106 protein-coding genes and 1 riboswitch (1 of these 107 running past the window's edge) are annotated in these 111,102 nt (G+C 72.0%); of the genes, 46 read left to right on the top strand and 60 right to left on the bottom strand.

Translation table 11 applies throughout. The annotated features are described in order from the left end of the window. The 3 genes from ACFWWU_RS09255 to ACFWWU_RS09245 form a co-directional block, all read right to left on the bottom strand. Positions 1-267 carry the 5' end (the start) of an aminoglycoside phosphotransferase family protein gene (locus tag ACFWWU_RS09255; protein ID WP_384141286.1) on the bottom strand. The gene continues 639 nt to the left of window position 1, outside the view, so only the first 267 of its 906 coding nucleotides appear in the window; it begins with the start codon at positions 265-267; the stop codon falls past the left edge of the window. A gap of 172 nt (positions 268-439) precedes the next feature. Next, positions 440-1,138: a copper homeostasis protein CutC gene (locus ACFWWU_RS09250; RefSeq protein WP_384141283.1), complete on the bottom strand. Its 699-nt coding sequence runs from the start codon at positions 1,136-1,138 to the stop codon at positions 440-442. A gap of 51 nt (positions 1,139-1,189) precedes the next feature. After that, on the bottom strand, positions 1,190-2,188 hold the full coding sequence (locus tag ACFWWU_RS09245) for a hypothetical protein (RefSeq protein ID WP_384141280.1): 999 nt from the start codon (positions 2,186-2,188) through the stop codon (positions 1,190-1,192). Positions 2,189-2,418: 230 nt separating this feature from the next. Here ACFWWU_RS09245 and ACFWWU_RS09240 point away from each other — a divergent pair, with 230 nt between their 5' ends. The 10 genes from ACFWWU_RS09240 to ACFWWU_RS09195 all read left to right on the top strand — a co-directional run bounded on the left by ACFWWU_RS09240 (position 2,419) and on the right by ACFWWU_RS09195 (position 11,907). Further along, a complete protein-coding gene (locus ACFWWU_RS09240) occupies positions 2,419-2,706 on the top strand; it encodes a heavy-metal-associated domain-containing protein (RefSeq protein WP_384141277.1) in 288 nt (95 codons plus the stop codon). A 125-nt stretch (positions 2,707-2,831) separates the two neighbouring features. Further along, entirely contained in the window at positions 2,832-5,099 is a 2,268-nt protein-coding gene (locus ACFWWU_RS09235) for a heavy metal translocating P-type ATPase (RefSeq protein WP_384141274.1), read from the top strand. A gap of 41 nt (positions 5,100-5,140) precedes the next feature. After that, positions 5,141-5,422 (top strand): metal-sensitive transcriptional regulator, encoded by a 282-nt coding sequence (locus ACFWWU_RS09230; RefSeq protein WP_250766246.1) that lies wholly within the window; start codon positions 5,141-5,143, stop codon positions 5,420-5,422. A gap of 313 nt (positions 5,423-5,735) precedes the next feature. Beyond that, on the top strand, positions 5,736-6,137 hold the full coding sequence (locus ACFWWU_RS09225; RefSeq protein ID WP_384141271.1) for a BlaI/MecI/CopY family transcriptional regulator: 402 nt from the start codon (positions 5,736-5,738) through the stop codon (positions 6,135-6,137). Then, positions 6,134-7,045 carry a M56 family metallopeptidase gene (locus ACFWWU_RS09220; RefSeq protein ID WP_384141268.1) on the top strand — a complete coding sequence of 304 codons (912 nt, stop codon included), beginning with the start codon at positions 6,134-6,136 and terminating at the stop codon, positions 7,043-7,045. Before ACFWWU_RS09225 ends, ACFWWU_RS09220 begins: the two co-directional genes overlap by 4 nt. 145 nt (positions 7,046-7,190) lie before the next feature. After that, complete coding sequence (locus ACFWWU_RS09215; protein ID WP_384141265.1) at positions 7,191-7,670, top strand: GNAT family N-acetyltransferase; 480 nt, start codon at positions 7,191-7,193, stop codon at positions 7,668-7,670. 228 nt (positions 7,671-7,898) lie between these two features. Beyond that, the gene (locus ACFWWU_RS09210) at positions 7,899-8,792 is read left to right on the top strand and encodes an SAM-dependent methyltransferase (RefSeq protein WP_384141262.1); all 894 of its coding nucleotides are present in this window, start codon (positions 7,899-7,901) and stop codon (positions 8,790-8,792) included. A 124-nt stretch (positions 8,793-8,916) separates the two neighbouring features. Continuing rightward, the gene (locus tag ACFWWU_RS09205) at positions 8,917-9,354 is read left to right on the top strand and encodes a Fur family transcriptional regulator (protein ID WP_384141259.1); all 438 of its coding nucleotides are present in this window, start codon (positions 8,917-8,919) and stop codon (positions 9,352-9,354) included. A gap of 237 nt (positions 9,355-9,591) precedes the next feature. Next, entirely contained in the window at positions 9,592-10,611 is a 1,020-nt protein-coding gene (locus tag ACFWWU_RS09200; RefSeq protein ID WP_384141257.1) for a LuxR C-terminal-related transcriptional regulator, read from the top strand. Positions 10,612-10,755: 144 nt separating this feature from the next. Continuing rightward, positions 10,756-11,907: a LuxR C-terminal-related transcriptional regulator gene (locus ACFWWU_RS09195; RefSeq protein WP_384141252.1), complete on the top strand. Its 1,152-nt coding sequence runs from the start codon at positions 10,756-10,758 to the stop codon at positions 11,905-11,907. A 170-nt stretch (positions 11,908-12,077) separates the two neighbouring features. Here ACFWWU_RS09195 and ACFWWU_RS09190 read toward each other — a convergent pair whose 3' ends face one another. The 6 genes from ACFWWU_RS09190 to asnB form a co-directional block, all read right to left on the bottom strand. Beyond that, positions 12,078-12,329 (bottom strand): hypothetical protein, encoded by a 252-nt coding sequence (locus tag ACFWWU_RS09190; protein WP_384141249.1) that lies wholly within the window; start codon positions 12,327-12,329, stop codon positions 12,078-12,080. A 217-nt stretch (positions 12,330-12,546) separates the two neighbouring features. After that, complete coding sequence (gene mshA, locus ACFWWU_RS09185; protein ID WP_384141246.1) at positions 12,547-13,887, bottom strand: D-inositol-3-phosphate glycosyltransferase; 1,341 nt, start codon at positions 13,885-13,887, stop codon at positions 12,547-12,549. 136 nt (positions 13,888-14,023) lie between these two features. Then, on the bottom strand, positions 14,024-15,589 hold the full coding sequence (locus ACFWWU_RS09180; RefSeq protein WP_384141243.1) for a class I tRNA ligase family protein: 1,566 nt from the start codon (positions 15,587-15,589) through the stop codon (positions 14,024-14,026). Between the two features lie 44 nt (positions 15,590-15,633). Beyond that, positions 15,634-16,380 (bottom strand): SDR family oxidoreductase, encoded by a 747-nt coding sequence (locus ACFWWU_RS09175; RefSeq protein WP_384141240.1) that lies wholly within the window; start codon positions 16,378-16,380, stop codon positions 15,634-15,636. Between the two features lie 91 nt (positions 16,381-16,471). After that, positions 16,472-17,485: a hypothetical protein gene (locus tag ACFWWU_RS09170; protein ID WP_384141237.1), complete on the bottom strand. Its 1,014-nt coding sequence runs from the start codon at positions 17,483-17,485 to the stop codon at positions 16,472-16,474. Positions 17,486-17,951: 466 nt separating this feature from the next. Continuing rightward, complete coding sequence (gene asnB / locus ACFWWU_RS09165) at positions 17,952-19,757, bottom strand: asparagine synthase (glutamine-hydrolyzing) (protein ID WP_384141234.1); 1,806 nt, start codon at positions 19,755-19,757, stop codon at positions 17,952-17,954. Positions 19,758-19,952: 195 nt separating this feature from the next. On the opposite strand from asnB, the gene ACFWWU_RS09160 reads away from it, so the two are divergent. The 5 genes from ACFWWU_RS09160 (at position 19,953) to ACFWWU_RS09140 (ending at position 23,520) form a co-directional block, all read left to right on the top strand. Further along, positions 19,953-20,684, top strand: a complete 732-nt coding sequence (locus ACFWWU_RS09160; protein WP_384141231.1) for a PIG-L deacetylase family protein — start codon at positions 19,953-19,955, stop codon at positions 20,682-20,684. Between the two features lie 110 nt (positions 20,685-20,794). Next, positions 20,795-21,757, top strand: coding sequence for a hypothetical protein (locus ACFWWU_RS09155; protein WP_384141228.1), 963 nt, complete (start codon positions 20,795-20,797; stop codon positions 21,755-21,757). A 361-nt stretch (positions 21,758-22,118) separates the two neighbouring features. After that, positions 22,119-22,730 (top strand): hypothetical protein, encoded by a 612-nt coding sequence (locus ACFWWU_RS09150; protein ID WP_384141225.1) that lies wholly within the window; start codon positions 22,119-22,121, stop codon positions 22,728-22,730. Between the two features lie 71 nt (positions 22,731-22,801). Further along, the gene (locus ACFWWU_RS09145; RefSeq protein WP_384141222.1) at positions 22,802-23,308 is read left to right on the top strand and encodes a DinB family protein; all 507 of its coding nucleotides are present in this window, start codon (positions 22,802-22,804) and stop codon (positions 23,306-23,308) included. Between the two features lie 38 nt (positions 23,309-23,346). Continuing rightward, positions 23,347-23,520, top strand: coding sequence for a hypothetical protein (locus tag ACFWWU_RS09140; protein ID WP_384141219.1), 174 nt, complete (start codon positions 23,347-23,349; stop codon positions 23,518-23,520). A gap of 22 nt (positions 23,521-23,542) precedes the next feature. On the opposite strand, the gene ACFWWU_RS09135 is transcribed toward ACFWWU_RS09140, so the two are convergent. Together ACFWWU_RS09135 and ACFWWU_RS09130 are read right to left on the bottom strand one after the other, a co-directional pair. Further along, a complete protein-coding gene (locus tag ACFWWU_RS09135) occupies positions 23,543-24,451 on the bottom strand; it encodes a GlxA family transcriptional regulator (RefSeq protein ID WP_384141216.1) in 909 nt (302 codons plus the stop codon). Positions 24,452-24,458: 7 nt separating this feature from the next. Then, the gene (locus tag ACFWWU_RS09130; RefSeq protein WP_384141213.1) at positions 24,459-25,061 is read right to left on the bottom strand and encodes an isochorismatase family protein; all 603 of its coding nucleotides are present in this window, start codon (positions 25,059-25,061) and stop codon (positions 24,459-24,461) included. Between the two features lie 173 nt (positions 25,062-25,234). On the opposite strand from ACFWWU_RS09130, the gene ACFWWU_RS09125 reads away from it, so the two are divergent. Then, positions 25,235-25,777 (top strand): GNAT family N-acetyltransferase, encoded by a 543-nt coding sequence (locus tag ACFWWU_RS09125; protein WP_384141210.1) that lies wholly within the window; start codon positions 25,235-25,237, stop codon positions 25,775-25,777. Positions 25,778-25,822: 45 nt separating this feature from the next. Here the strand turns inward: ACFWWU_RS09125 and ACFWWU_RS09120 are convergent, their stop codons facing one another. Beyond that, positions 25,823-26,395 (bottom strand): dihydrofolate reductase family protein, encoded by a 573-nt coding sequence (locus tag ACFWWU_RS09120; protein ID WP_384141207.1) that lies wholly within the window; start codon positions 26,393-26,395, stop codon positions 25,823-25,825. Positions 26,396-26,521: 126 nt separating this feature from the next. Between ACFWWU_RS09120 and ACFWWU_RS09115 the strand changes: the two genes are divergently transcribed. Then, positions 26,522-26,755, top strand: coding sequence for a hypothetical protein (locus tag ACFWWU_RS09115; RefSeq protein WP_384141204.1), 234 nt, complete (start codon positions 26,522-26,524; stop codon positions 26,753-26,755). 6 nt (positions 26,756-26,761) lie between these two features. Here the strand turns inward: ACFWWU_RS09115 and ACFWWU_RS09110 are convergent, their stop codons facing one another. Further along, positions 26,762-27,346 (bottom strand): NADPH-dependent FMN reductase, encoded by a 585-nt coding sequence (locus ACFWWU_RS09110; protein WP_384141201.1) that lies wholly within the window; start codon positions 27,344-27,346, stop codon positions 26,762-26,764. 127 nt (positions 27,347-27,473) lie between these two features. Between ACFWWU_RS09110 and ACFWWU_RS09105 the strand changes: the two genes are divergently transcribed. The 3 genes from ACFWWU_RS09105 (at position 27,474) to ACFWWU_RS09095 (ending at position 30,033) form a co-directional block, all read left to right on the top strand. Further along, complete coding sequence (locus ACFWWU_RS09105) at positions 27,474-28,613, top strand: MFS transporter (protein ID WP_384141198.1); 1,140 nt, start codon at positions 27,474-27,476, stop codon at positions 28,611-28,613. Positions 28,614-28,753: 140 nt separating this feature from the next. Continuing rightward, the gene (locus ACFWWU_RS09100) at positions 28,754-29,257 is read left to right on the top strand and encodes a cupin domain-containing protein (RefSeq protein WP_384141195.1); all 504 of its coding nucleotides are present in this window, start codon (positions 28,754-28,756) and stop codon (positions 29,255-29,257) included. A gap of 110 nt (positions 29,258-29,367) precedes the next feature. Continuing rightward, entirely contained in the window at positions 29,368-30,033 is a 666-nt protein-coding gene (locus tag ACFWWU_RS09095; RefSeq protein WP_384141192.1) for a TetR/AcrR family transcriptional regulator, read from the top strand. On the opposite strand, the gene ACFWWU_RS09090 is transcribed toward ACFWWU_RS09095, so the two are convergent. The 7 genes from ACFWWU_RS09090 to ACFWWU_RS09060 all read right to left on the bottom strand — a co-directional run bounded on the left by ACFWWU_RS09090 (position 29,987) and on the right by ACFWWU_RS09060 (position 34,636). After that, the gene (locus tag ACFWWU_RS09090; RefSeq protein ID WP_384141876.1) at positions 29,987-31,270 is read right to left on the bottom strand and encodes an amino acid permease; all 1,284 of its coding nucleotides are present in this window, start codon (positions 31,268-31,270) and stop codon (positions 29,987-29,989) included. The genes ACFWWU_RS09095 and ACFWWU_RS09090 overlap by 47 nt on opposite strands. 213 nt (positions 31,271-31,483) lie before the next feature. Further along, positions 31,484-32,095 (bottom strand): LysE family transporter, encoded by a 612-nt coding sequence (locus tag ACFWWU_RS09085; protein ID WP_384141189.1) that lies wholly within the window; start codon positions 32,093-32,095, stop codon positions 31,484-31,486. Then, positions 32,092-32,400, bottom strand: a complete 309-nt coding sequence (locus ACFWWU_RS09080) for a DUF2087 domain-containing protein (protein ID WP_384141186.1) — start codon at positions 32,398-32,400, stop codon at positions 32,092-32,094. The genes ACFWWU_RS09085 and ACFWWU_RS09080 overlap by 4 nt, the downstream gene beginning before the upstream one ends. 64 nt (positions 32,401-32,464) lie before the next feature. Further along, a complete protein-coding gene (locus ACFWWU_RS09075; RefSeq protein ID WP_384141183.1) occupies positions 32,465-32,743 on the bottom strand; it encodes a hypothetical protein in 279 nt (92 codons plus the stop codon). A 99-nt stretch (positions 32,744-32,842) separates the two neighbouring features. Further along, positions 32,843-33,502, bottom strand: coding sequence for a hypothetical protein (locus tag ACFWWU_RS09070; protein WP_384141180.1), 660 nt, complete (start codon positions 33,500-33,502; stop codon positions 32,843-32,845). A gap of 104 nt (positions 33,503-33,606) precedes the next feature. Beyond that, positions 33,607-34,038 (bottom strand): protein-tyrosine phosphatase family protein, encoded by a 432-nt coding sequence (locus tag ACFWWU_RS09065; protein WP_384141177.1) that lies wholly within the window; start codon positions 34,036-34,038, stop codon positions 33,607-33,609. 34 nt (positions 34,039-34,072) lie between these two features. After that, the gene (locus tag ACFWWU_RS09060) at positions 34,073-34,636 is read right to left on the bottom strand and encodes a dihydrofolate reductase family protein (protein ID WP_384141174.1); all 564 of its coding nucleotides are present in this window, start codon (positions 34,634-34,636) and stop codon (positions 34,073-34,075) included. 93 nt (positions 34,637-34,729) lie between these two features. Here ACFWWU_RS09060 and ACFWWU_RS09055 point away from each other — a divergent pair, with 93 nt between their 5' ends. Beyond that, the gene (locus ACFWWU_RS09055; RefSeq protein WP_384141171.1) at positions 34,730-35,221 is read left to right on the top strand and encodes a hypothetical protein; all 492 of its coding nucleotides are present in this window, start codon (positions 34,730-34,732) and stop codon (positions 35,219-35,221) included. 38 nt (positions 35,222-35,259) lie between these two features. Here ACFWWU_RS09055 and ACFWWU_RS09050 read toward each other — a convergent pair whose 3' ends face one another. From ACFWWU_RS09050 to ACFWWU_RS09040, 3 genes are all read right to left on the bottom strand, one after another. Further along, positions 35,260-35,424, bottom strand: a complete 165-nt coding sequence (locus tag ACFWWU_RS09050; RefSeq protein ID WP_384141873.1) for a DUF397 domain-containing protein — start codon at positions 35,422-35,424, stop codon at positions 35,260-35,262. Between the two features lie 38 nt (positions 35,425-35,462). After that, positions 35,463-36,338, bottom strand: coding sequence for an FG-GAP repeat domain-containing protein (locus ACFWWU_RS09045; RefSeq protein ID WP_384141169.1), 876 nt, complete (start codon positions 36,336-36,338; stop codon positions 35,463-35,465). A gap of 327 nt (positions 36,339-36,665) precedes the next feature. After that, positions 36,666-37,094, bottom strand: a complete 429-nt coding sequence (locus ACFWWU_RS09040; RefSeq protein ID WP_384141167.1) for a hypothetical protein — start codon at positions 37,092-37,094, stop codon at positions 36,666-36,668. Positions 37,095-37,386: 292 nt separating this feature from the next. On the opposite strand from ACFWWU_RS09040, the gene ACFWWU_RS09035 reads away from it, so the two are divergent. Next, positions 37,387-38,430, top strand: coding sequence for a hypothetical protein (locus ACFWWU_RS09035; RefSeq protein ID WP_384141164.1), 1,044 nt, complete (start codon positions 37,387-37,389; stop codon positions 38,428-38,430). A gap of 69 nt (positions 38,431-38,499) precedes the next feature. Here ACFWWU_RS09035 and ACFWWU_RS09030 read toward each other — a convergent pair whose 3' ends face one another. The 15 genes from ACFWWU_RS09030 to ACFWWU_RS08960 form a co-directional block, all read right to left on the bottom strand. Beyond that, a complete protein-coding gene (locus ACFWWU_RS09030) occupies positions 38,500-39,171 on the bottom strand; it encodes a maleylpyruvate isomerase family mycothiol-dependent enzyme (protein WP_384141161.1) in 672 nt (223 codons plus the stop codon). Continuing rightward, positions 39,171-40,610, bottom strand: coding sequence for an adenosylhomocysteinase (gene ahcY, locus ACFWWU_RS09025; RefSeq protein ID WP_384141158.1), 1,440 nt, complete (start codon positions 40,608-40,610; stop codon positions 39,171-39,173). Before ahcY ends, ACFWWU_RS09030 begins: the two co-directional genes overlap by 1 nt. Continuing rightward, a complete protein-coding gene (gene metF, locus ACFWWU_RS09020; RefSeq protein WP_384141155.1) occupies positions 40,603-41,535 on the bottom strand; it encodes a methylenetetrahydrofolate reductase [NAD(P)H] in 933 nt (310 codons plus the stop codon). Before metF ends, ahcY begins: the two co-directional genes overlap by 8 nt. Continuing rightward, positions 41,532-45,014 carry a methionine synthase gene (gene metH, locus ACFWWU_RS09015; RefSeq protein WP_384141152.1) on the bottom strand — a complete coding sequence of 1,161 codons (3,483 nt, stop codon included), beginning with the start codon at positions 45,012-45,014 and terminating at the stop codon, positions 41,532-41,534. The genes metF and metH overlap by 4 nt, the downstream gene beginning before the upstream one ends. Then, positions 45,011-45,994, bottom strand: coding sequence for a carbohydrate kinase family protein (locus ACFWWU_RS09010; RefSeq protein WP_384141149.1), 984 nt, complete (start codon positions 45,992-45,994; stop codon positions 45,011-45,013). Before ACFWWU_RS09010 ends, metH begins: the two co-directional genes overlap by 4 nt. 3 nt (positions 45,995-45,997) lie before the next feature. Continuing rightward, on the bottom strand, positions 45,998-47,206 hold the full coding sequence (gene metK / locus ACFWWU_RS09005) for a methionine adenosyltransferase (protein WP_384141146.1): 1,209 nt from the start codon (positions 47,204-47,206) through the stop codon (positions 45,998-46,000). Further along, positions 47,203-47,466, bottom strand: a complete 264-nt coding sequence (locus ACFWWU_RS09000; RefSeq protein ID WP_317597878.1) for an acyl carrier protein — start codon at positions 47,464-47,466, stop codon at positions 47,203-47,205. Before ACFWWU_RS09000 ends, metK begins: the two co-directional genes overlap by 4 nt. A gap of 12 nt (positions 47,467-47,478) precedes the next feature. Then, positions 47,479-47,985 carry a holo-ACP synthase gene (gene acpS, locus ACFWWU_RS08995; RefSeq protein ID WP_384141142.1) on the bottom strand — a complete coding sequence of 169 codons (507 nt, stop codon included), beginning with the start codon at positions 47,983-47,985 and terminating at the stop codon, positions 47,479-47,481. A 1-nt stretch (position 47,986) separates the two neighbouring features. Further along, positions 47,987-48,928 carry a hypothetical protein gene (locus ACFWWU_RS08990; protein WP_384141139.1) on the bottom strand — a complete coding sequence of 314 codons (942 nt, stop codon included), beginning with the start codon at positions 48,926-48,928 and terminating at the stop codon, positions 47,987-47,989. Between the two features lie 49 nt (positions 48,929-48,977). Continuing rightward, the gene (locus ACFWWU_RS08985; RefSeq protein WP_384141136.1) at positions 48,978-49,871 is read right to left on the bottom strand and encodes a diiron oxygenase; all 894 of its coding nucleotides are present in this window, start codon (positions 49,869-49,871) and stop codon (positions 48,978-48,980) included. Positions 49,872-49,902: 31 nt separating this feature from the next. Beyond that, positions 49,903-50,946 (bottom strand): class I SAM-dependent methyltransferase, encoded by a 1,044-nt coding sequence (locus ACFWWU_RS08980; protein WP_384141133.1) that lies wholly within the window; start codon positions 50,944-50,946, stop codon positions 49,903-49,905. Further along, entirely contained in the window at positions 50,943-51,809 is an 867-nt protein-coding gene (locus ACFWWU_RS08975; protein WP_384141130.1) for a class I SAM-dependent methyltransferase, read from the bottom strand. Before ACFWWU_RS08975 ends, ACFWWU_RS08980 begins: the two co-directional genes overlap by 4 nt. 104 nt (positions 51,810-51,913) lie before the next feature. Beyond that, a complete protein-coding gene (locus ACFWWU_RS08970) occupies positions 51,914-52,456 on the bottom strand; it encodes a MaoC family dehydratase (protein ID WP_317597872.1) in 543 nt (180 codons plus the stop codon). A gap of 99 nt (positions 52,457-52,555) precedes the next feature. Next, on the bottom strand, positions 52,556-53,725 hold the full coding sequence (locus ACFWWU_RS08965) for a trans-sulfuration enzyme family protein (protein WP_384141127.1): 1,170 nt from the start codon (positions 53,723-53,725) through the stop codon (positions 52,556-52,558). A gap of 97 nt (positions 53,726-53,822) precedes the next feature. Beyond that, positions 53,823-55,259, bottom strand: a complete 1,437-nt coding sequence (locus ACFWWU_RS08960) for an MFS transporter (protein ID WP_384141124.1) — start codon at positions 55,257-55,259, stop codon at positions 53,823-53,825. Positions 55,260-55,404: 145 nt separating this feature from the next. On the opposite strand from ACFWWU_RS08960, the gene ACFWWU_RS08955 reads away from it, so the two are divergent. Together ACFWWU_RS08955 and ACFWWU_RS08950 are read left to right on the top strand one after the other, a co-directional pair. Then, entirely contained in the window at positions 55,405-56,079 is a 675-nt protein-coding gene (locus ACFWWU_RS08955) for a hypothetical protein (RefSeq protein ID WP_384141121.1), read from the top strand. A 155-nt stretch (positions 56,080-56,234) separates the two neighbouring features. Further along, positions 56,235-56,927, top strand: a complete 693-nt coding sequence (locus ACFWWU_RS08950) for a hypothetical protein (RefSeq protein WP_384141119.1) — start codon at positions 56,235-56,237, stop codon at positions 56,925-56,927. A gap of 69 nt (positions 56,928-56,996) precedes the next feature. On the opposite strand, the gene ACFWWU_RS08945 is transcribed toward ACFWWU_RS08950, so the two are convergent. Together ACFWWU_RS08945 and ACFWWU_RS08940 are read right to left on the bottom strand one after the other, a co-directional pair. Then, positions 56,997-57,287: a hypothetical protein gene (locus ACFWWU_RS08945; protein WP_384141116.1), complete on the bottom strand. Its 291-nt coding sequence runs from the start codon at positions 57,285-57,287 to the stop codon at positions 56,997-56,999. A gap of 26 nt (positions 57,288-57,313) precedes the next feature. Further along, positions 57,314-64,498, bottom strand: a complete 7,185-nt coding sequence (locus ACFWWU_RS08940) for a hypothetical protein (RefSeq protein WP_384141113.1) — start codon at positions 64,496-64,498, stop codon at positions 57,314-57,316. 511 nt (positions 64,499-65,009) lie between these two features. On the opposite strand from ACFWWU_RS08940, the gene ACFWWU_RS08935 reads away from it, so the two are divergent. Continuing rightward, positions 65,010-66,236, top strand: coding sequence for a Cmx/CmrA family chloramphenicol efflux MFS transporter (locus tag ACFWWU_RS08935; RefSeq protein ID WP_384141870.1), 1,227 nt, complete (start codon positions 65,010-65,012; stop codon positions 66,234-66,236). 238 nt (positions 66,237-66,474) lie between these two features. On the opposite strand, the gene ACFWWU_RS08930 is transcribed toward ACFWWU_RS08935, so the two are convergent. The 3 genes from ACFWWU_RS08930 to ACFWWU_RS08920 form a co-directional block, all read right to left on the bottom strand. Then, positions 66,475-66,798, bottom strand: a complete 324-nt coding sequence (locus ACFWWU_RS08930) for a BTAD domain-containing putative transcriptional regulator (RefSeq protein ID WP_384141868.1) — start codon at positions 66,796-66,798, stop codon at positions 66,475-66,477. 161 nt (positions 66,799-66,959) lie between these two features. Continuing rightward, positions 66,960-67,229, bottom strand: coding sequence for a DUF4031 domain-containing protein (locus ACFWWU_RS08925; RefSeq protein ID WP_384141111.1), 270 nt, complete (start codon positions 67,227-67,229; stop codon positions 66,960-66,962). Then, the gene (locus tag ACFWWU_RS08920) at positions 67,226-67,582 is read right to left on the bottom strand and encodes a hypothetical protein (RefSeq protein WP_384141108.1); all 357 of its coding nucleotides are present in this window, start codon (positions 67,580-67,582) and stop codon (positions 67,226-67,228) included. Before ACFWWU_RS08920 ends, ACFWWU_RS08925 begins: the two co-directional genes overlap by 4 nt. A gap of 146 nt (positions 67,583-67,728) precedes the next feature. On the opposite strand from ACFWWU_RS08920, the gene ACFWWU_RS08915 reads away from it, so the two are divergent. Continuing rightward, positions 67,729-68,664, top strand: coding sequence for a MurR/RpiR family transcriptional regulator (locus ACFWWU_RS08915; protein ID WP_384141105.1), 936 nt, complete (start codon positions 67,729-67,731; stop codon positions 68,662-68,664). Between the two features lie 86 nt (positions 68,665-68,750). Then, positions 68,751-69,722 (top strand): N-acetylmuramic acid 6-phosphate etherase, encoded by a 972-nt coding sequence (gene murQ / locus ACFWWU_RS08910; protein WP_384141102.1) that lies wholly within the window; start codon positions 68,751-68,753, stop codon positions 69,720-69,722. A gap of 129 nt (positions 69,723-69,851) precedes the next feature. Here the strand turns inward: murQ and ACFWWU_RS08905 are convergent, their stop codons facing one another. Continuing rightward, positions 69,852-71,396 carry an alpha/beta hydrolase gene (locus ACFWWU_RS08905; RefSeq protein WP_384141099.1) on the bottom strand — a complete coding sequence of 515 codons (1,545 nt, stop codon included), beginning with the start codon at positions 71,394-71,396 and terminating at the stop codon, positions 69,852-69,854. A gap of 1,058 nt (positions 71,397-72,454) precedes the next feature. Here ACFWWU_RS08905 and ACFWWU_RS08900 point away from each other — a divergent pair. Next, positions 72,455-73,186 carry a transporter substrate-binding domain-containing protein gene (locus ACFWWU_RS08900; RefSeq protein WP_384141096.1) on the top strand — a complete coding sequence of 244 codons (732 nt, stop codon included), beginning with the start codon at positions 72,455-72,457 and terminating at the stop codon, positions 73,184-73,186. 64 nt (positions 73,187-73,250) lie between these two features. On the opposite strand, the gene ACFWWU_RS08895 is transcribed toward ACFWWU_RS08900, so the two are convergent. Beyond that, positions 73,251-76,364 carry an FG-GAP repeat domain-containing protein gene (locus ACFWWU_RS08895; RefSeq protein ID WP_384141093.1) on the bottom strand — a complete coding sequence of 1,038 codons (3,114 nt, stop codon included), beginning with the start codon at positions 76,362-76,364 and terminating at the stop codon, positions 73,251-73,253. A 373-nt stretch (positions 76,365-76,737) separates the two neighbouring features. Between ACFWWU_RS08895 and ACFWWU_RS08890 the strand changes: the two genes are divergently transcribed. Next, entirely contained in the window at positions 76,738-77,484 is a 747-nt protein-coding gene (locus ACFWWU_RS08890) for a class I SAM-dependent methyltransferase (protein ID WP_384141091.1), read from the top strand. Positions 77,485-77,564: 80 nt separating this feature from the next. After that, positions 77,565-77,882 carry a deoxyxylulose-5-phosphate synthase gene (locus ACFWWU_RS08885; RefSeq protein WP_384141088.1) on the top strand — a complete coding sequence of 106 codons (318 nt, stop codon included), beginning with the start codon at positions 77,565-77,567 and terminating at the stop codon, positions 77,880-77,882. Between the two features lie 22 nt (positions 77,883-77,904). Here the strand turns inward: ACFWWU_RS08885 and ACFWWU_RS08880 are convergent, their stop codons facing one another. Beyond that, a complete protein-coding gene (locus tag ACFWWU_RS08880; RefSeq protein WP_384141085.1) occupies positions 77,905-78,363 on the bottom strand; it encodes an SRPBCC domain-containing protein in 459 nt (152 codons plus the stop codon). Positions 78,364-78,630: 267 nt separating this feature from the next. On the opposite strand from ACFWWU_RS08880, the gene ACFWWU_RS08875 reads away from it, so the two are divergent. Beyond that, on the top strand, positions 78,631-80,205 hold the full coding sequence (locus ACFWWU_RS08875; protein ID WP_384141082.1) for a hypothetical protein: 1,575 nt from the start codon (positions 78,631-78,633) through the stop codon (positions 80,203-80,205). Then, positions 80,195-81,895, top strand: a complete 1,701-nt coding sequence (locus ACFWWU_RS08870) for a hypothetical protein (protein WP_384141079.1) — start codon at positions 80,195-80,197, stop codon at positions 81,893-81,895. Before ACFWWU_RS08875 ends, ACFWWU_RS08870 begins: the two co-directional genes overlap by 11 nt. Before the next feature lie 128 nt (positions 81,896-82,023). Here the strand turns inward: ACFWWU_RS08870 and groL are convergent, their stop codons facing one another. From groL to thrC, 4 genes are all read right to left on the bottom strand, one after another. After that, positions 82,024-83,652, bottom strand: a complete 1,629-nt coding sequence (gene groL / locus ACFWWU_RS08865) for a chaperonin GroEL (RefSeq protein WP_384141076.1) — start codon at positions 83,650-83,652, stop codon at positions 82,024-82,026. 376 nt (positions 83,653-84,028) lie between these two features. Then, entirely contained in the window at positions 84,029-84,232 is a 204-nt protein-coding gene (locus ACFWWU_RS08860) for a cold-shock protein (RefSeq protein ID WP_015035246.1), read from the bottom strand. A gap of 428 nt (positions 84,233-84,660) precedes the next feature. Then, positions 84,661-84,936 (bottom strand): MoaD/ThiS family protein, encoded by a 276-nt coding sequence (locus tag ACFWWU_RS08855; protein WP_141297765.1) that lies wholly within the window; start codon positions 84,934-84,936, stop codon positions 84,661-84,663. A gap of 13 nt (positions 84,937-84,949) precedes the next feature. After that, a complete protein-coding gene (thrC, locus tag ACFWWU_RS08850) occupies positions 84,950-86,236 on the bottom strand; it encodes a threonine synthase (RefSeq protein WP_384141072.1) in 1,287 nt (428 codons plus the stop codon). A 17-nt stretch (positions 86,237-86,253) separates the two neighbouring features. Then, positions 86,254-86,400: riboswitch (SAM riboswitch) on the bottom strand. A 159-nt stretch (positions 86,401-86,559) separates the two neighbouring features. Here thrC and ACFWWU_RS08845 point away from each other — a divergent pair. The 3 genes from ACFWWU_RS08845 to ACFWWU_RS08835 all read left to right on the top strand — a co-directional run bounded on the left by ACFWWU_RS08845 (position 86,560) and on the right by ACFWWU_RS08835 (position 90,967). After that, positions 86,560-87,507 carry a glucosyl-3-phosphoglycerate synthase gene (locus ACFWWU_RS08845; protein WP_384141069.1) on the top strand — a complete coding sequence of 316 codons (948 nt, stop codon included), beginning with the start codon at positions 86,560-86,562 and terminating at the stop codon, positions 87,505-87,507. Positions 87,508-87,545: 38 nt separating this feature from the next. Then, the gene (locus ACFWWU_RS08840; protein ID WP_384141066.1) at positions 87,546-89,408 is read left to right on the top strand and encodes a hypothetical protein; all 1,863 of its coding nucleotides are present in this window, start codon (positions 87,546-87,548) and stop codon (positions 89,406-89,408) included. Positions 89,409-89,530: 122 nt separating this feature from the next. Next, positions 89,531-90,967 carry a trehalose-6-phosphate synthase gene (locus tag ACFWWU_RS08835; RefSeq protein WP_384141063.1) on the top strand — a complete coding sequence of 479 codons (1,437 nt, stop codon included), beginning with the start codon at positions 89,531-89,533 and terminating at the stop codon, positions 90,965-90,967. On the opposite strand, the gene ACFWWU_RS08830 is transcribed toward ACFWWU_RS08835, so the two are convergent. After that, a complete protein-coding gene (locus ACFWWU_RS08830) occupies positions 90,964-91,317 on the bottom strand; it encodes a winged helix-turn-helix transcriptional regulator (protein ID WP_384141060.1) in 354 nt (117 codons plus the stop codon). The two genes, ACFWWU_RS08835 and ACFWWU_RS08830, sit on opposite strands and share 4 nt — an antisense overlap. A gap of 97 nt (positions 91,318-91,414) precedes the next feature. Between ACFWWU_RS08830 and ACFWWU_RS08825 the strand changes: the two genes are divergently transcribed. Then, positions 91,415-92,317 (top strand): NAD(P)-dependent oxidoreductase, encoded by a 903-nt coding sequence (locus tag ACFWWU_RS08825; RefSeq protein WP_384141057.1) that lies wholly within the window; start codon positions 91,415-91,417, stop codon positions 92,315-92,317. A gap of 10 nt (positions 92,318-92,327) precedes the next feature. Here ACFWWU_RS08825 and otsB read toward each other — a convergent pair whose 3' ends face one another. From otsB to ACFWWU_RS08810, 3 genes are all read right to left on the bottom strand, one after another. After that, on the bottom strand, positions 92,328-93,170 hold the full coding sequence (gene otsB / locus ACFWWU_RS08820; RefSeq protein ID WP_384141054.1) for a trehalose-phosphatase: 843 nt from the start codon (positions 93,168-93,170) through the stop codon (positions 92,328-92,330). A 62-nt stretch (positions 93,171-93,232) separates the two neighbouring features. Further along, the gene (locus tag ACFWWU_RS08815) at positions 93,233-93,496 is read right to left on the bottom strand and encodes a DUF3263 domain-containing protein (protein WP_384141051.1); all 264 of its coding nucleotides are present in this window, start codon (positions 93,494-93,496) and stop codon (positions 93,233-93,235) included. A 12-nt stretch (positions 93,497-93,508) separates the two neighbouring features. Continuing rightward, on the bottom strand, positions 93,509-94,792 hold the full coding sequence (locus ACFWWU_RS08810) for an extracellular solute-binding protein (protein ID WP_384141048.1): 1,284 nt from the start codon (positions 94,790-94,792) through the stop codon (positions 93,509-93,511). 265 nt (positions 94,793-95,057) lie between these two features. Between ACFWWU_RS08810 and ACFWWU_RS08805 the strand changes: the two genes are divergently transcribed. From ACFWWU_RS08805 to ACFWWU_RS08795, 3 genes are all read left to right on the top strand, one after another. Next, a complete protein-coding gene (locus ACFWWU_RS08805) occupies positions 95,058-96,017 on the top strand; it encodes an ROK family protein (RefSeq protein WP_384141045.1) in 960 nt (319 codons plus the stop codon). Beyond that, positions 96,017-97,162 carry an N-acetylglucosamine-6-phosphate deacetylase gene (gene nagA / locus ACFWWU_RS08800; protein ID WP_384141042.1) on the top strand — a complete coding sequence of 382 codons (1,146 nt, stop codon included), beginning with the start codon at positions 96,017-96,019 and terminating at the stop codon, positions 97,160-97,162. The genes ACFWWU_RS08805 and nagA overlap by 1 nt, the downstream gene beginning before the upstream one ends. 152 nt (positions 97,163-97,314) lie before the next feature. After that, entirely contained in the window at positions 97,315-98,235 is a 921-nt protein-coding gene (locus tag ACFWWU_RS08795) for a 1-phosphofructokinase family hexose kinase (protein ID WP_384141039.1), read from the top strand. A gap of 43 nt (positions 98,236-98,278) precedes the next feature. Here ACFWWU_RS08795 and ACFWWU_RS08790 read toward each other — a convergent pair whose 3' ends face one another. From ACFWWU_RS08790 to ACFWWU_RS08780, 3 genes are all read right to left on the bottom strand, one after another. Further along, the gene (locus tag ACFWWU_RS08790) at positions 98,279-99,241 is read right to left on the bottom strand and encodes a CBM35 domain-containing protein (protein ID WP_384141036.1); all 963 of its coding nucleotides are present in this window, start codon (positions 99,239-99,241) and stop codon (positions 98,279-98,281) included. Between the two features lie 108 nt (positions 99,242-99,349). Beyond that, on the bottom strand, positions 99,350-101,116 hold the full coding sequence (gene cdgB, locus ACFWWU_RS08785; protein ID WP_384141033.1) for a diguanylate cyclase CdgB: 1,767 nt from the start codon (positions 101,114-101,116) through the stop codon (positions 99,350-99,352). Positions 101,117-101,368: 252 nt separating this feature from the next. Next, positions 101,369-102,301, bottom strand: coding sequence for a DMT family transporter (locus ACFWWU_RS08780; protein WP_384141030.1), 933 nt, complete (start codon positions 102,299-102,301; stop codon positions 101,369-101,371). Positions 102,302-102,420: 119 nt separating this feature from the next. On the opposite strand from ACFWWU_RS08780, the gene ACFWWU_RS08775 reads away from it, so the two are divergent. Together ACFWWU_RS08775 and ACFWWU_RS08770 are read left to right on the top strand one after the other, a co-directional pair. Then, complete coding sequence (locus ACFWWU_RS08775) at positions 102,421-102,873, top strand: Lrp/AsnC family transcriptional regulator (protein WP_384141027.1); 453 nt, start codon at positions 102,421-102,423, stop codon at positions 102,871-102,873. Between the two features lie 99 nt (positions 102,874-102,972). Beyond that, on the top strand, positions 102,973-103,539 hold the full coding sequence (locus ACFWWU_RS08770; protein WP_384141024.1) for a flavin reductase family protein: 567 nt from the start codon (positions 102,973-102,975) through the stop codon (positions 103,537-103,539). A 24-nt stretch (positions 103,540-103,563) separates the two neighbouring features. Here ACFWWU_RS08770 and arfB read toward each other — a convergent pair whose 3' ends face one another. After that, the gene (arfB, locus tag ACFWWU_RS08765; protein ID WP_384141021.1) at positions 103,564-104,004 is read right to left on the bottom strand and encodes an alternative ribosome rescue aminoacyl-tRNA hydrolase ArfB; all 441 of its coding nucleotides are present in this window, start codon (positions 104,002-104,004) and stop codon (positions 103,564-103,566) included. Between the two features lie 115 nt (positions 104,005-104,119). On the opposite strand from arfB, the gene ACFWWU_RS08760 reads away from it, so the two are divergent. Next, the gene (locus tag ACFWWU_RS08760; RefSeq protein WP_384141018.1) at positions 104,120-104,695 is read left to right on the top strand and encodes a TerD family protein; all 576 of its coding nucleotides are present in this window, start codon (positions 104,120-104,122) and stop codon (positions 104,693-104,695) included. Positions 104,696-104,809: 114 nt separating this feature from the next. Continuing rightward, positions 104,810-105,337 (top strand): GNAT family N-acetyltransferase, encoded by a 528-nt coding sequence (locus ACFWWU_RS08755; protein WP_384141015.1) that lies wholly within the window; start codon positions 104,810-104,812, stop codon positions 105,335-105,337. Positions 105,338-105,341: 4 nt separating this feature from the next. Here ACFWWU_RS08755 and ACFWWU_RS08750 read toward each other — a convergent pair whose 3' ends face one another. Next, positions 105,342-106,025 (bottom strand): response regulator, encoded by a 684-nt coding sequence (locus ACFWWU_RS08750; protein WP_384141012.1) that lies wholly within the window; start codon positions 106,023-106,025, stop codon positions 105,342-105,344. A 108-nt stretch (positions 106,026-106,133) separates the two neighbouring features. On the opposite strand from ACFWWU_RS08750, the gene ACFWWU_RS08745 reads away from it, so the two are divergent. Genes ACFWWU_RS08745 through ACFWWU_RS08735 form a run of 3 tightly spaced genes read left to right on the top strand, consistent with a single transcriptional unit; the run spans position 106,134 to position 109,453 of the window. Then, the gene (locus tag ACFWWU_RS08745) at positions 106,134-107,090 is read left to right on the top strand and encodes an ABC transporter ATP-binding protein (RefSeq protein ID WP_384141009.1); all 957 of its coding nucleotides are present in this window, start codon (positions 106,134-106,136) and stop codon (positions 107,088-107,090) included. Continuing rightward, positions 107,068-107,874: an ABC transporter permease gene (locus ACFWWU_RS08740; RefSeq protein ID WP_384141006.1), complete on the top strand. Its 807-nt coding sequence runs from the start codon at positions 107,068-107,070 to the stop codon at positions 107,872-107,874. The genes ACFWWU_RS08745 and ACFWWU_RS08740 overlap by 23 nt, the downstream gene beginning before the upstream one ends. A 10-nt stretch (positions 107,875-107,884) precedes the next feature. Beyond that, positions 107,885-109,453 carry a sensor histidine kinase gene (locus ACFWWU_RS08735; RefSeq protein WP_384141003.1) on the top strand — a complete coding sequence of 523 codons (1,569 nt, stop codon included), beginning with the start codon at positions 107,885-107,887 and terminating at the stop codon, positions 109,451-109,453. Positions 109,454-109,485: 32 nt separating this feature from the next. Here the strand turns inward: ACFWWU_RS08735 and ACFWWU_RS08730 are convergent, their stop codons facing one another. After that, on the bottom strand, positions 109,486-110,931 hold the full coding sequence (locus tag ACFWWU_RS08730) for a M1 family metallopeptidase (protein WP_384141000.1): 1,446 nt from the start codon (positions 110,929-110,931) through the stop codon (positions 109,486-109,488). Between the last annotated feature and the right edge of the window lie 171 nt (positions 110,932-111,102).

Here is a 111,102-nt window from a genome sequence, read left to right as displayed (position 1 = left end):
CGGGAAGGGGACGTCCAGCGGCAGGTGCGGGGCGAGGAGCGGCAGCCAGCGCTGCTCCTTCTCGACGTGGCGGGCCGCGTACGGGACGCGGGGCAGCCTGACGACGAGGTCGTCGCCGAGCCGGAACATCGCGTTGTCCGTCCCGGCCGAGTCCACCGCCCGCACCGGCAGTCCGGCCCATGCGGGGAACCGGCCGGCGACGAGTCGCTCGACGAGTTCGGTGTCGATGTCGAGCTCGTCCGCGTGCATCTTGGTGGTGGCTGCCATGGCGGGGAGACTACCGAGCCCACCTCGCCCCTGACCACGCGATTTCCGTGCGGGGCGGGGGCGTTGCCGGGGCGGGCGGGGCTGAGCGGGCGCTGCCGGGGCGGGCGCGGGCCGGGGGGCGCGGCCCAGCGGGCGCGGGCCGGGGGGTGGACCCGGCCCCGCGCACGCCTCGTTACGCGTCGACGGCCTCGCGCCAGGCACGTACCGCGTCCGCCGAGACGGGGGCGGCCCAGCCCTGGGGGCGGGCGGCGCCGCCGATGTGGAAGGCGTCGAGGCCGGCCGCGCGCAGCTCGGGGAGGTGGTCGAGGCGCAGGCCGCCGCCGACGAGGATCCGGGCCTCGTAGCCCGGTTCGCCCGAGCGGGCGGCCTCGGCCTTGAGGGTGGCGAGGCCGTCGTCGACGCCGGTGGCGGAGCCCGCCGTGAGGTAGGTGTCGAGGCCCGGCAGGTCGGCGAGCCGCTTGCGCAGCCCGTCGCGGTCGGCCGCGCGGTCGATGGCCCGGTGGAAGGTCCAGCGGGCGCCGTCGAGGACGGCGATGAGCCGTTCGACGGCGACGAGGTCCGGTTCGCCGTCGGAGGTGAGGAAGCCGAGGACGAACTCGTCGGCGCCGGCCTCGCGGAGCTCGGTGGCGCGGGCCACGAGGGCGTCGATGCCCTGGGGGCCGCCGGCCGAGAATCCGTCGGTGAGCCGGAGCATCACGCGCAGCGGGATGTCGACGGCGGCGCGGATGGCGGCGAAGCCGGCCCGGGACGGGGTGAGCCCGTCCGCCGCCATGTCGGTGACGAGTTCGAGCCGGTCGGCACCACCGGTCTGGGCAGCGACCGCGTCTTCCTCGTCGAGGGCGATCACCTCAAGGACAGCACGGTTGCTCATCGAGCCCATTCCTCCATGAATGACGGCTACAGGTCTAGTCCAATGACCAGACTAGCCGTGCGCGTGCCCTCCCGCATCGTGCGTGGCCTCACTGGCGGTCGTGGGAGCGGTCGCCTTCCCCGTCCCCGTCCCCGTCCCCGCCGTGACGGTGAAGGCCGCCGTCCGGACCTTGCCCTCGTGCTGGAAGTCGAGGAACAGACGGTACGTCCCCGCGCTGGGCGCCGTCGCGGTGAAGGAGACGTCCGGGCCGGGACCCCCCTCGTTCGGGTGCACGTGGAGGTAGGCGAGGTCGCCGTCGCGCAGGGCGACGAGGTGTCCGTACGCGCCGAGGTAGGGCTCCAGGTCGGTGACGGGCTTGCCGGCCTTGGTGACGGTGAGCTTGAGCTCGCCGGCCTTGCCGGGGTCGAGGGTGCCGCCGAGGCGGACCTGGTAGCCGTCGACGGTCGCGGTCGGGGCGACGGCCGGCATCGGCTTCGGGGCGTACGCGCCCGGTACGGAGAGGTCGGCGCCGAGCGTGATGCCCCGGGCGTCGGGGGCGGCGGGCTTGAAGTCGGCGAAGGCCTTGTAGCCGCCGGCGGCGGGCAGGTCGACGGGGGTCGTCCAGGTGCCGTCCGCGGCCTTCACCGGGTGCAGGTGGCGGAAGGTGCCGAGGTCGCGCGAGGCGACGATGAAGTGCAGTTCCTTGCCGTGCTCGGTGGCGAAGGCGGTGACCTTCTTCCCGGCCGCGTCCTTGATCGAGAACTTCAGGACGCTCTTGCCGGTGGCGGGGGTCGGCGTCTCCAGGGCGAGGGTGTAGCCGCCGTCGGAGACCTGGAGCCCGCCGGGGAGGTTCGCGGCGGCGGGCGTGCCCGTGCTCGCGCCTTCCTCGTGGCCGGCGTGACCGTCACCCGCGGCCGCGCTCCTGGCCGGAGTCGGGGCGGCGGCGTGGTCGCCGTGCTCGGCCTTCTTCGGCTCCTCGACGGGGCCGACACCCTTGCCGACCCCGTACGCGGCCCCGAAGGTCGCGGCGAGCGCGGCGGCATAGGCAGTGATCTTCACACCGGTGTTCATGGCTGCTCTCCCGATACGTGAGGCGATACGTGGGGCTATACGGGGCTGGTGGGGTGGATGCGCGGGGTGGCGCGGTACCCGTTCGATGCACTTCACCATACCCCCAGGGGGTATCAAAGTCACGCCGGGGATCCGCTTGCGTCGGATACGGGTGGGGGGTATACATGGACTCACAACCGAATACCCCCCGAGGGTATCTCGGTCCCGGAGGAACCGACCGAGGAGAAGCCATGGGCTCCTGCTGCACCCCTGACAACAGCTGCTCGACCAGCACCACCGACACGGCCGCCGTCGCGGTCGCGGAGAGCACCGTGACCGTCTACGCCGTCTCCGGCATGACGTGCGGCCACTGCCGGACCGCGATCACCAAGTCCGTCAGCGCGCTGGACGGCGTCATCACCGTCGACGTCGACGTCAACGGCGGCCTGGTGACCGTCACCACCGGCGGCGAGCCGGACGACACCGCGATCGCCGCCGCCGTCGACGACGCGGGCTACGAGCTGACCGGCCGCGCCTAGAGCCTGTCCGGCGGATCCGACCCGGTCCCGCCGGTCAGGCCTCGCGCCGCACCACCCCGGCCGCCGGGACCCGCCCACCACGCCCGGGTCCCGGCCCCCGCCCTTACTCACGAGGAGCAGACCTCATGACCACGACCACACCGGGCACCGCCCAGGTCGAGCTCGCCATCGGCGGCATGACCTGCGCCTCGTGCGCGGCCCGTATCGAGAAGAAGCTCAACCGCATGGACGGGGTCGAGGCCACCGTCAACTACGCCACCGAGAAGGCCAAGGTCACCTTCGACGCCGACATCGACGTCGCCGCCCTGATCGCGACCGTCGAGGCCACCGGCTACACCGCAGCCGAGCCCGCGCCGCCGAGGAGCGAGACGCCCGGCGCCCCCGAAGGGCCCTCCGACGAGGAGAAGGCCGACGAGGAGCTGCGGCCCCTCAAGCAGCGGCTGATCACCGCCGTCGCGCTCGCCGTGCCCGTCATCGCGATGGCGATGATCCCGGCGCTCCAGATCGAGTACTGGCAGTGGCTGAGCCTCACGCTCGCCGCGCCGGTCGTCGTCTACGCCGCCTGGCCCTTCCACCGGGCCGCCTGGACCAACGCCCGGCACGGCGCGGCCACCATGGACACCCTGATCTCGGTCGGCACGATCGCCGCGTTCCTCTGGTCGCTGTGGGCGCTGTTCTTCGGGACCGCCGGTACGCCGGGGATGACGCACCCCTTCGAGTTCACGATCGCCCGTACCGACGGCGCCGGGAACATCTACCTGGAGGCCGCCGCCGGCGTCACCGCCTTCATCCTGGCCGGCCGGTACTTCGAGGCCCGGTCGAAGCGCAAGGCGGGCGCCGCGCTCAAGGCGCTGATGCAGCTGGGCGCCAAGGAGGTCACCGTCCTGCGGGGCGGCCGGGAGGTCACCGTACCGACGGCCGAACTCCAGGTCGGGGACCGTTTCCTGGTCCGCCCGGGCGAGAAGATCGCCACCGACGGCACCGTCGTCGAGGGTTCGTCCGCCGTGGACGCCTCCATGCTCACCGGCGAGTCCGTCCCGGTCGAGGTCTCCGTCGGCGACTCCGTCACCGGCGCCACCCTGAACGCCGGCGGCCGGCTCGTCGTCGAGGCCACCCGCGTCGGCTCCGACACCCAGCTCGCCCGCATGGCCAAGCTCGTCGAGGACGCGCAGAACGGCAAGGCCGCCGCCCAGCGCCTCGCCGACCGGATCTCCGCCGTCTTCGTCCCGATCGTCATCGCGCTCGCGCTCGGCACCCTCGGCTTCTGGCTGGGTACGGGGCAGGGCCTGACCGCCGCGTTCACCGCCGCCGTCGCCGTCCTGATCATCGCCTGCCCCTGCGCCCTCGGCCTGGCCACCCCGACCGCCCTCATGGTCGGCACCGGCCGCGGCGCCCAGCTCGGCATCCTGATCAAGGGCCCCGAGGTCCTGGAGACCACCCGCAAGGTCGACACGATCGTCCTCGACAAGACCGGCACCGTCACCACCGGCCGCATGACCCTCATCAAGGTCCACACCGCCGAGGGCGTCGACGACGAGGACGTCCTGCGGCTCGCGGGCGCCCTGGAGCACTCCTCCGAGCACCCCATCGCCCAGGCCGTCGCCACCGGCGCCGCCGCCCGGGTCGGGACCCTGCCCACCCCCGAGGACTTCGCCAACATCCCCGGTCTCGGCGTCCAGGGCGTCGTCGACGGCCACGCCGTCCTCGTCGGCCGCGAGAAGCTCCTCGAAGAGTGGGCCATGGCCCTCCCGGCGGAGCTCAAGGCCGCCAAGGACACCGCCGAGAAGGCCGGCAAGACCGCGATCGCCGTGGCCTGGGACGGCGAGGCCCGCGCGGTCCTGGAGGTCGCCGACGCCGTCAAGGAGACCAGCCCCGAGGCCATCCGGCGGCTGCGCGCCCTCGGCCTCACCCCGATCCTGCTCACCGGCGACAACAAGGCGGTGGCCGAGGCCGTCGCCGCCGAGGTCGGCATCGACGAGGTCATCGCGGAGGTCATGCCGCAGGACAAGGTCGACGTCGTCAAGAAGCTCCAGGCGGAGGGCCGTTCGGTGGCCATGGTCGGCGACGGCGTGAACGACGCCGCCGCGCTCGCCCAGGCCGACCTGGGCCTGGCGATGGGCACCGGCACGGACGCCGCCATCGAGGCCGCCGACCTGACCCTCGTCCGGGGCGACCTGCGGGCCGCGGCCGACGCGATCCGGCTCTCCCGCAAGACGCTCGGCACGATCCGCTCGAACCTCTTCTGGGCCTTCGCCTACAACGTGGCCGCCCTGCCGCTCGCCGCCGCCGGACTGCTCAATCCGATGATCGCGGGGGCCGCGATGGCCTTCTCCTCGGTCTTCGTCGTCGGCAACAGCCTGCGCCTGCGCGGCTTCCAGGCCGCCGACAAGTGACCTGATCACCAAGAAGCGAGCGATGTGACGGGGAGAGCGCCGTGGCCGGTTACGGACAGCACAAGGAAGACATCATCAGACGCCTGCGGCGCATCGAGGGCCAGGTGAGGGGAGTGCAGCGGATGGTCGACGAGGACGTGTACTGCATCGACGTCCTCACCCAGGTCTCCGCCATCAACGCGGCCCTCCAGTCCTGCGCGGTGGCCCTCCTGGACGAGCACCTCAGCTGCTGCGTCACGGAGGCCATCGCCCAGGGCGGGGACCAGGCGAAGGTCAAAGTGAGCGAGGCGTCGAAGGCCATCGCCCGGCTCATCCGGACCTGACGAAGCAGAGCGGACGGCGCTCGGAATACCGAAGCGGCATCAACCGCCCTTGTGTGAAGGGCACTCAGCGGAAAGCCTGATGCTCAGGCGAAGACAGAGCCCGAGCACCTGCCGGAGGAGCACCAGCTCCGCCGAACCGGGAAGACCGGGGCCGCAGAGCGTCACGCAGGGGCGGTTCCTCATGAGGGTGCTCAGATGGCCGCCCGGAGGGCTGCTCAGAGGGGTCGACATCCCGCCATCGTACCCCCAGGGGGTATACCTGAGCGAGGGAGGCGGCCCGTACGATGAGCCGCCCAGGGGGAAGGGGATCCACGTGCGCCGGCTGGGAGAGCTGGAGGCCGAGATCATGGACCGGTTGTGGGCCTGGCAGCGGCCCGCCACGGTCCGCGAGATCGTCGACGACATCAATCGGGGACGCCGGGTCGCCTACACGACCGTCATGACGGTGGCGGACATCCTGCACCGCAAGGGCTGGCTCCGCCGCGAGAAGGCGGGCCGGGCCTGGCTGTACGAGCCCGTCCGCAGCCGCGAGGAGTACACCGCGGGCCTGATGCGGGACGCCCTCGGCGACAGCCAGGACCGGCCGGCCGCCCTCCTGCGGTTCGTCGAGGTCATCTCGGACGAGGACATGGCCGCCCTGGACGCGGCACTCCGCGCGGCCAGGGGCGGCCCGCCGGGGAACGCCGCCGGCACCTCCGCGGGCGGTGGCGCGTGAACCACCACGCCCTGGTCCCGCTCGGGCTCGTCCTGCTCACCGGCTTCCTCGTGCCCTGGCTCGTCGTCCGGGCCCGCTGGGCCCAGCAGGTGCCCCGCCTCGCGCTCGCCGTGTGGGCCGCGTGCGGCGCGGTCTTCACCACGGCGGGCGCCCTGCTGCCCGCCCAGATGGTCCTGTCCGGCGAGAGCAGCCATCGCCTCACCGACATGCTGCTCACGCTCCGACTCCCCACCCCCACCCAGCTGTTCGCCCTCGACGGCCGCGAGCAGCTCGCCCTCGCGATCGCCCTCGGCGTCCTCTCGCTCCCCGGCACCACCTTCCTCCGGAGACTGGCGCACGCCCGCCGGGTGCGGGTGCGGCACGCGGGGGTGCTGCGGCTCGTCGGGCGGTACGACCCCGAGCTGCGGGCCACCGTCCTCGACGACGACCGGCCCGCCGTCTACTGCCTGCCGGGCCGCTCGCGCCGCGTCGTCGTCTCCTCCGGAGCGGTGCACACACTGACGTCCGCGCAGCTCGCGGCGGCCCTCGCGCACGAGCGGGCGCACATCGCGGGACGGCACCACCTCCTCGTCGCGGCGACGGAGGCCTTCGCGGCCGTCTTCCCCCGCCTCCCGCTCGCGCGGCACGGCGGGACGTCCGTACCCCTGCTGCTCGAAATGGCCGCGGACGACCGGGCGTTGCGACGCTGTACGCGCGACGCGCTCGCGACGGCGCTGTACGCGCTGGCCTCGGGGCGGGCGCCGCAGTCCGCGTTCGCGGCGGGCGGCCCCTCGGCGGCGCTGCGGATGCGGCGCATCCTCACCCCGTACAGCGCGGGCCACCCCGTCCTGCGCGGGCTGTTCACGATCACGTCGGCGGCGCTCGCGATGGCCCCGTTGATCGTCGCCTGCTGTTCCTTCCCCGGCTAATTTACTCGCTTCACCGTCCGACCCCTCGAACGCCGCTATTTACTAAGCGAATTCGTAGATTTCGCATCGGTCACGGCCAACTTAATTCACCGCTATTGTGGGTATGTTGGGGCTCTGGCTCGGCACGTCGAAGGGTACGAAACCTATGCAGCTGGCTGGCGTTCGCACGGCCGCGGCCGGAGATGCGACGACGATATCCAGGCTGCTCGCGGACGTCATTCGGAGCAGCTACGCCGGAATACTGGCCGAAATCCCGATGCGGCGGCTGATCTCGGAGCAATGCGCACTCCCCCGCATCCGCGCGGAAATTGAAATTCCGGGAGGCGCGCCCGGCTGGCTCGGCTGGCTGGTCGCGACCGACCCCGAGGGCGCGGTCGTCGGCGTCGCCGCGGGCGGGGTCCCGGTGCCGGGCGAGGGCGAGGTGTACGCACTGGCCGTCGCGGACGGCTCCCGTCGCCGAGGAGTCGGTACGGCCCTGCTGACCGCGGCCACGGACCGGATGCGGAGCTACGGCGCCCACGACCAGCGGGTCGAACTCCCGGCGGAGACGGACCCGGCGCTCCCCTTCTACACGCAGATGGGATTCGGCTCCCTCAGCCCCACCCGCTGGAGCCGCGCTCTTTAGAGGCCCGGTTCACCTCCGGGGCGCTCCAGCCGGTGCATCGCCCTCGACGCAGGCCCGTGCGACCGTCGAACCGGCGGTCGTGGCAGATCCACGCCATCGCGTGTTCACGCAGCCCGATCCGGTGGATCGGCGCTCCCCCGCCAGGTCAGGATGGGTCCAGCGGCGCGGTCCCGGCGGCACGGGTACCTCGTCCGGACGGCATGGACCGAGCGAGCCCCTGGAGGAGCGATGCACACACCGAGCGGCATTTCCCTGCCCGTCGTGCCCGCAGCGCTCGCGCCGGTCCTGCCGTCCCGATACGACCGGGAGCGGGAGCCCGACCCTGGGGCCGGCATCCGGATCACATCCGACACCCTGCCCGGACTCGAGTCGGTCTCCCCCGCCGACGCCGGCTCGGTCTGGCTGCACGACGCCCTGCTCGGCCCGCACAGCGCGGACATCGTCCGGTACCTCAGCCTCGCCCGCTCCACCGGCGGACCCGTTCTGGACCTCGGCTCCGGCGCCGGGCGGCTCGCCGTCCCGTTCGCCCGACACGGCTTCGCCGTGGAAGCCGTGGACCGGGACGCCTCGGCCTTGGAACGCCTCGAAGGCTGGGCCCGCCGGATCGGCCCGCAGGTCGCCGAGCTCGTCGTCACCCACCGGGCCGACCTCACCGGGCTGCGGCTCGAAGGGAGTTACCGGCTGGCGATCCTCGCGGGCGCGATGGTCACGGCCGTCCCGCCCGCACACCGGCCGGAACTGCTGCGCGAGGTCGCCTCTCACCTGGAGACGGGCGGGGCGCTCGCCCTCGACTACACCGCGCACCAGCTGCCCGGCCTCATCGCGGAACCGCACAGGACCTGGGCGTTCCAGGTGCCGCGCTTCGACGGGATCGACGAGTGGGTGGTGGCGCGGCAGGTCTTCGACCTGCCGTCGATGAGCGAGCGGATCACGTACTACACGGCCCGCACCGGCAAGACCTCCACCGAGCGGGTCGTGCTGACCACGGACAAGTGGATCGTGGATCCCGAGCGGCTGGCGGCCGAACTGCACTCGGCCGGCCTGCACATCGAGGGCCGGCGGCGCCACCGGATCGACGACCGGACCGAGAGCGTCCTGCTGGTGTGCAGGACGGACGACTGAGACGGCCGACCGAGGCGGACGACCGAGGCGGCCGAGGCGACCGAGGCGGACGCCTGACGAGGTTGACGAGCAAGAGGTACGATGCCCACAAACGTTTGAGCCGACCAGGTGGCGGGCGGAGAAGATGGCAGTCGTGGAAGAGCTGACGGGCCGCGAGGCGGTGATCCAGCGCCTGCGCGACGTCGGGCTGCGGGTCACGGGCCCGCGCCTTGAGGTGCTCACGGTGCTCGCCGCCGGCGGCCATCTCGACGTCGAGGCGATCACCACGACCGCGCGCGAGCGGCTCGGCACGCTGACCAGCCAGGCCGTGTACGAGATGCTGCGGCACTTCCAGGAGACCGGCCTGGTCAGCAAGTTCGACCGCCCCGGCCTGCCCGCAGTGTTCGAGATCTCCGGCCCGGCGCACCAGCACGCGCTGTGCGTCGTCTGCGGCCGGGTGGAGAACGTCGACACGGCCGCGCCGAAGCCGCCCCGGGGCGCGCTGCCGGAGTGGCGGGTGGAGGACGCCGAGATCGTGTTCAAGGGCCTGTGCCCCGACTGCCGGGCGAACGCCCCCGCCTGAGCGGTCCCGAGCCGGGCCCGCACCCGCCCCCGCCGCTTGAGCGATCCCGAGCCCGCCCCCGCCGGCTGAGCGATCCCGAGCCAGCCCCCGCCGCCTGAGCGGCCCGCGCCCCCGCCGAGCCGCCGCGAACCGTCCTGAGCTGCGGTGAACTCCGTGCGCGGCGTTCGAATGTGTGGCAGGGTCTGGCGGGGCGATTCATCAGGGGTCCACGGGGATCCGAGGGGAGTCTGCTGCGCCGTGTCCAGAAACGCCGCCGTGGCCCGTACGGGCAGCGAACAGGCTCTCGCCGTCTACCAGGAACTCCGTGCCCGTCCAGGCAGGGCCTTCGACGAGGTCGCGGACCGGCTGGAGCTCTCCGCCGAGGAGCGGGAGCGATGTCGTGACGAACTCGTCTCCTTAGGACTGACCGCCCCCTCGCCCGACACGAACACCGTCGTCGACCCCGACGTCGCCCTGCTGCGGCTGCTGCGCCGGGAGCGCGACCGGCTCCAGGAGCGCCTCGCCGCCACCAGCCGCGCGCACACCGCCCTCGAAGCCCTCGCCGGGCCGTTCCTGCGGGCCGGGGCCACGCCGCGCGGGGAGATAGAGGTCGAGATCGTCGACGATCCCCACCGCGTACGGCGGAGCCTCGCGGACCTGACGGACTCCGTACGGACGGCCGCGCACTTCATGCACACCGGCTCCGTCCGCCGCGAGGAGCTGCCGGGCGAGCTGGCCCAGGACCGTCTGTGGGCGGAACGCGGGGTCCGGATCCGGGCCATGTACAGCCGGCGGGCCGCCTCGGTGCCGGAGATGGCGCAGCACCTGGAAGAGCGGGCCGCGCTGGGCGTGGAGGTCCGGTTCGCCTCCGTCGTCCCGATGAACATGGTCCTCGCCGACGAGAACTTCGCGCTCCTGCCGACCGATCCGCACGACCCGTCCTCCGCCGTGATCCTCGCGCGCGGCCCCGGCCTCGTCCGCTCCTACCTCGCCCTGTACGAGTACTGCTGGACGGCCGCCGCCCCGTACGGCGAGGAGGAGGCCGCGGAGAAGGGCGGCGACGGGCTGTCCGAGCAGCAGCGGGCGGCGCTGCTCATGCTCGCCTCCGGCATCAAGGACGAGCAGATCGCCAAGAATCTGGGGGTCTCGCTGCGGACGGTCAGCCGGCTCCTCTCCGAGGTGATGCAGGAGCTGGGCGCGGCAAGCCGTTTCGAGGCGGGCGTGAAGGCGTCCCGGCTCGGGCTGCTCGACGGCGAGGGCGCCGAGCGCGGGGCGTAAGGGCGGGATATCACCGGGGAGTTCGGATGACGCACGATGGATGCCTGATCGGTCGGACCGGTCGGATCGGCATGACGGACGGCCGCCCAGCCGTGTGACAGGGTGACGGCGGCGCGACTCGAGGGAACAGGGGGTCACTTCGCCTTGATCACCACCGGCGGCGGCACGGGCAACGGAACCGAGCGCTCGGAAGGCTCACCCGATGCCGTGGTGACCCTCTACCAGGAGCTGCGCAGGCGCGGGGTGTCCAGCCTCGGCGAAGTCGGGGCCCAACTCCGCCTGTCGCCCGAGGAGTACGAGCGATGTCGGCGCGAACTGACGGACCTCGGGCTCATCGTGCCCACCAACCCCGCCCAGCACGGCGACCGCGCCGAACTCCGGGCCGGGCTCAGGGCGGGCGAGGGCGGTCATCAGCAGGAAGGCGACGGGAAGGCGGACGGGGGCGGCGACGGCGACGGCGACGGCGACGGCGACGGCGACGGCGACACGGTCGCGGTGATCGACCCGGAGATAGCGCTGCTTCGGCTCCTGCACCGGGAGCGCGAGCAGCTGCGCGAGCACCTCGACGAGGCGGACCGCGCGTACGGCACGCTGGAGACCTTGGCGGGGGCGTTCCTGCGGGCCGGTTCCCTCACGCGTTCGGACGCCGACGTGGAGCTGCTCAGCGACTACCGCCGGATCCAGCAGGTCCTTGAGGACATCACGGACGTCATCCAGCACAGCCTGGCGTCGATGCACCCGACGTCGCTCGTGCGGGAGGTGGCGGAGCGCGTACTGAGCAGGGACCGGCGGCAGATCGAGAACGGGGTGCGGGTCCGCGCCATGTACAGCGAGCGGGTCGTCTCCGCGCCGGAGGTCGCGGAGCTGCTGCGGCGCCGGGTCGAGGCGGGTGTGGAGGTGCGGATCACCCCCGCCGTCCCGATGACGATGATCATCGCCGACGCGCAGTTCGCGATGGTCCCGGTGGATCCGGCGGAGCCGATGGCGGGCGCGGTACTGGCCCGGGGGCCGGCCCTGGTCCGCTCGTACATCGCGCTGTACGAGCACTGCTGGCACACGGCGTCGCCGTACGGGGACGGCACGACGCCGGAGCAGGGCGGCGACGGGCTCTCGGAGCAGCAGCGGGCGGCGCTGACGATGCTCGCCTCGGGAATGAAGGACGAGAAGATCGCGCGGGGGCTCGGGGTGTCACTGCGGACGGTGAGCCGCATGCTGTCCGAGCTGATGCAGGAAATGGGTGCGACGAGCCGGTTCGAGGCCGGGGTGCGGGCCCATCGGCTCGGCTGGGTCGACTGAGACCGGGCCGGCTGAGACCGGGTCGCCTGAGACCGGGCCGGCTGAGACCGGGTCGCCTGAGACCGGGTCGGCTGAGACCGGGTTCCCCGGGAATCTCCGGGGAATGCGAAACGGCTCCGCGGCCGCCCTGGAATGGGCGAGCGCGGAGCCTTTTCGTATTCCCCGGACGCTCAATTGGCAGGTATCGGCGCCGGGGAGACCTTGTTCCACTCGTTTCCGTTGGACGGAGACGGCGTGGGGGTGGGCGTCGGGGTGGCGGTGGCCGCTCCTGCCGCCCCTTCGGCCATCACGTGCTGGGGGGCCGAGACCTCGCTCGGGGCCGTCGCCAGGGCCGCGCCGCCGGCGACGGCGAGACACGCTGCCGTGGCGAGGGCGAACTGACGGACGGTCTTGCGCATCCCCGTGGCGTGCTCAGCAGACATGATTCCTCCAGGAGTTGGAATGTGAATTCCGCCTTCCGGGGGCCCGTGCCGCCGGGCGTTCCCTGAAGACATCTCCATTCTGTCCCCGCCCCGGAATCCGATCCAGGGATTCTCCGTGCGTGGACCCGCCATGGCGTGGATGCGTCAATACGCCTGCCAGGCAACGGAATTGAAGGATCCGGAGCCTTCCATATCTTTGGTCGAACCAAAAGAGGTGCTAGACTTGGGCTACGGCTTTCTCGTCCCTCCAGGAGAGAGAGGCCGCCGGGGCAGGGGCGTGCCGCCGCCCCTGCCCCAACCCCTGTCCCCACCCCTCCGCCAGCGCCCCCCGGTACACCTCGACGGTCCGGGTGGCGGACGCGCGCCAGCTCATCCCGCGCGCATGGCGGACCGCCGCCTTCCCCATCGTCTCCACCGCCTCCGGGTGCGCCGCCAGCCACCGCAGCCGCCGCGCGTACTCCACCGGGTCGTGACCGTGCACGAGGAGCCCCGTCACCCCGTCCCACACCGCCGTCGGCAGTCCGCCGACCGCCGCCGCGAGCACCGGAGTCCCGCAGGCCTGCGCCTCCAGGGCCACAAGACCGAAGGACTCGCTCCGCGAGGGCACCACCAGCACGTCCGCCGCCCGGTACCAGTCCGCGAGGCGTGACTGCGGTACGGGAGGGAAGGCCCGCAGCACGTCGGTGACGCCCAGCTCCCCCGCCAGCTTCCAGACCGTCCCCTCGCGGGTCGCGCCCGAGTGCCCGCCCACCACGGGCACCAGGAGCCGCCGGCGCAGCCCGGGCTCCTGGCGCAGCAGCTCGGCGACGGCCCGTACGAGGACGTCCGGGCCCTTCAGGGGCTGTATGCGGCCGGCGTAGAGCGGGACGAACGCGTCGGCGGGGAGCCCGAGCCGGGCCCGGGCCGCCGCCTTGCCACCCCCGGACCCTTCGGCCGGGGAGGCACCTCCGGCGGGGCGGAAGGTCCGCAGGTCGACCCCGGGCCGTACGACCTCGGTCCGCTCCCCCGCGGCCCCGTAGAGCGCGCGCAGTGCCTCCGCCTCGTCGGGGGTGTTGGCGATCAACCGGTCTGCGGAGCCGACGACTTGGAGTTCTCCGCGGACGCGGAGCTCGGGTTCGGGGGTGTCGCCGTCGGCGAGCGAGGCGTTCTTCACCCGGGCCAGGGTGTGGGCGGTGTGCACGAGCGGGATGCGCCAGCCGACCGAGGCGATCCGGCCCGCCTGGCCGGAGAGCCAGTAGTGCGAGTGGACCAGGTCGTAGCGCCGGTCCTCCTTGAGCAGGGCCAGCGAGAAGGGCACGACGAGGTCCGGCATGGCCTCCTTGGGCAGCGGGCCGCGCGGCCCGGCATGCAGATGGCGGACCCGGACGCCCGGGGCGAGCTCGACGAGCGGGGGCAGGTCCTCGCCCCGGCAGCGGGTGAACAGGTCGACCTCCACGCCCTGTTCGGCGAGGGCGCGGGAGAGTTCGACCATGTAGACGTTCATTCCGCCGGCGTCCCCCGTCCCGGGCTGGTGGAGCGGGGAGGTGTGGACGCTGAGCATGGCGACGCGCAGGGACACGTGGGGCTCCTGTGGAGTGGGGGCCACGTGTCCCTGCGCGGAGCTCGCGCGCACGGTCACGCGGCAGGGGACTGAGGAACTGAGAGAGCGAGAAACTCACGTACTGAGATACTTAGTTGCTTAGTAGTCGAAGAGTTCAGAACCCGAAGACCGGACCCGAGGGCGGTGCGAGCCGGGTCCCCGGGAGGGGGCCCATGAGGGCGTGCCAGTCGACGGGCCGCCCCGGCTCCACCTGGAGCGCCGCCGCGAGCCGCGCCGCACCCTCCGGCATCACCGGTCGCGCCCACGCGGAGAGTGCCGACGCCACCGCCAACTGTGCGGCGAGTGCCGGAAGATGACGGCACGAGGTGCTGGGCCGGCACCGCTCGTGGGCGTTGACGTGGCCGAAGTCGGCCACGGAGCGGACCATCTCGTCGAGGACGGCGACCGCCCGGCGCGGGTCGAAGGCGTCGGGGCCGTACGCCTCGCGCAGATCGTCCACGCCCCGGTGGAGGCGCCGTTCCAGGATCTCCCAGCCGGTGCCGCCGGGCAGCGCCTGCGGGGCGAGTCCGCCGCACTCCTCCCGTACGGAGGAGAAGAGCCGCGCGAGCCAGCTGTTCCAGCTCTCGTCGAGCTCCCGGCGGGCGGCCGCGAGCCGCTCCCGCTGGAAGACGGTGCGGCGGCCGAGCGGGCGGGCCTGGAGGACGTGCCGGCGCAGGGTGTCGGAGCCGTACTCGGTGAGGAGGTCGAGCGCCCAGACGTTGCCCTCCTGGACTCCTTCCTCGATGACGTACGACTCGTTGACGTTGAAGTCCTGCGGCAGCTTGATGTCCTGCGCGAGGAGCAGCACCGGCAGGAGCACCGCGTGGCAGAAGGAGTGGCCGAAGCCGCAGAAGTGGATGGCGCGGCGGGGCAGCGGGCCCTTGGTGTCGTAGCCGAAGAGGTGCATCGCGGCCGCCTCGAAGCAGCCGTCGATCCGGTGGTCGGGGAAGCCGTCGACCGGGACCGGGAGGCCCCACTCGGCGGGGTGGCCGACGGCGATGTCCGGCAGCCCGTCCTCGACGAGCGACTCGCAGAGGGCGGCGAGCCGGGGCGGGAGCCCGGCCGTCGCCCAGTACTCGGCGAGCGTCTCCCGGAACGGCTCCAGGGGCACGTACAGCCGGCGGCAGCGGCGGGCCACCGCCGGGGTGTCGCAGACCGCGCAGCGCGCCGAGACGAGGTCGCCGCCGTCGTTGGGGCGGGCGCACTCGTGGCACATGCCGCCGTCGCTGTCCGCGCCGCAGTGCGGGCAGCTGCCGGTGGCGTGCGCCCCGTACAGCCAGCGGTCGCACGGCTCGCAGTAGGGCAGGAGGCGGGTGCGCGGGGCGATGACCCCTTGCGCGAACAGTCTGCTGAAGAGGTCCTGCACCCAGCGTCCGTACCCCTTGTCGCGCCGTGGGCGCACGATGTGGTCGAACTCGACGCCCGAGCGCAGCCAGTCGGCGGTGATCGCGGCGCGGTAGCCCTCCGCGACCTCCTCGGGCTTGCGGTTGTGGCGCAGCGCGCGGACCTCGACGGAGCTGGCGTGGTCGGCGGTGCCGGTGGTGAACCGGACCGCCTCCCCCTCGGCCCGCAGAAAGCGGGTGAGGACGTCGGCGGCGACGTACGGCCCGGCGAGGTGGCCGATGTGGAGTTCGCCGTGGGTGGCGGGAGGGGTCGCGGTGATCCAGACGGGGGTGCTCATGGGACTGGGACCTCCTTGACGCTGTGGTGCGAGGCTTCAGCGGGTCAGCGGGGCTCGAAGTGGAAGGAACGGATGAAACAGTCGCGCGGCTGCTCGACGGCGTAGACGATGCATTCGAAAAGGGCCTGGGTGGTCAGCTTCTCGTCGGGTGCTATTCCGTCCGGATTCGATCCGTCCCATTCCGCGAATCGCGGATCGGAGGTCGAGAAGTCGGGCGGGAAGAGGGAGAAGACCCGGACCCCGGAGGGCCGCAGCCGGCGGGACAGGATGTCGGCGAATCCGGCCTGCGCGCTCTTCGCCGCCCAGAAGGCCTCGTGGGCTTGGCCGGCGGTCGCGGCGGAGGCGCCCTCGGCGTCGCGGACGGCGACCATGTTGACGATGTCGGGCCGCAGGGAGCCGCGCAGCAGCGGCAGGAAGTGCTTCACCATGAGGACCGTGCCGCCGGCCGTCGACTCGATCGTCTCGACGATCTCGCGGTCGCTGGCCGCCTCCAGGTCCATGCCGTCGAGCCAGCGTGCGCCGTTGTTCACCAACAGGTCGACTCGGTCGGTGCGTTCGCCGACGCGGGCGGCGAACTCCCGGATCTCGGCGGGTTTGCTCAGGTCGCAGCCGAAGGCGTGGATACGGTCACGGGCCGAGCCCATGACGTCGGTACGGGTGCGTTCGGCGGCTTCGACGGTCCGCGCCGATACGTAGACCTCGGCGCCGAGATGCGCGAATCCGACGGCGAGCGCGCGACCGAAATAGCGGGACGCTCCGGTCACGACGACACGCAGATTCTCGAATTTCATGTGCGTCTGCTCTCCCCACGGATACCGATTGCCGGTCCATTTCAGCGTGGCAGAGAAAGGACACCGCGGGCCCGGTGAGAGGGGTGCGCGTTCACGCCGTTGCGTGGATACGCCACGGCAGTTCGAGCCTGCCGAGGACCGTCGCGCGCTTGTGGTGGACCCGGACGCGGTCGGGCGCGGTGGAGACGGTGACGGTGCCTCCGGGGGTGCGGACGGGGCCGGTCCGCGCGGGGACGACGGTGCCGTCGAGCGCGCCGGCGGCGGCGAGGGCGGCGGCGCCGGTGAGCGCGAGCCGAGGGTGCCAGCCGCCGACGGTGAGGGCGCGGACGGAGAGCCCCTCGGGGCCTTCGGAGAAGGCGGCGATCTTGGGGAGCGCGGAGTGGGGTGGGTGCCCGAGGATACGGGCGGCCTCGGCGCGGAGCACGAGGAGCCGATCCTGGAGGGCGTCGTCGGGGAGGTGGCGGGCGTCGACGAAGACGTACGGGTTGCCGTACCGCACGAGCGAGACGGGCACCCCGCAGAGGACGTCGACGGGCCGACCGGTGGGGAGGGTGCCGGGGGCGGTCGGGGCCTTGAGGAAGCTGAGCGTGTACGCCTCGGTGCCGTGCGGCTCGGGCCTGGGCCTGGGCTCGGACCTGAGCTCGGACCTGGGCCTGGGCTCGGGCCTGGGCTCGGGCTCGGGCCTGGGCTCGGGCCTGAGCTCGGACCTGAGCTCGGACCTGAGCTCGGACCTGGGCCTGGGCTCGGGCTCGCACAGCACCGTGTCCCCTGTCGTCACGGCCCGGACGGTGACGGGCCCGGGGCGGTGGCCGTCGGCGACGACGCAGGCGAGGAGGGAGTGGCCGCAGCCTGCGCGGAAGTCGAAGGCGCCGCCGGGGAGGGCCTGCACGAAGCGGTAGCCGAGGTCCGGCCCTGGCCGGGCGGCGGGGCCGTACAGGGCGATCTTGCGGAGGTCCGCGTACGCCGTCCCGGCGAGCGCGTGGCGCAGCCGCGCCAGCTCGGCACCGAGCGCGAGCGCCCCGACCGGAAGGTGGTCGAGGCGCAGGACGAGGGTGGGCCCGGGGGCGTCCTCGGCCCGGACGACGGTGGCGAGCACGGTGGCCACGCGACGCCCCCGGCCGCCCACGGCAACCGCCTGCCCGGCGCGGGCCCCGGCAGCCGCGGGCGCCCGACCGGCGACGCCCCCGGCCGTTGCGGCCGCCCGGCCAGTGCTCGCCCCGGCAGCTGCGGGCGCCCGGCCGGTGGCGCCCCCTGCCGTTGCGGGTATGCGTCCCGCTGGGACGTGGGGGTCCCCCCACTGCGGGAGGGTGGGCACAACGGTCGGCGCCCTTCCGGGCGTTCCCGCCCCTTGCACCCCGCACCGCGCACCCGCACCACCCATCGAGGCGGCACCGTCGTCCCGTGTGCCCACCCTCCCCCAGAGCTTCGCCTGGGCGGTGCCCCCAGCCCCGCGGGACGATTGCCCACAGGGGCAGGGTCGGGAGCAGGCGGCGGCGCCGCCCGGCACGGGGGCCGGGGCGGCCCCCGGCGTGGGTGCGGGAGCGGGTTCGGGACGGGAAGGTCCCGGGAGTTCAGGCCGCACAGCCCACCGGGATCCGCATGCCCTGTACGACCTCCGTCCACAGCTCGTGGACGGCGAGGCCCCAGAGGGCCAGGGCGTCGTGGTGCGAGGGGCGTTCGAGCTGGCGGGCGAGGAGCTTCTGCACCCGGTCGGCGCGCACCTTGCCGCCGAGGACGAGCCGGGCCGGGGAGAGCAGTTCGCGGACGGTGTCGAGGAGCGGGCTGCCGGGGGCGAGCATCGCCGCGAGCGGGAGTGTGAAGGGTTGTTTGGGGCGCCGGAGGACGCCGGCCGGAAGCAGCTCGGTCCCGGCCTCGTACAGGGCCCGCTTGCCCGTCCGTGCCGCCGTGGGCAGGGCGCGGGCGTGCGCGACGACGGAGGGCTGGCAGAAGGGCATGCGGGCTTCGACGGCCCAGGCCATGGAGAGGTGGTCGACGCGCCGCAGGTGGTACGCGGGGAGCCGCCAGCGCGTCTCGAAGGCGGTCATCGCGGTGAGCCGGTCCTCGCCGACGGCCTCGGCGGAGCGCAGCTCCTGCTCGATGCGGTCCGCCGCCGAGCCTTGATCGGCTATGTGGGCACGGTAGTTGGCCGTGTAGAGGTGTTCGCGGAGCAGGCGCGGGGCGGCGGAGAGGGCGTCGGCGTACGCGCCGGCCCAGTCGGCTCCGGCGGGCGCGGCGAGCGCGGTGCGCATCCGGTCGTAGCCGCCGAAGAGCTCGTCGGCGCCGTCGCCTGCGAGCGCGACGGTGAAGCCGTTCTGGCGGACGGCGCGGAAGAGCGCGTACGTGGAGAGGGTGATGGGGTCGGCGTTGGGCTGGCCGAGGTGGCGGACGGTCCGGGTGAGGAGGGAGGAGAGTTCGTCGGGGTCGACGGAGACCTCGTGGTGGACGGTTCGGGCCCGGCGGGCGACGGAACGCGCGAACGCGGCCTCGGAGTCCGGCCACTTGCCCCGGTACGTGAGGTGGAAGGTGTGCAGCGGCGGGGCGTCGGTCTCGCGGGCGTGTTCGGCGGCGAGCGCGGTGACGAGACCCGAGTCGAGGCCGCCGCTGGTGATCGCGCAGACGGGCACCTCGGCGTGGGCGAGCCGCCGGACCTCGTGGCGCAGGACGTCCTGGGTGTCGCCCGGGGGCGTTGCGGGGCGGGGGCCCCTGCGCCGCACCACGGGCGCGGATCCCGGGCGTACGAGGGCGGTGGCGCCGGGCGGCAGGACGCTGACGCCGTCGAGCGCGGTGTGCGTGGAGAAGGAGGTGCGGGTGGCGAGGACGGTGTCGAGGGCGTCGTCGCGCGGGGAGATCCGTACTCCTTCGAAGGCGAGGAGGGCGGGGATCTCGGAGGCGAAGCGGGTGGAGCCGTCGTACGGATCGTGGTGGAGGTAGACCGGCTTCATGCCCATGTCGTCGACGGCGAGGACGAGTTGGGCCGCGCCGGGGCGCAGGTCGAGGATCGCGACGGCGAACATGCCGTCGAGGTGCTCGGCGAAGGCGGGGCCGTACTCGGCGTACAGCGCGGGGAGCACGGTGCCGTCGCAGCGGTCGGGGAAGCGGTGGCCTCGGGCGGCGAGCGAGCGGCGCAGTGCGGCGTGGTTGTAGATCTCGCCGTTGAGCACGGCGAGGATGCCGGGGAGGTGCGGCAGCCGGTAGGGCTGCTGCCCGCCGCACGGGTCGGTCACGGCGAGCCGGTCGCAGCCGAGCGACCAGCCGGGCCCGCTGAGCACATGGTGCTCGTCGGGGCCGCCGTGGCGCTGGCGGGCCGAGACCGCCGCGAGCTGGGCGGGGTCCGGGCGGTCCGCTCCCGCGGCGATGGTGCCGAGAATCCTGCACATGGCGGTCGCCTCCGTATTCCGAAGTCGCGCTCCCGACGTCACGCGTCCGAAGTCGCTGTCCATCTCACACTGGTCGCACCCAATGATTTGAATCTACCAAGTTTTTGAATGGCGCGTAAGTGCCATGTCCAGTTCGCGCCACGGGTTGACCTTGCGACGCTCCCGTCACCCCAACAGGCTTGCCTCATGAGGGACATGGAGGATTTCGCAAGGGGCCGCGGCGCACCCGCATCCCTGCTGGTCGTGGCCGCGCACCCGGACGACATCGAGTTCTGCGTCAGCGGCACCGTCATGCAGTGGATCGAGCGCGGCACCCGCGTCACGTACTGCATCGTCACGGACGGCGGCGCCGGCGGTTACGACGAACAGCTCCCCCGGCAGGCGATGGCGGATCTGCGCCGCGCCGAGCAGGTCCACTCCGCGAAGCTCAGCGGCGTCGCCGACGTCCGCTTCCTCGGCTACCCCGACAGCTTCGTCGAGGCGTCCGTGGAGCTGCGGCGCGACCTGTGTCGGGTCATCCGCGAAGTGCGCCCGCAGCGGGCCATCATCCCGTCCCCCGAGATCAACTGGGCGCGCGTCGCCGACCTCCACCCCGACCACCGCGCGGTCGGGGACGCCTGCCTGCGCGCGGTCTACCCGGAGGCCCGCAACCCGTTCGCGCACGCGCAGCTCCTGAAGGACGAGGGCCTGGAGCCGTGGACGGTCCACGAACTGTGGCTGATGACCGGCCCCACCCCGAACCAGTACGTGGACGTCACCCCGGTCTTCGACCGCAAGGTCGAGGCGCTGCGCATCCACACCTCCCAGACGGCCCACTTCGACGACCTGGCCGGCCTGCTCCGCGACTGGCTCGGCGAACACGCGAAGGCGGGCGGGCTGCCGCCGGGCCGGATGGCGGAGGCGTTCCAGATCGTGCACATCGACTGAGCCGCGCCCGTCACGGAGTTCTTGTGGCGGCACGGGACGCATGAGACGGTGAACGGCACACGTGGGGGCGCGTGGGACCAACGCGCGTGCTACAAGGGGGAGTTCACGCCATGACAAGCATCGCTTCCGGCCTGTACGAGGCCCTGATCACCCAGTACCTCGTACAGGTCGAGGCCGACCAGGAGCCCTACTACTCGGTCGCGAGCAGTCTGCGCGGCTACGCCGACTCGATCTGGAACGACGCCGGGGACGCGAACCAGCACGTCCAGCGCCTGCTCTCGTCCGGCAGGGGCGAGGCCCTGGAGGCCCTGGGGCAGCACTGGGACAAGGTCATGAACCAGGACGTCATGTCGATCTCGCAGGCGGCGGGAGTGACAGCCGCCGCGGTGGACGACATCGCCGTGACCATCGCGGCGGCCAAGGGGCAGGTCGTCCAGATCGCGGCCGAGTGCGCCGAGACCACCGTCGCCGGGGTCGCCGGCGGGGCGCTGACCTTCGGTGCGGCCGACGGCATCGTCACGGCCGCGATCGCGAGCGCCCGGGCCTTGTCGCAGGCGGTCGTCTCCCAGTGCGCCCAGAACATCGCGAGCACCCTGAGCCACGTCCGACAGGACCCGTCCGTGGCCCCGCTCGAAAGCGTCGCCGCCGGCCTCGCGGGCGCCATCGGCGGCCAGGCCCGCGACGGGGCGGCCGACGCGGGGACGGGTCACGCCTGGGGCAAGGACCTCGCCTCCGGCAGCGGCCGGGCCATCGCCGAGGGCGTCAGCGTCGACCACGCCGAGCACGAGCGCGCGGCCGGGCGGCTCAGGGAGGTCGCCGTCGAGGTCTACGGCAAGACCGCTGGCCGGCTGTCCGAGGCCGCCAACCACCACGCCACCGCCGCGGCGAGCGGCGAACTCGGCGCTGCGATCGCGGCGGTGCTCGACACGGTCCTGGACAAACTCGCCAAGGCCACGGACGCCTTCGGCGACTACCTGAGCGGCGCGCTCCCCGAGGGCATCCTGGTGATCTCCAGCAGCCAGCAGGCCACGGACGACGCCGGCAGGAAGCGGATATCCGAACTGGACCGGTAGGGCCGGGGTCAGGCGTGCGGCCAGGGGCTCTGGTGTCCGGCGCGGTGACCGTGTTCAATGCCCTTCCGTCGACGAGCAGGGGCCATCCGTGACCGAGTTACCGCCGTCCCACGACCGGGTTCCCCCGCAAGCGCCGCCTCCGCCGCCCCTCCCGCCGGATCGGGCACCGGCATCATCGCCGGGACCGTCACCGGCACCGGATCGGGCACTGGATCAGGTACCGGCGCCGGATCAGGCACCGGCGCCGGATCGGGCACGGGATCCGGCACCGGATCGGGCGCCGGATCAAGCACCGGCACCGTCGCCGGTCGCTCCGGATCAGGCTCCTCGGCCCCGGAGGCTGGGGGAGGTCGCGGCGCTCGTGTCCGCCCTCACGGCCGTGGCGGGTCTCCTGCTCGGCTTCTTCGGCCTGCCGACTCTGGTCAACTCCCCCACGGCCCGGCCGGTCGTCGTGACGGTGACCGTCCCCGCGCCCCCTGCCGCCGGCGCCACACCCGCGACCGCGACACCCACACCGACGACCGAGGCGAGCGGTCCCGAGACGACCCCCGCTCCCCCGCCGCTGCCGACCGGCACGGTGGCGCTCAAGGACCTCACCCCGCTCGGCGACTACGGAGACGACAAGGTCGGACTGAGCACCGCGACGCTGGGGGGCAAGGCCCACCAGAACGCGATCGTCCTCCGGCACCCGTGCATCAACTCCGTCGAGTACGGCCTCAACGAGCGCTACAAGAGCCTCACCTTCACCACGGGCCTCGACGACAACAGCCTGGCCAAGCCCGGGAAGCTGACCGTCGCCGGTGACGGTCGGCCGCTCAAGAGCGTGATGCTGGAGATCAACCGCCCCCAGACCGTCACGGTCGACCTCACCGGCGTGGTCACACTCGCCATCCACAACGACATCAGCGAGGGCAACTTCTGCAACGACGACGGCGTCGTGATCGCACTCGCCGACGCCGTCCTCCGGTCATGAGACGGGGAGGGCGGGGCGGGGCGTCATCAAATGCCTCGACACCGGCCGTGTGATCGGGGACGCTTCCCGCGATGACCAGAATCGACGACACACCGCCCGCGTGGGACGAACGCACCCAACTCGCCACGTTTCTCGACTACACACGCGACACCGCCCGCGCCAAGTGCGACGGCGTCTCCGCGGAGGACGCCCGCAAGGCGCTCCTGCCCGGCTCGCCGCTGATGACCATGAGCGGACTGATCAATCACCTCCGCTGGGTCGAGTACTACTGGTTCCAGGTGGTCCTCCTCGGCGAGGAGGACCAGGGCCCCTGGACCGACGAGGACCCCGACCGCGAGATGCGCGTCGCCGTCGACTTCCCGCTCCCGCAGTTGCTCGACGAGTACGCCACACACAGCGCCCGCTACCGCGAACTCGTCGCCGCGACCAGCCTGGACGAGCGGGCCCGGCGAGCCGGCGGCGACGGCCGCCACGTCGACCTGCGCTGGATCCTCCTCCACCTCATAGAGGAAACGTCCCGCCACAACGGCCACTTGGACATCCTGCGCGAGATGCTCGACGGCACGACCGGCGCCTAGGAAGAGGGAAGCGGTTCCTCCGCCGGCCCGGCGGGTACGTGGCGAACATGTCAAAGGGCTGGCGCTGGTTCCTCCTGGCCGTGTTCGTCGTCTGGACCGTCTTCGCACTCCAGTGGATCGACCTGGGCTGCGACTACCCGGAGTCGTACCTCGCGGTCGTCCGCTTCGGTACGCCGGAAGGGCTGGAGTTCCTGCCCGCCTGCGGCGGCTAGGAACGCCAGTCGTCCGACACGCTCAGACTGAGCGGGCGCGGAGGCGGCGCAGCATGCGCGGGTCCTCGAAGCCGACGGAGCGAGCTGCGGCGTCGATCGTCGCGCCGTGGCTGATGAGGTGCTGGGCGCGTTCGAGGCGGAGGGTCTGCTGGTAGCGCAGGGGAGTGAGCCCGGTGGAGCGGCCGAAGAGGCGGGTGAGGGTGCGTTCACTCACGCCGACGGCCGCTGCCAGCGTGTTCAGTGGGAGTGGCTGGTCGAAGCGGGCGTCGATGAGGTCCTGGGCGCGGTGCACGGTGTCGTCCAGGTGCGACCGGTGCCGGAGCATCGCGCTGGCCTGCGGGTCGTGGCCGTTGCGGCGCGCGTAGACGACCATGTCCCGGGCCACTCGGGCGGCGGCGGCCGGGCCGTGCCGGGTCGCGACCAGGTGAAGCGCCAGATCGATGCCGCTGGCGATGCCGGCCGAGGTGATCACCCGCTCGTCGGCGGTGAACAGGACGTCGCGGACGACCACCGCCCTGGGGTGGCGCAGCGCCAGCTCGTCCTGTAGGTCGTGGTGGGTGGTGCAGCGGCGGCCGTCGAGCAGGCCGGCCCGGCCCAGCGCGTCGGCTCCGGCGCAGACGCTGGCCACTGTCCCGCCCCTGGCGTGGTGTTCCCGGAGGACCTGGAGGGAGGCGGCGCCGATGTCGGGGCCGTCCGCCAGGGTGCCGGTCCGCCAGCCCGGCACCACGATCAGATCCTCGGGCCCGAGCTCGGGCCAGTCGAGCCCGGCCACCAGCGGCAGGCCCTGGGCGGTGGGCACCCGCGGCTGCTCGGCGACGTAGGCGAGCGTGTAGAGATGCCCGAAGTCGGCGGCCGTGGAGAAGACCTGCGCAGGACCGGCCAGGTCCAGCAACTGGACTCCGGGCACCAGGAGGAAGACGATACGACTCACGATTCGGTCATCGTACGGGGAGTCCCGCCGCGGCCTCCAGCCGGTCGACCGTGGCGATGGTGGCGAACCGTCCGGCGAGGGCGTACTCGGTGCGCCTGATGACCTCCGCGGACGGCAGCGTGCGCGGGTCGGCCAGCAGATCCGCGACGCTCCGGTCGGCGGGAGCGTCTCGGTGGGGGATGGGATGGGTCGCGGTCGCGTCGGTGACGAAGGTGACCTGGTAGCCGAGGTCGCATGCGACGCGGGTGGTCGTCTCCACGCACTGCTCGGTGCGGATGCCGCAGACGGTGAGCTCGCGGATGCCGTGCGCGGTGAGGAGTTGCTGCAGGTTGGTGGTGGTGAAGGCGTTGTGCGAGGTCTTGAGGATCAGCGGCTCGCCGTCCGCTCGCTCCAGCTCCTCCATCGGCCGGACATGGCCGAGGGCCGGGTCGAAGACACCGCCGGCGCCGGGCTCGGAGTGCAGGACCCACACCACCAGGTCCCCGGCCTGGCGGGCGAGCCGGACCAGGCGGTTCACCTTGTCGGCGATCTTCGGGTCGGAGACGGTCTCCCACAGCGGCTGGGCGCGGAAGGACTCCTGGACATCGATGACGATCAGTGCTCGGCTCATGTCCTCAAGCCTGACCCGCGCGGGCGCGGCGGCGACAGGCCGCATCGCGTCCGGTAGCGGACCGATCCGGTCACCGAGGCGTCCGCCGGCAGGCCGTCGGCGCGGGTACGCCCTGATCGGATCGCCGCCTTATTCGTTTGCCGCCGGCCGACGGCGTCGGATAGGAAGCCTGCATGCTTAGAGGTGGCAAGGTCGGGCTCAGGGCCCGGCACGACGAGGACATCCCGATACTTCGGACCGAGCTCTACGACGACGTGGTCAACGGCTCGCGCGCCGAAGCCGCGCCGTGGCGGCCGATCACGCCCGGCTCGAAGGATCCGCGGCTCGTGGTGGACGACTCGGCTCAGGGACACGTCTCCTTCTCCGTGGTGGAGCTGGACGGCGGCACGCTGGTCGGCACCGCGAACCTGTGGGGCATCGACAACCACCACCGGGCCGCGCACATCGGGCTCGGGCTGCTGCCGTCCGCCCGCGGCAAGGGCTACGGCACCGACGTGGTCGCGGTGCTGTGTCACTACGGCTTCGTCGTGCGCGGCCTCCACCGGCTGCAGATCGAGACGCTGGCGGACAACACCGCGATGCTGCGCTCCGCCGAGCGCAACGGCTTCGTCCGCGAGGGCGTCCTGCGCTCCTCGGCCTGGGTGTTGGGCGAGTTCCTGGACGAGGTGCTGCTCGGTCTGCTCGTCCAGGACTGGAAGCCGGACCCGGCGGCGTAGGCGAGGGCCGCCGCCCGGGTCCGTACGTCGGCAGCGGGCGCCGCGTCAGCGGACCACGTCGAAGACCTGCTTCTGCAGACCGTTGGCGTAGGCCTCGTGCTCGACGAGCTTCAGCTTCTGGGTGTCCTTGTCCGTGGCGCTGAAGAGCCGCTTGCCCGCGCCGAGGAGGAGCGGGAAGACGAGCAGGTGGTAACGGTCGATCAGGCCGGCGTCCGAGAGGGCCTGGTTCAGGGTGGCGCTGCCGTGGACGATGATCGGGCCGCCCTCGGTCTCCTTCAGCGCGGCGACCTCGTCGAGCGAGCGCAGGATCGTCGTCTCGCCCCAGTTCGACACCAGGTCGTCCTCGGTGAGCGTGGTGGAGACGACGTACTTCGGCATCGTCTTGTAGTCGGCGAAGTCCTCCATGTCGGGCCACACGGGGCTGAACGCCTCGTAACTGGTCCGGCCCAGCAGAATCGCACTGGCCTCCTTCTGCTCCCGGCCCTTGATCTCGAAGGCCTCGGGGAGGAACTCGACGTCCTTGAAGGTCCAGCCGGAGTTCCGGTAGCCGGGCTCGCCGCCCGGACCCTCCACGACGCCGTCGAGCGAGATGAAGGCGGAGCTGATGAGCGTGCGCATGGCGATTCCTCGGTTCCTCGGGGTTTGGGCGACTTGCATGGTTCCCGGCGCCGCGCGCCAGTCGTGATGTATGACTGCGACCCCTGGGAAAACTCATCGGTCGCCACCCAAGCCTAAGATCGAAGTATGGCCATGCAGCGCAGTTCCTCACTGTCCCTGTGGTCGCGGGACTCGTTCCTGTCCGTCGCGTCGGTGGGCTCGACGCTCTCGATCGGCTCCGTCGGATCCTTCCTGTCCGTCGGATCGATCGGCTCCGCACTGTCGATCGGCTCCGTCGGCTCCTGGGCGAGCGCCTTCTCGCTGCTGTCCGCCCGGTCGTACCGGTCGGTCCTCTCCTACCGCTGCCGGCGGAACCGCTGAGACACGTCAGGCCGCCGCGTCGATCTTGGACTGGAGGTTGGTCAGGAGGAGCTGGAGGAGCTCGATCGTGGTCTCGTCCGTGAGGTTGCCCTCGGCGTCGAAGCGCTCGTGCGAGCGGAACACGTGCACCTCCGGCTTCACGACGACGTCGCTGTCCGTCCAGACGAAGACCTGACGCAGCGCGATCTGCGCGCGGACGGTGCCGAAGTTGGTCGGCGCGGCGCCGAGGATCGCGGTGGGCTTGCGGTTCAGGGGCAGCCCCTCGGTGCGGGTCCAGTCGGTGCTCAGCCAGTCGAGGGCGTTCTTGAGGACGCCGGGGATGGAGTAGTTGAACTCCGGTGTGGCGATGAGCAGTCCGTCCGCCTCCATGACCCGGCGGCGCAGCTCGTTGACGGTGGCCGGGCGCAGTTCCGGCGTGTCGAGGTCCTGGTCGTACGGCGGGATGTCGCGCAGGCCCTCGTAGATCTCGATCTCCTGGCCGGTGTTGAACTTCTGTGCCGCGCGCAGCAGTTGCGTGTTGTGCGAGTCGGAGCGGATCGAGCCGGAGATGGCGAGGACCGTGGACGGGGACGTGGACGTGGACGTGGCCATGAGAACTCCTGGGAGATGAAGCGGGGCGTCGTGTCTCGACGACCAAGAAGCTAAACCGATCGGTTCAGTCTGTCAACGGAACGGTTCAGTCTTGACAGTGAACTGAATCGTGTAGTTCATTCAAGGCATGGCCACTACGCCGACGACCGCCCACGCCGATTCGCCCCCAGCCCCCGGGAAAGCCGACGACCGCGAGCGCGCAGGAGGCGGCGGCCTGTTCCTCGCGTTACTCGCCGCGCCCGCCGCGATGGGCGTGTCCGGGCCGACCCTGGCCCTGCCCGAGGCCGCCCTCGGACTCGCCGTCTCCCCGGGGACGGCCGCCTGGCTGATGACCGCCTACGGGATCGGCATGGCGGTCGGTACGCCCCTGCTGTCCGCGGCGGGCGGGCGGCGCGGCCCCGCCGGCACCGTCCGGGCCGGCGCCGCCGTCCTCGTCCTGGGCGCCGCCCTCACCCTCGTCGCCCCGAACCTGCCGCTGGCCGTCGCCGGGCGCGCCCTCGAAGCGGCGGGCGCGGCCGGTCTCAACGTCGCGGCCTTCCAGATCGCCGGCCGGGACCGCTCGGGCCGGGCGCCCGGGCTCGTCGCGATCGGCAGCGCGGTCGGCGGCACGTCGGGCCTCTTCATCGGCGCGGCCGTCGCCGGGACCCTCGGCTGGCGCGCCGCCCTGGCGCTCCCGCTCCTCAGCCTGCTCGCCCTCGTACCGGCGCTGCGCCTCGCGCGCCGCGCCGCGCCGAAGGCGGGACCCGAGAGCGGGCGCCGGCCCCGTACCCCCGCACTCCCCCTCGACGTGCTGCGCGACCGCGGCTTCCGCACCGCCGCCGGGCTCATGCTCGCGCTCTCCACCGTCAACTTCGCCCTGCTGTACGCGGCTCCGCGCCGCGTCGCCGCCCTCACCGGCTGGACCGGCGTGGAGACCGGCGCGGCGGCCTCGATCGCCACCCTGGTGGGCGCCCTGCTGTCCTGGCAGCTGATACGCGCCGCGCCCCGCCTGGGCGCGCGCCGGACACGGCTCCTGCTCGCGGCCGGCGCCGTCTCGGCCGCCGCCCTGGCCACGTTCGCGCCCTGGACGGCGGTGGTCCTCGTCGGCTCGGCGATCAGCTCCCTCGTCACGGCCGGCGGTCAGGGACTGCTCACCGGCGCGGCGACCGGACGGCTCCCGGAAGCGCGGCACACGACGGCGATCGGGCTGTTCAACCTGGCCTTCCTGATCGGCGTGGCGGCGGGCCCGGCCGCGGCGGAGGCACTCCAACTCCAGAACGCACCCTGACCGCACGCCGCCCCACCGACCAACCGACAGCCGCCCTACCCATCGCCCCACCGCCTACCGCCCCACCGCCCTACCGACCTACCTGCCGCCCTACCGCCCTACCGCCCCACCCAGCGCACACCTCACCCCAGGAGCCCCCCATGTCCCTCCTCCACCCCTCCTACCCCGCCCCCCGCTACTTCGGCGAGCAGGGCGAGCTCACCGCCCGCTTCCGGCCCGCCACCGCCGAGCCCGACTACGTCTCGGGACCCGGGCCCGGCGGCACCGCGTACCACTACCTGTCCAAGAACACCTCGACCGACGGCGAGTACGGCCTGTACCGCGTCGACATGGGGCCCGAGGCGGGCGGTCCGAGCACCCACTTCCACAAGGCCATGTCGGAGGCGTTCTTCGTCCTCTCCGGCAGCGTGCGGCTGTTCGACGGGGAGAAGTGGGTCACCGCCCGCTCCGGCGACCACCTCTACGTCCCCGTCGGCGGACTGCACGCCTTCCGCAACGACGCCGCCGAACCCGCCTCGATGCTCATGCTGTTCGCCCCCGGCGCGCCCCGCGAGGAGTACTTCGAGGCGATCACGCAGCTCGCCGACCTGAGCGACGCCGAGCGGGTGGAGTTCTGCGAGCGCCACGACAGCTTCTTCGTATAGACGCGTCGGGCCGGGCTCCGCGCAGACGCATCGGGCGCCGGGCTTTGCAGACCAAACCGTTCAGTTCATATACTGGCGGGCCCCCGTCACCACAGCTAAGGACACCGCCCATGGACGCCCAGGGCGCCATCGACGAGTACGGCATCCCGATCATCCCGGACCCCGCCGACGCGGCCTCGCGCAAGCGGCAGGCGATCATCGACGCCGCCCTCGCCGAGTTCCTCGCCGAGGGCTACTCCGCGGCCTCCATGGACGCGATCACCCGCGGCTCCGGTGTCTCCAAGGCGACGATCTACAAGCACTTCGGCAGCAAGGAGCGTCTGTTCCTCGCCGTCATCGGCGGTGTCCTGCCGAAGACGTACGCCGATCTGGAGCCCTCCAACTCCACCCTGGCCGACGCCCCCGACCTGCGGGCCGCGCTCCTCCGGCTCACCACCGACTGGGCGCGGATCCTGCTGCGGCCCGACATCATGTCGCTGCGGCGCCTGGTGATCGGCGAGATAGACCGCTTCCCGCAGCTCGGGCAGCTCTGGTACCGGGTCAGCTACGACATGAACAACGGCCCGCTCGTCGAGGCCTTCACCGAGCTGCACGCGCGCGGCACCCTCGACGTGCCCGACCCGAAGCTCGCCGTCCAGCAGCTCGTCGCGGTGACGGTGGGCGTGCCGCAGCTCGTGCGGACCTTCTCGCCCGACGCGGTGATCGAGGACGCCGAGCTGACGCGGGTGATCAGCTCGGGAGTGGATCTGTTCCTGTCCCGGTACGCGACCGCCTGACGATCCTGACCCGGGCCCACACCAGCAGGGCCGCCGCCCACGCGCCCGTGGTGAGGATCTGGATACGGCTCGCCTCGTCGCCCAGCATGAAGAGCAGCACCCCGCCGATCCCCGCGAGGGCGACGACCGCCCGTACGGAAGGACCGTGCAGGCGCAGGTGGGAGGCGGCGATCAGCGCCCAGACGACGAGGATCGCGGCGCCGATGGAGTTGAGCAGGAACGGGAAGACCGTGCGCGGCCAGAGCAGGCTGAGGATCACCGAGACGAAGCCGAAGGCGGCGGAGGCGAGGACGGCCGCGTAAGGGACTCCCTTGCGCAGCCGGCCGAGCGCGCGGGGTGCGTCGCCGCGCCCGACGAGGGCGTACAGCATGCGCGAGGAGCCGTAGATGTTGGCGTTCATCGCGGACAGGAGCGCGACGAGGACGACGGCCTTCATGACGTCGGCGGCGCCGGGGACGCCGATGCGGGCCATGACGGCGGCGTACGGGCCGTCGGCCACGGCGGGGTCGTTCCACGGGACGAGGGCGACGATCACGGCCATCGAGCCGAGGTAGCAGACGGCGACCCGCCACATCACGGCCCGTACGCCGGCGCGGACCGCGCGGACGGGGTCGTCGCACTCGGCCGCGGCGATGGTGACGGTCTCCAGGCCGCCGAAGGCGAAGACGGCCGCGACCATGCCGACGGCGACGCCGTACCAGCCGTGCGGCAGGAAGCCGCCGTCGCCGGTGAGGTGCGCGGTCCCGGGCGAGGGCTGCCCGGGCAGCAGACCGGCCAGCACCACGACCCCCAGGACGAGGAAGCCGGCGATCGCGGCGATCTTGAGGCCGGCGAACCAGAACTCCAGCTCGCCGAAGTTCCGGACGCCGGCGAGGTTGCTCACGGTGAACAGGCTCATGAAGACGGCCACCCACACCCAGCCGGGGACGGCCGGCACCCAGCCCTCGACGATGTGGGCCGCGCCGACGGCCTCGGCGGCGACGCTCACGACGAGCAGCGCCCAGTACATCCACCCGGCGAGCAGCCCGGCCCAGGGCCCGAACGCCGACCGCGCGTGCTCCGCGAAGGAGCCCGTGACCGGACGGGCCGCGGACATCTCGCCGAGCATCCGCATCACCAGGACGGTCAGGACGCCGGCGAGGCCGTACGAGACGAGGATCCCGGGCCCGGCGGCGGCGATCCCGAACCCCGAACCGACGAACAACCCGGCCCCGATGGCCCCGCCCAACGCGATCATGGCCAGATGCCGCTGTCGCAGCCCCGCGCCGAGTACCCGCTCTGTCACGATTCCCCCCGAAATTCAGACGACCGGCAGACGACCGGCGCAGGAGTTTCGCCGCTGACCTGGCACGAGGGCAAACCGGTTCCGGCCGCTGAGACATCCAGCGAAGCCTCAGGACAGGAACCGGGCATCGACATGATCCGGCCGCTGCCCGACGTCTGAGCCCGCTCACACCACCAGGCCCACCGCCAGCGCCGTGATCAGGACCCCCGAGGCGAGGGCCGTCGTCAGGCAGCCTCGGGGGCCCGTGACGAGGTGGCCGAGGAGGGTGCCGCCGGTGGCGAGGAGGAGTTGCCAGCTCGCCGAGGCGGCGAAGGCGGCGAGGACGAAGGCCGTCGCTTCCGTCGCGCCCGTCGTCGAGTGGCCGCCGAGGACGAGAGCGGTGAAGTAGACCACCGTCATGGGGTTGAGGACCGTGATCCCCAGAAAGGTGAGGAACGCCCGCCGGGGCGCGGGCGGCGGGGCCTCGGCGGTCGTCGGTCCGGAGCGGTACGTGCGGACCGCGGCCCTGGTGGACACGGCCGCCAGGATCACGAGGACCACGGCCGAAGCCCAGCGCAGAGGGCTCGCCACGGGGGCGAGGAGGGGGACGAGGGCCGCGCCCCCGAGGACCGCGAGGAGGGCGTACAGCCCGTCCGCGGCGGCGATGCCGAGGGCCGCGCCCGCCCCCGTACGCCAGGGGGAGCGTGCCGCGACCGCCACCAGATGGGCGCCGACGGCGCCGACCGGGATCGCGATGCCGTAGCCGGCCAGCAGGCCGGCCACCACCGCGCCCGTCACGCGGCGGCGGGGATCGCGCCTCCGGGGGAGCCGGGCTGCTGCTGTCGGCGGTACTCCGCGCCGTCCTTGGTACGGGTGAGGAAGCCGCCGATCACGAGGTAGCGGCGCAGGGCCGGGAAGTCCTCGTGCACGGTGCGCAGGGCCTCGTTGACCTCGGACTCGCGGTAGGACCGGTCCGCGTCGAAGAGGGTCTCCGCGAGGTGTGCGAGGAGCGCCTCGCGGCGCGCGGGCTTGCGCGGGATCGCCTTGAGGCGCCCCTCCGCGGAGAACAGGTCCGCGACAGGGCGGGAAGGATGACTGGTCATGGGACGGAAGCCTGGCGCCCACGGCCCCCGCCCCGCAAAGGGTTTTCGCGAGGCCCGGCCCGCGCTACTTGAGGATGACGTTCACGGCCTCCTGCACCGTCGGCCGGATCGACCGGACGCCGCCCCGGTCGAAGATCGGCCGGGCCTTCTCCACGAACGCGAGGAAGTCGCCCTCCGAGTCCCAGAAGTCGACGACCCGCCAGCCCCCGGACCCGTCAGGACCGGCCGCGTGGGCGAGGAACCCCTTCGGCGGGAACCACTCCTCGGCCTCCAGCAGCCGCGTGGTCTCCTCGTACTGCGCCTGGGTGCCGCCGGGGATCTCGACGGTGACGATGACGGCCATGATGCTGCTCCTGTACGTGCGGGGAGTGGGTCCCGACCAGCTGACCAGCCGGTCCCCCGCCCCGCACGGCGGCGGGCCCCGAACGAGCGAATGAGCCGGTCAGGCCTTTTCGGCCTTGGCGGCCGGGGCGTCGGGGCCGCAGGACAGCCGGGCCGCCACCAGCACCGGGCTGCCCTCCTTCACGTCCCGGATCGATTCCGCGCACTCCAGGACGCCCGAGCCGTCGATGCTCCAGCTGGTCGCCCGGCCGGCCGCCCGCTTGCCGTCCGCGCAGGTGTAGCGGAAGTCGGCGGTGACCTGCTTCACCCACGCGTAGTCCACGAACGTTCCGGCGCCGTCGACGCTGGTGCTGCCCGCGGCGAGATCCGGTGCGGGGCGGCGGACGTCGGCGAACTCGTAGCCGCCGTCGCCGGTGGCGTCCGTGTCGCCGATGTGGGCACCCAGCGAGCGGAGCGCGGCCTTGGCGTCGACGCGCGGCCCCTTCTCGAAGGTGACGGTGACACGCGGTGTGTGGACCGGCGCGAGCTTGTGCGTCAGCTCGCCGCCTCCCTTGCCGAGCGTCTGCTTCTCGGCGACGCCCGTCAGGACGTCCCGCTTGTCGACGTTGAACCACGCGTACGTGCCGTTCGCGCAGGCGGTGTCAGCGGCGGCGTGCGTGGGCCTCTCGGCCGGCTCCGGGCCGTCGGACGTGCAGGCGGACGTGCCCGCGATCAGTGTGACGACGGCACACGCAGAGAGGCAGGCCTGTCGGATCTTCATGCTGTTTTCCCCCGGTCCCATTGGTCGATGGTGGGATCACTCTGCCCGCCGATAGGCGGGCAGGACACGGGACTTGAGCAACTTCAGAGCTCGACCCGACGAAGTCAGTCCGCGAAGCGGGAGACGTAGCGCCTCTGCCAGGGGGTCTCGACCGCACGGGTGTCGTAGTTCCGGCGCACGAAGTCCACCGCCTCGCCGGCCGGTACTCCGTCCAGGACGGCGAGACAGGCCAGGGCGGTGCCGGTTCGGCCACGGCCACCGCCGCAGGCGATCTCGACGCGTTCGGCGTCGGCACGGGCGTATGCCTCACCGAGGACGGCTTGGGCCTGTGTGTGGCTGGTGGGCAGCCGGAAGTCCGGCCAGCGCAGCCACCGGACGTCCCAGGGGACCTCGGGAGGCTGCTTGCCGAGCAGATAGACGGCGAAGGCGGGCGTCGGACCGGCCGGAAGCGGTCGTCGCAGCGCGCGGCCCCGGACCAGACGCCCGGAGGGAAGCCGCAGAACACCAGCGCCCGTAGCGCTCCAGGTCTCGCTCACCCGCTCACCGTAGTCGCGGCGGGCGGAGTTCGGCCTAGCGCGTCACCCGGTAGCGGAGGTAGACGACCTTCGAGCCGATGGTGCGGGTCTCGACGAGTTCGAGATCGACCTGGCGCTCGTTCCGGGCGAAGAACGGGATGCCGCCGCCGACCAGCACCGGGTGGACCATGACCTGGTACTCGTCGATCAGACCCGCCTCGGCCGCCTCGGCGGCGAGCGTCGCTCCGCCGATCGCGATGTCGCCCTCCCCCGGCTCGGCCCGCAGCCGCTCGATCTCCTCCGCCAGGCCGCCGGAGAGCAGGCGGGCGTTGCCCTGCACCTCCGACAGCGTCGTGGAGAACACCACCTTCGGGAGCGGCTTCCAGAGCGCGGTCCACTCACGGTTCGCGTCGTCGAGCGTCGGATCCTGGTCGGCGGTCTCCCAGTACAGCATCGTCTCGTACAGCCGCCGCCCCAGCAGGTGGACGTCGATGCGCCGAATGTCGTCGATCCAGAAGCGGAAGACCTCGTCGTCGGGGTCCGTCCAGTCGAAGCCGCCGTCCGGCCCGACGATGTAGCCGTCGAGTGAGACGCCCATCGAATAGGTCACGCTGCGCATCAGAAGCCTCCTCCTCGGTGACGCGACCGACAGTACGACCGCCGGACGCCACAGGCTCCTCACACGGCCGGGCGAGGAGGCAGGATGGCCCCCATGAGTGGCATCTTCGACCCCCTCGACCCCCGCCGGGTCCTGCCCGGCGAGTACCCGCTGTGGGAGGAGGCGCTCGCCCTGGTCAACCGGGACCTCGCGGTGACCCTGCCGGACCAGGAGCCGCTGCGACTCCTGGCGCTTCCCCCGTGGGACGAGGGAAGGGGCGAGGACGTCTACGTGGCCATGGCCGGCGGCGAGTGGCAGGGCAACTGCCTGGAGCCGAGTCCGGCCGACTCCCCTGCCCGCGCCCTGGCGGACGTCGCCGAGGCCGCGCAGGAGACCGTCTCCGAACTCCTCTGGCAGGCCTGGCCCGTGTGCGGCGAGCACGGCATCGGCATGCACCCGCGCGAGGAGGACGGGCACGCCGACTGGCACTGCGCGGGCGGGAAATCACCCCGCGAACCGGCACACGTCCGCGCCGCCATCGGCGCCCTCGACAGCCTGGTACGCCCCCACCACCCGAACCGCAAGCGCCGGCGGCATGAACGCTGACCGCTGCGTGCGGCAGGGGCCCGACGCCCTCGAAGAGGTCAGACCGCGCACGCCCGCGCGAACGCGGTGAAGGCGGCCCAGGCGGTCGGCGCGGCCGTCAACTCGCCCTTGGAGTGGTCCTTCGTGTCCCGGACGCGGACACGGGGGAGGTTGTCGGCGACACAGACGGCGGCCCCGACAGGGGGCGCCCCCGGACCCGAAATGCCGGGAACGGGGCCGCCTCGGACGAAGTGCCGTATATCTAGAGGAGGTTGTACGCCTTCATGTGGCTATCATCGATCTGCACCGGCGCCGTGAACGGCCGCGCCGCGTTACCCGTGCCCGAGTACCGGAGCAGCTCGCCCGTCGTCTTCCGGGCCAGCAGGTCCACCTTGCCGTCGGCGTCGCTGTCGCCGAGGGACAGCAGCCGGTCGTAGGCGTTCCACCCGCCGCCGATCTTCGTACGGCCCGCGAACGGCGCCTTGTAGTCGCCCGTGCCCTTGTAGAGCCAGAGGACGCCGGCCTTGTCGCGGGCGGTGATGTCGGCCCTGCCGTCACCGGTCAGATCGCCCTGGCCGGCCAGCTCGGTGTACTGGCCCCAGCCGCCGCCGACCCGCATACGGGTGGTGAGGCGGCCGTCCGGGTAGCCCAGGTAGCTCCACAGCACACCGGCCCTGTCGAGGCCGATCAGGTCGGCCTCCTTGGCCCCGCCGAGGGTGCCGGGCGAGAGGACCGTGCGGTAGATGTCCCAGCCCCGGCCGACGTTCTTCGGCCCGCGCAACTGGCCGTCGACCCAGCCGGAGAAGTCCAGCCGCCCGTTCTTGTAGAGGGTCCACTCGCCGTCGCCGAGCCTGCCGTCGCCGATGTTGTCGACGGTGATGAGGTCGGCGAGGTCCGACTGATCGCCCGCGTCGGGCCCGGAGATGTCGGGCCCGTCGGTGAAGAGGAGCGGTCCTCGGGGGTACCACTCCCACAGCTCGTGGGTCTGCTTGTGGACGCCGTACAGGTGGAAGACGGGCGCCACCACCGGGTCGGCGGCCGGAGCGGCGACGGCGGAGGCCGCCCCGGTGGCCGTCGCCGCCGCGACGGCGGTGGCGACGAGCGCCGCCCTCAGCCCGGGCCTACGTCGTTCGAACATGATCGGGTTCTCCCCTGCGTCTATTTCGTTGTCACCCTTCCGACGGGCGAAAGCCCCCCAGGGTTGCCCGAAATCGCGCACCTTTTTTCTCTTCCCGACCGTCAGATCATCAGCACGATCCGGCCGGGCCGGTCACCCGCGTGACCCCGGCCCCCGGACCGCGTTTTGCGCGGCTTCCGCCGCCGGGTCAAGGGTGGGCGCAGCCCATCGGCGGAGCCGACTTGCCCTTGACGCGGTGGCGGAAGGTGCGACTCTCGGAAAGAGGGCGGTCCCACCAGAAGCCCACGAAGCCGGCCCGCCCCCAGAACGTGCCGGGCGGCAGCCGGGTCAGCTCGCCGGGGTGGTCAGCTCGCAGTGCGGATAGTCGTTGTCCGGATCGCCGACGGCGGTCCAGAGCATCAGGACCTTGCCTTGCCTCAAGGCGGAGTAAGGGTCGGGCTTCCGCTCAAACTCCGTGGGGTCAGCGGTGTCGGAGCCCACGGGGTGAGCGTCGTCGAAGGTGACAGCGACGATGCTTTGCCCCTTGTAGGCGTTTTGCTTCCAGGTGCCTGTTCCGGACCAGGTCAAACCGTCGTACCACGCGACGGCGACGCAGATTTTGTCGGCGATGAACGTCCCGTCCCGCTTCAGCGTGATGGTGCCGCCGTCGTCATCGGTCCACGTGGTCTCAAGTTCGGCCGGTTTCAGAACGACCGGTTCGCCGTCGGGCGGCGGCATGACGGTGAACCTGCCGCAGGCCGTCAGGGCGAGAGCCATGGCGGCCAAGATCAGCGCAGTACTGCAGCGACGCGACACACTCCACCCCTAGCGGGTTCCGCAGGCCGCGTGCGCGACCGGTGGACTCAGGAACCCACGCCGTACCCTGACACGGAGTTTGAACATGTTCAAGTCTCCGCCCGGAGCGAGCAAGCGTGCGGACCGGCAGCGCACTTCACTCGTACGGGCGGTCTTTACTCTGCGTGTCGTTGCGGGCATATGCCGTGCGGTACGTTCACACAAAACGGCCCTCGCCAACGGGTGCAACCGTCGTCGAGGGCCTCAACCACTAGTGGAAAAGACCTCCACCGTGATCTACCGCAACTTTATCGCGCCCTCTCGCGCCTTCAGCCAGTTCTCGCACGAGATCATCCGGCACCCGCGCCTCGACTCCCACGCGACCCGCCTCCTGACCTGGCAGCTCTCCCTCCCCGAGCGCGCCCGCCAGACCCTCTCCGAGACCGCCAAGCGCGCCCGGATCGGGGCGTGTTCCTTCAACCAGGCCAAGCGGCAGCTCAAGGCCGAGGGGTACGTGCACGAGCGGCGCGTGCAGGGTGAGGGAGGTCTCTGGGCCACCCAACAGCTCGTCTCCAGCGTCCCGTTGCGCGCCGAGGAGGCCGCCAAGGTCTTCGGCGGCATCCCCTTCCGCGCCGGAGCCGAGCGGGTGTTTCCGCAGATGGCGCCGAGTGCCGTGGTTCCGGCCGTCGGTCATCCGGTGAGTCCGTCGACCGACGGTCATCCAGAGAAAGATCCTAGGGAAGACACCTCCATCCTTCCCCCCGAGCCGGAGCCCGAGCCGGAGCCGGAGCCGGAGGTCGGCTCTCGGTCCGACCCCGACCCCGACCCCGAGCCCGAACCCGAACCCGAATCCGAACCCGACCCCGAATCCGAACCCGACCCCGACCCCTGCCCCGACCCCGACTCGCCACTCGACGAAGCCCGCGCCCTCGTCGGCGCCCTCCCCCTCCTCTCCCCCGCCCTGCGGCACATCCCGCCCGGCATGCGCGACGAGCTCACACGGCTCACCGCCCGCTGGCTCGCCGCCGGGCACACCTCCACCGACGTCCACGAACACGTCCTGCGCGGCCTGCCCGGCGCCGGGACGCCCGTACACCGGCCCGGCGGCCTGGTGAGATACCTACTGCGCCACGTACCGCCCCTGCGCGTGACCCCGCCGGCCGGACCGCCCCGCCTCTCCCCACGGCTCGAAGGCGCGCAGGAGTGCGCGGGCAGACACACCCAGCCCATGCTGTTCCGGCCCGTCGTCGAGGGCCAGACCCTGTGCCCGGAGTGCGCCTCGTGGGCTACTGCCCCAGTCGGTAGCGGATCCTCTTGACGACTTCCTTCAGGTCGGGCCCACGCGGGCGCGGCGGCCGGAGGGCCGGGCGTCCCGGGCCCGTTGGGGTCAGCGGTAGATGAGTAGTTCGTGTTCTGTGGCGCCTGTCAGTTCGTAGCGGGTGCGGACCAGGGGGCGGCCCGCGTAGATGCGGATCAAGGTCGCCGCGTCGCCGATGAAGCGGGCCGGATCGCGGCCCTCGACCTCGTTGCCCAGGGCCACCGGGCGGTCTTCGCGGTCCGCCAGGACGCCTACCAGGCGGGGGGTCTCCCGTTTGCGGCTTGTTACCGAGAGGAGGGGGAGGGCCAGGTCCAGGCTGGCGCCGCAGTAGGCGCCCGGTTCGCCGAAGGCCTCCCGTACGTCTCCCGCGTGGACCCACTCGCCCAGCGCGACCGCGTCGAGCCGGCCGTCTTCGCGCTCGGCGATGACCGGGCCCGCTTCCGTCAGGCCGCGTTCCAGTTCGTCGAGGATCCGGGCCAGCGGCCAGTCCTCGCGCTCGGCCACGTCACAGGCGTTCGCCTCCGGCAGGAACACGCCCTCCTCCAGGCGGTTCTCCACGATCCTGACCAGGGCCGCCCCGCAATGGGCCAGGACCTGCCTCGCCGTCCAGCCAGGGCAGGCCGTGCGGAGCTCGTACGCCTCCTCGGGCGTCCGGCGCAGCAGCGGCATCAGGGCGTCCCGTTCCGTCCGGAGGAGGCGGTCGGGGAGCCAGGGGTCACGCGCTTCGTCGTTCGTACACATCAGTAGCGGTAGTGGTCCGGCTTGTACGGGCCCTCCACCGGGACCCCGATGTAGGAGGCCTGCTCGGGGCGGAGGGTGGTCAGCCTGACGCCCAGGGCGTCGAGGTGGAGCCTCGCGACCTTCTCGTCCAGGTGCTTCGGCAGGGTGTAGACGTCCACCGGGTATTCCTCCGGCTTCGTGTACAGCTCGATCTGCGCCAACGTCTGGTCCGCGAAGGAGTTCGACATCACGAAGGAGGGGTGGCCCGTGGCGTTGCCGAGGTTCAGCAGGCGGCCCTCCGACAGGACGATGACCACCTTGCCGTCTTCGAACGTCCACGTGTGGACCTGCGGCTTGACCTCGTCCTTCACGATCCCGGGGATCGCCGCCAGGCCCGCCATGTCGATCTCGTTGTCGAAGTGGCCGATGTTCCCGACGATCGCCTGGTGCTTCATGCGCGCGATGTCGGACGCCATGATGATGTCCTTGTTGCCCGTGGTGGTGATGAAGATGTCGGCCGTCTCGACGACGTCCTCCAGCGTCGCCACCTGGTAGCCGTCCATCGCCGCCTGGAGCGCGCAGATCGGGTCGATCTCCGTGATGATCACACGCGCGCCTTGGCCTCGGAGGGATTCGGCGCTGCCCTTGCCCACGTCTCCGTAGCCGCAGACCACCGCCGTCTTGCCGCCGATCAGGACGTCGGTGGCGCGGTTGATGCCGTCGATGAGGGAGTGGCGGCAGCCGTACTTGTTGTCGAACTTCGACTTCGTCACGGCGTCGTTCACGTTGATCGCCGGGAAGAGCAGGGCGCCCTCGCGGTGCATCTCGTACAGGCGGTGGACGCCCGTCGTGGTCTCCTCCGTCACGCCCCGGATGCCGGCGGCGATCGTGGCCCAGTCCAGGGTGGTGGACCGCAGCAGCTCCAGGATCACCCGGTGCTCGTCGTTCTCGGCGGTCGACGGGTCCGGGACCTCACCTGCCTTCTGGTACTCCACACCCTTGTGGACGAGGACGGTCGCGTCACCGCCGTCGTCCAGGATCATGTTCGGGCCGAGGGACGAGGACCGACCGTCAGACGCAGCCGGGCCGTCGGCGTTCGGCCAGGTCAGCGCCTGTTCCGTACACCACCAGTACTCCTCCAGGGTCTCGCCCTTCCAGGCGAAGACCGGGATGCCCGCGGCGGCGATCGCGGCGGCCGCGTGGTCCTGCGTCGAGTAGATGTTGCAGGAGACCCAGCGGACCTCGGCACCGAGCGCGACGAGCGTCTCGATGAGGACCGCCGTCTGCACGGTCATGTGCAGGGAGCCGGTGATACGGGCTCCGGCGAGCGGCTGGGTCGCCGTGTACTCCCGGCGGATCGACATCAGGCCCGGCATCTCGTGCTCGGCCAGCGTGATCTCCTTGCGGCCGAAGTCCGCGAGACCTATGTCGGCGACCTTGTAGTCAGAGAACTCAGACATGGACAACGCTCCTTGCGCTCATGATGGTTCGGTGGATTTCCAGCGCCGCCGTCGACTTGTTCAGCGTGATGTAGTGCAGGCCCGGCGCGCCCTCGTCGAGCAGCCGCAGGCCCATCCCGGTCGCGTGCTCGACGCCGATGCGGTACGCGGCGGCCGGGTCGTCCTTCGCCGCCTCCAGGCGGTGCGCCAGGTCCTCCGGGAAGGCGGCGTCGCTCAGCTCGGCGAAGCGCCGGATCTGGCGGACGTCGGTGGCCGGCATGATCTCCGGGATGATCGGGGTGTCGCAGCCGGCGGCGGCGACCCGGTCCCGCAGCCGCAGGTAGTCCTCCGGGTCGAAGAACATCTGCGTGATGGCGTAGTCGGCGCCCGCCCGGCACTTGGCGACGAAGTGCGCCAGGTCGGCGGACGGATTCAGGGATCTCGGATGACCCTCGGGGAAGGCCGCGACTCCGATTCTGAAGTCGCCCAACGAGCGGACCAGTTCAACCAGTTCGTACGCGTACGTGAAGCCCTGCGGGTGCGGGGTCCAGGCGCCGCGCGGATCGCTGGGGGCACCTCCCTGGCGAAGCTCAAGGGGAGGGTCGCCGCGCAGGACGAGCACGTCCCGGACGCCGGCGTCCGCGTACGCGCCGATGATGGCGCGGAGCTCGGCGACCGAGTGCCCTACGGCCGTCAGATGGGCCACCGGCCGCAGCGTCGTCTCCGTCACGATCCGCTTCGTGACGTCGATGGTCCGGTCGCGGGACGAGCCGCCCGCGCCGTACGTCACGGAGACGAAGTCCGGGGACAGCGCCTCCACTCGGCGGATCGCCTCCCAGAGGCTCTGTTCTCCGCGCTCGCTCTTCGGTGGGAAGAACTCGAAGGAGTACGTGGGGTTCGCGTAGGTGGGGTTCGCGTACGTGGGGTTCGCGTACGTGGAGTTCACTGGCGTCGGCCTCCCGCGTTGAAGTAGCTCGCCTCCGGGTGGTGGACGACGATCGCGTCCGTCGACTGCTCGGGGTGCAGCTGGTACTCCTCCGACAGCTCGACCCCGATCCGTTCGGGGCGCAGGAGGGCGGCGATCTTCGCCCGGTCCTCCAGGTCGGGGCAGGCCGGGTAGCCGAGGGAGTAGCGGCAGCCCTGGTACTCGGTGCGGAGCATGCCGTCGATCCCGGAAGGGTCCGTAGCGGCGATGCCCCACTCCGTCCGCACCCGCGCGTGCCAGTACTCGGCGAGCGCCTCCGCCAACTGGACGGAGAGGCCGTGGAGTTCGAGGTAGTCGCGGTAGGCGTCGGCGGCGAAGAGCCTCGCTGTCTCCTCGCCGATCCGAGAGCCGACGGTGACGACCTGGAGGGCGACCGCGTCGACCTCGCCGGAGTCCTCGGCGCGGTGGAAGTCGGCCAGGCAGAGGCGGCGGCCCCGCTGCTGGCGGGGGAAGGAGAAGCGGGTCCGCTCGCCTCCGTCCTCGTCCAGGACGATCAGGTCGTCGCCCTTGGACACACAGGGGAACCAGCCGTAGACGACGGCTGCTTCGACGAGGCCGTCGCGCTCGACTCGGTCGAGCAGTGCCCGTAGCCGCGGCCGGCCCTCCGTCTCGATCGTGTCGGCGTCCTTCAGGCCCCACTGGCCCTTGAAGAGGGCGGTCTCGTCGAGCCAGGGGGCGTACGCGGCGAGCGGGATGCCCTTGACGACCCTGGTCCCGAGGAAGGGGGGTTCGGGTACGGGGTTGTCGGCGGCGACGTCGGAGCGGCCGACCGGTTCCGGCTCCCGTACCTCCAGGGCGACGGGACCACCCGGTGTCGCCGTGCGCTTGGGTACGCGCCGCGGCTTCAGCGGCGGCAGTACGGCTCCGGGGACGCCCCTCTTCACGCCCATGAGCGCGTCCATGAGGCGCAGGCCCTCGAAGGCGTCGCGGGCGTACCGCACCTCGCCCTCGTACAGCTCGTGGAGGTCCTGTTCGACGTACGCCCTGGTGAGGGCGGCGCCGCCGAGGATCACGGGGAACTTGGCGGCGAGGCCGCGGCCGTTCAGCTCCTGGAGGTTCTCCTTCATGATCACGGTGGACTTCACCAGCAGCCCCGACATGCCGATGACGTCGGCCCGGTGCTGTTCCGCGGCTTCCAGGATCGCGGAGACCGGCTGCTTGATGCCGATGTTGACGACGTTGTAGCCGTTGTTGGAGAGGATGATGTCGACGAGGTTCTTGCCGATGTCGTGGACGTCCCCACGGACCGTCGCGAGGACGATCGTGCCCTTGCCGTCCGCGTCGGTCTTCTCCATGTGCGGTTCCAGGTGCGCCACGGCCGTCTTCATGACCTCGGCGGACTGGAGCACGAACGGCAGCTGCATCCGGCCGGAGCCGAAGAGCTCGCCGACGGTCTTCATGCCGTCGAGGAGGACGTCGTTGACGATCTCCAGGGCGGGCCGGCCGGCCAGGGCCTCGTCCAGGTCCGCCTCCAGGCCGTTCTTCTCGCCGTCGATGATCCGGCGCTTCAGCCGCTCGTCGAGCGGCAGCGCGAGGAGCTCCTCCGCCTTGCCCGCCTTGAGGGACTTCGCCGTCGCGCCCTCGAACATCTCCAGGAAGCGCTGCAGCGGGTCGTAGCCCTCGGAGCGCCGGTCGTGGATCAGGTCGAGCGCGACCTCGACCTGTTCCTTCTCCAGGCGGGCGATCGGCAGGATCTTCGACGCGTGGACGATCGCGGAGTCCAGGCCGGCCCGCACGCACTCGTCGAGGAAGACCGAGTTGAGGACGATCCGCGCGGCCGGGTTGAGGCCGAAGGAGATGTTGGAGAGGCCGAGGGTCGTCTGGACGTCCGGGTGGCGGCGCTTCAGTTCGCGGATCGCCTCGATCGTGTGGACGCCGTCCCGGCGGGACTCCTCCTGGCCCGTGCAGATCGTGAAGGTGAGGGTGTCGATGAGGATGTCCGACTCCCGGATGCCCCAGTTGCCCGTGAGGTCGTCGATGAGCCGCTCGGCGACGGCGACCTTGTGCTCGACGCTCCGGGCCTGGCCCTCCTCGTCGATCGTCAGCGCCATCAGCGCCGCGCCGTGCTCCCTCGCGAGGGCCGTGACCTGCGCGAACCGCGATTCGGGGCCGTCGCCGTCCTCGTAGTTCACCGAGTTGACGACGGCCCGGCCGCCGAGCTTCTCCAGGCCGGCCCGCAGGACCCCGATCTCGGTCGAGTCGAGGACGATCGGGAGGGTGGAGGCGGTGGCGAAACGGCCCGCCAGCTCCGCCATGTCCGCCGTGCCGTCACGGCCGACGTAGTCCACGCACAGGTCGAGCAGGTGCGCGCCCTCGCGGATCTGCTCCCGCGCCATCTCGACGCAGTCGTCCCAGCGGCCGTCGAGCATGGCGTCGCGGAACTTCTTCGACCCGTTGGCGTTCGTCCGCTCGCCGATCGCCAGGTAGGCGGTGTCCTGCCGGAACGGCACGTGGCTGTAGAGGGAGGACGCGCCCGGCTCCGGCGTCGGATGACGGTCGGGGACGGCCGCGCCGCGCACCCGCTCCACGATCTCCCGCAGGTGCTCCGGCGTCGTGCCGCAGCAGCCGCCGACGAGCGCGGGGCCGTAGTCCCGTACGAACGCCTCCTGGGCGTCGGCCAGTTCGGCCGGGGACAGCGGGTAGTGGGCGCCGTCGGAGGTGAGGACCGGCAGGCCCGCGTTGGGCATGACGGAGATCGGGATGCGGGCGTGGCGGGAGAGATGACGGAGGTGTTCCGTCATCTCTGCCGGGCCCGTGGCGCAGTTGAGGCCGATCATGTCGATGCCGAGCGGTTCGAGCGCGGTGAGCGCCGCGCCGATCTCCGAGCCGAGCAGCATCGTGCCCGTCGTCTCCACCGTGACCTGCACGATCACCGGCAGGTCCACGCCGACCCAGTCCAGGGCCCGGCGGGCGCCGATGACGGCCGCCTTCGTCTGGAGCAGGTCCTGCGAGGTCTCGATGAGGAGGGCGTCCGCGCCGCCCCGGATCAGGCCCTCCGCGTTCTGCTGGAAGGCGTCGCGCAGCGGCTCGTACGTGACGTGGCCGAGGGTCGGCAGCTTCGTCCCGGGTCCCATGGAGCCCAGGACCCAGCGGGGGCAGCCGTCGGCGGCCGTGTGCGCGTCGGCGGCGGTACGGGCGATCCGGGCGCCGGCCTCCGACAGCTCGTACACCTGGTTCTCGATGCCGTACTCGGCGAGCGCGGCGAGGTTCGCCCCGAAGGTGTTGGTCTCGACGCAGTCCACACCGACCGAGAAGTAGGCGTCGTGGACCGAGGCGACGATGTCGGGGCGCGTGAGGTTGAGGATCTCGTTGCAGCCTTCGAGGTTCCGGAAGTCGTCCATCGTCGGGTCGGCGGCCTGGAGCATCGTGCCCATCGCCCCGTCGGCCACCACGACCCGCGTGGCGAACTCCTCCCGGAGGGACCGCCTTCCCGTACTCATGTGAGTCCCCTCAGATGGGTGACGAGGGTGGCCGTGCAGCCCACCCCGTACGTCGTCCTGATCCGGTCCAGGAGGGAGTCCCGGTGCAGCCGGTACTCCTGCGTCCCCACGTAGTCGAGGACGGTCGCCGCGACCGCGCAGCCCAGCTGCGCCGCGCACCGCTCGGGCACGCCCCACAGCGTCCCGGCGAGGAAGCCCGCCCGGAAGGCGTCCCCCACGCCGGTCGGGTCGACGACCCCGGCGACCTCCACCGCCGGGACGGCGAGCGGGGCTCGGTCCGCGCCTCGGATGCGGACGCCCGCCTCGCCGTGCGTGGTGACCCAGGTGCCGACCCTGGCGAGGACCTCGGCCTCCCTCCAGCCGGACTTCTCCAGGAGCAGGGCCGTCTCGTACTCGTTGGTGAAGAGGAACCGCGCCCCGTCCACCAGCTCCCGCACCTGCTCCCCGTCGAGCCGCGCCAACTGCTGCGACGGATCGGCGGCGAAGGGAATCCCCAGGTCACGGCAGGTGCGGGTGTGCCGGAGCATGGCCTCGGGGTCGTCCGGGGAGACCAGGACCAGTTCCAGCCGGCCGGTGCGCAGGGCGACGTCCCTCAGGTCGATCTCGCGCGCCTCGGCCATCGCCCCCGCGTAGAAGGTGGCGATCTGGTTCTGGGCCCGGTCGGTGGTACAGACGAAGCGGGCGGTGTGGAGCGACTCGCTGACGCGCACCGAGTCGGTGTCCACACCATGGTCCTTCAGCCAGACCCGGTACGGCTCGAAGTCGGCCCCGACCGCGCCCACGAGGGCGGGCCGCAGCCCGAGCACACCGAGTCCGAAGGCGATGTTCGCTGCCACTCCGCCACGCCTGACCTCCAGGTTGTCGGCGAGGAACGACAGGGAGACCCGGTCGAGCCGGTCGGCGAGCAGCTGCTCGCTGAACCAGCCGGGGAAGGTCATCAGATGGTCGGTCGCGATGGATCCCGTGACAGCGATGCGCATGACCTAAGCCCCCGCTGCCGTCTTCAAGGCCTGCACACGGTCCCTGCGCTCCCACGTGAACTCCGGGAGCTCGCGGCCGAAGTGGCCGTAGGCCGCCGTCTCCGCGTAGATCGGCCGCTTGAGGTCCAGGTCGCGGATGATCGCCGCCGGGCGGAGGTCGAAGACCTCGCTGACGGCCTCCTGGATCCGCTCGTCCGGGAGGGTGCCGGTGCCGAAGGTCTCCACGAAGAGGCCGACGGGCTCCGCCTTGCCGATCGCGTACGCGACCTGCACCTCGCAGCGGCGGGCGAGACCGGCCGCGACGACGTTCTTCGCGACCCAGCGCATCGCGTACGCGGCGGAACGGTCGACCTTCGACGGGTCCTTGCCCGAGAAGGCGCCGCCGCCGTGCCGGGCCATCCCGCCGTACGTGTCGATGATGATCTTCCGGCCGGTGAGGCCGGCGTCGCCCATCGGGCCGCCGACCTCGAAGCGCCCGGTCGGGTTGACCAGGAGCCGGTAGCCGTCGGACTCCAGGCTGACGCCCTCCTCGACGAGCTCCTTGAGGACGTGCTCGACGACGTACTCGCGGACGTCCGGGGTGAGCAGGCCCTCGACGGAGATGTCGGCGGCGTGCTGCGAGGAGACGACGACCGTGTCGAGGCGGACCGGGCGGTCCCCGTCGTACTCGATGGTGACCTGCGTCTTGCCGTCGGGCCGCAGGTACGGCACAGTGCCGTTCTTGCGGACCTCGGTCAGTCGGCGCGACAGGCGGTGGGCCAGCGCGATCGGCAGCGGCATCAGCTCGGCGGTGTCGTCGCAGGCGTAGCCGAACATCAGGCCCTGGTCGCCGGCGCCCTGGGCGTCGAGCTCGTCGCCCGCGCCCTCGACCCGGGACTCGTAGGCCGTGTCGACGCCCTGCGCGATGTCCGGCGACTGGGCGCCGATGGACACCGACACGCCGCAGGAGGCGCCGTCGAAGCCCTTCGCGGAGGAGTCGTAGCCGATGTCGAGGATCGCCTCGCGCACCAGCTTCGCTATCGGCGCGTACGCCGTGGTGGTGACCTCGCCGGCGATGTGCACGAGACCCGTGGTGATCAGGGTCTCGACGGCGACGCGCGAGGACGGGTCCTCGGTGAGGAGCGCGTCGAGGATCGTGTCGCTGATCCGGTCGGCGATCTTGTCGGGGTGTCCCTCGGTGACGGACTCCGAGGTGAAGAGGCGGCGGCTCATGCCTGGACCTCCACCGGAGCCTGCGCCGGGGCGTTGAAGAAGTGCTGCTCGATCGCGCCGAGGGTGCGGATCGACTCGACCTCCAGGGTCTCCATCTGGATGGAGGTGCCGCTCTCCTGCTCCAGGAGGAAGACGAACTCGACGAAGGACAGCGAGTCGATGAGCCGGTTCTCGATCAGGTCGAGGTCGGAGGCGATGTCGTCGCGCTCGGGGTGACGGTCGAGGATCCAGTTCTTCACCGTCTGCAGGCCGTCGGCCATGGCTGATCTCCTTTAGCTGCTGCCAGCTACTGCTGCTGGACTGGATGCGTAGGGGGTGGGTGCAGGGATGGGTGCGGGGGCCGGGGCCGGGGCCGGGGCCGGGGCGATGATCGGGGCGGCCACCGCGACCGCGTAGTCCACGTCGTGGCTGATGGACACGGTGATCTCGGTGATCCCGGACTCGGCGGCCATCTCGGCGGCGGCCCGGTGCAGCTCCACGAGCGGCCAGCCGCCCTCGGAGCGCCGTACGACGATGTCCGGCCAGGGCAGGAACCTGCCCCTGACCCGTAAGGTCTTGAAAGCCGCTTCCTTGGCCGCGATCCGCCCGCACAGGCTCAGGACGTCGAGCCCGGAGGACGTACGGCAGTCGGCGAGCTCGCCGGGGGTGAGCATCCGCTCGAAGAACGTCTCGCCGTACTGGGCGAGGAGCCTGCGGACACGGTTGACGGACACGATGTCCATGCCGAGGTTCGCCCACCCCAGGCCGCCCGCCGGCGGGGCGGCGGGACGGGCCGGCACGTCAGATCACCGGCCCGGCCGTGCCACTCGCACCGGCCCGCATGCGGGCGTTCGCGTCGAGCACCGCCCGGGTGGCGGACTCCCAGCTGCCGTGGCGCCGGGTCAGTGCGGACAGCCATCGCTCCAGGCCGAAGGCGACGCAGCTGGTGAAGGCCGGTCCGCCGGTCGACTCCAGGGTGATGTCGCAGCGGTCGCCGAAGAAGTTCCGGTGGGTGTTCACCGAGGCGATCGCCAGGTCCTCGTACAGGAACTCGTACTTCACCGGGGTGAGCCGCTGGAGGAGCGCCTTGGAGCCGCCCTTGTCGAAGAACGGGTCGCAGGCGGCCTCCTTGCGCAGCGGCAGGTCGAGCGCCGTCGCGAAGGCCTGGATGCGGTCGGTGAAGTCGGCGAGGTGCGCCTCGGCGTGCTCGCGCGCGCCGATGGCGACGATCTCCCGCATGCGGAAGCCGAGTTGGCGCCGCATGCCCTCGTAGTGGGTCTCCTTGCGGAAGCACCAGGAGCAGATCGTGACGAGGGTGTCGTCGGCGACCTGGGTGCCCTGGTGGTCGAGGTAGACGGCGTAGCAGGACGCCGAGGGCAGTCCGAGCGCGGCCGGTTCGAGGGCGTCGCTCGGGAAGCAGCCGGTGTCCGCGGAGAAGGGCGTGGTCGCGCGGCGCTCCAGGTCGAGCGGGGCGGCGACGACGGCCTGGTGCGGGAAGTTGTCGTAGTAGTCCAGCTTCGCCAGGTCGGCGGCCGGCAGGAGCGGGGGCATGGTCATCGGGCGGGCGCCCGCGGCCACTCCCCAGCTTTCGAAGGTGTCGTCGAGGAGCCGCAGGAGGCGGGTCCCCTCGGGGCCGAGCGAGGGCAGGCCGCGGGTGGTGCCCGGCCGGTCGCTCTGCGGTTCTCGTCGGCTTTCCCCGGCTTTCCCGGGGGCCCCGGCATGCGCGGGGGTCGTCACGGTCATGATCTCTTCACCTCTCGGGTGGGAGGTCTCAGGCAGGTCCTGGGGCGGGTCAGACGACGGGCAGGGTGTCGTCGGTGAAGATCCCGGTCTTCAGGAAGAAGGAGAGCGGCTTGCGGATGGACTTCCGCTCGTGCGGGCGGCGGCGCTCGTCGGCGACGAGCGAGTTGCGCAGGGCCAGCGGGTCCGGGATGCCGGCGTCGCGGTAGACGTGCGGGTTGTAGAGGGAGTTGGTGCTGTAGACGACGTACCGCTTGAGGTACGCCTCGACCTCCCGCACCCGCTCGGCGCTGACGGACTGGCACATCCGGGAGTAGAGGAGCGAGACCAGTTCACGGCCGAAGGCGATGTGGCGGGACTCGTCCTGGTGGTGGATGCGGTTGACCTCGCGGATGGTGTGGCAGAGGGACTCGTCCTTCGCCATCCGGGAGTTGTAGTGGTCCACGAGCTCCTCGAAGAAGAGGATGCGGGTGAAGACCAGGAAGTTCTCGACCTCGGGCTCCCAGGCCGCGTCGGCGCGCATCGCGGTGGAGCCGTAGATCTTGTGGCCGTAGCGGCGGCAGAACTCGGAGAAGAACCACATGTGTTCGTTCTCCTCACCGATGAAGTGGTGGAAGAAGTCCGAGGGGACCTCGAAGCCCGGCATGTGGATGCGGCCGACGACCTCGATGAGGAGCTCGCGGATGCCGTGCACGTTGAGGCTGTAGAAGTTGATGGACTCCCACTTCGACAGGCGCTGAAGCGTTTCCTCACCGAGGGTGTCGTAGTGCTCGGTGCCGTAGACGGTGAGCAGCTCCGGAGTCATCCAGAAACGGTTCTCCTCCAGCGTCTCGGGCCACTGGAAGGTCTGGTACGGGTTGTAGTAGTCCTCGACGGAGCGCTCGCTGAGCCGCTCCAGGACCTCCATGAACCGGTCGGTCACAGGCAGGGGGGCGGTCACGCCCATGTGCGTACTCCTCTGACGATGGGGGCGGGGGTTACGGCCGGACTTCGTAGACCGCGTTGACCGCGGTCTCCGTGGCGCGGCGCCAGCGGGTGAAGCCGGCCTCCTCCGCGATGGCCCGGAAGGCCTTCTCGCCGGAGTGGTTGCCGAGGGCGTGCGGGCCGCGCTGCGCGACCGCGACCGGCAGGCACATCACGGCCGAGAGGGCCATGAACATGCGGGCGGCGGGGGTCTGCGTGTCGATGTCCTGCGGGGACACGTTCGACTCGACGAGCATCCAGGTGCCGTCCGCGTCCAGGGACTTGTGGACGTGCTGGGCGGCGGCGACCGGGTCGCCCATGTCGTGCAGGGCGTTGAAGAAGCACACCAGGTCGTAGCCGGAGCCCGGGTAGTCGTCGGCCGACGCGACCTCGAAGACGACCCGGTCGGAGAGACCGGCCTCCTCGGCGAGCTCGCGGGCGATCGAGATGGCTTCTTCGGAGTAGTCGAAGCCGTGGACGGTGGCCCGCGGGAACGCCTTCGCGATGAGCAGCGTGGTGTGGCCGACGCCGCAGCCGACGTCCGCGACGGTCCCGCCGTTCGCCAGCTTGTCGGTGACCTCGTGCAGCGCGGGCAGCCAGTCCGGGACGAGCTTGTGCTCGTACGTGGGCTGGAAGAAGGAGCCCATGCCGGTGTCGAGGGCCGCGTCGTGCTCGGCCCAGCCGACGCCGTCGCCGGTGCGGTACGCGTCGACGAGCAGGTCCTCGGTGGCGTACAGCGCCTTGAGGGCGGTGAAGAACCCGGCGGCGTACGTGACGGCCTTCGGGTCGGCGAGGACCTCGACGTGGTCGGCGGGGAGCGTGTACGTGAGCGAGCTGGGGTGCCGCTCGACGTACCCGGCGGAGAGCTGGGCGTGCAGCCACTCCTCGATGTACCGCGGGTCGGTGCCGGTCTTCTCGGCGAGTAGCTCGGCGGTCAGGGGACCTTCGGCGGCCAGCGCCTTGTAGAGGCCGAGGCGCTCGCCGAGGGCGACGGTCAGACCGCGGACGGCCGCGCCGGCGTCGGTGATGACCCGCTGATGGAAGTCGTGGGCGCTCATGCCGCCTTCTCCTCGCTGTGGGTGGGGAGGCCGGAGCCGGTCGCACCGGGCAGGTCGCACGTGAAGAGGAACGACCTCGGCACGCCCGGGAGGGCGCGCGGGGCGACCTGGTAGGGCCAGCGCTCGAAGTCGGCGCCGTCCTCGCCGGGCTGCCTGACCTCCCGTACGGCCCAGCCGCAGTCGTCGAGCAGCACCTCGGGCTCCTCGGTGCCGAAGAGCCACGGGTTGCCGTCGTCCTTCAGGGCCTTGAGGAAGGTGCGGGCCAGCGGGTTGACCAGGGCGGCCTTCGAGATGACGTCGCCGAGCAGCACCGAGCCGGGCGCGGCGTGCGCGGAGAGCGTCGAGATGAGGGTGCGCACGGCCTGCTCGGGCAAGAAGAACAGCAGGCCCTCGACGACCCAGAGGACGGGCTCCTCGCTCTTCCAGCCCGCCTCCTTCAGGGGGCCGGTCCAGTCCTGGGTGAGGTCGACCGGGACGCTGATGCGGGTGCGGCCGGCGGGCTGCGGCTCGTCCGCCAGCATCTCGGCCTTGGCGGCGAGGAGCGCGGGGCGGTCGAGCTCGTAGACGGTGACGCCGTCCGGCCAGGGCAGCCGGAAGAAGCGGGTGTCCATGCCGGCGGCGAGGAAGACGACCTGGCGGATGCCCCGCTCCTCCACCGCCTTGACGATGGCCCGGTCGAGGTAGGTGGTGCGGATGGCGAGGAACGGCACGATGCCGCCCCCGTCGTAGCGGGCGAGCAGTTCGAAGCCGATCTGGTCGGCGACGGTCCGCGCGTAGGGATCGGCGAACAGCCGGTCCTCGCGCTCGGTCTCCAGGGCGCGCGCGGCGGCGGTCCACTGGGCGGTGCGGGATACGGCCTCCACAGGAGGTCCCCCTTCACTGGCGAACAGGGTGGGAAGGAACGGCAGAAGAGCCGGGAGGTTGTGCGGACGGCCGTGTTCAGGCGGGCCTGGCGGAGGACGGTCCGTCAGGCACTCATGGCCGGAACAGCGCTCTTCGTCGCCGGTCGCCCACAGGCGACGGGGTCCTCGGCCGCGGGCATCGACGACAGATGGTCGGCCTCGGAGTCGGCGGGGCGCCGGCGGAAGATGCTGTGCAGGATCATGCTGAACACGGCCGTCCCGTCGGCGGCCACCAGGGTGCACCGCGGTTTGACGGTGCCGGTGGTGCGGTTGAACGGCGACGGGGTGGAGCCGAGGATCTCGACGCGCGCGGTGAGGACGTCGCCCGGGCGGACGGGCCGCAGGTAGCGGACCTCGTCGATGCCGGGCGAGCCCATACAGGCGCTGTAGGCGAGCAGGCCGTCCACGTACCGCCGCATGAACATCGACTGCGTGTGGAAGCCGCTCGCGATCAGACCGCCGAACTGCGAACGTTCCGCGAGCTCGGGGTCCGTGTGGAAGGGCTGCGGGTCGAAGCGCCTGCCGAACTCCAGCACCTCCTCCGCCGTGACGGTGACGGCGCCCAGCTCGTGGACGTCGCCGGGCCGGAAGTCCTCGAAGTAGCGCATCGCGCGCCCCCCTTGACCTAGGAGTGATCTTTCCCTGGCGACATCCAATCTACGAATCGTTCGTTTATTTTGTCAACCCAAAAGAAGGCCGGAATCCGTTCAGGCGAGGGCCTGTTCGACGTCGGACCACAGGTCGTCGACGTCCTCGATGCCGACGGACATCCGCACCAGGCCCTCGCCGATCCCGGCGGCGGTCAGCGCGGCCGCGTCCAGCTCCCGGTGGGAGGTGGAGGCGGGGTGCGTCACGAGGGTCTCCACGCCGCCGAGGGAGAGCGCGAGCTTCGCCACCCGTACGCGCTCGACGAAGGCCCGGCCCGCCTCCCGGCCACCGGCGAGCTCGAAGGAGAGCAGCCCGCCGCCGCCCGAGAGCAGCTTCCGGGCGACGGCGTCCGAGGGGTGGCCGGCGAGCCAGGGGTAGTGGACGGCCCTGACGCCCGCGTGGCCCGCGAGCCGCTCGGCGAGGGCGGCGGCGTTGGCGCAGTGCTCGCGCATCCGCAGCGGCAGGGTGGGTATCCCGCGCAGGGTCAGCCAGGCCGCGAACGGGTCGGCGCAGGCGCCGAGTTCGACGGTCCGCGGCCATACGCGGTGGCGCAGTTCGTCGTCGGCGAAGACGGCGGCGCCGCCGAGGACGTCCGAGTGACCGGAGAGGTACTTGGTGGTCGAGTGGACGACGATGTCGGCGCCGAGCTCCAGGGGCCGGCAGAGGACGGGCGAGGCGAGCGAGTTGTCGACGACGCTCGTGACCCCGGCCGCGCGGGCGGCGGCGAGCAGCCCCGGCAGGTCGGGGACCTGGCCGGTGGGGTTGGCGATGGTCTCCAGGACGAGCAGCCGGGTGGCGGGGTGGACGGCGGCGGCTTCGACCTCGGCCGGATCGTCGCCCGATATCCGTACGACCTCGATCCCGTACCGCTCGGCCAGGTCCGACAGGACCGCGTGGGTCCCCCCGTACAGGCAGCGCTGGGCCACCACCCGGTCGCCGGGACGCAGGAGCGCGAGCAGGACGCCGCTGAGGGCGCCCATCCCGGAGGCGAAGGCGATGGCCCCGGCGCCGCCCTCCAGGCCTGCGAGGGTCTGCTCCAGGGCCCGTACGGTCGGGTTGCCGCGGCGGCCGTAGACGTACCGGCCGTCGGGTCCCGCCATCGCGTCGGCGAGCTCGGCGGCGGAGTCGAAGGCGAAGGCCGAGGACTGGACGAGGGGCACGGAGAGCGGCCGACTGCCGGTGGGGAAGGGCTCGTTGAAGACGTGGACGGCGCGGGTGTTCAGTTCCATGGCGTTCCTTTCCTGCCTTTCCTGATACGGAAAAGGGGCCGTCCGACGTCCGGTGACGGACATCGGGCGGCCCCTGGGTGCGTGCGTGTCGGGCGCTTCAGGCGGAGACCTTCTCGCCCTGCGGCGCGGGGGCGGCGGCCTCGGCGGCCACGGCCGTGTCGCTCTTCATGACGAGGAGGGTGATCACACCGCCGACGGCGGCGATGATCGCGGCGCCGACGAAGGCGGCCGAGAACCCGTCGGTGAGGGCGGGCAGGTTGCCGAGCCGGTCGGCGCCCTGGGACATGGCGACGGCGGTCAGCGCGGCGAGACCGAGCGCGGAGCCGACGTTGTAGGTGGTGTTGACGATGCCGGAGGCGAGGCCGGCCTGCTCCTGCGGGGCGCCGGACATCGCGGCGATCATCGCCGGGATGTAGGCGAGGGACATGCCGAGCGCGGCGACGAGCGAGGCCGGCAGGACGTCGACGAGGAAGGTGCCGGTCGGCGGGACGGCCGCGAGCCAGACCAGACCGGCCGCGAGGACGAGGAGACCGCCACCGATGAGCGGCTTGGCCCCGAACTTCATCATGAGCCGGGAGGTGATGGCCGTCATGAAGATCATGAGGAGCACGGTCATCGGGAGCAACGCGGCACCGGAGGCGAAGGCGCCGTAGCCCAGGACCTGCTGGAGGTACAGGTTGAGGAAGTACCACATCGGGATCCAGGCGGCACCGAGCAGCGTCATCGCGAGGTTGGCCGAGCCGAGGCGCGGGACCCGCCAGACGCTGAGCGGCATGAGCGGCTCGCGGATGCTCTTCTGGATCACGAAGAAGAGGATCAACAGGGCGGCGGCGCCGACCAGTTCGAGGACGGTGGCGGTCGCGCCCCAGCCGACCTCGGGGGCGCGGACGACGGCGAAGACGGCGAGCGCGAGACCGGCGGTGACGGCGACGGCGCCGAGGACGTCGACGGAGCCGCGGCGGGACTCGACGTCCGGGAGGAGCTTGGTCGCGGCGAGGGTCGCGAGGCCGATCGGGATGTAGATGATGAAGACCCACTGCCAGGCGGCCCACTCGGTGAAGACACCGCCGAGGAAGACGCCCGCGGTGCCGCCGGCGGGAGCCGCGGCGCCGTAGAGCGCCATGGCCTTGCCGAGCTCCTTCGGGTCGTGCATGAAGAGCATCATCAGCAGGGTCATCGCGGCGGGCGCGATGAGCGCGCCGCCGACGCCCTGGACGGCGCGGCCGGCGATCTCGACCCAGGCGGTCTGCGCGGCGGCGGCGAGGATCGAGCCGACGATCATGACCGCCCAGCCGGTGACGAAGATCTTGCGGGCTCCGACGAGGTCGGAGAGGCGTCCGCCGAGGAGCAGCAGGCCGCCGAAGACGATGACGTAGGCGTTGAAGACCCACTGGAGCTCGCCCTGCGTGAAGCCCAGGTCCTTCTGCATCTCGGGGAGTGCGACCCCGATGATCGAGGTGTCCATGATGACCATGAACTGGGCGGCGGCGAGCACGACAAGTGCCCACCAGCGCCGGGGATTGACGGTTGACATTGCCCTGACCCTTCGCTCGCTGCTGCATACCCCAGGGGGGTACCTTCGCGAAGCACCGTAACATACCCATGGGGGGTATGTAAGAGTGAGATGAGGACGGACCGGACTCCCCCACTCCGAGGTCGGCGCCGGGCAGAATGCCCCCATGACCGCCCAGGAACACCCCGAGCTGCTCCAGCGCTGGAACGCCACCCTGCTCGCCGCCCGCTCCGGCCACGGGGGCCCGGACCCCGCCCCGTACGGCCGGAACCTGCTCTCCCGCTGGGCCGAGCCGCAGCGCCGCTACCACACGGTCGACCACCTGCGGGCGGTCCTCGACCGCATCGACGAACTCGCCGACCAGGGCGGGGAGGGCGGCGAGCTGGAACTCGTACGCCTCGCTGCCTGGTTCCACGACGCGGTCTACCGTCCGGACCGCTCCGAGAACGAGGAACGCTCGGCCGTCCTGGCCGAACGCGCCCTGACGGAAGCGGGCCTGACGGGGCATGAGGTGCGGGAGGTGGCGCGGCTCGTTCGCCTGACGGTCTCCCACGACCCGGCCGCGGGCGACCTGAACGGCGAGACCCTCTGCGACGCGGACCTCGCGATCCTGGCCACCGATCCTGATACCTACAGGGGGTATGCGACGGCGGTCCGCGAGGAATACGCCTTCGTCCCCGAGGACGCCTTCCGGACGGGCCGCGCCGCGGTCCTCCGCCAGCTCCTCTCGCTGCCGCGCCTCTTCCACACGCCGTACGGGGCGGCGGTGTGGGAGGAGAAGGCGCGGGACAACATGGAAAAGGAACTCAAGGAGCTGACGGATGTTTCCGACGCGAATTGAGTCCCGGCTGATCCGACGTCAAAACGTAATGAGAGACGACCTCTACCGCCGGTAAGATCATTCTGCTCATTCTTCGCCAGCGAGAGATGCCGGGAAAGACCATGAAACTGCGCAGGGCCCTTCCGATTACCGCCGTCATACCGGCCCTCCTCGCAATGTCCGCGTGCAGCGGCGAATCCTCGGAATCCGACGGCAAGAAGCCGAAGGCGAGCGCGAGCGCGAAGAGCACGCCCAGCCCGACCGGTACCGCCGCCAAGGCGGCCGCCGAGGCCAGGCGCATCGGCGCGATGGACCCGCAGACCCTGGAAAAGGTCACGCTCTCCGGCAGGAAGAACAGCTACGACGCCAAGAAGGTCGCCAAGGCAGAGGTCGAGGCCGGCCGCGACATGAAAGCCGACAAGGCCGAGTGCCAGCCGCTCGCCGGCCTGGCCGGCGGCTTCACCCACATCCCCGCGGTGGGCGTCGAACACCGCTCCCTCGAACCCACCGAGGCGGAGAACGCCACCATCGGATCGATGTGGCTCGCCTCCCACTCGGAGAAGAACGCCACGAGGGTCATGGCCGACCTGCGGACCTCCGTCAAGGAGTGCCCCGGCGGCTTCAAGACCCTGGGCCTGACCTACAAGTCGGTGCAGACCGTGAAGGCCCCCGCCCTCGGCGACGAGTCCCTCGGCTACCGCATCACGAACGTCGTCGCCAAGCAGAGCGTCACCATGACGTACACCGTGGTCCGCAAGGGCGGCGTGGTCGCGGTCTTCTACGGCGTCAACATGCTGACCCCGCAGAAGAGCGCGATCCCCGAGGCGGTCGTCAAGAACCAGCTGGACCAGTTGGACCAGCTGGGCTGAGCGCCGCCCCTCCACATACGCGAAACGCCCGGCCGGGAGGTTCCCGGCCGGGCGTTGTCGTGCGGTGAATCAGTCACCGAGGAACTGGATGTATCCGTTGTTCCGGTAGACCCACCATGTGCCGTCCCTCAGGAGCCGAAGGGTCGGGGTCCGCCGCTCCACGGGGATCGCCTCGATCTCGCGGAGCAGCTGATACGCCTGCTTGGAGTTGAAGAGCGTCTCGTCGTGCCCGCTCACTCCCCAGCGCACGGCGGTATCCGGCGCCTCGATGACGAATTGGAGCAGGCTCCCCTCGTCGTCGTCCTCGAACTCCGACTGGATTCCTTTTCCTCCGTCGAGAACCCGAACCGCAACGCCCATCTCTTACTTCCTCCTGGCTGGTCCGACTACACCGGGTACAGGGAACTCGGGACTCCCCAGATGGACACGACGATCATGACGCGACTCGTCGTAGCTCCATCGGTCTTCTTCCTCCCGATGATGTCGAGTCCGGGGTCGAATTCGCAGGTGCGGTTGTTCGGCTCCGTCTTCGACACCTGCCACCGGCCCTTGCACTTGAACTCCCCCATCATGAAGATCTGCACAAGCTGAGCATCGGTGATGTCGTCGTTCCAGATGCCCTTCTCCGGCGTGACGTCGGCGCCGCCCTTGAAGTGGCCCTTCCTGATCTTCTCGGGGAACCACTTGGTCATCTTCACCATCGACTTCTTGCACAGGCCCGGGATGTCCGCCCAGCCGCCTTGGTCGATGATCTCCCCGGCAGCGTCGTCCCAGCCCTTGGGCCAGAAGTCCTTGGGGTCAACGGGGGTGTTGCTGTCGTTCGGGTCGTCAGGCCAGCCGTAGTTGTTGTCGCTGGAGGCGACCGTACTGAAGGAGGCCTTGCCGGACGACGGGGTGCTGTACAGAGCGGTGCTGAACGAACCGCTGCCGTACGACGCCGTACTGGACGACCCGGACGTCGACGGGACCAGGCAGACCGGAGACTTCCTGATCTTGTTCAGGAACCCCTGATACTTCTCCATCAGCTGCTTGGCGAACTTCGCCGCGTCGAAGAACTTGTCGAGCGCCATGCCGATCCGGTAGAGGGCCTTCGCCACCGCGGGGATCTTCAGGACGGGGACGAGGAACCCCGCCACGTCCACGAGAGCCCAGACGCAGGCCTCGAAGTCCCAGGTGGACAGGCACTCCTTGATGTTGGCGAGGCCGAACAGCTCAAGCAGGATCGCGCCGCCGTTGGCCTTGACCCACTCGACGACGTCCCCGCCGGCCAGATCCCTGGCCGCGTTGTAGTCGTCGATGCACTGCTGACCACACATCTGCATCAGGATGGATTCGAGTTCCTCCGGAAGCATCTGACCGGTGACCAGGGAGCCGGCCTCGACGTGATCACCACGCTGCTCCAGGAGGCGCTTGCGCTCCTCCTCCTCCGCCCGCTTGGCGGCCTCGTCGGCCTCCGTCGCGAGCGCGTGCGCGTTCTCGGCGGCGGTCTCGGCCGCGTCCGCGTCGCTCTCGGCCTGGGTGGCCGAGGAACGGGCGGCCGCGGCGTCGTTCTCCGCCGAGGTGGCCGCCGCACGGGCACTGGAAGCGTCCTTCTCCGCCTCCGTCGCCGCGCTGTCGGCCGCGACCGCGTCGCCCATCGCCGCGTTCGCGGCGGACGTCGCGGCGAGAGCGTCCGAACCCGCCTGGAGGGCGTATCCGTCGGCCCGCTTGGCGGCGGCCTGAGCGGCCTTGGCCGCCTTCTCCGCTTCCGCCGCAGCGGCCTGGGCGCGCTTCACGGCCTTCGCCGCGCGCTCCGCGTCCTTGGCCGCCGCCGCTGCCGCCTGCGCGGCCAGCTTGTCGTCGGCAGCCGCCTGGTCGGCGAGGCGCTGGGCCTCCGCCGCGTACGCGGCCGCCTGCACGGCCTTCGCCTCGGCGGCCTTGGCCTGCTGCTCCGAGAGGGTCAGCGCGCTCTGGCCGGTGAGGACCGCGAAGCCCGCCGACGCGTCGGTCTCCTGGTAGGGAGAGCCGATGGCGATGGCGTCCTTCGCCGGCTTGACCGCCTGGGTCGCGGTGTCCCGCGCCGCGCTCGCCGCCTGGGCGACGGCGTACGCGTGACCGGCCGTCTTGGCCGCCCACTGGGCGGTCAGGACCGCCTCGGTGTGCGCGGCCGCCGCCTCCTGCTTCGCGACGGCCGCGGCGGCCGACGCCTTCCTGGACTCCGCCTCGGCGTTCCGCGCGTTCTGCGCGGCCGCCTCGGAGGCGTCGATCGCCGTGGCAGCGGCCGCGTGGGCGGCAGCCGCCGAACCGACCGCGGTCGCGTACGCGGCCCAGGCGCCGTCCGCGGCCGCCTTGGAGCGGTCCGCGGCACCCTTGGCCCGGGTCGCGGCCGCACGGGAGTTGACCGCTGCGGTCGTCGCCTCGTTCGCCGCCGCACGGGCGTTGGTCGCCGCGGTGGTCGCCGCGTTGGCGGCGGCACGCGCCTCGGTCGCCAACTGCCGTGTCTCGGTGGCGGCTTCGGTGCCCTCGGCGGCGGCAGCCGCGGATTCGAGGGCCGCGGCCCGGGAGTCCGCCGCCCTCTTGGTGCGCTCCGCCTCGACGGCGCGGTCACGGGCCAGCCTTGCCTGCTCCTCCGACGCCTCCGCGTCGGCCCGCTTGAGCGCGGCTCCGTCGGCGGCGGTCGTCGCGTCGGAGCGGGCGGAGGCGGCCTTGCCCTTCTCCTCCTGCGCACGGGCCTCGGCCGCACTGGCCTTGTCCCGCTCCTGCTCCGCGGTGGCCCGGTGGGCCGCCGCGTTGGCGCGCTCCAGCTCCGCCTCGGCGCGCTTGGCCTGCGCCGTGGCGGCCGCCTGCTTCGCCTCCTGCTCCTCCTTCTCCGCGGTGGCCTTGGCCTCCTGCGCGATCTTCAGGTTCGCCTCGGCCTCGGCCGCCTGCTCGTCCGCGCTGTCCGCCGCGGCCTTCGCCTGGGCGGCGGCCTCCTGCGCGGCGATACGGCGGAACTCGGTGTTCACCGCGTGCGCCTGGGTCTTCGCCAGGGCAAGCAGCGTCTGGGACGTCGAGACCGTGGCGTTCGCCGCGTTCAGCGCCGTCTCCGTCGCCTTCGCGGCGGCCGTGGCGGCGGCGCCGGAAGCGCGCGCGACCTGGACCGACTGCTGGGCGTACATCAGGCCACGGCCGCGCGGCACCCCGGAGGCGTCCGCGATCGCCCAGGCGTCCTGCTGGGCGGTCACCGCGCGCTGGGAGGCGGCGGTGGCCAGAGCGGCCTGGGCCTGGGCCTTGGTGACCAGCGCCTGGACCTTGCCACGGGCCTTGGTGAGGTCCGTCTTGGCCTGGTCGAACAGCGCCTGCTTCGGCTTGAAGAGGTGGTTCGGGTCGCGTGCGAGCTGGTCGTGCCAGTACTTCTGCCAGAGCAGGATCTGGTCGGCGAGCCACGCCTGACCGATCGCCTCGATCATGTGGTCGGTGGCGGCCTTCGTCGCCGCGGCGGCGTCGGCCTCCGCCCGCATGACGATCCCGCGCTGCGTGTTCTGGCCGGCGTACTCCGACTCCCACTCGGCCGAGGCCCGGGAGACGACGTCGCTCAGGGCGTTGCGCGGGTCCACGGGGTCGCCGTGGTTGCACGTGGCCCAGGCCTGCTTGAGGTTCTCGACCTCGACGCGGAACGCCGCGGTCCCCTCGGTGACCTTCTTGGCGGGGAAGCCACCGTGCCGCAGATAGGTGGCGATGTCGGCGGACGTGGTGCTGCCGGAGAACAGGTCGTCGGACGTGGCGGCGTTGCGCAGCATGAAGTCCGCCGCGAAGTCGTGCCAGTCGTCCTTGCCGCGGTTCTGCTCGGTGACGGCCTTGGCCTGGGCGACGGCCTCGGCGCTGGGGTTGGTGTGCCCGTCGTAGCCGACCCGCGCGGACAGCTTCGGCTGCGAAGCGTGCGTGAACGCCGTGATCTCGGCGCCGAACTGCGGCGCGTGCAGCGTGATCTGGTCGCTGAACGAGCTCATCGCGTACGGCCGGTTGGCGTCCTCCAGGATGGCCTTGCGGGCGGCGATGGCGTCCACGTACTCGTACGCGGCCTTCTTGTCCTGGGAGTTGGCCTCTCCCAGGGGCATGAACTGGAACCAGATGGAGTCGCCGATGACCGCGTGCAGCTGTGCGTTGGTCCCGGTCAGGCCCTCGATGGCCGTGGCCTTCGTCCTGGCACCGCCCGCGTGCAGGGCGACACCGGCGAGGCAGCGCTCCTTGCGCGGGGTGGAGCGGACGCCGCTGATGACGGACGTCAGGTCGTTGAGCCGGCGCAGGGCGTCGTCGGCGGCGTTGAAGATCGTCCGCATGCCGTCGGAGACCTTCTCGATCGCCACGGCGAGCGCGGGGATACGACCCACGATCACGGACGACGAGGGGATGTCCACGAGCGCCCAGAGGCAGTCGTCGACGTCCCGCGAGGCCAGGCAGTCCTTCACCTTGGCGGCGTCGAGCTGATCGAAGAGGATCTGCCCGCCGTTCGCGGTGGCCCACTCGACGACGTTCACGGAGACGGCCGCGAGGCCCTTCCGGTAGTCGTCGACACAGGTCTGTCCGCAGGCGTCGAGCAGGATCTGCTCCTCGCGCTCGCCGAGCGCCGGCCAGTTGGCGGCACCGCCCTTGATGGGCGTGGTGCCCTCCTCCAGGGCCTCCTGGTGCGCGGCCTCGTTCTTCTCGCGCTGCTCCTGCTCGATCTTCTTCGCGGCCTCCTCGGCGGCCGAGCTGTCGCCCTCCGCGTCGGACGCCTTGTCCTCGGCGTCCTTGGCGTCCTTCTCCGACTCGGCCGCCTTGCGCGCGGCTTCCGCGGCGGCCTCGGCGGACCGGCCGGCCTTCTCGTTCGCCTCGGCAGCGTGCCGCTCGGCGTCCGTCGCCTCACGGTCGGCCTCGGCGGCGATGCCGCTCACGGCACCGGCGGTGGTACGGGCGCTGAGCGCGTCGGTCCCGGCCTGCTCGACGTGACCGGCGGCGGCGTCGGACGCGTCCTTCGCGCCCTTCTGGGCGTCGGAGGCCTGTCCCGCCGCCGTCTGGGCGCGGGTCACGGCCTCGGCCGCACGCGACGAATCGCTCGCGGCGCGAGCGGCGGCCTCGGCCGCGAGCTTCGCGTCACCCGTCGCCTGGTCGGCGGTCAGCTGCGCGGACTCCGCGGCGGCGGCCGCTGCGACGGCCTTGGCCTCGGCGGCGGCGGCCTGCTGCTCGGCGAGCGTCTTCGACGACTGGCCGGACAGCACCGCGAACGCGGCCGAACTGTCCTTCTCCTGGTACGGAGTACCGACCGAGACGGCGGTGTCGGCGGCGTTGATCGCCGCCTTCGCGCTGTCGCGAGCGGCCAGGGCGGCCTGACCTGCCGCGTACGCCCGGCCGACCACAGTCGCGGCCGACTTGACGGCCTCCGTGGCACTGGTCCCGGCGGCGACCGACTCCTGCTGGGCCTTCTTGGCCAGCTCGGTCGCGTTCTCCGAGGCCGTCGCGGCGTTGTCGGCGCGGATCGCCGCGTCCTGCGACGCGTCGAGCGCGGTGGCCGCGGCGACGTGCGCCGTGGACGCCTCGCCCTGGGAGACGTAGAAGGCGGACCAGGCCGTGTCGGCACTGGCCTGGGCGCGCTCGGCGGCGCCCTCCGCCGTGGTCGCGGCGGTGCGCGCGGCGACGGCGGCCGTGGTGGCCTGGTCGGCGGCGGTCTGCGTGGCGGTCGCGGCCTGTACGGCCTGGTTCGCGGCCGTACGGGCGTTGGTGGCCGCCGTCCGGGTCTCGGCGGCGGCGGCGCTGCCCTCGGCCGCGGTGGCGGCGGCTTCGAGCGCGGCGGCGCGGGCCGCGGTGGCCTGCTTCGCCTGGAGTGCGGCGACCGCCTTCTCGCGCGCGGTCTGCGCGGCCTTCGCCTTCTCGCCGGCGAGCTTCCGCTTCGCCGTCGCATCGGCGGTCGCCGTGCCCGCAGCCGTACCCGCGCTCGTGGCGGCGGTCTGCTGCGTGGCGGCGCGCTCCTCGGCCTCCTTCGCCTTGGCGCGCTCGGTAGCTGCCTTGGCGCGGGAGGCGGTGGCGGTGGCCTGCTCGGCCTGCGCCTTCGCCCGCTCGGCGGAAGCGGTCTCGGCGGCCTCCTTGGCCTTGTCGCGCTTCTGCTCGGCCGTCGTCCGCGCGGCCTTCGCCGTGTTCGCGCTCTCCGTGGCGGCCGTGGCGTTCGCCTCGGCGCTGTCGGCGGCGGCCTTCGCCTGGGCGGCGGCCTCCTCGGCGGCGACGCGGCGGAACTCGGCGTCGATCGCGTGCGACTCGGTCTGTGCCTTCGCCAGGAGCGCGTCGCTGGTGGCGACGGTGGCGTTGGCGGAGGCGAGCGCGGTCTCGGTCGCCTTCGTCGCGGCGACGGCGGCAGCGGCGGAGGCACGAGCCACCTGCACGGACTGCTGCGCGAACATCAGACCCCGGCCGCGCGGGACGTGGGACGTGTCGGCGACGGCCCAGGCTGCCTGCTGTGCGGTCGTGGCCGTCTGGGCGGCGGTGGCGGCCTTGGCCGAGTGAGCCTTCGCCGAGGTGACGAGAGCCGCGATGTTGGCGCGGTACTCGGCGAGGTCCGCGTCGGCCTTGTCGAGCCTGGCCTGGTCGGGCTCGTTGGAGAAGTAGCCGGGCCACTTGGCGATGGTGTCGCGCCAGTACTTGCTCCACTTCAGGACCTGGTCGGCGAGCCAGGCCTGGCCGATGGCCTCGATCAGGTCGTCGGTGGCCTCACGGGCGGCCACCGAGGCGTCGGCCTCCGCGCGCATGATGGTCGCGCGCTGGGGGGCCTGGCCCGCGTACTCGAGCTCCCACTCGACCATCGCGGTCATGAGCGGCTCGTTGAGCTTGCGCGACGGGTCCCACGGGTTCTGGTAGTCGCAGCCGGCCCAGGCCTGCTTGAGGTCCTCGACCTCGACGCGGTACTCGGGCGTGCCCTTGACGGGCGCCACGGTCGGGAAGCCGCCGCGCTTCAGGTAGGCGGCGATGTCGCTGGAGGTGTTGGCGGTGTGGCCGACGTCGCTGAACCTGAGCATGGAGTCGGCTGCCCAGTCGTGCAGCTGGTCCTTGCCGTTGTTCTCCGCGGCGACGACCTTCGCGCGCTCCATCGCCTCGGCGCTGGGCCGGCTGATGTCGACCTCGCCGATGCGCCAGGCGAGTTCCTTCTGCGTGACGACGGTGAAGTGCCGGAGGTCCTCGCCGAACTTCGGCGCGTGCCACGTCAGTCCGGCGTCGGAGGCCACGGAGCTGGCGTACGGGTGGTTGGCGGCGGTCAGGGCGTCCTGGCGGGCCCAGGCCATGTCGGAGTAGACGCCGGCAGCCTCCTGATCGGTCTTGGACGCCAGGTTCAGCGGGCTGGGGTTCCACCATTCGGGGGCCCGAACGATCCCGCCGAGCTGCTCCTGCGTGCCGGTCAGGCCCTCGATGGCCTTGACCTTCACCTGCGGGCCGCCGACGTGCAGCGCCACCGCGGCGATGCAGCGGTCGAGGCGCCGGTCGCTGCCGATGCTGTTGCGGTAGAGGCCGTCGTCCGCCTCGGGCGTCGGCTCCTCGGCGGCGACCGGGGACGCCGAGATCATTCCCACGAGGACGGCGGACGCCGTCATCAGGGCTGTCGTACTGGTGGCCCTGGTCAGGGCCGACCGTAGGCGACGCCGGCGTCTGCCGGCGTCTCTGAGCAATGACATGTCCCGCCTTGCAATCTCGCGATCGTCCGGCAGCACCTCAGACTGAACATGGGCATGACAGAGCAGCGGTCAGCCTCCCCGGGGCACACTCCCCCGAAAACGGCCGCCGGCACGCTCGCCCCCCACGAACCGGCGCTACCGCTTGCTCCGCGACGATGTCACGCGCAGCGCCTCCAAGAGAAGATCAAATAATCTTCACCAAAGCCTCACGGGAGCGAGAAAGAGGTCAAAGCGACGCCTAGTTGATCATGTTGTTACCGGCCGTAAGGAAGGGGCGGGCGAGCGGCGCTCGTCTCGCATCGCAAGACATTCCCCCGCCCACGGAATGACAGGCACAAAATCCAGGTTTACGCATGTCATGCCCTCCCTCTCCGCCGAAGACGCCAGCGGCAGCGCCAACGTCAGCGCCTCCACCCCCACCCCCAGCCGGATGCCCCTGGCCGTCTACATCCTCGGCCTCTCCGTCTTCGCGCTCGGCACGAGCGAGTTCATGCTCTCGGGACTCCTCCCGCCCATCGCGGAGGACATGAACGTCTCCATCCCCCGCGCCGGACTCCTCATCTCCGCCTTCGCGATCGGCATGGTCGTCGGCGCGCCGCTGCTCGCCGTCGCCACCCTCCGGCTCCCCCGCAAGACGACCCTCGTCACCCTCATCACCGTCTTCGGCCTCGGTCAGATAGCGGGCGCCCTCGCCCCGAACTACGCCGTCCTCTTCGCCTCGCGCATCGTGAGCGCGCTCGCCTGCGCCGGGTTCTGGGCGGTCGGCGCGGCCGTCGCCATCGCCATGGTCCCGGTGGGCTCGCGCGCCCGCGCCATGGCGGTCATGATCGGCGGCCTGTCCATCGCCAACGTCCTCGGCGTCCCCGCCGGCGCCTTCCTCGGCGAGCACCTCGGCTGGCGCTCCGCGTTCTGGGCGGTCGCCGCCGCCTCCGCGATCGCCCTCGTCGGCGTCCTCACCCGCATCCCCCGCATCCCCCTCCCGGAGACGAAGCCTCGCCTCAAGCGGGAGCTGGCCATCTACCGCGACCCGCAGGTCCTGCTCCAGGTCGCGATCGTCGCGCTCGCCGCCGGCGGCGTCTTCTGCGCCTTCTCCTACCTGTCCCCGCTCCTCACGGACGTCTCCGGCGTCGACGAGAGCTGGGTCTCCGGCGTCCTCGCGCTCTTCGGGATCGGCGCCGTCATCGGTACGGCGATCGGCGGCCGGGTGGCCGACGCCCACCTCTTCGGCGTCCTGCTCACCGGCATCACCGCCTCCACCGTCTTCCTGATCGCCCTGGCGTTCCTCGCGTCGAGCCCGGTCGCCACGATCGTCCTGACGTTCCTCCTCGGCGTCTCCGCCTTCTATACGGCCCCGGCCCTCAACGCCCGCATGTTCAACGTCGCCGGCGCCGCCCCCACCCTCGCCGGCGCCACGACCACCGCGGCGTTCAACCTCGGCAACACCGGCGGCCCCTGGCTCGGCGGCACCGTCATCGACGCCGGCCTCGGCTTCGCCTCCCCGGCCTGGGCGGGCGCGGCGATGACGGCGACGGCTCTCGGCGCGACGGCACTGGCGCTGCGCCTCGGCGGACGCGCCTCCGGCAGCCACGTCGTGACCAAGAGCGCCACGGCACGATCCGGCGACAACGCCACGGCGGACCCGCTGAAGCGCCACTAGCGCCACCAGCGCCACTGAGGAGGATCTCCGGGACCTGTCCGCCTGACCTGTGGATCACCGGCGTGGCCCCCGACGACGGCTCACCGGTGTTCACCGCGTACAGCCCGAACGGGACGCTCGCCGGAGAGCGCACCTGACGGCTCCGCCACCGCCTCACACATCCCCGTCTCGCGCGGCGACTTCGGGAACGGACCGGAGAACGCACCGACGAGGGACGGTGCGCGATCCCCCGGCGCCCCTACGCGGACATCGCGTCCTGCACGAGCCGCGTCATGAGCGGGGACGGCTCGACCGCCAACTCGCTGCGCAACAGCCGCCGGTACTCGTGGTAACGCTTCACGGCGCAGGCCCTGTTGCCCTCGGCGAGGAGGATCTCGATGAGGATGCGCTGCGCCGTCTCCCGCATCGGATCGATCTGGGCGGCGGTCAGCGCGGTCTGGAGGGCCGCGAGGTACTCCCCTTCCCGCTGGAGCCGCTGGGCCAGGCCCTCCAGCGCGTGCAGGCGGACCTGGTCCCAGCGCTCACGCTCCGGCACGAGCCACTCGTCCGGCCAGCGGGGCAGCAGTTCCTCCCCGAGCCTCGCCGAGGCCCTCGCCGTCGGCGGGCGGCGGGCCGTCGGCGGCCGCTACTTCCTGCGCCAGGCACCGCACCCGGTGCAGGTCCACGTCGACCAGGGGCGCGTGCCGCAGACGGCGGTCGCGCCCGGGGGGGGGGCGACCGCGGTCACGCGACCGGCCGGCTCTTCGGGCGGCGCAGGCCCGCCTCCGTGAGGCGGCGGAGGAGTTCCTTCGAGCCGACCTCGACCGCGCCGCCGGCCACCGCGTCCGCGTACCGCTCGGAGGGGATGTCGTAGTGGTCCCGCTCGAAGGCGCGCGGCGGGGCGCCGATCGAGGCGGCGAAGGTGTGCAGCTCCTCGAAGGAGACGTCGCTGACCAGGTGCGACCACATGCGGCCGTGCCCCGGCCACGTCGGCGGGTCGATGTAGAGGGTCATGTCAGCCCGCCCACCGGCGCGACCACCACTCCCTGCTTGCCGCAGACCCAGTGCGGGTCGGGCCCGAGCTCCGGTTCCACGTCCAGGGCGTGCGGGTCGCCCGTGGAGCAGACCGGACAGAGGGGCCAGCGTCCGTACCGTTCCAGCAGGGCGTCCTGGACGTCCTGGGCGACGAGCCCCGCGACGTACGTCACGCCCTCGGGCCACTGCTCGACCCACCAGCGCCGGTGGGTCACCGCGTCCTCCACCATCGACACGACCTCGGCGGCGGCCACCTCTCGGGCCACCAGGTCGGCCAGTACCAGCGCGCGAGCGGCGTGCAGCGCCTGCTCCACGGGGTCGATCTCGTCCATGCACTCATTGTCACCCGGCGCCGGGAAAGGGCGAGGGTCGCGTCCGTTTCCCGGACCCGCCCGAGACCCGTCCGGGACCTGCCCGGGACCCGTCCCGGACCGATGGGGGTCTTGTCGACCCCTCCGCCCGAAAGTATCTTTCAGATGTGACCAATGAAGTGAAGGAAAGTTTCACTCGCGACGCGCCCCCCGCGCCTGCCGCGCCCCCCGCCCCCGCCGCCCTCGCGGCCAAGGTGCGGACCCTCGCGCCCTCCATGACCCGCTCGATGCAGCGGGTCGCCGAAGCCGTCGCCGGCGACCCGGCCGGCTGCGCCGCCCTCACGGTCACCGGCCTCGCCGAACTCACCGGCACCAGCGAGGCGACCGTCGTCCGCACCGCCCGGCTCCTCGGCTACCCCGGCTACCGCGACCTGCGCCTCGCCCTCGCCGGCCTCGCCGCGCAGCAGCAGTCCGGCCGCGCCCCCGCCGTCACCGCCGACATCGCCGTCGACGACCCCGTCGCCGACGTCGTCGCCAAGCTCGCCTACGACGAGCAGCAGACCCTCGCCGACACCGCCGCCGCACTCGACACCGTCCAGCTCGGCGCCGCCGTCGCCGCGCTCGCCACCGCCCGCCGCATCGACATCTACGGCGTCGGCGCCTCCGGCCTCGTCGCCCAGGACCTCGGCCAGAAGCTGCTCCGCATCGGCCTGATCGCGCACGCCCACAGCGACCCGCACCTCGCCGTCACCAACGCCGTACAGCTCCGCTCGGGCGACGTCGCCATCGCCATCACCCACTCCGGCTCCACCGGCGACGTCATAGAACCGCTGCGGGTCGCCTTCGACCACGGCGCCACCACGGTCGCGATCACCGGCCGCCCGGACGGCCCGGTCACGCAGTACGCCGACCACGTCCTGACCACCTCCACCGCCCGCGAGAGCGAACTGCGCCCCGCGGCCATGTCGTCCCGGACCAGCCAACTCCTGGTCGTGGACTGTCTGTTCACCTGCGTCACCCAGCGTACGTACGAGACGGCGGCCCCTGCCCTCGCCGCCTCGTACGAAGCCCTCGCCCACCGCCACTCACCCCGGACGCGCTGACCGTTCGCGCAGACCGCCCGCCCGCCGAGCGTCACACGTCGACCGCCGACGACGCCGACGACGTCCACGCACCGAAAGAGCCGCACATGTCCCCTTCCACTCCTTCCACCACCTCGGCCGCCACCTCCGCCACGTACTCGGAGCTCCGCGCCCAGCTGGCCACCCTCACCACCGAGGCCTTCCGCCCCGACCTGGCCGAGATCGACCAGCTGCCGACCCTGGACATCGCCCGGACCATGAACGGCGAGGACCAGACCGTCCCCGCCGCCGTCGCCCGTCAGCTCCCCGCCATCGCCGCCGCGATCGACGCCACGGCCGAGCGCATGGCACGCGGCGGCCGGCTGATCTACCTGGGCGCCGGCACGGCGGGCCGCCTCGGCGTCCTCGACGCCAGCGAGTGCCCGCCCACCTTCAACACCGACCCCTCCGTGGTCGTCGGCCTGGTCGCGGGCGGCCCCTCCGCCCTGGTCAAGGCCGTGGAAGGCGCCGAGGACTCCGAGGAGCTCGCGGTGGAGGACCTGACCGCGCTCGGGCTCACCGCCGACGACACCGTGGTCGGCATCTCCGCCTCCGGCCGTACCCCGTACGCCATCGGCGCCGTCGAACACGCCCGCGCACACGGCGCGCTGACCATCGGTCTGTCCTGCAACGCGGACAGCGCGCTCGCCGCCGCCGCCGAGCACGGCATCGAGGTCGTCCCCGGCCCCGAGCTCCTCACCGGCTCCACCCGGCTCAAGGCCGGCACCGCGCAGAAGCTCGTCCTCAACATGATCTCGACCATCACGATGATCCGCCTCGGCAAGACCTACGGAAACCTGATGGTCGATGTCCGCGCCTCCAACGAGAAGCTCCAGGCCCGCTCGCGGCGGATCGTCGCCCTCGCCACCGGCGCTCCGGACGAGCAGATCGAGGCCGCCCTCACCGCCGCCGACGGAGAGGTGAAGAACGCGATCCTCATGATCCTCGCCGACATCGACGCCCCCACGGCCGCCGGCCGCCTCACCGCCTCCCAGGGTCACCTGCGTGCGGCACTGCACGCGACCGACCCCACCGCGTAACCCATCCCATGGACGTCTCGCACCCGAGGTAGGCAGGAATCTCCCGGCCTCAGCCAGGAGAGCACTCCCACTCAAGCCCCCCGCCCCCGGCGGACACCGTCCGCCGGGCCCTCCCCCTTCCCCCCCCCGTCACCGGCAGAGAACGTCCTCCGACGGCCGCACACCCTCGGTGAGATAGCGGGTCACCGCCGCGTCCCCGCACGCGTTGCCGGTGCCCAGGTAGGCCCCGTGCCCGCCGTGGTCGACGGAGACGAGCCGCGCCCGCTCGCCGAGCGCCGCCCGCATCCGCAGCCCCTTGGCATACGGCGTCGCCGGGTCGCGCAGGTTCTGGATCATCAGGATGTTCGACGGCCCCCGGTCGGTGACGCGGACCGGCTTCTCCACGGCCCCGCCCTTCCAGAAGGAACAGGGCGTGATGTTCGCCGGCATCCCCGCCGTCAGCGGGAACCGCTCCCGGTCCTTCGCCACGGCCCGCTCGTACGCCGGTACGGACCCGGGCCAGTTCACGTCGTTGCAGATCACGCCCACGGTGATGGCCGCCGCGTCGTCCGGCATCGCACCGGCCAGCTCGCGCGGCAGCACCGGCTCGCCCTCCGGGTCGAGCGCCTCCGTCACCAGCTGCGCGAAGGACGGGAAGAAACCGTCGGAGTAGAGCGCGAGCTGGAGCGCCTGGAGCAGCATGGACCCCGTCAGCGGAGGCCCGGGCCGCACGGGCTCGCCGGGCGCACCCGGCAGCACCGAGGCGTGCGGCTCCCGGTCGAGCCGCCCCGCGAGGTCCATGAGCACAGCCCGTACGTCCTCGGGCCGCTCCGCGAGCCGCAACCCCTCGACCGCCCGGTCGGGGTGCGCCGCATAGGCCGCGAAATCCGGGAACCGGTCCTCGGCGCCCTGCGCCATGCCCTCCAGCCAGCCCCGGGCGACCCGCCTCGGGTCCGGGTCGTTGCTGCTGTCGAGGACCCAGCGGTCGGTACGCCCGGGGAACTTCTCGGCGTACGAGGCCGCCACGTACGTCCCGTACGACACGCTCCACGCCGACAGCTTCCGCTCGCCGAGCGCCTGCCGCAGCCGGTCCATGTCCCGCACCTGGTTGGCGGTGGTCAGCCCGCGCAGCATGGCACCCCCGTTCCGGGCGCAGGCCTCGGCGATCCGCTTCGACCGGGCGGTGTTCTCCTCGATGCCCCCGTCGGCGCCCGGCCACGACCGCAGCGTCATCATCCACCGGTCGCCCTCGTCGAGCCCGCACCGCGCCTTGGCGGAGCCGCCGATCCCGCGCGGGTCGAAGGCCACGAGGTCGTACGCCCCGTCCATCTCCCTCGCCAGGGCGGCACCCTTCTGCGCCAGCCGCTGCACCCCGGAACTGCCGGGCCCGCCGGGGATCACCATCAGGGTCCCGCGCCGTGCCTCGGGCCGCGTGCTGGGCAGCCGGGAGACGGCGAGCTGGATCTGCTCCCCGTCGGGCCGGGCGTAGTCCAGGGGTACGGAGACCATGGCGCACCGCTGCCCGGGCAGCGGCCGAACGGCCGGAGCGCAGTCACCCCACGCGAGCCCGGCCGTGGCGGTGGCGGTGGCGGCGGTGGCGGTGGCGGTGGCACCGCCCCCGGCCAGAGCGGCACCGGCGACGGCGGCGGCGGAGAGGGTGAGGAGAAGCGTCTTGCGTCCACGGTTCGCTGTCATGCGCACAGCCTCGCGCAGGACCCTCACCCACCCCATCCGGCAAGCACGCGGGTCGAGGGTGGGGCCAACCCCCGCCGGGAAGTGGGGCGTTCGGGCCCACTGGGCAGGCACGGGAGGGAGGCCCCACCGGGAAGGCACCGGGGGCGAGGGGTTCTTGAGAGCTTCTGGTGGGACCGCCCTCTTTCCGAGAGTCGCACCTTCCGCCACCGCGTCAAGGGCGCCTTCGGCGTCGCTGCGCGATGGGCTGCGCCCACCCTTGACCCGGCGACGGAAGCCGCGCAAAAACTCTCGGAGGGCGGTCCGGGGGCCGGGGTCACGCGGGGGCCCGGGCAGTGTCGGGGGTCGGAGGGCGCCTGGCAGGCCGGTGGGGTGGGGCTGGGCCAGTGGCGGGGGTGGGTGGGCACCTTCCGTCGGTTCGGGGTGCGCTGCCGTTGAATGGGGCAGCCGGGCTTGGCTAAGCGGCGAACGCCCGTCACCCGGCCGAGATTCAAGCCCCGCTGGTCACTCCCGGTGGGGGGAAAGACCCACCGGTGAGGCGAGACGATGCGAGACGAGACATTGCTACAGATCGATCGCAGACCAGGGGCGAAACACCCCGACTTTCCGACCCCAGCGGGGGGGCTACTCGTAGTAACTGCGCGCTAGGCATGTCTCCACCCGCCGGGAGTGACCAGCGGGGCCTGAGTCCCAACTGCCCACCGGCCGGGACTCGCTAAGCCAAGCCGGGCCGCCCCATGCAACGACCGCGCACCCCGAGCCCACCCCAGGGGACCCACCCTGCCAGCCGCTAACCAAGCCCCACCCCACCGGCCCGACGGGCGCTCCCCGACCCCGGCCGATGCCCGGGCCCCGGCGACCCCGGCCCCCGGACCGCCCTCCGAGAGGTCTTTCGCTCCTGGAGCCGCCGGGTCAAGGGTGGGCGCAGCCCATCGGCGGAGCCGACTTGCCCTTGACGCGGTGGCGGAACGTGCGACTCTCGGAAAGAGGGCGGTCCCACCAGAAGCCCACGAAGCAGGCCCACCCCGAGTGCCCCCACCCAGTACCTAGACTCCGCACCCATGACGACCACACCGAACTCCGCGCACCTCGCCGCCGTCGCCGCCGACCTGGCGCCCACCGGCACCCTGCGTGCGTCCGTCAACCTCGGGAACCCGGTCCTCGCGCAGGGCACGCCCGACGACCCCTCCGGGATCACGGTCGACCTGGCACGGGAGTTCGGCGCCCGCCTCGGGCTGCCCGTCGAGCTCCTCTGCTTCGACGCGGCGCGGAAGTCGTTCGGGGCGATGGCGGAGGGGCGGGCCGACCTCTGCTTCCTGGCCGTGGACCCGGCGCGCGAGAAGGAGGTCGCGTTCACCTCCCCGTACGTCGTCATCGAGGGCGTGTACGCCGTGCCGCGCGGCTCGGCGATCAGCACGGTCGAGGACGTGGACGCCCCCGGCTTCCGGATCGGCGTCAAGCAGGGGTCGGCGTACGACCTGTTCCTCTCCCGTTCCCTCGCCCACGCGACCGTCGTTCGCGGCGACGAGGGCGTCGACGTGTTCCGCGCCGAGGGGCTGGAGGCCGGCGCGGGCATCCGGCAGCCGATGACCGCGTACGCCGCCGCGCACGAGGACGTCCGGCTGCTCGAAGGACGGTTCATGGAGATCCGGCAGGCCGTCGGAACGACCGTCGACCGCCGGCCCGAGACCGTCGCGTTCCTCCGCGACACCGTGGAGGAACTGAAGGCGAACGGCTTCGTCACCGCCTCCCTCCTCCGCGCGGGCCAGGACCCGGCACTCCTGGCCCCCTGAGCCCCGCACGCACGAAGGGCCCGGCCGTGACGGCCGGGCCCTTCTCTGCGCGACGGAGCCAGGGTCAGTACAGACCCTTGAACCCGTTCCATCCGCTGGAGCCGATGACAGCGCGCGTGCCGTAGAGCCCGTTGCCGGCGCCCTTGTACGCGTACAGCCGGCCCGCCGTGTCACGGGCGACGAGATCCGCGCGCCCGTCGCCGGACAGGTCGCCGACGCCGACGAGCGAGGAGTACCCGCCCCAGCCGCCGCCGACCTTCGCCCGGGCGGCGACCCCGCCGGTCGCCGTGCCGTTGTACCGCCACAGCACACCGGCGGCGTCGACACCGAGCAGGTCACCCCGCCCGTCACCGTTCAGGTCGCCCGCGCCGACGATCTTCTTGTACAGCTTCCAGTTGGAGCCGATCCGGACCCGGGCCTTGACCCGGTGGTCGGCCGTCCCGCCGTAGAAGTACACGTCACCGGTCGACGCCTGACGTGCGACCAGGTCCGCGTACCCGTCACCGTTCACATCGCCCGGCGAGGTCAGCACGTCGTACTGGCCCCAGCCCGAACCGACGACCGTGTACGGCGAGGAGGCCGAGACCACCTTCCCGCACCCCGGCCGGTACGCCCGCAGCTGGTCGCCCACGCGGGCGTACACGTCCGCGCACCGGTCGCCGTTCAGGTCCCCCGTCGGCACGAACACCGACGAGGTCGCGAACTTCGTCCCCGTGCCGGCGATCCGCGCCGAGACCGCGCCCGTGCCCGTACCCCGGTACATCGACACGAGCCCGGTCGTGTCCATCACCAGCAGGTCACCGAAACCGTCGTCCCCGGCGAGGTCCCGCCACACGGCGGCCCCGCCGGCCACGGAGAGGGTCCCGGACTGGACGAGGTCGGCGCCCTGGCCGTCGGCCGGCTTCACCGTCAGGGTCCAGGTGTGGGCGCCGTTCCGGACGAGCTTCCCGGTCGCGTCCTTCCCGTCCCAGACGGGCGCCACGACGCCACGGCCCTCACCGGTGAGGGTACGAACGGTCGCGCCCGTCGCCTTGCGCTTGAGCGCGAGGGACCACGTGCCGGGCTTGGACAGGCTCCAACGCGGCTTCCAGGAGGTGGACTTCAGGTTCACCGACGCCGGCACCGTCGAGTCGAGGGCCGTCACCCGGCTGGTGGCACCACCGAGGCCGACGACATGGATCTTCTGCTGGGCATCGACGTAGGCGACGCCCCCGCCGAAGCGGTCGATCGTCCAGTTCTGACCGTTGTTGGAAACGCCGGGCGTGAGGGTTCCGACGGCGCGCACGACGGGCGCGCCGGAGCGGACGTCGATCACGCTCAGCGGGTCGCCGTCGTTGCCGTTGGACTCCGTGTAGGCGATGAAGCCGTCACCCAGCGACGGCCGGGCGTACGGGGACACCTTGAAGCGGACCGCTGTCTTCTTCTCCCGGTCGTACACAGCGGTGGACGTGTTGTCCTGGCACCGGGCGTAGATCCACTTGCCGACGACCTCGAAGCCGAAGGTGCCGCAGTTCGTCCCGAGGTCCACCGTGGCGACGGTGGACCCGGTGCGCAGGTCGACCGCCGAGACGGTGTCGTTCGCCGTCGACGCGGTCCAGAGCCAGGTGCCCCACAGGGACTGGTTTCCGTTGTCGGAAACCGAGAGGACCTTGCCGGTCTCGATGTCCGCGACGACCGAACGGGTCTCGGAGTTCTCGGTGGCGAGGAAGTGCACGTAGCGGCCGGAAGCGCTGTAGAAGCGGGCGGGCTTGAGCCTGCGTGTGGTGTCCAGGGTGATCTTGCGCGTGGTCGCGCCCGGCGCGGCCGTGGTCACGTACACCGTCGGGACGCACCAGCCGCACCAGTCCCCGCGGGACGGCGGAACGTCGTCCGCCCCGAGCCTGACGAGGCGGCCGTCCCCGGCGTCGGCCCAACGGGCGCCGACGTACCCCGGACCGTAGGGCTCGGCGCACGGCGAGGTGCCGGCGGAGGTCACGGCACAGCTCCAGACGGAGGCGGCCGCGCGCGGCTCGGTGAGGGACACGTCGTATCCCCGGAGGCTGCGGTAGCCGTCCTCGTGCTCGGTCGTGACCCGACCGTTCGTCACGGTCAGGCCAGTCCGCCGGACCGGCTGGGGCGGGGTGCTCAGGACCTGCGCGGTGACGGGCACTCCGGTGGCATCGAGGGTGACGCTTCGGACGCCCCAGTGGGTGGAGTCGGTGCCGCCCGCGAAGTAGACGGTGCCGTCCGTGCCGGTCCTGAGCTCGGAGTCCCCGGCGACGAGGACGCCCAGGTCACGGGTCGCGCCACTGGTGAGCGAGGTGGCCTTGAGCGGGCCGGACCCGTACGAGCTGTAGGCGCCCACGATCCAGCCGCCGAGGAAGGCGAGACGGTCCTGCCTGGCGTCGGTGCTCGGCAGCTTGACCGTGGCGGCCGGACCCGCGGGCGTGGCGCGGGGCACGATGAACGCCTCCGTCGTGCCGTACCCGCCGTAGAGGGCGATACGGTCGGCGCTGAGCGTTGCCTTCACCCCGTAGGGGAGACCGGCCGCGGGCTGCGCCAGCGGGACGAGCGTGGCGGTGACGAAATCGACGAGCCCGACGCCCTGTCCACCGGAGGCCCGGGTGTAACTGACGACGGCGCCCTTGGCATCGAAGGCCAGGACCTCGGGGTAGCCGGTGATCCGCTCGGTCGCCGCGACGTCGACGTCCGCCGGAGCGCCCTCGCCGAAGCCCGGAAGGTGCAGGGTCACGGCGCCTTCGGCATCGGTGCTGTAGCTGAGCAGCCGGTCCGTGCCGAAGGCCCGCAGCCAGGTGTGGCCCTCGGGGCGCGGGCGGGTCAGGGTGACGCCGGTGGTCCAGTCGTGGATCGCGGCGTCCCAGGTGCCCTGGTGGTAGTCGAGGCACGCGAACCGGTCACCGTGGAACGCCATCCTGTCGGTGGAGTCGCAGGCCGCGTGGTACGTGACCGGACCACCCGCGAAGCTCTGCCAGCGCATGCCCTGGGCGGGGTCGGAGGCCTGGAGACCGGTGCCCGCGCCGAAAACGGTCTGGGGCGGCGGAGTGACGCTCGGCGGCGCGGCGATCGTCACCTCGTACGGCGCGCCGGACGCCGCCGCGGCGGACGGTGCGACGGCCGCCAGGCCGGTGAAGCCAAGGGTGGCGCTCAGAGCGAGCGCGACGGCTCTTCGTACGGACAAGTCCCTGTGTCCCCTCGTACGGGTGTGAAGACGGGTACGACACGGGAGGGGCGGCGCGAAGGCAGGACGGGCAGGACGGCAGGACGAAGCGGGCCGCTCGGCCGGGGCCGGCGGGACCCCCCCTGTCGGCAGTCGGATCGTACATTCACGCGACACAGGAGTTCGGAAAGTTTCCTGGGAGCCACCCGCGAAGGCCGCTTCCCGGGCCTGGAGGCCGCCTCCGCGAGCCCGTACGGCATCCCCGCACCCCCTGAGTCAGGGCCTCGGGGATGGGGCGCGTGCGCCTCTCACAGACGATCACCAAAGCACCTCTGACCTGCACTTTTACCCTCCACTCCCGTACCCTGGAGATCGACTCGGAGGGGGATCCCTAATGGACCGCAACAGCCGTGAGAACCGTGACATCCGCACGGTCGAGGACGTCCTGCGTCTGCTCGACGGGCTCTTCGCTCCCAGCGCCGACCGGTGGTCGGAAGGTGGGGCCGGGTGGTGGGACGGCTTCTATGCGGACCGGGACAAACCGGTGCCGTTCTTCGTCGCCAAGCCGGACGAGAACCTCGTTTCGTACGTCGAGCAGGGCCTGCTCCCGGTCGGCGGCAAGGCCCTCGACCTCGGCTGCGGGCCTGGGCGGAACGCCCTGCACCTCGCGTCGCTGGGCTTCGACGTGACCGCGGTCGACCTCTCGCCCGCCGCCATCGCCTGGGCGGAGGAACGAGCCCGGGAAGCCGGCGCCGAGAGTGTCAGGTTCGTGTGCGGCGACGCCTTCGCCGCTCCCCTGGACGGCCCGTACGACCTCGTCTACGACTCCGGCTGCTTCCACCACCTGCCCCCGCACCGCCGCGTCAGCTACCTCGCGCTCCTCGACCGTGTCCTCGCGCCCGGCGGGCACTTCGCGCTCAGCGCGTTCGCCGCCGGGGAGGGCGGGATGGGCTCGGAACTGCCGGACGCCGACTTCTACCGGCAGGGCAAGCTGGACGGCGGACTCGCCTACACCGACGCGGAGTTGCGTGCGCTCTTCGCCGAACTGACGGAGATCGACGTCCGCCGCATGCGCGACGAGCCCACCACGTCCCCGACCTTCGGGGAACCCTTCCTCTGGACGGCCCTCTTCCGCCGCTGAGCGGCCGATCCGCCGACACCCGGGCGGGGCGGGGGGAAATCCCGTGGAGGCCCCGCGCCCCCGTCCCTACCCTGGCCCCCATGGGCCACGCCAAGACCTCGTACGTCTGCCTGCCGTGCCGGGCCTCGTACAAGCAGCCGTACGACCGCGCCCGCGAGCGGCGCTGCCCGCGCTGCGCGCGCACGCTCATCCACGTGGGATCGGCCTTCGCCCCGCCCCGCCGCCGGGACACCTCGGCCTGGCGGGTGCTGTCGGTCCTCCTCCACGCGGGCGTCCGCTTTCACAAGAGCTGCTGCGGCGGGCCGGGCTACCGGCCCAGGACCCTCGCCGAGGTGAAGGCGCTCATGGCCCGCGCCCGCGCCGACGGTACGCCGTTTCCGAAGGGGATCACCCACTGAGGCGCGTCGAGGCCCCCCGTGCTCACATCGACCGGACGTGGTCCGCGAGGCGGTCGTACTGTTCGCGTACGCCCGCCTCCATGCCCGCCGCCAGTGCCTGGTCCCTGGTCTCGTTCGAGGGCCAGAGCGAGGTGCTGGTCAGGGCCGTGCCGCCGTGCGGGGTCGCGTCGAAGGTGAGGGTGACGTGGACCGGGGCCGTGTCCGGCATCTGCTCGAAGACCTCCGTGTAGTCGAGCCGCTCCGCCGGGACGATCTCCTCGTACGTGCCGGAGAAGACGATCTGCTGGCCGTCCGGCGCGGTCTGGCCCCACCGCCAGGCGCCGCCCACCCGCAGGTCGACGTCGACGACCGTCGTCGTCAGCCCGGAGACGCCGTACCACTGGCGTACGTGCTCGGGGCGCGTCCAGGCCTCCCACAGCCGGCCCGGCGGGGCGTCGAAGGTCCGGGTGATGACCAGTTCGCGATCGGCGGGTGTCGTCATCAGGGTGACCATGGGCTCGGCCTTCCACGATGTCCCTTCTGCGGTATCCCTTCCAGGATCGCCCCGGCACTCCCGCACAGCCACTCCCGTAAAGGGAGTGAACACGTTCAACAGGTGAGCGCTAAAGTTCTGCCACGCGGCCGCCCCGATCACGGCGACGCCGCCATCTCAGACCTGTGGGGGGTCCCTTTGCCGCGCTCAACGCGCAGGCTTCCGCACGCTTTTGCGCGTGCCGCAGCCGTCTTCGCTCTCTCGGCGGGCGTCACCGTGCCCGCCGTCATCCACGCCCCGGCCGCACACGCGGACTGGACGGGCACGTCCGGCAGGACGCTGGACGACGGGCGCTACAGCCTGTACCTGCCGGGGAACGCGCTGCTGGTCAAGGTCAGCGTGCTGGCCTCGACCGCTCCGGGCGCCGCGGTCCTCGGCTCCACGGAGGCGCTCACCTACACCTCCTCCTGGCTGACCGACGCGCCGATCGCGCTCCCGGAGGGCACCGCCTTCGGCGACTACCCGGTCCGCGTCGACTACCGGCTGCCCGGCGAGACCACCAAGAAGTGGACCGGCACCTACTCGTACCGGCCGCACATCGGTGCCACCGAGCTGTCCTGGAACCGCCGCACCACCAGCCACGACCAGCGCCAGGCCATCCTCTCCGGAACGACGACCGTCTGGAACCCGGCCACCGGCACCCGCACCACCGCGCCCCAGGGCACGAAGATCGCGCTCAAGCTCGACACGTACGACGCTGGCTACGGCACCCTCAACGCCACGGCCACCACCCGCGCGGACGGCACCTTCTCGGTAACGGTCACCCCGAACGGCTCCGTCCAGGGCGGCACCGCGACCGTGGTCACCGCCGGCACCGTCAACGACCCGGACGACGCGGCCCACATCCCGCACGTGGGCGTCGACCCGCTCGTCTACCGGATCAGCTCGGACGTGAACAAGTACCGCGTGCCTGCCGGCACGAACGTGCAGGTCACCGGCCATGTGGAGCGGTACACCACCAGCGGCTGGAAGCCCTACGCGGGCGCACCCGTCGTCGCGACCGGGGCGCAGCCCGGCGCCTACGAGGCCGCGGCGGTGAACGTCCTCGGCGGCGCCACCTCCTCCGCGACCGGCACCTTCTCGTTCGCCGCCAAGGCGCAGTACAGCACCGACTACGTGTACACCTCGCTGCGGCCCTCGCCGTACCTCCGCGCGAGCCGCCCGTACGACAAGAGCGACATCGCCGTCCCCCAGCAGTTCTCCTACTCCCCGTACACGATCACCCTGGACGAGTACGGAAAGGTCACCGCCAAGGGGGGGTTCGGCAACCTCTACGTCACCACGGAGCCCGTCCAGCTCCAGGCCTCCCTGGACGGCGGACGCACCTGGCGTGTCCTCCGCTCCGGCACGGCGGACTCGTTCGGCAGCTACACCCTCGTCGCCCAGGGTTACGAGAGCGCCCTCTACCGGGTCCACCACCCGGAGACGAACCGTCTGGTCGCCAAGTCCGGTACGTCGCTGCAGCGGGCCCGCACCTCCACCCGCTTCTCCGCCTTCACCATCAGCCCCACCCGGCCCACGGTGAACGGGAAGACGACCGTCTCCGGGACCGTCCAGCGCAAGGTCGGCGGCCTCTGGAAGCCGCTCGCCGGGGCCAAGCTGACCCTGGTCTTCAAGCCCAGGTCCGAGAACCAGTGGTACTGGGTGTCCAAGACCATCACCACCGACAGCAGCGGCAGGTTCAGCTACCGCGCGACCGCCTACGAAGACGGCTCCTGGGCCACGTACCTCAACACGACGGGCACCTACTTCTACAGCGAGACGAAGGCGATCTACATCGATGCGCGCTGACCTCCGCCCCTCCCGCTCGCTGGCGGCGAGCCTGGTCGCGGCCGCCCTCGCCGCGACGACCCTGGCCGTCACGGCCGGGCCGGCCTCGGCGGCCGACCCGCTCGTCGGCGTCGGCCGGGCCGTCACCGACGACGCCCAGCGCGGCCTCTTCCAGGTGACCGCCTGGACCGACGCCCCGCAGGCGAAGATCACCCGAGTCTCGGCCAAGGTCCGGCAGGGCGACACCGTCCTCGTCGACATCCCGACGCTTCCCGTGGTGCCCGACTCCTGGGACCCGTCAGCCGCCAACGTCTTCCGGCTGCCGGACACCGCCGTGCTGAAGCTCGTCGAGGACGGGGGCCGAATCCCGGCCCTCGGCACGTACGCCATCGACGTCACCGCCACCGACTCCCTCGGCAACAAGCAGACCCGCACCGATGCCGGGCAGCTCGACTTCCGGCTCCGTCCGGAGCTCACCTTCCACCCGGGCAAGCCGACCCACTCCGACCGCAACGCCCGCCCCTCGGGCACCCTCGTCGGCATCCAGCCCGGCTCGGGGCACCGCGTTCCGCTGGTCGGCCAGCCGGTCTCCGTCGAGCGCCTGCTCCCGGTGAAGACCGCCCCGCAACAGGCGGTCACCGATGCGGCCGGCCGGTTCACGGCGGCGCCGTACCCGGTGCCCGGAACGGATCTCGACGGGACCAGGTTCCACGCGGCGTTCACCGGCGACTCCGCCGAGGTCCACGGCTCCGTGGAGGACTACCGCGAGCTCTTCGAGTGGGTGCCGCGCATCGTGGCCGTCACCGCCACCGCCGACAAGAAGCGGGCGCTCAACGGCCAGACCGTCACCATCAGCGGCCGGATGACCGACCCCGCGGCGGCGAACGCCGCGGTCGCGAACCACCCGGTCCTCGTGCGGCTCGGCGGCCCCCACTACACGACGGGCGCGTCCGCGACCGTCCGGACGGCCGCGGACGGGCGGTTCACCGCGCGGCTCGTCGCCGCCGCGGGCACGGGGTCGGGCGGCTGGACGGTCGAATCCGCCGACAGGTACGTGAACTTCCCGCCGCGCTCCGGCGCGCTCGCCATCCCCCTGGACTCCCGCACCGACCTCACCTCCTGGCAACTCTCCGCCGACGGCCGGGTCACGGTCTCCGGCACCTTCCGCGCCCGGTACGAACAGGACGCGTCCTTCCCAGCGGCGCAGTTCGTCCGGCTGGAGCAGCTCGTCGCCGGCGGCTGGAAGGCGATCGCCTGGGCGAGCGTGAACTCGGCCTACTACAACGACTTCGCGCTCTCGGCGGCGAGCCGGGGCGGCTACTTCCGCGTCCGGCACCTCACCACCGACCACTTCGCCGAGTCCGGCAGCGGGTCGTTCCGGCTGGCCCGCCTCGACACCCGGATCGTCTCCCTGAACGCCGGTCCCGAGCCGGTCACCAAGGGCGGGTACGTGACGGTCACCGGCGGGCTCCAGCACTACGCGGACTGGGCCTGGCGCGCGTACGGAAACGCTCCGGTCGTCCTGCAGTTCCAGCCGCGGGGCAGCACGACCTGGAAGCAGATGGCGACCGGCCGGTCGAACGCGAGCGGCAAGGTCTCCCTGAAGGCGAAGGCCACCGGGGACGGCACCTGGCGCATCCGCCACTACGGCGACGGCAAGCACTTCAACACCCCGGCGTCGGCCGGCGGGGACTACGTCGACGTGCGCTGACCGTTCCCGGAAAGCGCTCCTCCACAACGCCCGAGGGCGGCACCCCCCTGCTGGGGAGTGCCGCCCTCGGTCGCGTTCAGCAGTACGGCTCTACAGCGGTACCGCGATGAACCACCGATCCCGGAGGATCAGAAGTCCATGTCACCGCCCGGCATGCCGCCGCCGGCCGGCGCGGACGCCTTCTCCGGCTTGTCGGCGATGACGGCCTCGGTGGTGAGGAACAGCGCGGCGATCGACGCGGCGTTCTGCAGCGCGGAGCGCGTGACCTTCGCCGGGTCGATGATGCCCTCGGCGATGAGGTCCACGTACTCGTTGGTCGCGGCGTTCAGGCCGTGACCCACGGGCAGGTTGCGGACCTTCTCCGCCACGACGCCGCCCTCGAGGCCGGCGTTGATCGCGATCTGCTTCAGCGGGGCCTCAAGGGCCAGCTTCACGATGTTCGCGCCCGTGGCCTCGTCGCCCGACAGGTCGGCCTCGAGCTTCTCGAAGACCGAGGAGGCCTGGAGCAGGGCCACGCCGCCACCGGCGACGATGCCCTCCTCGACGGCCGCCTTCGCGTTGCGAACGGCGTCCTCGATGCGGTGCTTGCGCTCCTTGAGCTCGACCTCGGTCGCGGCACCGGCCTTGATGACCGCAACACCGCCGGCGAGCTTCGCCAGGCGCTCCTGCAGCTTCTCGCGGTCGTAGTCGCTGTCCGAGTTCTCGATCTCGGCGCGGATCTGGTTCACGCGACCGGCGACCTGCTCGCTGTCACCGGCACCGTCGACGATGGTGGTCTCGTCCTTGGTGATGACGACCTTGCGGGCGCGGCCCAGCAGGTCGAGGCCCGCGTTCTCCAGCTTGAGGCCGACCTCCTCGGAGATGACCGTGCCGCCGGTGAGGATGGCGATGTCGTTCAGCATGGCCTTGCGACGGTCGCCGAAGCCCGGGGCCTTCACCGCGACGGACTTGAAGGTGCCGCGGATCTTGTTGACGACCAGGGTCGACAGGGCCTCGCCCTCGACGTCCTCGGCGATGATCAGCAGCGGCTTGCCCGACTGCATGACCTTCTCCAGGAGCGGGAGCAGGTCCTTCACGGAGGAGATCTTGGAGTTGACGATCAGGAGGTACGGGTCGTCGAGCGACGCCTCCATACGCTCCATGTCGGTGGCGAAGTACGCCGAGATGTAGCCCTTGTCGAAGCGCATACCCTCGGTGAGCTCCAGCTCCAGACCGAAGGTCTGGGACTCCTCGACGGTGATGACGCCTTCCTTGCCGACCTTGTCCATCGCCTCGGCGATGAGCTCGCCGATCTGGGTGTCGGCGGCGGAGATGGAGGCCGTCGAAGCGATCTGCTCCTTGGTCTCGACATCCTTCGCCTGCTCGAGGAGGGCGCCGGAGACGGCCTCGACGGCCTTCTCGATGCCGCGCTTGAGGGCCATGGGGTTGGCACCGGCGGCGACGTTGCGGAGGCCCTCGCGGACGAGCGCCTGGGCGAGAACGGTGGCGGTGGTCGTACCGTCGCCGGCGACGTCGTCCGTCTTCTTGGCGACTTCCTTGACCAGCTCGGCGCCGATCTTCTCGTACGGGTCCTCGAGCTCGATCTCCTTGGCGATGGAGACACCATCGTTGGTGATCGTGGGGGCGCCCCACTTCTTCTCGAGGACGACGTTGCGACCCTTGGGGCCGAGGGTGACCTTGACGGCGTCAGCGAGCTGGTTCATGCCGCGCTCGAGACCGCGCCGGGCCTCCTCGTCGAACGCGATGATCTTGGCCATGTGAAGTGGTCCTCCCGGACATGGGGTGGATAACGCTCCAGGACCGCGCCGACGCCCGCGACGGACGGCCTCCGCGTGTTCCGTGTGGTTCCCTGCCCCACCCGGACGGCGGCCTCGTCTGCCCGATCCTCGTAGCACTCTCACCTTCCGAGTGCTAACGCCAATGATTAGCACTCGCCCTAGGAGAGTGCAAGCGACTCTCGGGTTTCGGGCAGTCCTGACACGGGTCCGGCACGGGTGAGAGACGGGTGCGGGACGGGTCCGGCACGAGTGCGGAACGGGTCCGGCACGGGTCCGGGAACGCGTGAGGGGCCCGCTTCCCCTGGGGGATGCGGGCCCCTCGACGGCGTTGCGTCGGTGGCCGATCGCGCCGCGCTCAGACGGCGAGCTTGACCATGTCCGCCTGCGGACCCTTCTGACCCTGCGAAATCTCGAACTCGACCCGCTGCCCCTCTTCGAGGCTGCGGTAGCCATCCATCTGGATCGCGCTGTAGTGGACGAAAACATCCGCACCACCGTCGACCGCGATGAAGCCGTAGCCCTTCTCCGCGTTGAACCACTTGACGGTGCCCTGAGCCATGCCTAACTCCCCTATTACTGGCCCTTGCGCGGGAACCGCACTTCGCGGACCCGGGGTCAGACCCTGCGCCGGAACGCGTCGACCGCCGCTGAATGTATCTGCCCAACTGCCCTCTGCAACAGGTCATTCGAGCGAGATTTCTGGGCACGACGGAAAGGGGAATTAGGGAGAATCCCTGGAGTTCCAGGGCAAGTCGGGCCCGGCAAAACGCGCAGAACGTACACAACGCTCACGCACTTTGGCTGCTTCCTGACGCGCAAGGACGCATTCTCATATGCGTCCGGCATGAGCAGCGGAGGGGGCTTCCCCAACTCTACCCCGCTTAACCATGCAGAATTGCCCCCTCCGCTTTATGTCGCGGAAGGGGCAATTCAAGAAAGACGGGACACGTGAGGCGGTTCGGCGTCAGCCGGCACCGCGCCCCGTGGTCAGCCTCCGGCGACGGCCGGGATGATCGAGACGCCCGCGCCGGCCGGGGTGGCCGTCTCCAGGCCCTGCTCGAAGCGCACGTCGTCGTCGTTCACGTACACGTTGACGAAGCGGCGCAGCTTGCCCTGGTCGTCCAGGACGCGGGCGGCGATGCCCGTGTGGTTCTTCTCCAGGTCCGCGATGACCTCGGCGAGGGTCGCGCCCTCGGCCGGGACCTCGGACTGCCCGCCCGTGTAGGTGCGGAGGATGGTGGGGATGCGGACGTTCACGGCCATGTCTTCGTACCTCTCAGAGGGCCAGGCCCGCGGCGCGGAACGCGTCCAGGCTCGGGCGGATGGTGGCGGTCGCCTGCGAGCCCTCGGCCACGGCGTCCAGGGTCTTGAGGCCGTCGCCGGTGTTCAGCACGACGGTGGTGAGCTCCGGGTCGATCAGACCCGCCTCGACGAGCTTCCTCGTGACGCCGACGGTCACGCCGCCCGCGGTCTCGGCGAAGATGCCCTCGGTCTGGGCGAGCAGCTTGATCGCGTCCACGACCTGCTCGTCGTTCACGTCCTCCACGGCACCGCCGGTGCGGCGGGCGATGTCGAGGACGTACGGGCCGTCGGCCGGGTTGCCGATCGCCAGCGACTTGGCGATCGTGTTCGGCTTCTGCGGGCGGACGACGTCGTGGCCGGCCTTGAAGGCGACGGAGACCGGAGAGCAGCCCTCGGCCTGGGCGCCGAAGATCTTGTACGGCTTGTCCTCGACGAGGCCCAGCTTGATGAGCTCCTGCAGACCCTTGTCGATCTTGGTGAGCTGCGAGCCGGACGCGATCGGGATGACGAGCTGGTCGGGGATGACCCAGCCGAGCTGCTCGCAGATCTCGTACGCGAGCGTCTTGGAGCCCTCGCCGTAGTACGGGCGGAGGTTGACGTTGACGAAGCCCCAGCCCTCGCCGAGCGGGTCGCCGATGAGCTCCGAGCAGAAGCGGTTGACGTCGTCGTAGTTGCCCTCGATGGCGACGAGGTCACCGCCGTAGACGGCGGCCATGACGACCTTGCCCTGCTCCAGGTCGTGCGGGATGAAGACACAGGAGCGGAAGCCGGCGCGGGCGGCGGCGGCGCCGACGGCGCCGGCCAGGTTGCCGGTGGAGGAGCAGGAGAGCGTGGTGAAGCCGAAGGCGCGGGCGGCCTCAAGGGCCTGCGCGACGACCCGGTCCTTGAAGGAGTGGGTCGGGTTGCCGGAGTCGTCCTTGACGAAGAGCTTGCCGGGGGCGACACCGATCTCGCGGGCGAGGTTGTCGGCCTGGACGAGCTTGGTCCAGCCCGGGTTCAGGTTCGGCTTCTCGGCGACGTCGGCCGGGACGGGCAGCAGAGGGGCGTAGCGCCAGATGTTGGCGGGGCCGGCCTCGATCTGCTTGCGCAGGGCCTCGGGGTCACCGGTGGGGAGGTCGTACGCGACTTCGAGCGGTCCGAAACAGAGTTCGCAGGCGAAGATCGGTCCGAGTGCGAAGACTTCACCGCATTCGCGACAGGAAAGCCCGGAAGCGGGACCGAGGTCGACGGTGGTGGCAGAGGCGACAGTCTGTACAGCCATGGAGGCGAGGCCCTTTCTCCTCATCTTTCCCATGACGAACTTTTCGTCATGAGACGGATTTGGCACCTTCCCTAGCCGGGGACCTCGCTGGAGGACGAGACGAACCGACTGGAGGGTTGCCGGGGCTTCAACGGGCCGTTTCCCTCTGCCCCTCTGGATGAGCGGTATTCGATTGTGAAGTGCGGTGAAGTCCTTGCGGGCTTCGTTCCTGCGCTCCGACGCGGGCGGCACCCCGACGTGCATCGGGCATCCGCGTTGTTCAAGACTGTAACCGAAGGCCCCGGGGCTTGGACGGGCCGTCCGTACCGCGAGATGGAGATCACGTGCTGGAAGAGGTGGAGCGCTGGCTGGACCGGCGGTCCTGGTCCGTGGCTGACCGGCCGATGGAGCGGATCCTCGCCGCCAAGCGAAACACGAAGGTCAGCGTCGTGCTGCCGGCGCTGAACGAGGAGGCGACGGTCGGCGACATCGTCGCCGTGATCCGCCGCGAACTGATGTCCGAGGCGGTGCCGCTCGTCGACGAACTGGTCGTGATCGACTCGGGCTCCACCGACCGTACGGCGGAGGTGGCCGCGGCGGCCGGGGCGCGCGTGGTCGCGCGGGACGCGATCCTCCCCCGGATACCGGCCGTCCCCGGCAAGGGCGAGGTCCTGTGGCGGTCGCTCATGGTGACGAGCGGGGACGTCGTGTGCTTCGTGGACGCGGATCTGCGGGACTTCTCCGCGGACTTCGTGACGGGGATCGTGGGCCCGCTGCTCACCGACCCCGGCATCGACTTCGTGAAGGCGACCTACGACCGCCCGTTCGGGGCCGGCGACACCCCTGGCCAGGGCGGGCGCGTGACCGAGCTGGTGGCACGCCCCCTGCTCAATCTGCACTGGCCGCAGCTGGCCGGGTTCGTCCAGCCGCTGGGCGGCGAGTACGCGGTGCGGCGCTCGCTCCTGGAGCGGCTGCCCTTCCCCGTCGGTTACGGAGTGGAGTTGGGGCTGCTCGTCGACGCGCTGCACACGGTGGGCCTGGACGCGCTCGCGCAGGTCGACGTGGGCGTGCGCAAGCACCGCCATCAGGACGAGCGGGCGCTCGGCCGGATGGCGGCGGCGATCTACCGGACGGCGCAGCTGCGGCTCTCGCGCGGGCACCTCGTACGGCCGCGGCTGACGCAGTTCGAGCGGGGCGAGGACGGGTTCGTCGCCCGGACCTACGCGGTGGACACGGAGGAGCGGCCGCCGATGCTCGACATCAGGGAGTACACGCGCCGCCGCGTGGCGTAACGCCACCAGATGATCCGCTTTGCCTACATTGCCCTTTTATGCGCTTCAGACAACACCACCTGGGCAGTGTGACGGCGGTCGTCGGTCTCGCCGTGGCCTCGCTTGCGCTCTCGACGGCCGGTCCGGCCTCGGCGGACGTCATCGAGCCCTTCGGCAAGCGGTACGACGAGTCGATCTACGGCGACTTCACGACCCTCGGCAACACGGTCATGGGCTGCCCCGCCTCCCCCGCGGACACGGCCGCGCGCTGCGCTGCCGCCGCGAAGGGCGAGGGCTCCGACAACAACAACACCTTCGTGATGCGCCGGATCGACGCCGCCGGCATGGCGGCGGCCGGTGCGGCGCCCGAGTTCGGCTCCAGCACCGGCCACGTCGTGATCCCGGCGGGCGCCGAGGTCGCGTACGCCCGGCTGTTCTGGGGCGGCAACGACGGGACGTACAAGGGCCCGAGCGGGGCCCAGCTCCGGCGCTGCGACATCTCCGGCACCGACGTCGAGCCCTCGCCCGGCGACCCGGCGACGACCGCGCCGGTCATCAAGGTCGGCGCGGGGCCCGCGACCCCGGTCTCGATCGACAGCATGGTCACGGACCCGTCCGACACGAACGGCCCGCACTACTACACGGGCGAGTCGGACGTGACGGCCGCCTTCGCGGGCGTCTCGGGGACGGACGCGCAGGTGGCCGTCGGCAACATCTGGGCGCCGGACGGCAAGGGCTGCGTGGGGGGCTGGTCCCTGACCGTCGTCCACAAGTTCCCCGGCCCCGACCCGGTCCGCGCCCCGGAGCGCCGGAACGTGTACGTCTACGGCGGCCACGTCCTCCAGCGCTCGACCTCGCCCGCCACCACGGTCACCGTCGACGGCTTCCACCGGAGCGGCGGCACGGCACGGGCGAGCGTCACCGCGTACGAGGGCGACTGGAACACCCGGGGCGACACGTTCCTCGTCGACGGCAGGAACGTCACCGAGGCCCACACCGGCAACACCGACAACTTCTTCATCAGCGAGGACGACGGCGCCGTCTCCCCGAAGCTCGTCAACAATCTGAGCATCGACGCCAAGGCCTTCGACATCCCGGACGGCGCCATCCCGCAGGGCGCGACCTCGGCCGATCTGACCTTCTCCACGAACGGCGACACCTACGTGCCGTCGGGGCTGGCCTTCTCCGTGCCGGTGCCCGACCTGGAGATCACGAAGACGGCGAGCCCGCGCACGGTGAAGCCGGGCGACACCCTCACGTACACGATCACCGCGAAGAACATCAGCACGATCGACTACCCGAACGCCAAGTTCAGCGACGACCTCACCGGGAACCTCGACGACGCCGACTACAAGGGCGACGCGAAGACGGACCTGGGCGAGGTGTCGTACACGAAGCCGAAGATCGGGTACGTGGGGAACATCCCCGCCGGGAAGACGGCGACCGTCACGTACTCGGTGAAGATCAAGGATCCGGCGACGGGCGACGGGAAGCTCCGCAACAGCGTCGAGGTGGAGACCCCGCGCTCCAACTGCGGCGACGGCAGCGAGGACCCGGCCTGCGCGGTGACCCCGGTACTGGAGACGCCGAAGCCGAGCCCGACGCCGACGCCGACGCCGACGGACCCTGAGCCGACGGACCCGACGAAGCCGCCGACGTCCTCGGCACCGGTGGAGCCCCCGGATCCCGCTTCCCCGACGGCCTCGGCCTCCCCCTCCTCCCCCTCGGTCTCCCCTTCCGCCTCGGCGAGCACCTCCGCCCCGGTGGCCCCGGCGCCGGGACCCCACGGGCAGAACGGCGACTCCATGGCCGAGACGGGCAGCAACGGTGAGCGGCTGTGGCTGCTCGGCGCGCTCGGCGTGGCACTCGCGGCGACGGGCCTGGTGGCGAAGGCGGCGATGCGCGACCGACGCGAACGCTGACCCGCACTGACGCGCACTGACCCGCACTGCCGCGCACTGTCGCTCGCTGACCCTCCGTGGCCGGATCGGCCCGTCTCGTATACGTACGTTTGAGCGTTTACGGGACGGGCTAGGTTCGCCACATGGCTACTGTGCTCGTGGCATCCAACCGAGGACCCGTCTCGTACGTGCGCGGCGAGGACGGTTCGCTCGACGCCCGCAGAGGCGGCGGCGGCCTGGTCTCGGGCCTGAGCGCCATCACGTCCCAGGACAGCCTGTGGGTGTGCGCGGCGCTCGGCGAGGGCGACCGGGAGGCCGTACGGCGCGGGGTCGGCGAGCCGGGCGTGCGGATGCTGGACATCGACCCCGACGTGCACGCCGACGCGTACAACGGCATCGCGAACTCGGTGCTGTGGTTCCTCCACCACCACCTGTACGACATCCCGCGCGAGCCCGTCTTCGACGCGGAGTTCCGGCGCCGGTGGGAGGCGTACCGGAGCTACAACCGCGCCTTCGCGGAGGCCCTGGCCGCCGAGGCCGAGGAAGGCGCGGCGGTCCTCGTCCAGGACTACCACCTGGCCCTGGTCCCGGGAATGCTCCGCGACCTCCGCCCCGACCTGCGGATCGGTCACTTCACGCACACCCCGTGGGCCTCCCCGGAGTACCTGCGGATGCTCCCGGACGACATCCGCGAGGAGCTGGTGTGGGGGATGCTCGGCGCGGACGAGCTGGGCTTCCACACCTGGGTATGGGCGTCGGCGTTCATGAGCGGCGCGCACCTGGACAGCGCGGCCGGATCGGCCCGGCCCCTGTGGCCGGCCGGGGACGCCTGGCGCGGGGTGGAGTACATGCGCTCCGGCTCCGGGAAGGGCACCGCCCGGGTCCGGGCGTACCCGCTGGGCGTGGACGCCGACGAGCTGCGGGCGCTCGCGCACCGCCCCGAGGTGGACGAGCGGCTGGCCCGGCTCCGGGAGGAGGTCGGCGACCGGAAGGCCATCGTCCGCGTCGACCGCACCGAACTGTCGAAGAACATCCTCCGCGGCCTCCTCGCCTACCGCGAGCTCCTCACCACCCACCCCGAGTGGCGCGACCGGGTGGTCCACCTGGCCTCGGCGTACCCCTCGCGGCAGGACCTGGAGGTCTACCGCGCGTACACGACCGCCGTGGGAACGCTCGCCTCGGAGATCAACACCGAGTTCGGCACGGCCGACTGGCAGCCGGTCCTCGTCTCGGTACGGGACGACTTCACCCGCTCCCTGGCCGCCTACCGACTCGCGGACGTGGCCCTGGTGAACCCGGTGCGCGACGGCATGAACCTGGTCGCGAAGGAGATACCGGTCGTCTCGGACGCCGGCTGCGCGCTGGTCCTCTCCCGGGAGGCGGGGGCGTACGAGGAACTGCGCGAGGACGCGCTCACCGTCAACCCCTTCGACGTGTCGGAGACCGCCGAGGCCCTCCACACCGCCCTCTCGATGCCGGCAGCCGAACGCGCCGCCCGCTCCGAACGCCTCGCCACGGCGGCGACGGCCCTGCCCCCGCAGCAGTGGTTCCTGAAGCAACTGGAGGCGCTGCGCGGCTAGCGAGTGTCCGCCTTCCGCTCCAGCCGCTCGCGTCCCCAGGCCGCGAGCGGCTCCAGGGCGTCGTTGAGGCGCATCCCGTCCTTCGTCAGGCCGTACTCGACGCGGGGCGGGACCTCGTCGTACGAGACGCGGTCCACGATCCCGTCGGCCTCCATCTCCCGCAGGTGGGAGGCGAGGACCTTCTCGGTGATGCCCGGGATCAGCCGTCGCAGTTCGCCGAAGCGGCTCCTCGGGTGCTGGTGGAGCGCCCACAGGATGAGCACCTTCCACTTGCCGCCGATCACCTCCATCGAGGTGTCGATCCCGCAGACGTGCCCGTCGTCGGCCCCGGGCCGGTTCAGCGTCGCCATGTGTGCACCCTCCTGACCTGCTCGCTCACCTCAGGGTAACCACCCACTTCCAAGTGGGTACTTGAGCAGGTCAGGACTCTGGACCAGCCTTGTGGTCATGACAGCGAACACGCGAGAGAAGACCGAAGAGAAGACCCCCGTCACCCTGCTCGGTCTCGGTGCGATGGGCACCGCCCTGGCCCGTACCTGGCTCACCGCGGGGCACCCGCTCACCGTCTGGAACCGCACCCCCGGCCGCGCGGCCGGACTCGCCGACGACGGCGCGAAGACGGCCGACAGCGCCGCCGAGGCGGTCGCCGCGAGCACCCTGGTCGTCGTCTGCCTCCTGGACGACGCCTCGGTCGGCGCGACCCTCGCCGACGCCGACCTGACGGGGAAGGACCTCGTCAACCTCACCACCACGACCCCGGCCCAGGCCCGCGCCCGCGCCGAATGGGCCCGCGAGCGCGGGGCCCGATACCTGGACGGCGGGATCATGGCCGTACCGCCGATGATCGGCGTCCCGGAGGCCGGCGGGTACATCTTCTACAGCGGCTCGAAGGAGCTGTTCGCGCAGCATCAGGAGACCCTGGCCGTGCCCGTGGGCACCACGTACGTCGGCGAGGACGCGGGCCACGCGGCCCTGCACGACGTGGCCCTGCTCAGCGCGATGTACGGGATGATCGCGGGGGTCACGCACGCCTTCGCCCTGATCCGGAAGGAGGACATCGACCCGGTCGCGTTCGCTCCGCTGCTCGTGGACTGGATCAAGGCGATGGCCGGTCCGTCGATCACGCAGACCGGCAAGCAGCTGGCGAGCGGCGCCCTCACCGAGGACGTGGTCTCCAACCTGGCCATGCAGGTGGCCGGCGTGCCGACCTTCCTCACCACGGCCGAGGAGCAGGGCGTGAGCCCGGAGCTGATCAGCCCGTTCTTCGAGCTGATGCGCCGCCGTCTGGCCCTGGGCAGCGGCGAGGAGGACCTCACGGGCGTGGTCGACCTGCTCGTACGAGGGGAGTGACGGGCCCCGGTCACCCGCCCCGTACCGCCTCCGCGAGCGCGGTCAGGAACTCCACCACCCCCGGCGGGCCCGCCACCGAGAGGTCCGCGCGGGCGGCGAGTTCCGGGACCTCGGTGGAGCCGCTGCAGACCAGGAGGCCGGGGATGCCGTCGGAGCGGAGTTTCTCGACGGCGGCGAAGGCGGGCAGGTCGCCCAGGTCGTCGCCCGCGTAGAGCACGGACCCGGCGCCCGTCTCCCGTGCGTACTCGGCGAGCGCCACGCCCTTGTCCATGCCCGGGGGCCGCAGCTCCAGGACCATGCGGCCGGGTTCCAGGACCAGGCCGTGGTGGGTGGCGAGGTCGCCGAGGGGGCCCTTGAGGGCCTCGAAGGCGCCCTCCGGGTCGAGGGCGCGGCGGGTGTGGACGGCGACCGCCCGGCCCTTCTCCTCGATCCAGACGCCCGGCCAGGCGCCGGCCCGGTCGAGGAAGCCGGGGAGTTCGGCGCGGACGGAGGCGACGCCCGGGTGCGGGGCGGCGGCCTTGACGGTGCCGGTGACGGCGTCCCAGCGTTCGGCGCCGTAGTGGCCGAGGACGACGAGGTGTTCGAGGCCGGGGACTCCGGCGAAGCCGCCGTAGCGGACGGCGACCCCGGCGGGACGGCCGGTCACGACGGCGACGGAGGCGACCTCGGGCGCGAGGGCGGCGAGGGCGGCCACGGCACCGGGGTGGGCGCGGGCCTGTTCGGGGTCGGGGACGATCTCGGCGAGCGTGCCGTCGAAATCGAGGGCGACGACGGCTTTCGCGGGACGCGCGAGGAGCGCGGCCAGACCGTCGCGGCCGGTCGGGGTGGTCGGGTGCGGAAGGCTGCTGACCATGCTCACGACCCTACCGACGCGAGGCGGTCGCGTCAGCGTGGCCGGGGTCACGCCCGCTCCCGCTACCGCCGCTCTTGCTTCTCGGCCCTCACCCGGCGCAGCCGGTTGACCGTGACCGGGTCGTGGGCGAGGGCGCGCGGGTCGTCCAGGAGGGCGTTGAGCAGCTGGTAGTAGCGGGTCGGGGAGAGGCCGAGGCCTTCGCGGACGGCCCGCTCCTTGGCGCCGGGCCCTGGCCAGGAGCGGCGTTCGACGGCGAGAAGGGCCCGCTCGCGCTCACCGAGCCCATTCCCGCTGTCGCCGTCCGTCGTCCCCTGCTCTTCGGTCATACGACCAACTTATTACTCGGCGTTCTCCGCCGCCGTGGCCGCCCGGCCTATCGTGCCGAGGACCTCGGCGGGCCGGCCGGCGGGGGTGACGGCCTTGCCGATGTTCTGCTTGACGTTCTCGCTGACCGTGGCCCACGAGGTCTTGCCGACGGGCGGGAGCTGGGAGTCCGGGAGCCCCTTGAGGAACTCGCGCAGGTTGGCGTACTCGGGGTCGGTCTCCATGCGGGCGGAGGCGCTGACGGTGACCGGCAGCAGGTCGTTGTCCCCGGCGAACTTCAGGACGTTCTCGTCGGTGAAGACGAAGTTCAGGAAGTCGCCGATCTCCTTGCGGTGACCGTTCTGCTTGAAGCCCATGATCCAGTCGGCGACGCCCATGGAGCTCTTGGGCTTGCCGTCGATGCCGGGCAGCGGCACCTGGCCGACCTCGACGCCCTTCTTCGCGGCCTCCTTGACCAGCGAGGGGTGGCCGTTGAGCATGCCGACCTCGCCGCTCGCGAAGGCGGCGAAGGCGGCCTTGCGGTTGAGCTTGCCGGGGGCGACGGGCCCGGTGAGGCCCTTGCCGACCAGGTTCTTCTTCAGCCAGTCGAAGGTGCGGACGTTCGCCTCGGAGTCGACGGCGTAGTGGTCGGTGGCGTCGGTCCAGCCACCGCCGCCGCTGAGGAGCCACATCAGGGCCTCGGCCTGGGCCTCCTCGGGGCCGAGCGGCAGCGCGAAGGGGGTCTGGACGCCCTTGTCCTTGAGCTTCTCGGCCGCGGCGGCCAGCTCGTCCCAGGTGGTGGGGGCCTCGGCGCCGGCCTCCTCGAAGAGGGCCTTGTTGTAGAAGAGCGGCCGGGTGGAGGCGACGAACGGCAGCCCGTACTGGGTGCGCTTGGTCTCTCCGGCGGCGACGAGCGGCGCGAGGAAGTTGGCCTGGACGGGGATGGAGAGGACCTCGTCGGCGGCGTAGAGCTCACCGGCGGCCGCGTAGTCGGCGTAGGCGCCGATCTGCGCGACGTCGGGGGCCTCGTCGGCCTTGACCATCTCGGCGACCTTGCGGTCGACGTCGTCCCAGGACTCGATCTGGACCTCGACCTTCACGCCGGGGTGCTTCGCCTCGAAGGCGGCGACGAGGTCGGCCCAGTACTTCTTGGTCGTGTCCCCGCCGGTCAGGTCGTAGTCGGCGGCGACCAGTCTGAGGGTCACGTCGCCGGATTCGCCACCCAGGACGCCGCATCCGGCGACCGTCGCGGTCAGTCCGAGGGCGGCGGCGGCCGCGGTCAGTCCAAGGAATCGTCGCCGCTCCACGGCTTCATCCACCTTTTTGCTCGTCGTTGAGCTGCGTTGAGCTGTATGTGCACGGTTGTCGCACGGGGTTTTCGCACTGCTGTGAGCTGCGCGTTTGCTCTACGCAGGGCAGCAAGTCTCTCCCGCGGCCGGGCATGAGGTCTACACCACCTGGGTATCACTTCCGCAACACAGCCGGGACCATGGACCCATGACGGGTCCCGAATTTGTATCCGTGCGCAACAATCCTCGGCAGTGGACTAGACCTTTTGGGTCCTCGCGCGCCAAACTGTCCCCCGTGAGACACGTCATCGCCCTGGATGTGGGCGGCACCGGCATGAAGGCCGCCCTAGTAGGGGCGGACGGCACCCTGCTCCACGAGGCCCGCCGCGCCACCGGGCGCGACCGCGGCCCCGAGGCCGTGGTCGAGACGATCCTCGGGTTCGCCGAGGACCTCCGCGCGCTCGGCCAGGAGCGGTACGGCGAGCCCGCCGCGGCCGCGGGAGTCGCCGTCCCCGGCATCGTCGACGCCGAGAACGGCATCGCCGTCTACGCGTCCAACCTCGGCTGGCGCGACGTTCCCATGCGCGAACTCCTCAGCCAACGCCTCGACGGCATCCCCGTCGCCCTCGGCCACGACGTCCGCACCGGCGGCCTCGCCGAAGGACGCATCGGCGCCGGCAACGGCGCCGACCGCTTCCTCTTCGTACCCCTCGGCACCGGCATCGCCGGCGCCATCGGCATCGGCGACCGCATCGAGGCCGGCGCCCACGGCTACGCCGGCGAGATCGGCCACATCGTCGTCCGCCCCGGCGGCACCGACTGCACCTGCGGCCAGCGCGGCTGCCTGGAGCGGTACGCCTCCGCCTCCGCCGTCTCGCAGGCCTGGGCCGCCGCCTCCGGCGACCCGGAGGCCGACGCCGCCGACTGCGCCAAGGCCGTCGAGTCCGGCGACGCCACCGCCGTACGGGTCTGGCAGGACGCTGTCGACGCCCTCGCCGACGGCCTCGTCACCGCGCTCACCCTGCTGGACCCCCGCACACTGATCATCGGTGGCGGTCTCGCCGAGGCGGGGGAAACCTTGTTCACACCACTTCGGGCCGCGGTGGAGGAGCGAGTCACGTTCCAGAAGCTGCCCGCCATCGTCCCGGCGGCCCTCGGGGACACCGCCGGTTGCCTGGGTGCGGGCCTCCTCGCCTGGGATCTGCTCGCCGACCAGCACCCCCAGCGCCCCACCGACTCGGAGGTTTCCGCCTGATGGCCGATCACAAGGTTCTCGCCGGCGCACACGTCGTGCTGCCCACCGGAATCGTCGAGAACGGACGCGTGATCGTCGACGGCGAGCGCATCACCGGCAGCGCCCCCGAGGGCGCCCCGACCGTCGACCTCACCGGGCACTGGGTCGTCCCCGGCTTCGTCGACATGCACAACCACGGCGGCGGCGGCGCGTCCTTCACCTCCGGCACCGTCGACGACGTCCTCACCGGCGTCCACACCCACCGCCTGCACGGCACCACCACCGTCGTCGCCTCCTTCGTCACCGGCGACATGGACTTCCTCACCCAGCGGGCCGGCCTGCTCTCCGAGCTCGCCGAGCAGGGCGAGATCGCCGGCCTCCACTTCGAGGGCCCGTTCATCTCCCCCTGCCGCAAGGGCGCCCACGACGAGACGCTGCTCCGCGACCCCGACCCGGCCGAGGTCCGCAAGCTGATCGACGCCGGCCGCGGCCAGGCCAAGATGGTCACCCTCGCCACCGAGCTGCCCGGCGGCATCGACTCCGTACGCCTCCTCGCCGAGCACGGCGTGATCGCCGCGATCGGCCACACCGACGCCACGTACGAGCAGACCGTCGCCGCCATCGACGCGGGCGCCACCGTCGCCACGCACCTCTACAACGCGATGCCCGCCCTCGGCCACCGCACGCCCGGCCCGATCGCCGCGCTCCTGGAGGACGAGCGGATCACCGTCGAGCTCATCAACGACGGCACGCACCTCCACCCCGCCTCCCTGGAGCTCGCCTTCCACCACGCGGGCGCCGAGCGGGTCGCCTTCATCACCGACGCGATGGACGCGGCGGGCTTCGGCGACGGGACCTACTCCCTCGGCCCGATGGCCGTCGAGGTCAAGGACGGCGTCGCCCGCCTCGTCGAGGGCGGCTCCATCGCCGGCTCGACCCTCACCCTGGACCGCGCCTTCAAGCGCGCCGCCACCATCGACGGCCTCCCCGTCGAGTCGGTCGTCCAGGCCATCTCCGCCAACCCGGCCCGCCTCCTCGGCGTCTACGACCGGGTCGGCTCCCTGGAGCCCGGCAAGGACGCCGACCTCGTCGTCCTCGACGCGGAGTTCAACCTCAAGGGCGTCATGCGCAAGGGCGCCTGGATCGTCGACCCGACGGCGGTCTGATCAAGGGCCTGATCAGCGGTCATACGGCGTCAAAAGGAAGGGCGGTCGGCCGGAGGTCTGGGCCAACCGCCGTTCCTTTGGCATGATCGGTGCCCGTCGGAACACGCGTTCCACAGGACTTCACACGGAACACGGAGTACGGGGGTGCACAGGTGATTCTGACGGTCACCCTCAACACGGCGCTGGACCTGACCTACCGGGTCCCCGCCCTCACCCCGCACGCCACCCACCGGGTCACCCAGGTCATCGAACGCCCCGGCGGCAAGGGCCTCAACGTGGCCCGCGTGCTCGCCGCCCTCGGCCACGAGACCGTCGTCACCGGCTTCGCGGGCGGCGCCACCGGCGCCGTGCTGCGGGACCTCCTCGTCGCGACCCCGGTCCGCGACGAGCTCGTGGAGACCGCGGGTCCCACCCGCCGCACCGTCGCCGTCGTCGACACCACGACCGGCGACACGACCCAGCTCAACGAACCCGGCCCCACCGTCACCGCCGGCGAATGGGCCGGCTTCCGCGACCGCTTCACCGAACTCCTCGACGGGGCCCGGGCGGTGGCCCTCTGCGGCAGCCTCCCGCCGGGCATCCACGTCGGCGCGTACGCGGAACTGATCCGCCTCGCCCGCGCCGCCGCCGTCCCCGTACTCCTCGACACCAGCGGGGAACCCCTGCGCCGGGGCATCGCCGCCCGCCCCGACCTGGTCAAGCCGAACGCCGACGAGCTCGCCCAGCTCACCGGCTCCCGCGAACCCCACCGGGCCACCCGCGACGCACGCCGCCGGGGCGCCCACGCGGTGGTCTCCTCCCTCGGCCCGGAGGGACTGCTCGCCGCCACCTCCGAAGGACTGTGGCGCGCGGCACCGCCCGCCGCCGTCAAGGGAAACCCCACCGGCGCGGGCGACTCGGCCGTCGCGGGCCTCCTCTCGGGCCTGGTGGACGACGCCCCCTGGCCCGAGCGCCTCACCCGTGCGGTCGCCCTCTCGGCGGCGACGGTCCTCTCCCCGGTGGCCGGGGAGTACGACGCGGCGGCCTACGAGGAGCTGCTGCGCGGCGTGCAGGTGACGCAGGAGACCCCCTGATCCTCGGAAGGGGCAGGGGGTCGGGGGTCGGAATCCCGCGGACTTACCCGCCCGGGGTGACTTCCAGCCAGTCGAGCAGCACGTTGCACTGGTTGCCCGTCTCACACGAGATCTTGATCTCGTTGTCGCCCTTCTGGAGGGTGACCGGCGCCCAGGTGGTCTGCCAGTTCTTCTCCAGGTTCGGGTCCGAGGAGTGGATGAAGTTCTTCAGGCCGAGGGGCGAGGAGTTCGCCTTGCCGTTGACCGTCAGGGTGGCGTTGGCGTCGACCGCGGGGATCGCGTAGCGCACGGTCAGGCGGTACGCGCCCTCCGTGGGCATGTTCGCCTTCCACGTCACCGAGGCGCCGACCGCGTTGAAGCCCGAGACGTAGGTGCCGTCGACGCCCTCGGCGCCCGTGACGGTCTTCTCCGTGCCGGCGGTGCCGCCCAGCTTCAGCGTCGCCGCGTCCTGCTTCGGCAGCTCGACCGGGGTCGGCTCCGTGCTCGGTTCGGTGCTGGGCTCCTCGGAGACCTGGGAGGGCGCGGTCGACGGCGTACCGCCACCGGCCTGGCCGTCCTTGTCGTCCTTGTCACCGTTGTTCGTGATCACGGCGGCGGCGATGCCGACGACGACGACCGCGACGACCGCGACCGCGCCGATCAGCAGCCCCCTGGAGTTGGGGCCGCCGCCGGAGCCGCCGCGCGGGTGCTGCGGTGGGGCCTGGCGGGTCGGCGGGCCGCCGTAGGTCTCGGGAGCGGCGTACTGCGCGTGCGGCTGGCCGTAGGGGGCCTGCTGCTGCTGCGGTACGTAGGGCTGCTGCTGCGGCTGGCCGTACTGGCGCTCGCCGACCGTCCTGACCTGGTTGTACGAGGTCCGGGGCACGCCGGGCTGAGCGGGTCCGGGGCCGGGGTAGCCGTAGCCACCGCCCTGCGGCGCCTGGGCGCCCGCCGCCTGACCGTCCTCGTACAGGTAGCCGAACGGATCGTCGTCCTCGGGCTTGCTCGCGCCGTGGTTACCGGCAGCCATCCGGGTCACTCCTATCCATGCTCGCCAGCCGTCGCCGACCGGCCGAGCCTACCCCGAACGGACCAGCACCCGGGGCGGGGCTTGACAGGCGGACGGATCGCGGTGGGCTCAGCCGGCCCGGCGGTGGACCTTGGCGCGGGAGCGCTTCTCGATGTACATCCGCTGGTCGGCGGAGTTGAGGACCTCTTCGACGGTCATCCCGCACTCGGCCCAGCCGATGCCGAAACTCGCCCCGACACGGACCGCCCGGCCGTCCACCCGGATCGGCGGAATGATCGCGTTCCGGAGGCGTACGGCCAGGTCGGCGGCGTCGGCCGCGCCGAGGCCGTCGGCGAGGACGACGAACTCGTCGCCGCCGAGCCGGGCGACGGTGTCCCCGTCGCGGACGCCCGTGGTGAGCCGGCGGGCGACCTCGATGAGGACGGCGTCGCCGGTGTGGTGCCCGAAGCGGTCGTTGATCGACTTGAAGCCGTCGAGGTCGCAGAAGAGGACGGCGAGCCCCTTCGTGCCGTCGTCGACCTCACCCGTGGACGGGGCGACGGTGTGGACGTGGTGGTCGTACGGTCCGGCGCCGTTCGCCGGCTCGAATCCGAAGCCGTGCTCGTGCTCGTACGGCGACTCGTAGCCGGATTCGTGGCCGGTCTCGTGGCCGGAGCCGGATGCGTAGCCGGGGTTGGTGCCGGCGCCGGGGCCCGTGCCGTAGCCTCCGTCCCTGGCCGAGTCGTAGCCGCCGTCGTGCCCGCCGCCCTCGTAGCCCGCGCTCTCGAAGCCGGCGTACCCCGCGGCCTGCGCCGGGCGCTCACAGAGGCGGGCGGAGAGCCGGGAGCGCAGTTCGGCGCTGTTGGGGAGGCCGGTGAGGGCGTCGTGCGAGGCGCGGTGGGCGAGCTGGAGCTCGTGGCGCTTGCGCTCCTCGATGTCCTCGACGTGGGTGAGGAGGAAGCGGGGGCCGTCGGCGGTGTCGGCGACGACCGAGTTCCGCAGGGACACCCAGACGTAGGTGCCGTCGCGCCGCCCGAGGCGCAGCTCGGCGCGGCCGCCCTCGGCGGAGGTCCGGAGCAGCGTCCCTATGTCCTCGGGGTGGACGAGGTCGGCGAACGAGTAGCGCCGCATGACGGAGGCGGGCCTGCCGAGGAGCCGGCACAGGGCGTCGTTGGTACGGAGCAGCCGGCCGTGCTGGTCGCCGCCCATCTCGGCGATGGCCATGCCGGAGGGGGCGTACTCGAAGGCCTGCCGGAAGGACTCCTCGCTGGCGCGGAGGGCCTGCTGCTCCCTTTCGAGGCGGACCAGGGCCCGCTGCATGTTGGAGCGGAGGCGGGCGTTGCTGATCGCGATCGCCGACTGCGAGGCGTACATCTGGAGCGCCTCCTGGCCCCAGGGGCCGGGGTGCCGGCCGTTGCGCGGGCGGTCGACGGATATGACGCCGAGCAGTTCACGGCCGGAGCCGGAGGCGTACATGGGGGCGTAGAGGCGGTCGTGGGGGTGCCACTCGTCCTCGAAGCGGGGCGCGGGGCCGTCGGTGTGCCACTGGGGGACGTCGTCCTCCATGAGGACCCAGCCCTCGGTGTGCGGGATGAAGCGGAGCTCGCCCCAGGCGGAGCCCATGGAGAGGCGGCGGTCCCAGGAGGCGCGGGAGCCGACCCGGCCGGTGATCAGGGCCTCGGCGGCGGAGCTTCCGGCGAAGGCGGCGACGACGAGGTCACCGTCGGGGCGTACGAGGTTGACGCAGGCCAGCTCGTAGTTGAGGCCGGCGACGACACCGTCGGCGACGGTCTGCAGGGTGTCCGCAAGGCTGCGGGCTGTGTTGAGGTCCGCCACGACCTGATGCAGCTGCCGCAGGGTCGAGAGACGGACGTACGGCTCCGACTCGGTCTCCATCGCTCGCTCTCCCCGAGACCTCGACAGCAACTCCAGGGTTCTCATCGGCTTCGTGCTGCACTGTCCCTGCCACTGAATCACAGCGAGCTGCGCACCCGGTACACAGGGTCAGCAAATACTGGCCGCTGTGACTCAAGTCACAGCAGGTCATGGCGGGTCGCACACAACTCCCTGGGGCGGTCCTGACCTGGTGGGCCTCCGGAAGACACGTGCCACCGGACACGTGCCACCGGAGGGGCCGCCGAGGCCCTGTCAGGAAGCCCGCGCGGAGGCCTTCCGCTCCCGCTCGACCATGCCCAGCGCCACCCCGGCGACGATGATGACGCCGCCCGCCGCCTGGGCCGGCCGGATCGACTCGCCGTTGATCAGGACGGCGGAGAGGACGCCGAAGACCGGGACCAGGTTGAGGATGTTCACGGCGACGCTCGACGCCATCCTCCGCAGGCCGTGGTTGTAGAGCAGGAACCCGCCGACCGAGCACGCCACGGCCAGGTAGAGGAGCAGCGCCGAGGCGGTCGCGTCCGGCATCCGCCAGTCGCCGGCCTCGAGGAGGGAGGCGAGGAGGAATCCGGCCGCGCCCGCGAGGGTCTGGTGGTACGTGACGCTCAGGGCGCTCTGCCCGGCGCTCGCGCGCTTGCCGAGCACGTTGTACCCGGCCCAGGCCAGCCCGCCGAGCAGCAGGAGGACGTCGCCCGTCCACCGTGCGCCGCCGCCGACCTGGGCGCCGTTGCGTACGACGAGGAAGGCGCCGACGGCGGCCAGCAGGACGCCCGCGATCCGCAGCGGCGGCATCCGGGCGCGGAGGACGACCCGTTCCAGGAGCATCGTCATCAGCGGGTACGTGGCCACGATCAGGGACGCGTCGGACGCCGTGGACAGATCGACGCCGACGTTCTCCAGGACGAAGTAGACGGTGATGCCGAGGAAGCCGCTCAGGTGGAGCTGCCGCCGCTGCCGGGCGTCCGGCCGGGCGTCCGGCTCCGCGTCGGACCGGGCCGCGCGGTGCCGGCTCAGGCGTACCGCCACGCCCAGGAGCACGGCGGCCAGGGCGAACCTGATCGCGCCGATGCTGAGCGGGCCGACGTCCTCAAGGAGCCGTTTGGTCACCGCGTACGAACTGCTCCAGAACAGCGCGGCCGCCACCACGGCACACACCGCCCCCACGCCGGCCCCTCGTCCACCCATCCGAGCCCACACCCTTCTCCCCGAACAAACATCAGCCAATCGAGGCGGACAGTAATCGACTGTCGAAAGTCCCGCTTAGACTCCGAATTACCTTCGGAATTCGACTGAGAGAGGCGATCGTGGACGAACTAGATTCGGCGTTGGTGCGGATGCTCCAGGAAGACGGTCGGCGCACCAACCGGGACATGGCCCAGGCGCTCGGCATCGCCCCGTCCACCTGTCTGGAGCGGATCCGGTCGCTGCGCGAGCGCGGCATTCTGACCGGGTTTCACGCCGAGGCCGACCTCGCGGCGATCGGCCGCGGGCTCCAGGCCGTGATCGCCGTACGGGTCCGCCCGCCGACGCGTGCGGTGATCGAGTCGTTCCAGGCCTTCCTGGAGGGGATGCCGGAGGTGATCTCGCTCTTCGTGCTCACCGGGCACGACGACTTCCTGGTGCACGTCGCGGTCCGCGACACCGACCATCTGCACGCGGTGGTCCTGGACAAGCTGACGAAGCGCCCGGAGCTCGCCGACGTACGGACGTCGGTGGTCTACGGCCACACGCGCAAGAAGGTCATCGGACCGACGTGAGAGCTCGGGTTCCGGACGGGGGTCCTAGGACCCCCGGGGGTGGCGAACTGGTCCCCGGGCCCGATGCGGCCCCCGACCGGCCCGGACTAGCGTGCGGGTGTGCTGCAGAAGACGCCCGCCCCGCCCCCCGTGTCCGATCCGGCCATCCCTCATGCTGAGGGGGTGAGCAACGACGAGTTCCGGGCGGCGATGTCCCGCCTCGCCGCGGGCGTGGTCCTGGTGACGGCGCACGCCCCCGACGAGGGGCCGCGCGGCGAGGACGTCGGCATGACGGCCACCGCCTTCATGTCGGTCTCCCTCGACCCGCCCCTGGTCCTGGTCAGCCTCCGCAACGGCTCCCGCATGGACGACCTGCTCGCCGAGGTCCCGGTCTGGGCGGTGTCGATCCTCTCGGAGGGACAGCGGCAGATCGCCGGGCGCTTCGCGATGAAGAACCGGGTCAGCGACCGGCTCCTCTTCGCCGACCTTCCGTACACGCGGGGCGCGGAAAGCGGCGCGCCGCTGCTCGGCGGGGCGCTCTCGGTCCTGGAGTGCCGCACGGAGAGCCGTGTCGTGGCCGGGGACCACACCCTGGTCGTCGGCCGGGTCGTGACGGTCGGCCTGCCCTCGGCTGACGGCAGCGGCCCGCTCACGTACTTCCAGGGGAAGTACCGGCACCTGAGCTGAAGCGGGCGGGGTGCTCAGCCGTGCTCAGCCCCAGTCGCCGCGGGACTGCCGGGTGCGCTTGGTCTCCGAGCGCTGCTTCTTCTCACGCAGCCGCCGTTCGTTGATGCCGCGCGGGATCTTCGTCGCTCTGCGGGGCTTCGGCGGCGGGGCCGTCGCCTCGGCGAGGAGGGCGGCGAGACGGACCGCGGCCGTCTCGCGGTTACGCCACTGGGAGCGGTGCTCCGAGGCGCGGACCGTCACGACGCCGTTGACCAGGCGGGAGGCGAGACGCTCCAGGGCGCGGGCCTTCCACACGTCGGGGAACGCCGTGGTGGCCGCGAGGTCGAAGCGGAGCTCCACCTGCGAGTCGCTGGTGTTCACGTGCTGCCCGCCCGGCCCCGACGACCGCGAGAAACGCCACTGGAGCTCGGCCTCGGGGAGCGAGACGGAGCCGCGGATGGGATAGGGACCGGACATGCCTTCCATGTTCCCCGCAGTGGGCCGTTGGAGTCATCCTGTTTTCGCCGGGAAGCCGCCGGGAACCGCTGGGGGCCCGTGTGCGTTCCTCCAGGCGACGACACCACGATGAAAGGGACTTTCCATGGCTGTGAGCCTGTCCAAGGGCGGCAACGTCTCTCTGACCAAGGAGGCCCCGGGCCTCACCGCCGTCACCGTGGGCCTCGGCTGGGACGTCCGCACCACCACCGGTACCGACTTCGACCTCGACGCGTCCGCGATCGGTGTGGACGCCGCCGGCAAGGTCGCCTCCGACGCCCACTTCGTCTTCTTCAACAACAAGGCGACGCCGGACCAGACCATCGTCCACACCGGTGACAACCGCACCGGCGAGGGCGGCGGCGACGACGAGCAGATCAACGTCAACCTCGCGGGTCTCCCGGCGAACGTCGACAAGATCGTCTTCCCGGTCTCCATCTACGACGCGGTCAACCGCTCGCAGAACTTCGGCCAGGTGCGGAACGCCTACATCCGCATCGTCAACCAGGCCGGCGGCGCCGAGCTCGCCCGCTACGACCTCTCCGAGGACGCCGCCGTCGAGACCGCCATGGTCTTCGGCGAGCTCTACCGCAACGGCGCCGAGTGGAAGTTCCGCGCGGTCGGCCAGGGCTACGCCTCGGGCCTCGAGGGCATCGCCCGCGACTTCGGCGTCAACCTCTGACGTAGCCGTAGACGTAGACGCTGACGGAGGCGTAGCCGACGTCAGCGTCGGACCACCCGGAGCCCCGGCGCGATTTCCCCGCGCCGGGGCTCCTTGGGTGTCTACGCTGGCCGCGTGATCGTCGAAGCCCTCGCCCCCAAGGCCCTGGAGGACGGCGCCGCCCTCCCCGGCCCGCTGCTCACCGAACTCACCGCGCTCTACGCGTCGAACGAGGAGTTCCAGCAGCTCAGCGGCGACTTCCCGGACCCGTCCGACATCCGGCCCGAGCAGGTCGCGGCGGCGCTCGCCGACGACCTCGCGCAGCCGACCGCCGAGGTCCTCCTCGCCCGCTCCGAAGGCCGGCTCGTCGCCGTCGCCGTGACCCTCGGCCGCCACCCCGACCCGGCCGAACCGGACCCGTGGCTCGGCCTGCTCATGGTCCACGCGGACGAGCGGCGCACCGGCCACGGCCGCCGGCTCGCCGCGCACGTCGAGGACCGCTTCCGCGCCGCGGGCCGCACCGGTCTGCGGCTCGCCGTCCTGGAGAACAACCCGAAGGCGCTCGCCTTCTGGACCTCCCTCGGCTACGAGGAGACCGACCGCCGCCCGGACCTCGCACACGGCCGCCCGTGCGTCGTCCTGCGCAAGAGCCTGGCCCCTTAGGGCCTCACGAGCCTGAGGACCTCACGATCCCCGACTCGTACGCGACGATCGCGGCCTCCACCCTGTTGCGCGCCCCGAGCTTGGCGAGCACGGCACTGACGTGGGCCTTCACGGTGCCTTCGACCAGGTGCAGCCGGGCCCCGATCTCCGCATTGGAGAGCCCCGCGCCGACCCCCGCGAGGACGTCCCGCTCCCGTGGCGTCAGGTGGTCGAGGGGGTGGTGGGGCGGCCGCGCCACCCGGTGGGAGCGCAGGCCCTCGATGACCCGGGCGGCCACCCTCGGCGACAGGTAGGCGCCGCCCGCCCCCACCGCCCGTACCCCGTTGAGCAGCTCCCGGGGGTCGTCCGCCTTGAGCAGGAAGCCGCTGGCCCCGTCCGCCAGGGCCCGCGTGATGAACGCGTCCTCGCCGAAGGTCGTCAGCATGATCACGCCGGCCGTCGGCAGCACCTGGTGGATCCTGGCCGCCGCCGCGAGGCCGTCGAGGCCGGGCATCCGGATATCGAGGAGGACGACGTCGGGGCGGTGGCGCCGGGTCAGCTCGACGGCCTCGTGGCCGTCGGCGGCCTCCGCGACCACCTCCGTGCCCGCGTCCCTGGCCAGGATGGCCCGTACCCCGGCCCGGACCATCGCCTCGTCGTCGGCGACGAGGACCCGGACCGGCCGGCTCTCCGCCGTCGTCTCTTCCACCCGCCGAGCCTACGACTCCGGGAGGGCGGAGCACCCCTGACGAAAGGAAGGAAGGTCCTTCCGATCGCCCCATGCGCCGCCGGGCCCGCCGCTCCTAGCGTCCACCGTGTGATCGCACTCCGAGAGCTGACGAAACGCTACGGCGGGTCCACCGCCGTCCACGAACTGACCCTGGACGTCGCGGCGGGCCGGGTGACCGGGTTCCTCGGTCCCAACGGGGCCGGGAAGTCCACCACGATGCGGATGATCCTCGGCCTCGACCACCCCTCGCGCGGCACGGCGCTCATCGACGGCAGGCCCTACACGGCCTTGCGGCACCCCCTCCGCGAGGTCGGCGCGCTGCTCGACGCGAAGGCCGTGCACCCGGCCCGTACGGCCCGCTCCCATCTGGTCGCGCAGGCCCGCAGCAACGGCATTCCGGTACGCCGGGTCGACGAGGTCCTGGAGACGGTGGGCCTCGCCAAGGCGGCCCGGCGCCGGACCGGCTCGTACTCGCTCGGCATGTACCAGCGGCTCGGGGTCGCGGGGGCGCTGCTCGGCGATCCGCCGACGCTCGTCCTCGACGAACCGGTCAACGGCCTCGACCCGGACGGCGTGCGCTGGATGCGGCAGCTCGTCCGGGGCCAGGCCGCGCAGGGCCGCACGGTCTTCCTCTCCAGCCATCTGATGAGCGAGATGCAGCTGACCGCGGACCACCTCGTCGTCATCGGACGGGGCCGGCTGCTCGCCGACACCCCGATGGCCGCGTTCCTCGCGGGCGGCGCCCGGCCGTCCGTACGGGTCGAGGTGCCCGACGCCGAGGAGCGGGCCGTCCTGGTGAGCCGCCTCGCGGCGGAGACCGGTGTGACGGTGGAGGCGCAGGAGGCTCCCGGGGCAGCCGGGGTGGTCCTGGTGCGGGGCCGGAGCGCCGCCCACGTCGGCGACCTCGCCCACCGCCACGGCCTCAGGCTGCACCAACTGAGCGATGTCCAGGTGTCCCTGGAACAGGCGTACATGGAACTGACGGCGCGGAGCGTCGAGTACGTGACGGGAGGGGAGAAGGATGAGCGCCACGATCACCCGTGACGGGTCCGACAGCATCTCCGGCGGGGGCTTCGCCGGGGCGGTCGGCGCCGAGTGGACCAAGCTGTGGTCGGTCCGCGCGCCGTACGTCTGCCTCGTGGCGGCCCTGGCGACGACGGGGATCTTCACCTTCTACTACGGCGCGATCGCCCGTCTCAACGGGCACCCCGTCCAGCCCGTCGGCCACGCATCGGTCTCCTCCACCGCCGTCGTCCAGTTCGCCGTGGTCGTCCTGGCCATGCTCATGGTCACCGGCGAGTACACGACCACCAGTGTCCGCGCCTCGCTCCTGTGGGTGCCGGTCCGGCACCGGGTCCAGCTGGCGAAGGCACTGCTCGCCGCCGTGGTCTCCTTCGCCACCGGCGCGGTGTGCGCGGTGGCCGGCATGGCCGTGGCCTGGGGTCCGTTCGCCGGCCACGCCTCGTTCGACGCGGCCTCCGCCGCCCGCCAGACCGTGGCCGTCGGCGGCTACTACGCCCTCGTCGCGGTCCTGACCGTCGGCGTGTCCTTCGCGACGCGGCACGCGGCCGGGGCGCTCGCCGTGCTCCTCACCCTGCTGTGGGGGCTGCCGACCGTGCTCCTGGGGCTGGGCGGCCCCGCCCTGCTCGCCGTCCACGACTGGCTGCCGCACAGCGCGGGCGGCGTCTTCATGCGAGGCACCGCCCCCGACACCCCGTACGCACCCGACACCCCGTACGGGCCCGGCGTGGCCGTCCTGGTCCTGGCGGCGTGGGCGCTGGCCGCCCATCTGACCGGCCTGTACCTGCTGCGGCGGCGTGACGCGTAGCGTCGGACGGATGACGACAGCCCCTCCCGTGCGGCGCGCGCTCGCCGACCTGGTCCTGTGGGCCCTGCTCTGCGGCGCCGCCGTCCTGTGGCTCCGGGACGACCCGACACCCTCGGTCGCCCTGGGCCTGGTGCTGCCGCTCGTGGTCGCGGCGGTCGCGCTCCCCCTGTCCCGGCACCGGCCGGAGGCCGCGGTCCTGCTGGCCGGCGTCCCGTGCGCGGTGGGGCTCGCGGACACGACGAGCCCCGCGCACGTCTCCGTCCTGACCCTGGCGGTACTGAGCTGCCTCCTCGGCCTGCGGACGGCGACGACCCGCACGCCGCTGCTCGTGCTCGCGGCGACCCTGGCGGTCTGCCTCGCGGTCTGCGCCGTCCTGCGGGTGGGCCCGGTGTGGTGGTTCTACACCCTGACGGTGCTGCCCGCCGCGCTCCTCCTGCCGTGGCTCGCGGGCCGCTACTGGCGCGGCCGTACGGAGCTCGTGCGGGGCGGGTGGCAGCTGGCGCGGAGCCTGGAGGAGCGGCAGCGGTTCGTCGCCGAGCGGGCGCGGCTGACGGAACGCGCCGACATCGCCGCCGACATGCACGACTCCCTCGGGCACGTCCTGAGCCTGGTCGCGCTGCGCGCCGGGGCGCTGGAACTCTCCCCAACGCTCGCCGAGCGGGACCGGGAGGACCTCGCCGAGCTGCGCGCGACGATCGCGGACGCCGTCGACCAGCTGCGGGAGACGGTCACGGTCCTGCGCGAGAAGCCGCAGGCCGACCCGCTCCGGCCGGCCACCGACACCGTCGAGGAGCTGCTCGGCCGGGCGGTCGCCTCCGGCGTCCCCGTGCGGTGGGAACGCGAGGGCCCCGCGCCCGCGCTGTCCCCGCTGATCGAGCGCGGGGTGTACCGGGTGGTGCAGGAGGCGCTCACCAACGCCACCAAGCACGCGCCGGGCAGTCCCGTCCGCGTGAGCATCGCCCACGACGCCGACCGCGACCGCACCCACGTCCGGATCGTCGACGCGGGACCGCTGCCGGGCCGGGTCCCCGGCGAACAGGCGGGCGGCCACGGGCTCGCGGGGCTGCGCGAGCGCGTCACCGTCCTCGGCGGCACCCTGCACACCGGCCCGTACGAGGAAGGCGGCTTCCAGGTCAGCGCGACCCTCCCGCACCGCGCGACGCCCCCGCCGCGGCCCGACGGCAGCACCGGCACCGCGCCAGAGTCGGCGCGCCGGCTGGCCCAGGTGCGGCGCAGTGCCCGCCTGCGCCTCGCGACCGCCTTCGCGATCCCGGCGGGAGCGGCGCTCGTCTTCGTACCGGCGGCGGCCTACTTCGCGTACCAGCTGAGCGCGGGAGTGCTGCCGCCGTCCGCGTACGAGCAGCTCCACGTCGGCCGGACCCACGTCGAGCTGACCCCGCTCCTGCCGTCCAAGCCCTTCCCGTACCCGCCGGACGACGCCCGGTCGGCGCCCCGGCCCCCGGGAACCACCTGCGCCTTCTACCGCTCGAACGGCAACCTCCTGGAGGAGGTCGACCTCTACCGCCTGTGCTGGTCGGGCCCCCGCCTCGTCACCAAGGACACGCTGCCCGCCGGGTGAGGCCGCCCACCGGACACGGCCCCGGACAGGCCCTAAGGCGCGGCCGGCTTGCCCTCGCCGTACAGCCAGACGTCCCACAGCCCGTCGAGGTCCTTCCCGGCCACGCTCTCCGCGTAGGCCGTGAAGTCGTCCGTGGAGGCGTTGGCGTGCCGGTACTTCGCGGGCCAGCCGCGCAGGATCTCGTCGAAGGCGGCGTCCCCGACCGTCTCGCGCAGCTTGTGGAGGACCATCGCGCCGCGCTGGTACACGGGCGGGTCGAAGAGGTTCTCGGCGGAGGGCGGGGCGGCCGGCGGGAAGGCCCAGTTGGCGTCCTGGACGAAGGCCCGCGCGAAGTGCGTCCGCGCCGGGACGCCCTCGTACTCCTCCGCGTACAGCCACTCGGCGTACGTGGCGAAGCCCTCGTTCAGCCACAGGTCCCGCCAGGTGGCGGGGGTCACCGAGTTCCCGAACCACTGGTGGGCCAGCTCGTGGACGAGGGTCGTCCGGTCGAAGGAGCCCGCGGGGAAGACGGGCCGGGTCTGGGTCTCCAGGGCGTAGCCGAGCGTCCCGTCCTCGGTGACGATCGCGCCGACGGCCGAGAAGGGGTACGGGCCGAAGCGCTCGGTCTGCCGGGCGAGGATCTCGGGGATCTCGCCCAGCAGCGCCGCGCTGCCCGCCGCGACCGACGGGTCGGCGGCGGTCAGGACGGGGAGGGAAGCGGGACCGGGGTCGGGTCCGGTCGTCGACTCGGGCGCCCTGGCCGTGTCCGTCGCCGTCTCGTAGCGGCCGATCGCGACCGTCGCCAGATAGCTCGCCATCGGTTCGGCCGCGTGCCACACCGTGGTGACGCGGCCGTCCCGCTCCGTCCGCCGGTCGGTCCTGACGCCGTTGGAGAGCGCTTCGAGCCCGGCAGGGACGGTGAGCGTGATGTCGTACGCGGCCTTGTCGGCCGGGTGGTGGTTGCCGGGGAACCAGGTCATGGAGCCCTCCGGTTCGCCGACCGCGACCGCCCCGTCGTCGGTGCGCAGCCAGCCCTCCTCGGAGCCGTCCGCGTCCGTGATCGGCTCCGGCACGCCCGTATAGGTGACGGTGGCCTTGAACTCCGCCCCGTCTCGGATGTCCTCGCGGGGGCGGAGCGTCAGCTCGTCGCCCGCCCTGTTGTACGCGGCGCGGGCGCCGTCGACGGTCGCCCGGGCCACCGTGAGACCGGCCAGGTCGAGGTTGAAGGCGCTGAGGTCCTGGGTCGCGCGGGCGGTGATCTCGGCGGTGCCGTCGAGGCGCCCGGTGCCCGGGTCGTAGGCGAGGGACAGGGCGTAGTGCCGTACGTCGTAGCCGCCGTTGCCGAGCTTCGGGAAGTACGGGTCGCGCAGCCCGGCGGCCCCGGGAGCGCCCCGGACGCCGCCGGCGACCTCCGTGCAGCCGCCCGCGAGGAGCGCGAGGGCGAGGAGGGCCGCGGCGGCCGCGGGCCGGGGACGTCGCCGGGTCACGTACGCGTACACGTACCGATCCTAAGCAGGACGGATACGAACGACGGGGTACGGAAACGGTGGTGGGGGCCCGCGGGGGGGGGGGGGGGCCCCCCCCCCGGGGGGGGGGCCGGGGCGGGGGGGGGGGGGGGGGGGGGGGGGGGTGGGGGGGGGGCGGGGCACGGGGGCGGGGGGGGGGGTGTT

Source organism: Streptomyces sp. NPDC058650, from assembly GCF_042717315.1.
Taxonomy (GTDB): domain Bacteria; phylum Actinomycetota; class Actinomycetes; order Streptomycetales; family Streptomycetaceae; genus Streptomyces.
This window is presented reverse-complemented; position numbering and strand designations above follow the sequence as displayed.

Bases quoted from the DNA above. Each gene is read 5' to 3' on its own strand.
- ACFWWU_RS08935 (WP_384141870.1), top strand. From the start codon at position 65,010: ATGCCCCTGGCCGTCTACATCCTCGGCCTCTCCGTCTTCGCGCTCGGC.
- ACFWWU_RS09115 (WP_384141204.1), top strand. From the start codon at position 26,522: ATGGCCATGCAGCGCAGTTCCTCACTGTCCCTGTGGTCGCGGGACTCG.
- ACFWWU_RS09090 (WP_384141876.1), bottom strand. From the start codon at position 31,270: ATGATCGCGTTGGGCGGGGCCATCGGGGCCGGGTTGTTCGTCGGTTCG.
- ACFWWU_RS08945 (WP_384141116.1), bottom strand. From the start codon at position 57,287: ATGGGCGTTGCGGTTCGGGTTCTCGACGGAGGAAAAGGAATCCAGTCG.
- ACFWWU_RS09120 (WP_384141207.1), bottom strand. From the start codon at position 26,395: ATGCGCACGCTCATCAGCTCCGCCTTCATCTCGCTCGACGGCGTCGTG.
- ACFWWU_RS08900 (WP_384141096.1), top strand. From the start codon at position 72,455: ATGACGACCACACCGAACTCCGCGCACCTCGCCGCCGTCGCCGCCGAC.
- ACFWWU_RS08970 (WP_317597872.1), bottom strand. From the start codon at position 52,456: ATGCGCTACTTCGAGGACTTCCGGCCCGGCGACGTCCACGAGCTGGGC.
- ACFWWU_RS09045 (WP_384141169.1), bottom strand. From the start codon at position 36,338: ATGTTCGAACGACGTAGGCCCGGGCTGAGGGCGGCGCTCGTCGCCACC.
- ACFWWU_RS08735 (WP_384141003.1), top strand. From the start codon at position 107,885: ATGACGACAGCCCCTCCCGTGCGGCGCGCGCTCGCCGACCTGGTCCTG.
- groL (WP_384141076.1), bottom strand. From the start codon at position 83,652: ATGGCCAAGATCATCGCGTTCGACGAGGAGGCCCGGCGCGGTCTCGAG.
- ACFWWU_RS09155 (WP_384141228.1), top strand. From the start codon at position 20,795: ATGACAAGCATCGCTTCCGGCCTGTACGAGGCCCTGATCACCCAGTAC.
- cdgB (WP_384141033.1), bottom strand. From the start codon at position 101,116: ATGGAGACCGAGTCGGAGCCGTACGTCCGTCTCTCGACCCTGCGGCAG.
- ACFWWU_RS09010 (WP_384141149.1), bottom strand. From the start codon at position 45,994: ATGCGCATCGCTGTCACGGGATCCATCGCGACCGACCATCTGATGACC.
- ACFWWU_RS09245 (WP_384141280.1), bottom strand. From the start codon at position 2,188: ATGAACACCGGTGTGAAGATCACTGCCTATGCCGCCGCGCTCGCCGCG.
- ACFWWU_RS09070 (WP_384141180.1), bottom strand. From the start codon at position 33,502: ATGAAGATCCGACAGGCCTGCCTCTCTGCGTGTGCCGTCGTCACACTG.
- ACFWWU_RS09235 (WP_384141274.1), top strand. From the start codon at position 2,832: ATGACCACGACCACACCGGGCACCGCCCAGGTCGAGCTCGCCATCGGC.
- ACFWWU_RS09080 (WP_384141186.1), bottom strand. From the start codon at position 32,400: ATGACCAGTCATCCTTCCCGCCCTGTCGCGGACCTGTTCTCCGCGGAG.
- ACFWWU_RS09105 (WP_384141198.1), top strand. From the start codon at position 27,474: ATGGCCACTACGCCGACGACCGCCCACGCCGATTCGCCCCCAGCCCCC.
- ACFWWU_RS09100 (WP_384141195.1), top strand. From the start codon at position 28,754: ATGTCCCTCCTCCACCCCTCCTACCCCGCCCCCCGCTACTTCGGCGAG.
- ACFWWU_RS08885 (WP_384141088.1), top strand. From the start codon at position 77,565: ATGGGCCACGCCAAGACCTCGTACGTCTGCCTGCCGTGCCGGGCCTCG.
- ACFWWU_RS08790 (WP_384141036.1), bottom strand. From the start codon at position 99,241: ATGGCTGCCGGTAACCACGGCGCGAGCAAGCCCGAGGACGACGATCCG.
- ACFWWU_RS08825 (WP_384141057.1), top strand. From the start codon at position 91,415: ATGACAGCGAACACGCGAGAGAAGACCGAAGAGAAGACCCCCGTCACC.
- ACFWWU_RS08925 (WP_384141111.1), bottom strand. From the start codon at position 67,229: ATGACCCTCTACATCGACCCGCCGACGTGGCCGGGGCACGGCCGCATG.
- ACFWWU_RS09110 (WP_384141201.1), bottom strand. From the start codon at position 27,346: ATGGCCACGTCCACGTCCACGTCCCCGTCCACGGTCCTCGCCATCTCC.
- ACFWWU_RS09175 (WP_384141240.1), bottom strand. From the start codon at position 16,380: ATGAAATTCGAGAATCTGCGTGTCGTCGTGACCGGAGCGTCCCGCTAT.
- ACFWWU_RS08780 (WP_384141030.1), bottom strand. From the start codon at position 102,301: ATGGGTGGACGAGGGGCCGGCGTGGGGGCGGTGTGTGCCGTGGTGGCG.
- ACFWWU_RS08950 (WP_384141119.1), top strand. From the start codon at position 56,235: ATGTCCGCGTGCAGCGGCGAATCCTCGGAATCCGACGGCAAGAAGCCG.
- ACFWWU_RS09180 (WP_384141243.1), bottom strand. From the start codon at position 15,589: ATGAGCACCCCCGTCTGGATCACCGCGACCCCTCCCGCCACCCACGGC.
- ACFWWU_RS09205 (WP_384141259.1), top strand. From the start codon at position 8,917: ATGGCAGTCGTGGAAGAGCTGACGGGCCGCGAGGCGGTGATCCAGCGC.
- ACFWWU_RS08870 (WP_384141079.1), top strand. From the start codon at position 80,195: ATGCGCGCTGACCTCCGCCCCTCCCGCTCGCTGGCGGCGAGCCTGGTC.
- ACFWWU_RS09030 (WP_384141161.1), bottom strand. From the start codon at position 39,171: ATGTGTACGAACGACGAAGCGCGTGACCCCTGGCTCCCCGACCGCCTC.
- ACFWWU_RS09075 (WP_384141183.1), bottom strand. From the start codon at position 32,743: ATGGCCGTCATCGTCACCGTCGAGATCCCCGGCGGCACCCAGGCGCAG.
- ACFWWU_RS09125 (WP_384141210.1), top strand. From the start codon at position 25,235: ATGCTTAGAGGTGGCAAGGTCGGGCTCAGGGCCCGGCACGACGAGGAC.
- ACFWWU_RS09190 (WP_384141249.1), bottom strand. From the start codon at position 12,329: ATGTCTGCTGAGCACGCCACGGGGATGCGCAAGACCGTCCGTCAGTTC.
- arfB (WP_384141021.1), bottom strand. From the start codon at position 104,004: ATGGAAGGCATGTCCGGTCCCTATCCCATCCGCGGCTCCGTCTCGCTC.
- murQ (WP_384141102.1), top strand. From the start codon at position 68,751: ATGTCCCCTTCCACTCCTTCCACCACCTCGGCCGCCACCTCCGCCACG.
- ACFWWU_RS09060 (WP_384141174.1), bottom strand. From the start codon at position 34,636: ATGCGCAGCGTGACCTATTCGATGGGCGTCTCACTCGACGGCTACATC.
- ACFWWU_RS08760 (WP_384141018.1), top strand. From the start codon at position 104,120: ATGGCTGTGAGCCTGTCCAAGGGCGGCAACGTCTCTCTGACCAAGGAG.
- ACFWWU_RS08835 (WP_384141063.1), top strand. From the start codon at position 89,531: ATGGCTACTGTGCTCGTGGCATCCAACCGAGGACCCGTCTCGTACGTG.
- ACFWWU_RS08965 (WP_384141127.1), bottom strand. From the start codon at position 53,725: ATGGAACTGAACACCCGCGCCGTCCACGTCTTCAACGAGCCCTTCCCC.
- ACFWWU_RS08840 (WP_384141066.1), top strand. From the start codon at position 87,546: ATGCGCTTCAGACAACACCACCTGGGCAGTGTGACGGCGGTCGTCGGT.
- ACFWWU_RS09145 (WP_384141222.1), top strand. From the start codon at position 22,802: ATGACCAGAATCGACGACACACCGCCCGCGTGGGACGAACGCACCCAA.
- metK (WP_384141146.1), bottom strand. From the start codon at position 47,206: ATGAGCCGCCGCCTCTTCACCTCGGAGTCCGTCACCGAGGGACACCCC.
- ACFWWU_RS08815 (WP_384141051.1), bottom strand. From the start codon at position 93,496: ATGACCGAAGAGCAGGGGACGACGGACGGCGACAGCGGGAATGGGCTC.
- ACFWWU_RS09055 (WP_384141171.1), top strand. From the start codon at position 34,730: ATGAGTGGCATCTTCGACCCCCTCGACCCCCGCCGGGTCCTGCCCGGC.
- ACFWWU_RS09160 (WP_384141231.1), top strand. From the start codon at position 19,953: ATGGAGGATTTCGCAAGGGGCCGCGGCGCACCCGCATCCCTGCTGGTC.
- ACFWWU_RS09130 (WP_384141213.1), bottom strand. From the start codon at position 25,061: ATGAGCCGAGCACTGATCGTCATCGATGTCCAGGAGTCCTTCCGCGCC.
- ACFWWU_RS09215 (WP_384141265.1), top strand. From the start codon at position 7,191: ATGCAGCTGGCTGGCGTTCGCACGGCCGCGGCCGGAGATGCGACGACG.
- ACFWWU_RS08955 (WP_384141121.1), top strand. From the start codon at position 55,405: ATGACCGCCCAGGAACACCCCGAGCTGCTCCAGCGCTGGAACGCCACC.
- ACFWWU_RS08940 (WP_384141113.1), bottom strand. From the start codon at position 64,498: ATGACGGCGTCCGCCGTCCTCGTGGGAATGATCTCGGCGTCCCCGGTC.
- ACFWWU_RS09040 (WP_384141167.1), bottom strand. From the start codon at position 37,094: ATGGCTCTCGCCCTGACGGCCTGCGGCAGGTTCACCGTCATGCCGCCG.
- ACFWWU_RS09000 (WP_317597878.1), bottom strand. From the start codon at position 47,466: ATGGCCGACGGCCTGCAGACGGTGAAGAACTGGATCCTCGACCGTCAC.
- ACFWWU_RS08880 (WP_384141085.1), bottom strand. From the start codon at position 78,363: ATGACGACACCCGCCGATCGCGAACTGGTCATCACCCGGACCTTCGAC.
- ahcY (WP_384141158.1), bottom strand. From the start codon at position 40,610: ATGTCTGAGTTCTCTGACTACAAGGTCGCCGACATAGGTCTCGCGGAC.
- ACFWWU_RS08830 (WP_384141060.1), bottom strand. From the start codon at position 91,317: ATGGCGACGCTGAACCGGCCCGGGGCCGACGACGGGCACGTCTGCGGG.
- ACFWWU_RS08860 (WP_015035246.1), bottom strand. From the start codon at position 84,232: ATGGCTCAGGGCACCGTCAAGTGGTTCAACGCGGAGAAGGGCTACGGC.
- ACFWWU_RS09210 (WP_384141262.1), top strand. From the start codon at position 7,899: ATGCACACACCGAGCGGCATTTCCCTGCCCGTCGTGCCCGCAGCGCTC.
- ACFWWU_RS08890 (WP_384141091.1), top strand. From the start codon at position 76,738: ATGGACCGCAACAGCCGTGAGAACCGTGACATCCGCACGGTCGAGGAC.
- ACFWWU_RS09240 (WP_384141277.1), top strand. From the start codon at position 2,419: ATGGGCTCCTGCTGCACCCCTGACAACAGCTGCTCGACCAGCACCACC.
- nagA (WP_384141042.1), top strand. From the start codon at position 96,017: ATGGCCGATCACAAGGTTCTCGCCGGCGCACACGTCGTGCTGCCCACC.
- ACFWWU_RS08905 (WP_384141099.1), bottom strand. From the start codon at position 71,396: ATGACAGCGAACCGTGGACGCAAGACGCTTCTCCTCACCCTCTCCGCC.
- otsB (WP_384141054.1), bottom strand. From the start codon at position 93,170: ATGGTCAGCAGCCTTCCGCACCCGACCACCCCGACCGGCCGCGACGGT.
- thrC (WP_384141072.1), bottom strand. From the start codon at position 86,236: ATGGCTGTACAGACTGTCGCCTCTGCCACCACCGTCGACCTCGGTCCC.
- ACFWWU_RS08980 (WP_384141133.1), bottom strand. From the start codon at position 50,946: ATGAGCGCCCACGACTTCCATCAGCGGGTCATCACCGACGCCGGCGCG.
- ACFWWU_RS08740 (WP_384141006.1), top strand. From the start codon at position 107,068: ATGAGCGCCACGATCACCCGTGACGGGTCCGACAGCATCTCCGGCGGG.
- ACFWWU_RS09250 (WP_384141283.1), bottom strand. From the start codon at position 1,138: ATGAGCAACCGTGCTGTCCTTGAGGTGATCGCCCTCGACGAGGAAGAC.
- ACFWWU_RS08855 (WP_141297765.1), bottom strand. From the start codon at position 84,936: ATGGCCGTGAACGTCCGCATCCCCACCATCCTCCGCACCTACACGGGC.
- metH (WP_384141152.1), bottom strand. From the start codon at position 45,014: ATGAGTACGGGAAGGCGGTCCCTCCGGGAGGAGTTCGCCACGCGGGTC.
- ACFWWU_RS08985 (WP_384141136.1), bottom strand. From the start codon at position 49,871: ATGGGCGTGACCGCCCCCCTGCCTGTGACCGACCGGTTCATGGAGGTC.
- ACFWWU_RS09095 (WP_384141192.1), top strand. From the start codon at position 29,368: ATGGACGCCCAGGGCGCCATCGACGAGTACGGCATCCCGATCATCCCG.
- ACFWWU_RS08960 (WP_384141124.1), bottom strand. From the start codon at position 55,259: ATGTCAACCGTCAATCCCCGGCGCTGGTGGGCACTTGTCGTGCTCGCC.
- ACFWWU_RS08990 (WP_384141139.1), bottom strand. From the start codon at position 48,928: ATGACCGTGACGACCCCCGCGCATGCCGGGGCCCCCGGGAAAGCCGGG.
- asnB (WP_384141234.1), bottom strand. From the start codon at position 19,757: ATGTGCAGGATTCTCGGCACCATCGCCGCGGGAGCGGACCGCCCGGAC.
- ACFWWU_RS08920 (WP_384141108.1), bottom strand. From the start codon at position 67,582: ATGGACGAGATCGACCCCGTGGAGCAGGCGCTGCACGCCGCTCGCGCG.